This window comes from Actinoplanes sp. NPDC051405 (assembly GCF_055586185.1).
This window is the reverse complement of the sequence record NZ_JBVJIR010000017.1, coordinates 109091-224433: the sequence shown is the minus strand read 5'-3', so window position 1 is coordinate 224433 and position 115343 is coordinate 109091. Positions and strand designations below refer to the sequence as shown.

Genomic DNA, 115343 nt, shown 5'->3' with positions numbered 1-115343 from the left:
GTTCGACCATGAGGGCGTGTCACTCGACTATTCCTTCACGGCCACCACTCCGGCCTTCTGCTATCACGACAACAAGGACGGGTGCCCGTCGTTCCTGGCCGACAACCGCCTGGAGCAGTCGGGCACCGTGACCGGAACGTTGACCGTGGGCGACCGGGTGATCCCGTTCTCGACGACCGGTCACCGCGACCACTCGTGGGGAACCCGGGACTGGACGGCGATCCACCACTACCGCTGGATCAACATCCAGGGCGACGGGATCGCGATCAACTTCATGCATCTCGATGCGATCGATCAGCCGACCTTCCACGGGTACGTGGACCTGGACGGGCAGCAGTCCGCCATCGTCGGCGGGCGGTTCCGGATCGAGCGGGACGATGACCTGTTCGTCTACACCTCGGTCGACCTGGAGATCGACGACGAGCTCGGCCGGACCACGGTGGTGCGATCCGGGCCCCGTGAGGTCGCCGCGGTCTGGCGGGCCGGGAACATGAACTCGCACGACGCCGCCAGCTACTGCACGGTCGACGGCCGCCGTGCCCTGATGCACGTGGAGGAAGGCTGGCCACCGGTCTTCGTGCAGCATCGCCGGGCGATGGCCCACGCGGACGAGGACAGCGCCGAGACGAGGGCGGCGTTGGAGGTCAACCGGGCGATCGGAGTGAAGGAGTGACGACAACCGTCAGTTCCGGGACCGGATTCGAGCAGGTGGGCACCGGCCTCAACGTCTTCGAGCGCGCCGAGGCGGTCGAGGGAGTGGCGCGCTGGCTGGAGACCCCCGAGGACGTGATGGCCTTCGTGGCCGGTGACCCGGCGCAGGTCGCCGAGACCGTCGTCGTGGTCCGGGGTGGTACGACGACCTTCCTCACCATGGCTCTCAATGCCGGGGTGCGCGGCGTCGTCACCCTCCAGGGCGCGCCGGAGAGCCACCTCGGGATCTTGAGCCGGGAGTACGGGATTCCCTGCCTGATGTCGGTGAGTTTCGCCAAGGGGGTGCACACCAGCCGGGGCGAGACGATCCCGGCCGACGGGGTGCGGATCCGCCTCGACGTGACGACCCGGCCGAACGGGTCCGTGTGGGTCGAGGAGGACGCACCGGTCGACGAGAGCCCGGCCGCCGGCGCCGCACCGGCCATGTCACCCGAGCAGATGGCCCAGATCATGGCCCTGCTGGAGAAGTTCGGCGGCGAGGTCCCGCACGGCCCCGAGGGCGACGCGATCATGCGATCGCGGATGACCACCCGGGTGCTGTACGCCGACGGCGACTCGATCCACCGGGACCCGACCGTCACCGAGGTCAATGAGGCGATCAAGTACTACACCTGGAACGAGTGGGACGCGTTGGCCGCCCGGGCCACCGAGGGTGAGTCCGGCCTGATCCCACGCCAGGAGTACGAGGCGATGGGCATCCTCAACTGCTGGTTCAAACACCCGGGCTGGCTGCGGGCGATCCAGGACAAGGTCGGGATCGACGGCATGGTCGACATCGGTGCCCTCGGCCGCCGCGAGGTCGGCACCAAGATGAACATGCTGCACCTGTGGGCGATGGCGACCGCCTCGAGCTTCGGGCGCGGCATCGCCCTGGAACTGAACCTGCACGACGCCGGCTACCGCGCCGACGAGATCCGCACGACGTTCGGCATCGTCCGGCGGATGTATAAGGGGTTGTGGCAGGACGGAGGCTTCCTCAGCTCGATGCGCGAATACCAGGCGCCGCTTCTCGACCCGTCCTGGATCGACCGCTTCGCGGCCGACCGGATCGAGTTGGACGACGGCTCCCGGGCCACCTTCCAACGGTTCAACGGCGCCGCCGAGCTGATGGGCTTCCTGATCAGCTTCGACAACCGGCTCGGCCTCGGGGACACCGGGCCGTACCCGTTGCCGGACGGCGGATTCGTCATCGTCCGGGACCTGTTCGTCAACGAGCCGGCCTATCCGTGGTCCGATGCCGCCGAGGGGTTGCCGCACGCCTTCACCCTGGCGATGTTCTTCCCGCCGGGTACCGATCTGCAGATCAGGATCAACGACCTGTCCACCTTGTTCAGCGAACCGGCGAACTATCTGCCGTACGTCTCCGGTATTTCGGTCTATGCACGTGACACCTGGGACACTCCGCCTGCGGAGATCCGGCCGCTGACGTCGACGGATCTGGCGGCCTACCGGGATCTCTGCGTGGAACGCTCGGCCGCGCTGTACACCCGGATTGCGGCGATGAGCAAGCGGGAGAAGATTCTGGCCGGCGCGATGACGTACACCGCCGGGTTCGTGCTGCCGGCCGCCCGCGCGGCCGGTGTGTATGAGCAACTCGTGGACGAGCAGGATTTCCTCGGCGTCCACCCGGCCGTGGAGGCGTGTTACGACACGATCATCGGCGGCGTGGCCACCGAGATGATCCCGCGACTGTTCCTCACCGGGTCATGGGGCAACCCGGTCCCGGAGGGCACCTCGGACGAGCTTGCCGCCGGCACGGAATTCACGGTGCTGCACGCGTTGCGGGTGCGGGGCTTCGCCAGTGCGGTGCAGATCTCGGAGTCCACGGGCATGTCCGCTGAGGACGTCTCGGCCGAGCTGACCCGGGTCGCCGGGAACGGTCATGTGCGCGAGCGGACCGGGCGGATCAGCGGGTTCAGCCTCACCCCGGCCGGTCGGGCCCGGCACGAGATGCTGCGCCAGGACAATCTTCCGGCGGGCGACGTCGCGGTCGTCGAAGAGGCGTACGAGAAATTCCTGGCACCGAATGCCGCTCTCAAGCAGGCCGCAACCGATTGGCAGACCGACCGCGGCGGAGCCGGCGCGGACGTCACCGCGCGGGTCGGGCAGATCTACGCGGACGTCTCCGAGGCGCTCGGGCTGCTCATCAAGGTGCAGGGACGGTTCGGCGTGTACACCACCCGGCTGTCGGCCGCCCTCGATCGGCTGCGGTCAGGTGACGACGACGCGTTGGCCCGCCCCATGAGCAACTCGTTCCACGACGTCTGGATGGAGCTGCACGAGGACCTGCTGGCGGTCCTCGGGCGGCAACGAACGGACGCCGACGGCTGACTGTGTGGACCCGGGCCACCGCCCATGGGCGGTGGCCCGGATCAGGCCCGGGCCGGGCTGCTGCGCCGTAGGGCCGCGTTTCGGGTTGCCGCCAAAGCGAGTCCGTCCGCCCAGGACCCACCTCGGGCGATGAGCGCCCGGTACTTCATCACGTCCGCCCGCCGGTTGAGGGTCAGCACCCCGATCAACCTGTCGTCCTGGCGGTACAGGGCGGTGAACTGCTCGGCGTCCCAGTCCCCGGTCACCACCTGCGGTTCACCGACCGGCAGCCCGGCGAACTGGATCCGCTGGTCGTACCAGTCCGACCAGAAGTACGGCACATGGCGGTACGCGGTGGCGGCGGACGGGTTCAGCAGGTTGGTGATGGCGTGCGCGGCCTGGTCCCCGGCGTTGGTCCAGTGCTCGAGCCGCAACAGGGCGCCGTCGAAATCCGGACTCGCCCACCGGGCGACGTCGCCGGCCGCCCACACGTGGTCGGCTGCCTGCAGGTTCTGGTCGCACACGACGCCGTTGTCGATGGTCAGGCCGGACCCGGCGAGCCAACCGGTGCACGGCTGGGCACCTATGCCCACCACGACGAGGTCGGCCGCGATCTCGGACCCGTCGGCCAGGCGGACCGCCTCGACCCGTCCGTCTCCCACCAGTTCCCGGACGGCGACGTCGCACCGGAGCCGGGTCCCGTGCCGTTCGTGCAATCGCGCCAGCGCTCGCCCGGCCGGCACTCCGACCGCCCGGACCAGTGGGGTCGGCAGAGCCTCCAGGATGGTGGCCGGCAGTCCCCGGCGGCGGGCCGCCGACGCCACCTCGGATCCGATGAAGCCGGCCCCGATGACCACCGTGCGCGCTCCGGCGTCAAGCGCGGAACGGATGGCGGTGGCGTCGTCCAGGGACCGGAGTACGTGCACGCCGGTGAGGTGCTCGGTGCCCGGCAGCGTGCGGGGCGCGGCGCCGGTGGCGATCAGCAGGTCGTCGTAACGGATCTGCTCGCCGCCCACTGTCACGGTCCGTCCGGCGGGATCGAGTGCGGTCGCCGGTGCACCCAGGCGTACGTGCACACCCAGAATGTCCTCCAGGCGGTCGACCCCGTCGAAATGCGGCGGCAGCGCTCCCATCTCGGCCAGGTACTCCTTGGACAGCGGTGGCCGGTCGTACGGCAGGTGGCGTTCGTTGCCGATCAGTGTCAGGCGGCCGGTGAATCCGTCCCGGCGGGCCGCCTCCACCGCGCGCAGGCCGGCCAGCGACGCGCCCACGACGACCACGTGCCGCCGGTCGCCGGTCACGCGCTGACTCCCGTCGCGGCCCGGGCCCATTCCTCGAGCCTGGCCAGCTGCGGCAGGCGTACCGCGATCGCGTCCTCGGCATCGATGCCGGTCGAGGTCACCTCGCCACGCCACACCTGACCGGTGGATCCGTCGATCGTGATCACCTCGCCGGCCGCGATGCGGGAACCGTCCGGGAGCCGCAGACCCTCGTCGGTGATCTGCACCTCGTCCGCGCCGACCACGGCCGGAATTCCCCAGCCGCGTGCCACCACCGCCGCGTGGCTGACCAGGCCACCCCGGGTCGTGAGGATGCCGACCGACGCCGCCATCCCGGCCACATCCTCCGGGCTGGTCTCGCGCCGGACCAGGATCACGTCACCGTCCGCATCACACGCCGCGTCGCTGGACAGCACGACGGCGCCGGTCGCCCGACCGGGTGAGGCGCCGAGGCCGGACGTGACGTGCGCGGGCGGGCCGTCACCGTCCCTGCCCTGGGCCAGGATCTCGTCGCGGGCCTTGACCCGGACACTGCCGGGGGCACGTGCCAGGGCCTCGTCCGGGGTGAGCCGGATGTCCGGATCGTCGGCCAGATCGACCGCGATCCGGGCCGCCGCCAGGGCGCCGCGCTGGCCGATCCGCGTCTGCAGCAGCCAGAGACGTCCTTCCTCGAGGGTGAACTCCACATCGCACATGTCCCGGTAGTGCACCTCGAGCCGGCGCAGCACCCGTGCCAGCTCGGCATGGACCTCAGGCAGGTCGGATCGGAGGCGGGCGATCGGCCAGGTCTTGGCGATGCCCGCGACCACGTCCTCGCCCTGGGCCCGCGGCAGGTAGTCGCCGTACAGCTCGGGTTCGCCGGTCGACGGGTTGCGGGTGAAGACGACGCCGGTGCCGGACCGGGGGCCGCGATTGCCGAAGACCATCGCCTGGACGTTGACCGCCGTACCCATCGTCTCGTCGATCGACTCGCGGGAGCGATACACCCGGGCCCGTGCGCAGTCCCAGGACCGGAACACGGCCTCGGTCGCCTCACGCAGCTGGACGAAGGGATCTTCGGGAACCGGACGTCCGGCCAGGTCGGCGATCCGGGTCCGGATCGTGATGGCCCGCGCGCGGACGGCACCGGCTGTTCCCGCCGCGGTCTCGTCGGGCCCGAGGGCTTCGGCGGGCAGGCCCATCACCGTGGTGGCGAACATCAGCAGGAAGCGGCGGTAGCTGTCCCAGGCGAACCACTCGTCACCCGAGACGGCGGCCAAGCCGGCCACCGTCTCGGTGTTCAGGCCGAGGTTGAGCACCGTGTCGAGCATGCCCGGCATGGACACCGGCGCCCCGCTGCGGACGGCCAGCAACAGAGGATCGGCGGGATCGCCGAACCGGCGCCCCATGACCTCGTCCAGGCGTTCCACCTGCTCGGTGATGGCGGCATCCAGCCAGGCGGGCCAGCCGTGCTGCCGGTACTCACGACAGACCGGCAGCGAGATCGTGAATCCTGGTGGCACGTTCATGCCGAGGGTCGATGTCATCTCGGCCAGGCCGGCGCCCTTGCCGCCGAGCAGTTCGGTCAGCTCGCGCGGCGGCGCCGTGTGGGAGTGGTCGAACGGGTACAAGCCGTTGCTCATCGTTTCGCACCTCGGTGATTGGTACGACCTTATTAATGATTGACACCAAAGCTAACAGCGACCTAGCGTGTTGTGAAGTACGGAGGAGGAGCCACGTGACGCTTGCTGACGAAGGTCGCGTCGACCTGATGGATCTCCGGACCTTCGTGGAGGATCGGGACCTGGACGTGCTGGCGTCGCTGCAGGCGCATGACCCCGTCCACTGGAACGAGCCTTCGAGCAACGGACCCGGCTTCTGGGCGCTGACGCGCTACGCAGATGTCCAGGCCGCCGCGGCCGACAACGCTCGGCTCTCATCCGCGGCCGGCACCCAGATCGTGGACCGGAAGGTCGAGGGTCGGCTGGCCAGCATCCACAACATGGACGACCCGGAGCACGCCAAGCTGCGCAAGATCGCCACCGGTTACCTGAGGGCGGTCAGCGTCCAGCGATGGCAGACCGTGATCGAGGAAACCGCCGGCACCCTGCTGGACGACGCCCAGCGCCTGGGTACTTTCGACCTCGTCGAGACCGTCTCATCCCGCCTTCCCATGCTCGTCCTGTCCCGGGTACTCGGGCTCCCGGCCGAGGACGCGCACCGGACGGTGGACTGGGCGAACAGGATGACCAGCGCCGACCCCGACCACGTGGTCGACAGCGCCGCGCTGGGGCAGGCCCGCGACGACCTGATGGGCTACTTCGAGCGGCTGTCCGACGAGCGCCGGCGCGACCCCGCAGACGATCTGATCAGTGTTCTGGTCAACGGGCGCAAGGACGGCCGGCCACTGACCGAGGGTGAGCTGACCGCGTACTACATCGTGCTGGTGTCAGCCGGCAACGAGACCACGCGCCACCTCGTGTCCGGAGCGACCATCGCCCTGCACCACGACCGCGCCTGGTCCGGCCTGTACGCCGATCCCACCGTCCTGCCGACCGCGGTCGAGGAGATGTTCCGCTTCGTCTCACCGCTCGCGGCCATGCGCCGCACCGCTTTGATCGACCTGGAGATAGGCGGCCGGCACATCGCCGAAGGGGACAAGGTGGTGCTCTGGTTCTCGGCGGCGAACCGGGATCCGGAGGTGTTCGAGAACCCGGACGAGTTCCGCCTCGACCGCACACCGAACGAGCATCTGACCTTCGGCTGGGGCGTCCACTTCTGCCTGGGGGCGCACTTGGCCCGGGCCGAGGTGCGCACCTTCTTCGCCGAGATGCGGCGGCGCCGGATCGGGTTCGAGCTGACCGACGCCCCGCAACGGCTGCGCCACAACATCTTTCACGGCTGGACCGAGGTGCCGGTCCGCGTCGTCGATGTCCCCGCCGGTGACTGAGCCGCCCGGCGCCCTCGCGCTTCCCGGCACGCGCAACGTGCGGGACCTCGGCGGCCTCCCGGTGGCTGGCGGGGCGACGATCAAACCGGGCCTCGTCTACCGCGGCGAGGTGCTGGTGGGACAGGGCGGGTCACCCACGTACGCGTGCTGGGATCCGGTTCGGAACGAAGCTTTCGCGGCCCTGAGGCTGGCGACAGTCGTCGACCTGCGCTCCGAGGGGGAGGTCCGCAAAGCGGCATCGGTCTGGTGCAAGGCGACCGGCGCCCGCAGCCTCCGGCTGCCGATCGACGAGGGCGGTGAGGGCTCGGACACCAACTATGTGCAGATGATCGTGAGCGGCGTCATCTCCTCGTTCGACGCCGACGACATGGCCGCCTTCTACCGCGCGGTCCTGGACCGGCGGGGCGCCGTCTTCGCCGACGTCATCCGGCTGCTCACGAATGTGGATCGGCTCCCGGTGCTGATCCACTGCTCGGCCGGGAAGGATCGCACGGGGCTGGCCGTCGCGCTCTTGCTCGACCTGCTCGGCACGCCCCGGGGTGTGATCGTCGGCGACTATGTCCTCACCGGGCAGCTGCGGCCGAACCGTGTCGAGGCATACCGGCACCTGTTCGAACCGCTCGGCATCCCGCTCGACGACATCGCGGCGCTCTTCGACACCCCGGCATCGGCCATGGAGGCCGCTCTGGCCCACGTGGACGACGCCTACGGCGGGACCGCCGCCTACCTCGCCCGATACGGAATCGACGATGCCGCTCTCTCGCAGATACGGCAGGTGCTGACGACGCCTTGACGCCGCAGACCCGCCGGGCTGACGAGCCCCGAGCAGCCCGCGGTCATCCCTGCTGAGCGGCGCGAGTGACGTTTCTGCTCCGGTGCCCTCGCGGCCGGCGGCCGACCCGCCACTTGCTGGACGCGAGTTGCTCGGCGCGAGCTCGGGCAGACCGTTCGCGGTCATCGTCGATAGCGGTGGGCATCGCGTCGTGATCGCCAAGCCGGCCCTTCATCCAGGGGACGTTCAGGGTGAAGTTGATCCACTCCAGAAACTCACCGAACGTGGCGCGGATCTGGGCAAAACGGATTCTGCGCGCCGAGAAGCGCGTTCCCGGCGATCTGCCGGCCCAGCTCATGCACCGAGTCCAGGGCTCGAACGACACGCCGTTCAGCCGGATCTGCGTTGGCAGCACCGTGTCGACGTACTGCCAATCACTGGCCAGCTTGGCGTCCAGCGTCATCGGTGACTCGTCGTCCGCCGCTGGCACCTGGACCATGAGAAGGCCAGCTCCTTCGCGGCCGGCTGGATCTGATCGCGGAACCCACGGCGAGGTGCTCGCGGTGATGGTCGACCAGCGCGCCGCACCGCTCGGCAGGGCGGCGGACGCGACTTCCTGGATGAGGTTGTCATAGATGTTGACGGTGGCGGCCAGGTTCTTGCGCCGCAGCGTCTTGGAGACCATGGCGATGGGAACGCCGGCGCTGAGCATGACGGTGGCGGCGAGATGGCGCAGGGCTGGACTCGGATGCGAAACAGAGCTGCCTCAGCGGCCTCTGCCTCAACGAGCCCACCGGCTGGTCCCCATCCCCGACGAATTGACGGCGCGGACCACTTGCGCGTCCGTAAGGGCACGGCCCGCGGGCACGGTTCTAATCCTGGCCTCAGGTTGATCGGGGAGGATGATCGGCAAAAGCATCCACTGGAAGGAGGCGGACCGGCGTGCGGATCATGATCGCGGATGACGAGGCGGCCATCCGTGAGTCGCTGGAGCGGGTGCTCCAGGTTGAGGGTTACGACACCAGCACCGTCGCCAACGGGCTCGCCGTGCTCGACGGGGTCGGTGGGGCCGACGGTGACACGCTGGATCTGTTGATCCTCGACGTGATGATGCCCCGTCTCGGCGGGTTGGAGACCTGCCGGCGGTTGCGGGCGGCGGGCCGGGATCTGCCGGTGCTCATGCTGACCGCCCGGGATCAGGTCTCCGACCGGGTCGCGGGGCTGGACGCGGGCGCTGACGACTATCTGCCCAAGCCGTTCGCCACCGAGGAGTTGCTGGCCCGGGTACGGGCCCTGCTGCGCCGCCGCGCCCCGGGCGACGGCGAGTCGCAGATCCTGTCGTTCGCCGACGTCCGGCTCGATCCCGACAGGTTCGAGGCGTGGCGTGGCGGGCGGCCGCTGCGCCTGACCCGGACCGAGTTCTCCCTGCTGCAGGTCCTCGTGCGCAACGCGACCCGGGTGTTGACCCGGGACGCGCTGTTCGAGGCGATCTGGGGCTTCGACATGAGCGCCACCGCCAACAACCTTCAGGTGTACGTGAGCTACCTGCGCCGCAAGATGGAGGCCGAGGGGGAGCCGCGATTGATCTACACGCTGCGTGGCCTGGGATACACGTTGCGGGAGACTCCTCCGTGAGCAGGCCCGCCGGCCGGGAACCGCGCCGGCTGACCCGTTGGTGGCGCCGGTGGTCCCTGCGGACCAGGCTGACGGTGATCGCAGCGACGGCCATCGCGGTGAGCGTGTTCGTGGCCTTTCAAGTGGCCAGCGAGCTGATGGACCGGAAGCTGAGGGATACCGCCGAGGAACAGCTGCGCGCCGACTCCCGCGTGCTGGCGACGAACGCGGAGCGCGCCGGTCTGGCGCAGGTAGAGCTACCGCCGTATCCCGGATCCGGTCGGCTGGTGCGGGTCATCCTGCCCGACGGCTCGACCCGGACGCCGGCCGGCCAACCCGCGCTGCCCCCGGTCAGCGAACGCGCCGGGCGCGTGGCGCAGGGCGCGTCGACCGAGCTGCTGGAGTCGACCGACTGGAACGACGGCTACCGCGTCTACACGCTGCGGGCGGTCGACGGCGCGGTCCAGGTGGCCGACCTCGCCGATGACAGCCCGATCAACCAGTTCGGGTTCGGCATGCTGCTGATCGGGCTGTTCTGCGTGGTCGGCGGCGCCCTTGTCGGGCGGACCGTAGCGCGGACCGCGCTGGCCCCGATCGACCGGCTGACCGCCGCCGCGGTACGGGTCGCACGCACCCGGGATCTCGACGCCGACATCCCGGATGAGGGCGGCGGGGAGATCCGGCGGCTGATCCGGTCGATCAACGACATGCTGGCAGCGCTCCGGGACTCCCGGCGGGCCCAGCGGCTCCTCGCCGAGGACGCCGCCCACGAGCTCAAGACCCCGCTCACCAGCCTGCGCCTCAACGTCGAGCTGCTGATCCGGCTCGATCGGCGCGGCACGCTGGACAGCGCACTGCCGGCCGAGAGCCGGAGCCGGCTGCTCAACGACCTCGGCGCCCAGGTGGCCGAGTTGAGCACCCTTGCCGCCGAGCTGACCGACCTGGCGCGCGGTGACGTCAGCGACGAGAGCACCGAGCTGCTCGACCTCGCCGACGTGGTGCTGGCCGCCGCGACCCGGGCGCGTTCCCGGGTACCCGACATCGAGATCGCGCTCGACGTGACCTCCGTGTGGGTGAGCGGGCGTCCCGCTGCGCTGCAACGGGCGGTGCTCAACCTCATCGACAACGCCGGCAAATGGTCCCCCGCGGATCAGCCGGTCCAGGTGCGGCTCCGTGCCGAAGGGGCGTCGGCGGTGCTCGAGGTCGACGACGCCGGGCCGGGTATCGACGCTGCCGACGTACCGCGGGTGTTCGACCGGTTCTACCGTGCCGACAGCGCCCGGGCGTTGCCGGGATCCGGTCTGGGGCTGTCGATCGTGCAGCGGGTCGTCGACGCCCACGGCGGCCGGGCCGCCGTCGCCCGCTCCGCACGCGGTGGCGCGCTGCTTCGGGTCGACCTTCCGGCCGCGGCCCCGCCCGCCCCGATCGCGCGGCTCACCGCCGGGGAGGACACCGCGATGCGCTGACCCGCCCGGGCGGCGCGGCGCAGGGACAAGGAACGATGGCCCCGCGCGGCTCACCGTCGGGGCAGGACACCGCGGTGCCCCGGCCCCGGCCGCGCGGCGCAGGACAAGCGGCCCGCCACCGGGCTCGACACCGCGGTGTGCCCGACCCCGGCCCCGGCCTCTCGGCGCAGGACAAGCGGCCCACCACCGGGCTCGACACCGCGGTGTGCCCGACCCCGGCCCCGGCCTCCCGGCGCAGGACAAGCGGCCCGCCACCGGGCTCGACGCCGCGGTGCGCCGGCCCCGGCCGCGGCCGCGCGGCGTAGGACAAGCGGCCCACCACCAGGCTCGACACCGCGGTGCGCCGACCCCGGCCCCGGCGCGGGGCGCAGGACCAAAGGGCGGCGGCCGTCGGGCCGGCGAAAAGATCCGGGACGGGGTCTGGGTCTCCGTCCCGGATCTCGTACGTGCCGCCGCGCTCACCGTTGCAGCGCGGGCTCCTCATCGTTCACGAGCGGCCGTTGACCGTCCGGCGGCTCCACCGGCCGGGACAGCCGGCTCGGCCACCACATCCGCCGGCCGATCAGCAGGGTGAGGGCGGGCACCAGGACCGACCGCACCAGCAGGGCGTCGAGCAGCACGCCGAAGGCGACCAGGAACCCGACCTCGATCAGCATCACCAGCGGAAGCGTGGCGAGGACCGCGAACGTGGCCGCCAGGACCAAGCCGGCCGAGGTGATGACGCCACCGGTGGCGGAGAGGGCTTTGAGCATGCCGTCTCTGGTGCCGAGACGCACGGTCTCCTCCCGGGCCCGGGAGGCCAGGAAGATGTTGTAGTCGACGCCGAGAGCCACCAGGAACAGGAACGCCAGCAGCGGCACCGAGTAGTCGATGCCCTTGAACCCGAGGATCGTGTCGAAGACGAACACGCTCCCGCCGAAGGCCGCGGCGAATGAGACGATCACGGTGGCCATCAGGATCAGCGGGGCCACGATCGCTCGGAGCAGCAGCCCGAGGACGATCAGGACGACGGCGAGCACCAGCGGGATCACCAGCTTCTCGTCGCGGCGGGTGGTCACCTCGGTGTCGAGGTTCTCCGCGCTCGGCCCGCCGACCATCGCTTCCGCCCCGTTCACCGCGTGCACGGCGGTGCGCACCCGCTTGATCGTGTCGTACTCTGCGACGGTGTCCGGCGCGTCCGTCGGGAACACTGAGATGTCGGCCCAGCCACCGCTGGTCTGGCCCGGGACGGCCTGGGCCACGCCGGGAGTGCCCTTGACGACGTCGAGCACCCGCTGCTGGTAGGCCGGTCGCGTGAAGATCGTCATCGGCTGGCCGCCGAGCTCCGGGAAGTGCTGGCGGAGAACGGTGAAGCCGGTGACCGACTCCGGCGCGTTCAGGAACTGGTCCTGCTCCCGCAGGGCGCCGGTGTTGCCCGTCAGCCCGATGGCGAGCACGCCGAGGACTCCGAGCGAGCCGAGCGTAGCCACCCACCGGCGGCGGCTGATGGCGGTGCCGAGCCGTGCCCACAGCCCCGGCTTCTCCTCCATGGCCGTGCTGAAGCGTGGGATGGCCGGCCAGAAGATCCGCCTGCCGAGCACCACGAGCATCGCCGGGAACAGCGTCAACATGGCCACCAGCGCGCACAGGATGCCGGCCGCACCGATCGGGCCCAACCCGCTGGTGCTGTTCAGGTCCGCGACGAGCAGGCAGAGCAGGCCGGCGACCACGGTGGCCGCGGACGCGACGATGGCCGGCGCCGCGCCGCGTAGCGCATGGACCATCGCGACCCGGACGTTCTCGTGGTGGTGCAGTGCCTCCCGGTATCGAGCGATGAGCAACAGCGCGTAGTCCGTGCCGACGCCGAACACCAGGATCGTCAGCAGCGCCGAGTTCTGGTCGTTGACCACGATGCCGAAGCCCTTGACGAGCAGGTAGACGGTCGCCATCGCGGTCAGTGCGGCCGCGCCCACGGCCAGGAGCGGGATGAACCACAACACCGGGCTGCGGTAGGTGAGGATGAGCAGGAGCGTGACGACGATGACGGTGGTGAGGAAGACCTGCAGGTCGATGCCGTCGAAGACGGCGTCCATGTCGCCGTCGATCGCGGCCGGGCCGGTCACGTCGAGGTCCAGGCCGGCGGGGCGGTCCTGCGCGGCGTCACGCAACGGGCCGACGAGGGTCTCCGGTGCGCCGTAGGTCGTGCTCACGTCGAGGGTGAACATCATCGCCTTGCCGTCGGTGGAGGGTCTCGTCGCTGGGCCCTCGTCGTCCTCGTCGGCCGGGGCCGCCACCTTCGGTGGGTACCGCTTGGCCAGGGTGTTGTAGTGGCGCTCGACCGTCGCGCGGTCGGTGTCGGTCAGGCCGCCGGCGCGGTGATACACGAAGACGAACGTGTTGTCCTCCCCGCCGGGGAGTCTGTCCTCCAGCACCGCCACCTTGGTGGATTCGGCACTGGCCGGCAGGGTGTCCACGGCGCTGTCGGTGGTGACCGAACTCAACTTTCCGCTCAGTGGCACCATGACCGCCGCCAGCGCCACCCACAACCCGATCACCAACCACGGCACCCACCGGCCGGCCAGCCGACCGGGCGGAGCTTCCCCGGACGGCGCTACGTCGACTGCCATTCTGGCCTCCTGCATACGTGTTACATCGCTTGTCGGACGCCTACTTGGTACCGAGCGAATCTGAGACGATCATTAATCGGCTTAGGCCGATCGGCCGAACCAGGTGCCCAGCGCACGCACCAGCGTGGTGGCGTCGGGTAGGCAAGGCCGCGGCGTCGCAGGCCTCCGCGCGGTGGACGAGGTCGAGCAGGAGCTCACAACCCTGGCGCAGCAGATCCGCCGACCGGGTCACCGCAGTGACGACGTCCGGGTCGGGCCGCCTCAGGGGGATCCGCGTCGTACCGTCGTACCGCTTCCAGGCCGAAGATGACGACCGTGGTACGACGGAACGGGACGGAATCGGTCCTAGCGTTCTGGCTATGACGAGACCCAAGAGTCCACTGCGGAGGTTCGGGGCGGCCACCATGGCGCTGGCGACGGCGTTCGCTGTCGTCGCGTGCGGGTCGGACGCCGACAACAGTGCGGCGCCCGCCGCGGCCGGCTCGCACAGCGCGCACGCGGGCGGGTCGTCGGCTCCGCCGCTGCCGCTGCGCGCCGGCGAGCGGTTCCTCGACCTGAAGATGGCCGAGGCCTACACACCCGCGCCGCCGGCGGGCGGCGGCTCGGACGAGTACCGGTGCCAGGTGATCGATCCGGGTCTGACCAGGACGGCGTTCCTGACCGGGACCCAGGTCATGCCCGAGAACGTCGCCGTCGCCCACCACGCCATCGTCTACGCGGTGCGGCCGGGCAAAGCGGCCCTGGTGCGCGAGCAGGACGCGAAGACCCCCGGCCCCGGCTGGCAGTGTTTCGGCGGGACCGGCGTGAAGGGCGCCGACGTGGAGGACGACGAACCGGGCGCGGTATGGGTGGACACCTGGGCGCCGGGTGCCACGGAGACGCTGCTCACCCAGGACGCCGGCCACAAGCTGGAGCCGGGCACCCTGATCATCTTCCAGATGCACTACAACCTTTTGACGACCGACGGCAAGCCGGCCGGGTCGGACCGCTCGGCGGTGCGGCTGCGGCTGACCGACGGCACGCCGCAGACCCGGGAACTCGAGACGTGGTCGCTCGACGCGCCGACCGATCTGCCCTGCGCCGCCGACGAGTCGGGTCCGCTCTGTGACCGTGCGGCCTCGATCGCGGACGTGACGAAGCGGTTCGGGCCGGATGTCGGCGAAATGGCGGACGAGCAGGTGGAGGAATGCAATCAGGGCGGCGCGCCGAAGCCCGGTGACACCCAGACCTGCGACCACAAGGTGGAGGAGCCGGTGACGGTGTACGCCGGTTTCGGCCACATGCACATGCTCGGGCGGGCCATCAAGGTCGAACTCAACCCGGGTAAGCCGAACGCCAAGGTCCTGCTGGACGTGCCGCAGTTCGACTTCGACAACCAGCGGTTGATGAAGCTGCCGTCGCCGGTGGAGATCGGTCCGGGGGACACGCTGCGGACGACGTGTACGCACGACGCGGGGCTGCGCAAACAGCTGCCACAGCTGAGCAAGCTGCCGCCGCGCTACGTGGTGTGGGGCGACGGCACCAGCGACGAGATGTGCATCGGCATCATGACGGTCTCCCCCCGCAAGTCCTGACGAAGCGTCGAACGTGTGTGAGCTCACTGAGGTCAACAAGCCGAAGACTAGCTCTGAGCTCACTCACTTTCGAACTGAACTCACAACGCTAGATCGGCCGTGTGAGTCTGAGGTTGTAGGCGAGGATGACGGCCTGAATCCGGTCCCGTGCGCCGATCTTGGCGAGGACCCGCCCGACGTGGGTCTTCACCGTCGACTCCGACAGCGTGAACCGTTGCGCGATTTCGCCGTTGGTGAGGCCGTGCCCGATGGCGACGAGGATCTCGCGCTCGCGGCCGGTCAGGGATTCCAACCGGGGATCCTCCCGCACGGGCCCGCAGAGGTCGTCGCCGAGCCGGCCGGCGAACGCGTCGAGCAGCCGCCGAGTCAGCGCCGGCGCGATCACCGCGTCTCCGGCGGCGACGGCCCGGATGCCGGCGAGCAGCTCCTCCGGGCGGGTGTCCTTGAGCAGGAAGCCGCTCGCCCCGGCCCGCAGCGCGGCGAGCGCGTACCGGTCCACGTCGAACGTCGTCAGCACCAGGATCCGCGAACGCCCACCGGCGGCGACGATGCGCCGGGTGGCCTCGATCCCGTCGACGCCCGGCATGCGGATGTCCATCAGTACCACGTCGGGATGCAGCGCGGTGGTCCACCGAACGGCCTCGGCGCCGTTCTCGGCCTCGCCGACGATCTCGGTGTCGGAGGCGCTCTCCAGCAGCATGCGAAACCCGAAGCGTTGCAGCGGCTGGGCGTCCACCACGAGCACAGAGATCATGAATGGCTGCCTTTCAGGAACGCGTGGACGGTCCAGCCGCCGGAGGGCGCGGCGCGTCCGGCCATGCCGCGAGGCCGAGACCCGCGTCGCCCGGCGAGGCCTACTTCGTACCGAGCGAACCTGAGACGACTGTTAGAACGGCGCTCAGGCCGACCTACGCCGGCGCGGGTCGCACGCCGAGGTCCAGCCGGTCGGGGCTGCCGGATCGCAACCATTATTCACGTCACCGCCGGGACACAGACCAACTGCAGCGGCTTCGCCCGTGCCGTCGCGGATTTCGAGCCGCGGACCGATGCGGCAGGCTTCACCTTCATGGTCGCGCTCGAGGAGCGGCCCGGGCGATTCCGCGACGACGACCTCGAGGCGTGGTGCTGCGAGCACATCGAGCGCGGCGTCCGTGCCGAACTGGTCGAGCACTTCGGTGCAGTGCTGCCGGCCGTACGGGTGAGCCTGCGACGGGTTTTACTCCATCCCGTCGACTCCAACGAGCGGCGTAACTATGAAGCCGGTCGCAGGCTGGCGCAGCAGGCGCTACAAGCAATCTCCTTCAGTCCTGGCCCAGGGTGATTTTGAGAATCTTTTCGTTGCTGTTTCGGGGGATGCTGTCCTTGTCGCCGCCGGTGCTGGTGGTCAGCCACAGGTTGCCGTCGATGGTGGGCTCGACCGTGCGCAGCCGTCCATAGGTACCCACGTAGTACTGCTGGATCTCGGTCAGGCGATCACCGTCGATCACTGCTCGGTACAGGCGGGTGCCGCGCAGGCAGGCGATGTACATGACATCCCGGACGATGGCGATTCCGCTGCACGACGCCGCCGCCACGGGGTAGGTCTGGGCCGGGGCGATGAAGCTGGCGCAGGCATCGCCGATTGTGCCTTCGCAGGCCGGCCAGCCGTAGTTGCCGCCCTTGACGATGAGGTTGGTTTCGTCCATCACGTTGTTGCCGAATTCCTGTTCCCACAGCCGGCCCTGGGAGTCGAATGCCAAGCCCTGCGGATTGCGGTGGCCGTAGCTCCACACCGCGCTGCCCGGGAACGGGTTGTCGTCCGGGACTGAGCCGTCCGGGTTGATACGCAATACCTTTCCGCCGAGGCTGGCCAGATCCTGTGCTTGCTCAGGGTCCTGACCGTCGCCGGCGGCCGCATAGAGCTTGCCGTCCGGGCCGAATCGCAGGCGGCCGCCGTTGTGGTACTTGTTGCGGGGGATTCCCGTCACCAGGATTTCGCGGGATTCGGTGCGCAGCGTGCCGTCGTACTGGAAACGCACGATGCGGTTGTCCGTCGCCGTGGTGTGGTAGACGTACAGCCAGTGGTCGGTGGCGAAGCTCGGGGAAATCGTCAGGCCAAGGACGCCGCCTTCGCCGTCGGTGCCGGCGGCGTCCGGGACTTTGCCGATGCTGTGTTTTCCGGTGCCGTCCGCGGCCATTGCCTGGATGGTGAACAGGTCGCGCTGGCCGTAGAGGACCGTTCCGTCCGGTAGTTGCACCAGGCCCCACGGCAGGTCACGTTCCGTGGTCACCTGGGTGGCGGCGCACACGGCGGCGCAGGAGCTTCCGGTGCGGACCTCGGCCGGTTCGCTGGGGGCTGACGTGTTGCGCTGGGCGTCGCGCGCGATCACCGTATACGTGTACGTCGTGTCGGGTGCGAGGCCGATGTCAGTAAATGTGGTGGCGGGTGGGCTGGCCGCCGTACCGGTGAGCCCTCCGACTTTGGCACCGTCGCGCAGCACGTCGTAGCCGGTCACGGCGACGTTGTCGGTCGCGGGTGACCACCGCAGGGTCACCGCAGTGCCGACGGCACTGCCGGTGATTCCGGCCGGGACGCTCGGCGCGGTTGTGTCCGACGAGCAGAACGGCGGAGTGACCGACACCGTGTTGCTGGCCTGAGAGACGTTGCCGGCGGCGTCCCGGGCGTTGACGTAGAAGCCCCACCGGGCGCCAGGCACCACACCGAGCGTGATCGTGCGGACTTCCGCGGTGGTCGAGCCGATCGCCTGGCCGTCGTGGTAGAGGTCGTAGAACGCGACGCCGGTGTCGTCGGTGGACGCCGACCAGGTCAAGGTGACCGAGGAGCAGCTGAGGTCGCTGGCCGCGAGGCCGGTCGGGGCGGTGGGCGGCCGGGTGTCGGCCGCGGCCGCCCGGACCGGAGATCCGAGGGCCACCGGTACGGCGATCAGAACGGCAACCAGGCCGGAAAGTGCCTGTGGTGCAGTCATGAGGAGCCTTTCAAAAGCGTCTATTTCAGTACGGGTAGCCGGGCACGCCCAGGTGCACGCTGTACAGCCCGGAATCGCCCGTGCGTCCGGAAGTGATGAACAGGGTCTGCCGGTCTGCGCCGCCGAATGCCACGTTTGTCGTTCCCGCACCGGAGGTGATTGTGCCCAGTTGCGTGCCGGTGGGACTGAAGACGTGGACGAGGCCGTCGGTGCCGGACGCCCAGTACACATTGCCGGCGCAGTCGATCGTTCCGCCGTCGGGTCCGGCGATCGAGGCGAACAGCGTTCGGGTGCCCGTGCTGCCGTCTGCCCGTACGGGATAGCTGTAGATTCTGTTTTCGCCGTAGGCGCCGACGTAAAGGGTGCTGCCGTCGGGGGACAGGGCGATGCCGTTGGGTTGCCGCAGGGCGTCGTCGACCAGTGAGACCGTCCCGCCGGAGACGCGGAAGACGCTGGTCCGGCCATTCATCGCGTCGGCTCGGCGGCCGCGCTGGAAGTCGGGGTCGGTGAAATAGACGACGCCGTCGGAACGGATCGACACGTCGTTCGGCGAGTTGAATGCCGCGCCCTGGAAGTTGGCGGCCACCACTTGCCGGGAGAAATCGGCGAGTTGATAGCGGGAGACGCTGCGCTGATCGTGGGTGGCCGCGACCACCGATTGCCCGTCCGGAGAAATGGCCAGGCCGTTGCTGCCGGACTCGGCGATCACCGTCTCGACCGTTGCTGAACCGGGGGTGTATCGCAGGATGGTCGACGGTTGCACGCGCTGCGGGCCGGTCGCCGCGCGCATGTCGGACATCAGTAGGTAGCCGGGATCAGCGACCCAGGCCGGGCCTTCGAGAAATGTGCGGCCGCCGATGAGTCGCGAAGCGGTGGTCGTCGGCGAGGCGAGCGGCGGGCCGTGCTCGGTGCCGGTCGGGCAGACTCCGGCCGGGGCGCCGGGCGGAAGGTCAGCGGCCTGCGCGACCGTCGCCGCGGTCGTGCCGGCGACCAGCAGGAGACCGGCCGCGCCTGCGGTCACCAGGGCACTTCGCGTTTTCATGGACGTCCTCGCAATGGGTTCAGACATTGACGACCTTCGAACGATAACGCACCGGTCGGAGTCCGTCGACCGATACCGATTCGTAGATGATCGTTATGTCGAGGTGCGTGTCCGAGTCGGGTCGCCGGGCGGTTGGCGGATGACTTCGGCGATTTGGGCCTGCCGGGGGTTCAGCGCCGGTTGCCTCGATCGGGGTGCGGATTTCTTGTCGCCGGTTCGAGGAGGGACAGTTTCCGTTGCTGGGCGTCGAGGGCGACGCGGATGCCGACCGGCATCGGAAGGTTCGGGCCGGCGTGACCGACCTCGACGTTGCCCAGGACCGGGATGTCGCGGTCGCCCAGGACGTCGAGGACTATCTCGCGCAGACTCAGATCCTCCAGTCCATCGATTTCGCGGGGAATGCCCACGACCATGCCCGAGATGCGATCGAGGATGCCGCTGTGCCGCATCACCTGCAGATAGCTCCACACGTACGAGGCCAGCCCGCCCATTTCCTCCCAGAACAGCACCGCCCCGTCGAAGCTTTCGAGCGGCAGCGCGAACGGCGTCGCCTGGGCCAGCACAATGCGGTTGATGACTCCGCCGATCAGCCGGCCCTCGGTGCGCCCGGCGCGCCAGCATTCCCAGGTCTCGCTCGCGGGAAGCGCACCTATTGCCTCCGGGCTGGTAAGCAATCTGGTGTAGAGATCCTCGAGTTCCGCTCGGCGTGCAGCCGAAGCGGTCTGCCAATTTCCGCCGAAGCCGGGGGTGGCCATGTCGGCGTGGAATCCGACCAATCCGGTACGGGCATAGAGCACCAGATGCAGCAGTGAGATGTCGCTGTAACCGAGGATCGGCTTGGGGTCGGCCCTGATCGCCTCGACGTCGATGAGATCGAGGTAGCCGAGTGCCGTCTGGCCGCCGTCGTTCGCGATGATCGCGCGCACGTCGGGGTCACGCAGCAGGGCGTTCAATTCTGCGGCGATTTCCGCTGGCGTTGCCGCGCTCCACCAATGGTGGCGTCCTGCTTCGAGCAGCGGTGCCCGGCGTACGCGGAAGCCCATCCGTTCGAGCACGACCACCGTCTTATCGATGTTGGGCTCGTAGACGGCTTCGAGCGGTCCGGACAGCGCCGCGATGACGACCAGATCTCCGGGCTTGAGGGCGCGAGGTCGAAGCAGGGTCATTCGGCTGAGTATTCCGGCCCAGGGGGCTCCATCGCTTTGATTAACAGGCGGTGAAGGCGGCGCTGTTCGGCGTCGGTCAGGCGGGCGATCGGTGTGCGGGTCGTAGCTGTCTCGACCAGGCGGTGCCGGGCCGCGCGGCCGGCTTCGGTCAGGTGCAGCGCCTTGGTGCGCCGGTCGCCGGGGGCTGCCGCGCGTTCGGCGTAGCCCAGCTGCTCCAGGCGGTCGGCGAGAAACGTCACCGTTGACGGGTCGCAGCCCAGCTTGGCGGCCATCTGCCGCATCGAGGGCGCCGGGGCCGACGGCTCCAGCTGCCACAGGGCGTCGGCCAAGGCGTGGGTGAGTTTCAGCTCGGCGAGGACGTCCTCGATCCGCGCGTTGGTCGCGCCGTCCATGGCGTGCACCAGCCGTAGCAACTGGTATGTCAACGACTCGCCGTCCATGGCCTCATCGTACCCAGAAGCTTGGACTCTCCAATACTTGACTAGTCCAAGCTTTGCCGGGAGCATGGCCGATGCTTGGAGCGTCCAAGCATTTCGATCGGGGAGGCGGCATGGACGCGATCGCGGGGAGGCGGGAGTCGGTGCGGGACCGGGTTCGCCGGCGGGTGCTGACGACGTTGCTGGGCTTGATCGACAACGATGCGGCCATCCGGCGTGCGGCCACCCTCGACCCGGATCAGGCCACGGCGAACCAAGGGAACGGGCCGTACTACGTGGCGGGTTCGCCGCTTCGGCGTGATGTCCGGGAGGGGCGGGACGGAGTTCCGCTGCTGCTCCGCATCCGTACCGTGGATGTCGGCACGCTCGCGCCGGTCGCCGGCGCGATGGTCGAGATCTGGCACTGCGACGCCGACGGCATCTACTCCGGTTATCAGCGTTACGGCGCGGACAAGTTTCCTGCCCTGGTTTCGTTGACGCTGCGGCGGTTCCGGCCCACGGACTCGGCGATGTTCCTGCGCGGGCGGCAGGTCACCGACGATTCCGGGTACGTCGAATTCCAGACCATCGTGCCGGGCTGGTACACGCCGCGGACGTTGCACATTCACGTACGGGTCAGCCTTGGCGGCAAGGCGTTGCTGGGCACCGAGTTGTACTTCTCCGACGACTTCGCCGCGCACATCCAGTCGCTGCCGCCGTATGCGGGACGGGGTCGGGGTCCGTACCGCAACACCACCGACATCGAGATCCGCATGGCCAAGGGTTCGCCGGGCAGCTGGCCGGCCGTACGCCCGGCCGGGGACGGACATCGGGCTGACGTCATCCTCCAGATCCTCAGCTGAACAGGAGTGCTGCCATGACCACACGCACCGCCGTCATCACCGGCGCGGCCGGCGGCCTCGGGAGTGCCACCGCCCGGCACCTGCTGGCCGCCGGGTTCGACATCGTCGCGGTCACCCGGGACGCGGACAGTGCCCTCGCCGCGCGACACGCTCTTGCCCCGGATGCCCGCGGCCGTACGGTCCACGCGCTGCACGCAGACCTCATCGACCGCGACGACGTTCGCAGGCTCGCCGCACGAATCCGGGACTCCGTCGAACGCGTCGACGTGCTGATCAACAACGCCGGAGCAGCGTTTCCCGGGTACGCGGAGACCGCCGACGGCGTGGAGCGCACGCACGCCCTCAACCACTTGGCGCCGTTCCAGCTCACGCACCTGCTGGTCGCCGACGGCCTGTTCGCCGCCGACGCTCGCATCATCACCATCTCCAGCGACCTGGTGACCCGCGGGCGCCTCGACGCCGACGACCCGGACGTCACCGGCGTCTCCTGGCGCGACCGGTTCTCGCAGCTCGCTGTGTACGGCACCGCCAAGCTCGCCGGCGTGCTGGCGACCGTCGCGCTCGCGGATCGGCTTCCGGCCGGCATGAACGCCTACAGTGCCAACCCCGGCGTCATCAGGACCGGCTTCAGTGGCAAGTCAGGCGGTCTGCTCAAGGCCGTGTCCTCGGTCAGCGGCCTCTTCGCCCAGGCGCCGGCCAAAGCGGCCAGGACGCCGTTACTGCTCGCCACGGCCATGACGCCTCCGGCCCCGAACGGCGGCTTCTTCGCCAAGGGGGCGAGCGCGACTCCACCGGCGCAGGCCCGCGGCACCGAGCTGGCGGCGGCGGTTTACGAACGCACGGCGCGGGTGCTCGGCGTCGACGCCTTGCCGCGACGGTCGAATGTGGCCGGATAGAGCGCAGATGGACCAGGCACTCCACTGAGGACGGCCAGCCGCTCCTGCAATGTTGCCGAAAGGCTCTATCGGTCGTCCGGGCGGGCGACTTCCTTGATGTAGCCGTTCATCGTGGCCACGAAGTCGGTGATGAAGCGTTCGGCGTGGGCCAGTTCTTCAGGCGAGTACCGCGCCATCATCGCGTCGACGTGGCCGACGAGGGGGCCGAAGAAACTCGCCAGCATTTCCTCGACCCCTTCGGTTGCGCGCAGGGTCACGATGCGGCGATCCGCGCTGTCCCGTACCCGGGTCACGTGGCCGGCTTTCTCCAGGCGGTTGAGCAGCGAGGACGTCGCCCCGGGGGTCAGGCCGATGCGGTGGCTCAGGGCGGCCTGGGTCAGGGGTGCGCCGCGGTCCTCCGCCGAAAGGATCTCCACGATCGCGTTCGCGTCGGTGGTGTGCAGGCCCATCCGCGTACCGAAATGGCGGCCGAGCTCGGCGAAGGCCATGCCGTGGTCGCGGAGGCCTTCGAGCAGGCGGTCTCGCTGGGTACCGGTCACGCCGAGACTTTATCATCATCAAACAGTTTGACGGTAAAACAATCACACGGTAGAACTGTTTTATGACCATCACCGCGCCACGGGCGCTGATCTCGGGGGCCGGCATCGCGGGCCTCAGCACTGCGTTCTGGCTCGGTCGGGCCGGATGGGATGTCGAGGTCGTCGAGCGGTTCGGCGCGTTCCGCGACGGCGGGCAGAACATCGGGTGCGGGGTACGGCCCGGGAAGTCCTGGATCGGATGGGACTTGCCGAAGCGGTACGCCGGCAGAGCACCACCGAGGAAGGCACCAGCGTGCTCGACGGCAAGGGTTGCGTCATAGCGAGGTTCCCCGTCGAGGACCCGGACGGTCCCACCGCGGAACTGGAGATTCTGCGCGGCGATCTGGCCCGGGTCATCCTCGACCAATTGCCCGACCGGGTCTCCGTGCGGTACGGCGATCAGATCGAGACCGTCCGCGACGAGAGCTCGTATGTGGAGGTGGCGTTGCGATCGGGAACGGTAGCGCAGTACGACTTGCTGATCATCGCGGAAGGCGTCCGGTCCCGGACCCGGGATCTCGTCCTCGGTGCCGCGGTCTCCCGGCGGGAGCTCGGGCTGAACATGGCCTACGGGACGATTCTCCGGACCGCGGACGACGACCGTTGGTGGCGCTGGTACTCGGCGCAGGGTGGCCGCCAGATCACCCTGCGGCCCGACAACAAGGGCAGCACGCGCGCGACCCTGGCCTTCACCAGCCGCGGGCAGAACCTCGCCGACCTGCCGCTCGACCAGGCCCGCGCCGAGTTACGCCGCACGTTCCACAACGCCGGGTGGCAGGCCGGGCGGGTCGTCGCCGGCTTCGAATCCTCCGATGACGTGTACGTGGATCACCTCACCCAGATCAGGTTGACCTCATGGTCGAAGGGGCGGGTCTGCGTCACCGGCGACGCGGCCTGGTGCGTGACTCCGCTGGGCGGGGGCGGGACCTCGCTGGCGATGGTGGGGGCATACGTGCTGGCCGCGTATCTCAGCCGGGCGGAGCCTGCTGAGCTCGGTGCCGCGCTCACCCGTTACGAAGGATGGATGCGGCCATTGATCGAGGACGCGCAGCAGCTGCCGCCGGGCACGCCGGGGCTGTTCTACCCGAGGTCCGAGGTCGGCGTGCGGGTCCTGCGGCTGGCCGCACGCATCGGGAGCCTGGGTGCGCTTCGCAAGCTGACGTCCCGCATCGGGCATGTCGCCCGAACCGGCCAGGCCCTGCCGCCGATGAACCTCGAGCAGAACGTGCGGTGAACGTGATCCGGCTCAGGCTCAGGTGAGCCTGAAGGCAGGGGTCCTGCCGTCACCCCCTCCCGCAGGGGCTCCCTGACCGCCGCGATCGCGGGTTGCATACACCGTGTGGATGAGAGCACCAGGTATCCGCGGCGGGCGCTGATGGGAGGTGTCGTGCTCGGTGCGATGCTCGGCGCCTGCACCGATGCGCCGGATTCCCCGCGGCCTAATTCCGCGCGGCCGGTTTCGTGCGGCCGGATTTCGCCCGGCCCGGTTCCGTGCCGTCGGATTTCGCCCGGCCCGGTTCCGTGCGGTCGGATTCCGCTCGGCCCGGTTCCGTGCGGTCGGATTCCGCGCCGCCGGGTTCCGTGCGGCCGGATTCCGCGCCGCCGGGTTCCGTGCGGTCGGATTCCGCGCCGCCGGGTTCCGTGCGGTCGGATTCCGCGCCGCCGGGTTCCGTGCGGTCGGATTTCGCTCGGCCGGGTTCCGTGCGGTCGGATTCCGCGCCGCCGGGTTCCGTGCGGCCGGATTTCGCCCGGCCCGGTTCCGCGCCGCCGGATTTCGCCCGGCCGGGTTCCGTGCCGTCGGATGCCCGCCCCGCCGGGAACACGTCGCGCGGCGGCTTCTCTTCGCCTGGCGGCAGGGTGCTGCTGGCTTACTTCTCCCGCGCGGGGGAGAACTACTTCAACGGCGGGCGCCGGCGCCTCACCGTGGGGAACACCGAGGTCGTCGCCGGCATGAGCGGCCGGCTCATCGGCTGCGACGTGCACCGCATCGAGCCCGCCGAGCCGTATCCCGACGACTACTAGCCGACCGTCGCCCGCAACGTCCGGGAACAGCAAGCGGACGCGCGCCCGGGCATCGCGAACCCGCTGGACTCGAGCGCCCGCTACGACACGGTTCTGCTCGGAACCCCATCTGGAACGTCCGGACACCGATGATCATGACGACGTTCGTGGCGGGTCTCGACTTCGCCGGGAAGGCTGTGCATCCGCTGACCACGTACGCGATGAGCGGGCTGGGGACCACCGAGCGGGACTATGCCGCGGCCTGTCCCGGCGCGAAGCTCGGGGAGGGCCTGGCCGTGCGCGGCGAGGAAGCCGGCGCCGCCGAGCCCGACGTCGCGGCCTGGCTGCGCCGCATCGGCCTGCTCAGCCGCTGACGGCGCTTTGTTGCGTCGCGGCCCAGCTGGCGAGCAGTTCCAACCCATCCCCCGAGGGCGTGCCAGCCTCGGCGGAGTAGGTCAGCACCGTCAGGTTGTCGTCGCCGGACAGTTCGAGGACCTCGAACGCCAGCTCCAGCTCACCAACCACCGGATGGCGGAAACTCTTCCTGCCGTGGCGGTGCACGTAAACATCCTGAGCCGCCCACCAGCTGCGGAAGGGCTCGCTGCGCATCGAGAGTTCACCGATCAGGTTCATCAGCTGCTGATCGTCCGGGTGACGGGTCGCCGCGGTCCGCAGCGCAGCCACCGCGGACCGCGCCACCTGCGGCCACTCCGGGTAGAACGCCTGTGCGTGCGGGTCCAGGAACGTGAACCGCATGGAGTTCACCGGCAGCTCCGGGCTCGCGGCCACCATCGGCGCGTAGAGGGCCAGGCCCAGCGAGTTCCCGGCCAGGACATCGAAGCGGTGGTTGCGCAGGAACGCCGGTACGCCGGTCATCGAGTCCAGCACGCGGCGGATCGCCGGCCGGATCTCGGGCGCCTTCTGGCGGCGGGGGCGGGCCGGCGGCCGGCCCGCGGCGCGCGCCAGGTGGTGAAGGTGCGTGGTTTCGGTGTCGTCGAGCCGCAGCGCGCGGGCGATCGCGTCCAGGACGCTGTCCGAGGCGCCGGCGAGGTTGCCGCGTTCCAGGCGGGTGTAGTACTCGACGCTGACCCCCGCGAGCGCCGCGACCTCACCGCGGCGGAGCCCGGCGACCCGGCGGCTGCCGTACGCGGGGATGCCTGCCTGCTCCGGGCTCAGCTTCGCCCGGCGGGAGCTCAGGAACGCGCGGACCTCGCTGCGGTTGTCCATGCCCCCAGGCTAGGCACCTCGCCGGGCACGAGGGGGTCCCTGGCATTACCCCTCTGTCCAGGGTCTCCCAGCCGCATCCGTTTCAGCGCAGGCTCTGGGGATACGTCACTTCCTGTCCGGCAACCGAGAGGAACGTTTCATGACCACCGTCCCCAGCCTGACGCTGAACAACGGTGTCGAGCTGCCCGCCATCGGCCTCGGTGTCTTCCAGACCCCGCCGGACGAGACCCGCGCCGCCGTCGAGGCCGCCCTGGCGACCGGCTACCGGCACGTCGACACCGCCGCCGCCTACGGCAACGAACGGCAGGTGGGGGAGGCCGTCGCCAGGTCCGGCGCCGAGGTCTTCCTGGAGACCAAGATCTGGATCAGTGACTACGGGTACGACGAGACGCTGCACGGCTTCGACAAGAGTGCCGGCAAGCTCGGTGTCGACCGGATCGACCTGCTGATTCTGCACCAGGCGCTGCCCTCGGAGTTCGGGCGGACCCTCGATGCGTACCGCGCGCTGGAGCAACTGCTGGCCGACGGCAAGGTGCGCGCGATCGGTGTCAGCAACTTCATGGTCGAGCACCTGCAGGCCCTGCTGGACCGGGCCACGGTCGTGCCCGCGGTCAACCAGATTGAGGTTCACCCTTACTTCCAGCAGCGTGACGTGCAGGAGTTCGGCGCTCAGCACGGCATTCTGACCCAGGCGTGGGCTCCGATCGGGGGCATCACGTTCTACCGCGACAGCGGGCACACCAGCACGCTGCAAGATCCGGTGATCGGTGAGATCGCCAAGGCGTACGGGAAGACCCCCGCGCAGGTCATGCTGCGCTGGCACCTGCAGCAGGGCCGTCAGGTGATCCCGAAGTCGACCAGGCCGCAGCGGATCGCGGAGAACTTCGACGTGTTCGACTTCGACCTCACCGGTGAGCAGCTCGCCGCGATCGACGCCCTGGACACCGGCAAGCGTGGCGGCCCCGAGCCCGCCGACGTCACCCTCGAGACCTTCGGCCGCGTGATCTCCGAGGCCTGAACCAGCCCCGAGGCCTGAACCAGCCCCGAGGCCTGAACCAGCCCCGAGGCCTGAACCAGCCCCGAGGCCTGAACCACCGACCCGCCAACCACACGGAGGACGATCATGCGTACCGCGAAGCTCGGCGACCTGGAGGTCGCCCGGATCGGCCTCGGCGCGATGGGGATGTCGCACGGCTACACCGGCGCCGGCAGTGATGACGCCGAGTCGATCCGCACCATCCACCGGGCCGTCGACCTGGGCGTCACCCTGATCGACACCGCCGAGGTCTACGGCCCGTACGTCAACGAGGAACTGGTCGGCCGGGCCCTGCAGGGGCGCCGGGACCGGGTGGTGCTGGCCACCAAGTTCGGCCTGATCTCGCACACCGGCCGTGCCGCGGGCCGGCCCGACAGCAGCCCGGACAGCATCCGCGCCGCGGTCGACGGCTCCCTCAAGCGCCTCGGCACCGACCACATCGACCTGTACTACCAGCACCGCGTCGACCCGGACACCCCGATCGAGGACACCATGGGCGTCCTCGCGGACCTGGTCCGGCAGGGCAAGATCCGTTACGTCGGGCTGTCCGAGGCGTGGACCGGCACCATCCGCCGGGCGCACGCCGTCCACCCGGTCACCGCCGTGCAGTCGGAGTACTCGCTGTGGACGCGTGACCAGGAGCTGCTCCTGCCGGTGCTGCGGGAGCTGGGGATCGGGCTGGTGGCGTACTCGCCGCTGGGGCGTGGTTTCCTCACCGGGGCGCTGCGGTCGCCGGCGGATCTGGAGCAGCTGGACGACAGCGACTTCCGCAAGAACCACCCGCGCTTCACCGGCGAGAACTTCCAGCGCAACCTGCACATCGCCGACCGGGTGCAGGCGGTCGCCGACCAGGTGGGCTGCACTCCGGCCCAGGTGGCGCTGGCGTGGCTGCTCGCTCAGGGGGAGGACGTCGTGCCCATCCCCGGGACCAAGCGGGTGAGCCGGGTGGAGGAGAACACGGCCGCGGACGCGGTGGAGCTCAGCGCGGAGCTGATCGCGTCGCTCACCGCGCTGCCCCCGGCCGAGGGCGGTCACCACACCGACGACCAGATGCGGCTGATCGAGCGCTGATCGGCAGCGGCCGGCCACGATCGGCAGCGGCCGGCCACGATCGGCATCCGGCACCGCGAAAGATACGACGGATCGGGTCCGGCCCGTCAAGAGCGGACACCACGCCCCCGGACCGGGCGGGTGATCTGGCAAGATCGCGCGCATGATGCTGCGGCGCGCACGGGGGGCGGCGGCTCTGCTGCTGGCCGCGGCCGGGGTGGCGCTGACCGCGGCGACGCTGCTGGCCGCCCTCACCGTCTACAGCGCGGCCGTGACCGAGGCGAGCGTCCGCACCGCCGTGGCCGCCGCCGACCCGGCCGAGCGCTCGGTGCTCGTGCGCGGCTCGGCGGGCGACGACCCCGCCCGGCAACAGGAGCGGGACGCCACGCTGCGCCGCTCGTTCGGGGGCGGGCTGGGTGGCGTTCCCGTCACCGTCACCGGTGCCGAGTACGGCGTGGGCTGGGCACTCGCCGCGCCGACCGGGCAAGCCCGGCCTGACTCGTCCGGGGTCGCGTACGCGTCGGTTCTGCACGTCGATGACCTGCCCGGGCACGCGCGGCTGACCGGCGGCCGGTGGGCCGACCCGGGGGCGTCGCCGGCCCAGGCCATGCTGGCCGAGCCGGCCGCCCGGCTGATGGGCCGCACCGTCGGTGACCGGATCCCGCTGGCCGACCGGCGCACCGGGCGGGTCACCGAGGTGGTGGTGGCCGGGGTGTGGCGGCCGGTGGACGCCGGTGACCCGTACTGGCGGCTGATGCCGGAGGTCACCACCGGCGTGCGGCCGCAGTCGGCGACCTACGGGCCGCTCGTGGTGGACCGGGCCGACTTCGCGGCGCGTTTCGCCGCCTCCGCGTCCGCCGCGTGGCTGGTGACCCCGCGACTGGACGCGACCACGCTGGACGAGGTGCAGCGGGTCGCCGCCGCGGCGACAGCGGCCGGGACCGGACTGCCGCCGTCGCGCGGGCTGGACGAGTCGGCGACGGCCGAGACCGGCCTGCCCGAGCTCGCCGCCCGGTTGCCCCGCGCCGATCTGGTCGGCCGGTCCACGCTGGTCACGCCCGCCCTGCTGATCATCGTGCTGGCCGGGTACGCGCTGCTGCTCATGGCCGTGGTGCTCGCCGAGGACCGGCGCGGCGAGACGGCGCTGCTGCGGGCCCGCGGTGCGTCCCGCGGCTGGCTGGCCGGGCTCGCCGTGCGCGAGGCGGTGCTGGTGGTGCTGCCCGCGGCGGTGTTCGGGCCGGTGCTGGCGTTCGGCCTGGTCGAGCTGGCGAGCCGGGTTCCGGCGCTGGCCGCCGTGCTCGATCTGCGTCCCCGGCTGGCCGCCTCGACGTGGCTGGTGGCCGCGGTGGCCGCGGTGGGGTGTGCGCTGGCCGTCGCGGGTCCGGCGGCGCGGCGGGGGCGCGCGTACGCGGCCGAGCTGGCCGCCCGTTCACGACCGCGCACCCGTTCCGTCGTGCTGCGCGCCGGCCTGGACGTGGTGCTGCTGGCCCTGGCCGTGCTGAGCTGGTTGCAGCTGCGCCAGTACGCGTCCCCGCTCTCGGGCGCGGGCTCGGGCGGCGCCCTGGGCATCGACCCGCTGCTCGCCGCGGCCCCCACGCTCGGGGTGATCGCCGGTGCCGTGCTCACGCTGCGGTTGCTGCCCCCGGCGGCGCGTTTCGGGGCCCGGCTCGCGGAGCGGACGGCCGACAGTGCGGCGGTGTTCGGTGCCTGGCAGGCCGGTCGCCGGTCGCACGCCGGCCCGATGGTCCTGGTGGCGCTGGCGGTCGCCGCGGGCACGGTCTCGTGGTGCCTGGCCGGCACGTCCGAGCGTTCCGCCGCTGATCAGGCCGACCTGCGCGCCGGGGCCGACCTGCGGCTGGTCGAGAACGCCGGGATCCCGCCCGCGGACCGGTCCACCGATCTGAGCGGGCTGCCTGGGCTGGTGACGGCGTTGCCCGGCGTGCGTACCAGTGTCTCCCTCGGCAGTGGCGGCGGCACGGGCGACTTCGTCGCCGTGGACGCCACGGCCGGGCCGCGCGTGCTGCGCATCCGCGACGACCTCGCCGGCGGCGACCCGGAGGGCCTGTGGCGCACGTTGGCCGATGCCCGGCCCACTCCGGGCGACGCCGAGGTGCCCCGCTCCGGCACCGTCACGGCCGGTCCGGGAGTGCAGACGACGGCCCTGTTCGCCGATCCCAGCGGCCGGCAGGTACGCACGCCGGTCGAGCCGGACGCCGCCGGCCGGTTCACCCTGACACCGCCGGCGGGCGGCTCGTGGCGGCTGGCCGGGTTCCTCGTCGAGGCACCAGCGGCGGCGTCCGGGTCCACGGTGGACTGGCGGCTCGACGGCCTCGACGTCCCGCTGTCCGCGCCGGAATGGCAGCTGGCGGACCGGGAGTTCACGGCCCCCGCCGCCCACCCCCGGCCGGACGCCCTGACCGCGGCCTACCGGGTGCCCCGGTCGGGCCGGGTGGACTTCGCGGTCGTGCCGGCCGTCGCCGCCACGCCGGTGCCGATCGCGGTCACCCCGGCCGCGCTGGCCGAACTGCGCCTGCGGACCGGGCAGACCACCACGCTGAACGTCGCGGGTGTTCAGGTGGACGTGAAGATCGCGGACACGATCGAGGCGGTGCCCGGCACGGACGGCGGCCCGGCGATGCTGGCCGACCTCCCGACGCTCAATTCTCAGCTGCTCGGCCGGCGCGGTGTGGTGTCGGCGACCCAAGAGTGGTGGCTGGCCACGCGCGAGGATGCGCACGCCGCCGCGGCGAGTGCCGCGGCCCGGCTCGACGGCATCCAGGTCGTCGACCGGCGGGCGCTGGCCGCCGCGAGCAGCGACCCGTTCGGTGCCGGGGCCCGCGCGGCGCTGTTCGGAGCGGCCCTGGCGGCCGTCCTGCTCGCCGCGGTCGGGGTCGCGGTGGACGTGCAGGCCACCACCCGGCGCCGCGGCGGTGAGCTGGCGGTGCTGCACGCTCTCGGCGCGGGTCCCCGGCTGCTGACCCGGTCGTTGCTCGTCGAGCAGGCCTTCCTGGCCGGGATCGGGGCGCTCGCCGGGCTGGTCACCGGGGTGCTCGTCGCGATCGCGGTGGCCCCGCTGCTGGTCCTCACGCCCGCCGCCGCCCGGCCCGTGCCCGCGCCGTTGCCGGACATCGAGTGGCTGCGCGCCGCCGGTACGGGCGTGGTCCTGGTCGTGCTCGCCCTCGCCCTGACCGCGCTGGCCGCGGTCCGCATGCACCGCCGCCTCGCCGCGGCCCCGCCCACCTGGGGGCAGGACCAATGACCGCCCTGCTGCACCGTGCCCGCGCGTTCGCCGGTGGACTGGCCCTGCTCGCGGCCCTCGCCCTGGTCGCCGCCCTGCTGGTGAGCGGCGTGCCGAAACTGGCCAACGGCAACACGGACACGGGCCTGCGCGCGGACATCGCGCGGTTGCCGCACACCGCTCGCGACCTGACGTTCGGCAGCGTGCGGGCGCGTTTCCCGCTGGACCCCACCGCCGATGTCGTCCGCGACGGCCCGCAACGGCTCGATACGTACCGCGGGCAGCTCGGTGCGCCGCTGCCCGGGCTGATCAGCGATCAGTGGTACACCGCGCGGGTCGGGCCCGCCGGCGTGCGTACCAGTGGCGATGTCGCACCGTTCCTCGGCAAGTGCACGCCCAGCCTGTCGGTGCGCACGCTGACCGGCGCCGATCAGGCGATCCGGATGGTCGAGGGCCGGCCGCCGGCCTCCGGCGGCACCGTCGAGGCGACGGTGGCGCGCCCGGCCGCCGCGGCGATGAAGCTGCGGGTCGGCTCGACCTTCACCCTGACCGGCTCGTACGGCCAGATCCCGGTGCAGGTGGTCGGCATCTTCGAGCAGACCGACCCGGGGGCACCGATCTGGGCCGACATGCCGCTGACCCAGACGGCCTGCCCGAACCCGGACGACGGCGTCACCGTGCGGGCCGGCCTGCTCACCGACGACGCCGGCCTGCGGTTCGCCGCCGAGCGCACCGGCGACGTGGTGCACGAGTGGCGCTACCGGCTCGCCGAGGACCGGCTGTCGGCCCCCGACGTGCCGGCGCTGGCCGCAGCCGTGGCCGCGGCCCGGCGCAGCCCGCCGCCGCGGACCGTGCTGACCAGCGGCCTCGAGAACTCCCTGAGCCGCTTCACGAACGAGCAGAGCGCCGTCGCCGCGCTGCTGGCCGTTGTGCAGGCCGGTGTCCTGGCGACCCTGCTCGGCCTGATCGCGCTGGCCGCCGGGCTGGTCGTGGAGCGGCGCCGGGCCGAGTTCGCCCTGATCCGGGCGCGCGGTGGCGCCGCCGCGACCATCGGCGGCCGGCTGCTGGGCGAGACCCTGCTCGTCGTGCCCGCCGCGGTGCTCGCCGGGGCGCTCGCCGGTGCCCTGCTGCCCGGGCGGGCGCCCGCGTACGGCTGGCTGCCGCTGCTCGCGGTGGCGGCCGTGGCCACGTTGACCGCGCCGGTGCTGGCCACGGTGACGCAGCGGCATCCCACCTTCGCCGGCCGGCGCCAGGACCTCACCCGGTCGCGTCCGTCGGCGCGGCGACTCGTGGCCGAGGCCTTCGTCGTGCTGCTCGCCGCGCTCGGCGTCCTGCTGGTACGCCGGCGCGGGCTGGCCGCGTCCGACGGCGTGGACCCGTACCTGGTCGTGGTGCCGGTGCTGCTCGCGGTGGGGGTGGCCCTGATCGTCCTGCGGCTCCTGCCGTGGCCGCTGCGGCTGGCCGGCCGCCTGACCGCCCGGGCCCGCGGCGCCGTGCCGTTCCTCGGGCTGGCCGGGGCCGGTCGCGGCTCGCCGGTGCACACCGCGCCGCTGGCGGTGCTCGTCGTGGCGGTGGCCACCGGCGTCTTCACCGGCACGGTGGCCGGCTCGATCGCCGACGCCCGCGACCGCGCGACGGACCAGGAGGTGGCCGGGGACGCGTTGATCATCGGCGCCGGGTTCGGGGCGGACACCGGGCGCAGTCTCGCCGCGGTTCCCGGGGTGACGGCGGTGGCGCCGCTGTGGGTCGCCAACGGCGTAGCGCTGCGCAGCAGCGGCGGCGGCCGGGCGCAGGGTCAGGTGAGCGTGCTGGTCGTCGACGGCCCGGCCGCCGAACGGGTGCTGCGGGACAGCGGGAGCAGCCTGCGCCTGCCGCCGGCCCTGACCCGGGCCGGCCGCGGCGGTGACACCGTGCCCGCACTCGTGTCACCCGACCTCGCCGCGCCGGCCGGCACCGAAGGCGCGGTGGACGTCCAGGGCACGCCGTACCGGTTCCGGGTCGCCGCGGTCGCCGCCGAGGTGCCCGGACTGGGCGTGGGCGCGCAGCGCTTCGTCGTCCTGCCCGCCCAGGCGTTGCCCGCCGCGGCCCAGCCCCTGCGGTTCAACCGGCTCGTCGTCGCGGGCCCGGACGCCGATCCCGCTGCGCTGCGCCGCGCCGGGGACGCCGGGCAGCTCGCGTACCTGACGAGCGGGCTCGGCCGGGCGCCGGCCGACTGGGCGCTGCCACCGACGACGGTCACGACGTGGCAGGACCAGCGGGCGTCCCTTGAGGACAGCGGGGTCAACCGGGTGCTCAGCTTCACCTTCGCTGCCGGTGCGGCCAGTGCGGTCCTGCTGGCCCTGCTCGCCGTCGCCTTCGCCGTGCTCGCCGGTGCGCCGGTCCGCGGCGCCACGCTGTCGCGGCTGCGGACGCTGGGACTGTCCGCCGGCCAGGGACGCAGGCTGCTGCTGTACGAGCTCGTACCGTTGCTGACCGTCGCCCTGCTCGCCGGCGGCCTGGTCGGCGTCGCACTGCCCCGGCTGCTCGGTCCCGCCCTGGGACTGTCGGGCTTCACCGCGGGAGTGCCGGCCCGCGACCGCATCGACCCGGCGCTCGTCGCCGCCGTGCTCGCCGTGGTGATGCTCGCCGTCGCCGCGGCGCTGCTGGTGGAGAGCGCCGCGAACCGCCGGATGCGCCTGGGCGAGGCGCTGCGGCTCGGAGGGGAGTACGGATGACCGAGGATCTCGCCGCCCTGGAACGCCGCGCGGCACAACGGGCGGCCGACCGCGCGGGTGGCGCCGACCGGCTGGCCGGGCACATCGTGTGCGACGGCCTGGTGCGCATCTACAAGACCGACGGCGTCGAGGTTGTCGCCCTGCAGGGGCTGGACCTCGTCGTCGACCGCGGGGAACTGCTGGCCATCGTCGGCGCGTCCGGCTCCGGCAAGTCCACGGTGCTCAACATCTTGTCCGGGCTGGACGTGCCGACCGCCGGTGTCGCCCGGGTCGCCGGCTACGACCTGCTCAGCATGTCGGCGAAGAGCCGGCTCGCGTACCGGCGGCGGACGGTCGGCTTTGTGTGGCAGCAGACCGCGCGGAATCTGCTGCCGTACCTGGACGCGCGGGAGAACGTGGAGCTGCCGGTGCGGCTGGCCCGCGGCAGCCGCAAGGCCGCCCGGGCCCGCGCCGACGAACTGCTCGAGCTGGTCGGCCTGGCCGACCAGGCCGACCGCCGGCCCGCGCGCCTCAGCGGCGGCGAACAGCAGCGCTGCGCGGTCGCGGTGGCGCTGGCCAACGACCCGGAGGTGCTGTTCGCCGACGAGCCGACCGGCGAACTGGACGAGGCCACCGCGGTGGAGGTCTTCGGCGCGCTGCGCACGGTGAATGCCGAGCTGGGCGTGACCGTGGTGGTGGTGACCCACGACCGCAACGTCGCCGGCGAGGTGCGCCGGGCGGTCGCGATCCGCGACGGACGGACCGCCGCGGAGGTACGCCGCTCGGCGCGCCGCGGCACCGACGGGGTGGAGGAGCTGGTCAGCGAGGAGTACGCGGTCCTCGACCGCAACGGCCGCCTCCAGCTGCCGGCCGCCTTCGTCGAGGCGCTGACCCTGCGCGACCGGGTACGGCTGACCCTGGAACCCGACCACGTGGCCGTCCGGCCCGGCGAGGAGCCCTGATGTCCGACACGGTGGTCCGGGTCAGTGACCTGGGACGAGACTTCCCGGCCGGCGACGGCGTGGTGCATGCCGTCCGTGGGGTGTCGTTCACGGTGGCCCGCGGTGAGCTCGTCGCCGTCCGCGGCCGGTCCGGGGCCGGCAAGTCGACACTGCTGAACCTGATCGGCGGACTGGACCGGCCGACCACCGGCCGGATCGAGGTGGCCGGGCGTGACGTCGGCGGGGCCACCGAGCGGGAGCTGCTGGAGCTGCGCCGGACCACGATCGGTTTCATCTTCCAGTCCTTCGGGCTCATCCGGATCCTGTCCGCGGCCGAGAACGTCGGGGTGCCGCTGCGCCTGGCCCGGCGCCCGGCCGCCGAGCGCGATCAGCGGGTCGCCGTGCTGCTGGAGCTGGTCGGCCTGGGCGCGCACGCGGCGCAACGACCGTACGAGCTGTCCGGCGGCCAGCAGCAGCGGGTGGCCGTGGCCCGGGCGCTGGCCAACGAGCCGCTGCTGCTGGTCGCCGACGAACCCACCGGCCAGCTCGACTCCGACACCGGCCGCTCGATCATGGACCTGCTCCGCGCGGTGGTCGACGCGCACGGCATGACGGTGCTGGTCGCCACCCACGACACGAGCCTGATGGACCGCGCCGACCGCATTCTCACCCTGCGCGACGGCGCCCTGGTCAACGGCCTGGACGTGGCGGAGAAATAGGGACCGCGCTCACTCCGGCCCGCACGTTGGCCAGCGCCGCCCGCAGTTCCGGCAGGCCGTCCATGGTGCTCGCCGTCAGCAGCAGCCGGACCGGTAACCCGGGCTCGTGCACCAGCGCGTTGCTCAGCAGCCAGCACAGCTCCGCCACCGACCAGTCGTCGGCACCGTCCACGATGATCACCACGCCTGGCGCGCCGGGCGGCACGAGCTGCGCCGGGTGCTCGGCGGTGCCGTGCTCGATCCGCGCGCTCAACACCACCCAGCCGCTGCGGGCGAGCTCGGCGGCGGCGGCTTCGGCCGCGTCACCCGTACGGGGAAAGTCCGGCCCGTGCAGCCACAGTGCGGCGAGCCGGGTGCCGGGCCAGTCGGGCCGCACGGAGGTCTGCGCGGGCTGCGGCTGGATCCGGGTGAGCCGGTACGAGGCCTTGCCGCGACCGTGGATGTGCAGGTCAGCGTGCATGACCGCGTACGCGGTGCCGCCGCGGGCGACGACCCGTTGCTCGTCCATGGGTCCATCATGCCTCCGGTAGGCTGGGAGACCGGCCGGCGGCGGAGTGGAGTTCAGTGAGCACGGACGACAGTGCGCGGATCGTGGTGCTGACCGCTCTGTCGCTCGAATACACAGCGGTCCGCAGGCACCTCGACGGGCCGAGCCGGCGATCGGCCCGGTCCGGCACCCAGTACGAGGTCGGCACGCTGGGCGGGGCCCGGGTGGCGATCGCCGAGGTCGGGGCCGGCAACGTGGACGCGGCCCTGGTGGCCGGCGAGGCGATCGACCTGTTCCGGCCGGAGGCGCTGCTCTTCGTCGGGGTCGCCGGTGCCCTGAACGACAAGATCGCGCTCGGCTCGGTGGTCGTCGCGACCCGTGTGTTCGCTGTCCACGGTGCCAAGGAGGAGGACGACCAGTCCTACGCGCGGCCCCGCTCGTTCGACGCCGACCATGAGCTGTTGCAGCGGGCCCGGTTCGTCGCCCGCGAGTTCCAGCAGCGCCCGGGTGCCCCGGAGGTCCACTTCGCGCCGATCGCGGCCGGCGAGGTGGTGCTCAACTCCCGGACGACGCCGCTGGCCCAGCAGCTCAAGGACCGCTACAACGACGCCGTGGCGATCGAGATGGAGAGCGCGGGGACGGCCCGCGCGGCCCACGTCGGCCGCGTCCGGATGCTGACCGTCCGGGGCATCAGCGACCAGGCCGATGGGGGGAAGTCCGAGGCCGACGCCGGTGGTTCGCAACAGCGCGCGGCGCGCAACGCCGCCGCGTTTGCGGCCGTGGCGATCACCGACTTCCTCTCCCGGCCCGCCGAGGAACGCCCCGCGTCGGTGCAGCACGTCACCGCGAACGGCGGTATGGCGATCGGGGCCATGCATGGCAATGTGTACGTTCACAGCGCCGAGCCGCCGAGCTCGGTGGAGTGGCGAAAGATCAGCCGCCCGCCGCAGGTGACCTGGCGCTCCGACTTCGTCAACCGGCCCTCGTCCTTCGAGCGGGCCGCCCTGGAGCTGCATCTGGTGCCCGCGACCGAGTCGCCGTTGATCGAGGTGCGCAGGCTGCGCGAGCTGGCCCCACGGCTGGCCGGGGAGCTCCCGGCCGTGACCCAGCTGGTGACCGGTCACGATGACCGGGCGGCCTGGGCCTGGACGACCGACTACCGGAGTGGCCCCGCCGGCCGGGTGGTCAGCCGTTCCGGGCAGCGGTCGGCCTGGGCACCGCTGCCCGGCGACTCGCTCGGCGCGGTGCTGGACGAGGAATGGATCATCGCCTGTCTGCAGCGGATGATCACCTCCCTCACCCGGCTCGACCTGCCATCTCCGGTGCGCTGGGCGCTCGCGCTGGCCGTCGAACCGACGATCATGCTCAGCGTCGGCCGGGCGGACTCGCTGCCCCGCACCTCGGCGTCGATGGGCCGCGGGCAAGGTCCGCTGCAGGTGCCGGCTGAGGAATCCGTCCCGGCGAGCCACCTCGCCGCCCTGCCGGGCGACGTCGCCGCCGAGCTGGCCGCGCGCCTGCTGGCCGCTCACGGCCGTCGCTGACCATGGGGTACGCGTACGGGACGGTGGGCGCCGACCTGCACGTCGCCGCTGACGGATTCCCGCTCTATCTCCTCACCCGCTGGGAACGAGCCGCCCGCCCGTCCGGTGAGTGGCTGTCCGAGCTGCCCAGCCGTCTGCTGAACGCCCGGCACCGGGTGGTCACCTTCACCGGCCGCCAGGCCGAGCTGGCCGAATACCGGCAGTGGCTCGCCGGCCCGGCCCCGATCGCGGTCCGCTGGCTGTACGGGCCCGGCGGTCAGGGCAAGACCCGGCTCGCCGACGAGGTGGCCGGCCGGGCGCAGGACGACGGCTGGTTGGTCGTCGCGGCGAGCACCGGCGCCGGCCCGGTTCAGCCGCCGCCCGGCAGTCAGGACCTGCGGGCCGACCAGGCCACCGGGATTCTGCTGATCGCGGACTACGCCGACCGCTGGCCGCTGTCCTCCCTGGCGCTGCTGCTGGACAACAGGCTGCTGACCGAGGCCACTGTGCCCGTACGGGTGCTGTTCCTCGCTCGCACCGACGCGGCCTGGCGGGGGCTCGCGACGGCTCTGGACCCCGGGCGGCTGGCGCTCTCGGACGAGCGGCTGGCTCCGCTCGACGTCACCGGTGCTGCGCGCCGGCAGATGTTCGAGGCGGCCCATGACGGTTTCCTCGCCTACTACGGCGCTGCTGTGCCCGTACCGGTGGATCTGCTCGCCGGCCCGGAGTTCGGGCTGACCCTGGCCGTGCACATGGCTGCGCTGGTGGCGGTCGACGCGCGGCAGCGCGACCGGCCGTTGCCCACCGACCTCGCCGGGCTCACCCTCTATCTGCTGGACCGCGAACAGCTGCACTGGGCCGACCGGCACGCGGCCGGTGGGCGGTTGCGGCCCGACGCGATGAAACGGGTGGTCTTCATCGCGACCGTCTGCGGCACCCAGCCGGCCGACGCCGCGGTCACGTTGCTGCGCGACCTGCTGCCGGACGGCGTGGATCCCGCCGTCGCGGCCGACGACCACGCCGCCTGCTATCCGAGTGAGGCCACCGCTGCCCGGTGCGAACCGCTCTACCCCGACCGGCTGGCCGAGGACTTCGTCGCGCTGACCCTGGACGGTCACGGAGTCGCGATTCCGGCCGGCGAGTGGGCCGGGCCGCTGCTGACCCAGCTGCTCGGACGCGAAGACGACGGCTCGCCTCGTCCGTGGCTGCCGCGGGCTGTGTCCACGCTGGCCGCGGCCACTTTGCGCTGGCCGCACGTGGGCGCCGGTCACCTCTATCCGGTGCTGCGCGCGGACCCGCGGCTGGCGGTCGAGGCCGGCGGTGACAGCCTCGGCACCCTGACCGCCGCCGACGGCATCGACCTGGATCTGCTGGCCGAGATCGAGGAGCACCTGCCCAAGGGCCGCTACCTGGACCTGGACGTCGCCGCGCTGGCCGTCCAGCAGCGGCTCGCCGACCAGCGGCTGGCCGCCGCGAGCGGCCCGCGTGAACGCGGCGACGTACACGCGGACCTCGGCTACCGGCTCAACGTCACCGGCCACCGCGACCCCGCCCGCGCCGAGATGGCCGCGGCGGTGGAGTGCTACCGCGTCGCCGCCACGCCCGGCGAGCCGGACGCGGACCTCGCCCACGCGCTGATGAACCTGGCCCACACCGAGCTCGACGTCGGCCGCCGGCCGCAGGCCCTGGCCAGTGCCGAGGAGGCGAGGGATCTCGACCGCGCCCTGGCGGGACACGAGCCCGACCTGGCGTACGCGTGGTCCACGCTCGGCACCGTCCTCGCCGCCCTCGGCCGGCACGAGGAAGCGGTCGACGCCTGCACCGAGTCGGTGGGCCTCTACGAGGACCTGGCCGAGGCCGACCTGGACCAGTACGAGACGGAGCTGGCCGGCGCGCTCGGCAACCGCGGATCCTGGCGGCACAGCCTGGGACAGTACGAGGAGGCGCTGGCCGACGCCCGCCGGGCCACCGCGATCTACCGCCGCCGGGCCGCGCAGGATCCGAACGCGTACCTGCACGAGGCGGCCGCGGCCCTGGTCAACGAGGGGATGCAGCTCGACGGCCTGCGCCGCTACGCCGAGGCGGCCGAGGTGATGACCGAGTCGGTGGCGGCCTTCCGCAAGCTGGCCGACCTGCGACCCGACTCGTTCGAGCACTTCCTGGCGACCGCGCTGAGCAACCTCAGCGAGCCGCTGTTCCACGTCGGACGCACGGCCGAGGCGCTGGCCGCGTCGGCCGAGGCGGTGGAGATCCGGCGGCGGCTGGCCGCGGCGAGACCCGGCGTCTTCACCGCCGACCTGGCCGTCGGCCTGAACAACCACGCGGTCGACCAGCTGGCGGCCGGACAGGCCGAGGAGGCGCTCGGCACGGTGACCGAGGCGGTCGCCATCCGCCGCCGGCTCGCGGCCCACGACCCGGCCACCTACGAGGTGTACCTGGCGTCGTCGCTGAACAACCAGGGCAAGGTCCAGCTGACCCTGGGCCGCGACGCCGAAGCGGCCGAGTCCTACCGGGAGGCGACGGCGATCTACCGTCGCCTGGAGGCGAAACGGCCTGCCGCGCACCGGGTGCACCTGGTCGCGACGCTCACCGGTCACGCCCGGGCGCTGCTCGCCCTGGACCGCACCGACGACGCCGTGGCGGCGGCCGGGGAAGCGGCCGCCCTCAGCCGGGAGCTGGACGCGGTCGACCTGGCAACCGGACTGACCGTGCTGGCAGTGGCTCGGCAGGCGGCCGGAGCGGTCGACGAGGCACAGGCGGCGGTCGAGGAGGCGGCGGGCGTCTACGCGGCGCTGCCGGCGGAGGTGCTGGCCCGGCCGGAGGTCGCGGAGCTGCGTGCGGAGGCCGAGCGCCTGCGCCGGTAGAAATGCGGTAGAGAAACGGTAGAAATCCTTGGCAGCATTCCTCGGTTGCCCGCCGCTTTCCGCGTTGAATCAGCGCTGGTGATCTTATCCAATCGTGCGGTAGCGTTCGCTCCATCGTCGGCCGCCGATCATCGGATCGCGGGTGCAGGAAACCGTTTCGGCCCTTTCCGGGCTTGGAAAGAAGGCGATGGCGCGTGCGGCTGTGGCAATTCGCTCCCGGGATGATTCCCTAGTGTCGCTCGACCGGTTGCGCGTCGACATGGCGATCCCTCGTGAGCTGGGGATTCACAGCGCCATTCCGATGGTGGGCAGCGACGACGACCTGCCGACCTACGTCGAACGCGAATTCGATTTCCAATTGCGGACCGCGCTGGCCACCAATCTGCCCGACCGCGGCAGCTTCGTCGTCATGGTCGGCGGTTCCTCGACCGGCAAGACCCGTTCTTTGTACGAGGCGATCTATCAGCTCGTGCCGGAATGGGGATTGGTGCAGCCGGCCGACGCGTCCGCGCTGCTGGACGTCAAGAACGCACCTCCGCGCGAGACCGTGTTCTGGCTCGACGAATTGCAGCAGTATCTCGGCGGTCACCCGCCGCTGACCGCGGAATGCGTCCGCGCGCTGGTGCGCCACGGCAACCTGGTCGTCGGGACACTCTGGCCGGACCAGTACGCCAAGTGGACCGCCGGCCGCGACGACGTGCACCTGCTGGTGAAGAGCGCCTTCGTGATCCCGGTGCCTGATGCTCTCAACGCCGAGGAGCTGTCCAAGGCCGAGGTCATCGCCGAGCAGGACACCCGGATCCGGGACGCCCTGGAGGCGCGCGAGGTCGGCCTCACCCAGGTCCTGGCCGGCGGCCCCCGCCTGGTGATGTGCTGGGAGCAACCCGCGAACGCCTACGCGAAGGCGTTGATCACGGCGGCCGCCGACGCGCACCGGCTCGGCGTGCAGGCACCGCTGAGCGTGGAGTTGTTGACCGGCGCCATGTTCGGCTATCTGCGGACGTACCAGCGGGTCCGGCCGACGGCCCACTGGATGTCCGAGGCGCTGCCGCACGCCACCGAGCCGCTCTACGGCGACGTGTCACCGCTGTTCCCCGTGGACGACGGCCGGGCGGGCACCCTGGCGGGGTACACGATCGCGGACTACCTGGCGCAGCACGTGCGACGCAAGCGCCGTACCGAGGCCGTACCGCACCACGCCTGGCACTCCCTGGTGACTCATCTGCGCCAGCCGCAGGACCTGCGGCGGCTCGCGACAAGTGCCCTGGCCCGGCTGCGCTACTGCTATGCCGAGCCCGCGCTGACCCGGCTCGTCGACGAGTTCGACGACGGCCGCGCCGCCGCCGAGCTCGTCGACCTGCTCGTCCGGCAGGACCGCCTGGCGGAGGCCGTCGACGTCCTGCACCGCCAGCTGCGGGCCCACCCCCACGACCGGCCGGCGGTCCGGAAGCTGGCCCACGTGCAGGAGCTCTGGCAGCGCGTGGACGAGGTCCGGCCGCCGGCCGGCCGCCGCCCCCGCGACATCCCCGCCGCGGTCGCCGACATCCTGGCCGACGGCGGAGTCTGCGACGAGCTGCGCCGGGAGGCGGAGGCCGGCGACACGATCGCGGCCGAGCGACTCGTCGAGCGCCTGGTGGAACGCGGCTGCCTGCGCGAGATCCGCGACCGTGCCGAGCGCGGTGAGCTCCGGGCGGCGGAGGCGCTGGCCGACCTCTACCTGGCCTGGGGCGAGGTGGAGCTGCTGCGCGACCGCGCCGACGCCGGGGACCGCGCGGCGGGCCTGCGCCTGGCGAAGATCCATCGCCTCTCGGCCCGGCGCGCGGCCGCGATGTACGAGATCGCCGAGCTGCGGGCAGCGGTCGACGAGGGCCGGCCCGAGGCGGCGCTGCAGCTCTGCACCCTGCTGTTCGAGCTGCGCGACGAGAAGAACCTCAAGGCCGAGCTGAACGCCGGCACGACCGGGGCGGCGGAGCGGCTGATCGCCCTGTACACCGCGCAGGAGCATCGGTCACTGATCCGGCTGCGGGCCTTCGGCCTGGACGCGGACGGACAGCTGGTCACCCCGGAACAGACCCCTTGAACGTACGCCCCGAAAGGACCCTTGATGGCCGAGCTGACGTCCGCCGACTACGCGTTTCTGATCATCCTGAAGGCCGAAGGCCGGGAACTGTCGAACACGGAGATGGACAAGCTCTACCGGGTCAGGCTGATCAGCCCGGCCTACGAGCGGCTGAACGGAGAAGGCTACGTCTCCTCCCAGACCAAGAGCCGCCCCTACCGGCACGTCATCACCGAGGAGGGCAAGAAGGTTCTCGCCGACCCCCTCGACATCGACGAGGACCGGGCCGAGGAAGGCGAGAAGCGCTCGCCCCGGGAGAAGCAGCTCTGGGCCGCCGTGGTGGCACAGCAGAACCAGATCGTGCGCTCGCTGGCCAAGGGGAACGGCGCTGCGGCGACAGTGGTCGTGCGACCCGTCGATCTGGACGGCCGCATCCGGGCGGCTTACACGAAGCTCGCCGGTGCGCCGGGCGAGTGGGTGGGCCTCGCCGCTCTGCGGCCGCTGTTCGCTGACGTGTCCAAGACGGAGCTCGACAAGGCACTGGAGCGGATGCTCGACGCGCGGGATGTGCGGCTCGAGCCCGACGCGCTGGTGCACCGCCTCGGCGCGGAGGAGCGGGACGCCGCGGTCCGCATCGGCGGCGAGGACCGGCACAAGCTGGCGATCGGCCGGCGATGACCGAGCAGGAGCGCGCGGCGCTCGCCGCCCTGCGGTTCAGTTGGGCCATGGCGCCCGACGACGTGTGGCGACGGTCGCCGTTCCATGTCGACGGGCTGCACGAGTCCGTGGTCCGGGATGTGCGCGATGGCATCGCCGAAGCCGAAGCAAGCCCCGATGCGAGTCCGATCGGCCTGGTGCTCGAGGGACGGCACGGCACCGGGAAGACGCATCTGCTCGGCTGGGTCCGCGAACAGGTGCAGCAGCAGGGCGGGTACTTCTTCCTGATCGGCCTCCTCGACGGCCGCGACTTCTGGAACGGCCTGCTGGTGTTCCTGCTCGACGGCATGGCCCGCGAGGTGCAGAACGGTGAGACGCAGCTGCGGTTGCTGCTGCGGCGCCTGGCGTCCCGGATCGGCGCGCCCCGGGCCGACCGGCGGGCGGTGATCGGGGAAACCGAGCTCACCCGGGCCGCGCTGGACGCCTTCATCGGGGGACTGCGCGAATTCGACCGTCATGTCGCCCATCAGTGCCGGGACACCCTCCGAGCACTCGCGTTGCGGGCCTCGGACAACGAGGAGCACCAGGACGTCGCTGACAACTTCTTCGCCGGCAGCGAGGAAGGGGTCGCGGGAGAGCGCCAGGCCTGGGGGATCCGCAACACATCCCGGACAGCACAGGAGATCGTCCGCGAGATCTCCTGGTTGCTCGCGACGACCGGTCCGTCGGTGATCGCGTTCGACCAGATCGACACCGCCGTCGCGCAGGCAGCCTTGCAGGAGGATCTGGCGAAGACCTCGGCCGCTGAGTCGGATCTCCGGCTGGCGGTGATGGCCTCAAGCCTGGCCAACGGTCTGACCGACCTGCGCGACACGACCCGCCGCGCGCTGACCGTCGTGGCCACACTCTCGACGACCTGGGATCTGATCGAGGGCCGAGCACCGTCATCGTTCCCCGACAGGTTCCGCCGCTGCATGGCGTTGCAGGGAATCCGCACGCCGCGGATCGCGCGTCAGCTGATCGAGAAACGCTTCGCGGCCCGCTTCGCGGCCGTGCAGTTCACCCCGCCCTATCCCACCTGGCCGGTCCGGGAGCAGGTCTTCGCGGAGGCGATGGACTACTCACCTCGCCGGCTGCTCGTCGCCGTCGACCGCCACATCCGGGCCTGCCTGATCGACGACGAGGTGCGCGAGCTGAGCCACCTCCGCGACGCCCCCACCGAGGACCAGGTCATCAAGGCACCGGTCCGGGCGGCCCCCGGCATCTCCGACGACGAGCTCGGCCGGATCGAGGCGCGCTTCGAGAAGCTCAAGCGCAACGCCGACATCACCTCACCACTCGAACACGACACCGAGGATCGGACGTTCCCGGCGCTGCTCGCGGCCGGCCTGCAGGCCTGGATTGTCGAGCGCGGCGACGGTGGCGAGAAGTTCAGCATCGATCCGCCGCCCAGTTCAAAGCCGGACCTTCATGCTCGCCTCCGCCGGAACCTCGACGAGCGGTCCGAGGAGGAGCGCGAGCGTTCCTCCGACCAGTCCCGCACCGAGGATCAGATGCACTGGTCGTTCCGGGCGATCAGCGACACCCATCACGGCGTGGCCGCCCTGCACCGCATCCGCCGGGCCCGCACCGCCGCCGGCCTCAACCCGGACGTCGCCAAGCGCAAGCTCTTCCTCCTGCGTAACGGCCCCTGGAGCCAGTCCGCCAAGACCCAGGAGGTCGTCCGCCAGCTCGAACGCGACGGCGGTGTCACGCTCAGCGTCGACGACTCCGATCTGCGGGTTCTCGCCGCCCTGCACGGCTTGCGGGACGAGAATCCGGCGCAGCTGCACGCCTGGCTCGTGCGCTACCGGCCCACCGAGCAGATCACCCTCTTCAAGGATGCCCTGGCGGACGCCGATGCCTGGACCGGCGACACCACACCGGCGGAACGCGTGCCTGAGCCAGATGAGGCGGAGGTGAGGACGAGCGGCTTCACCATCGGCTACGGCGTCGACGACGATGCGCCCGCCCCGCTGTCCCTCGAAGCGTTGCGTAAGCATGCGGCCATCTTCGCCGCGTCGGGTTCCGGGAAGACCGTGCTGTTGCGCCGGCTTGTGGAGGAGTGCGCGCTGCTCGGTGTCTCGGCCATCGTGCTGGATCCGAACAACGACCTGGCGCGGCTGGGGGATCCTTGGCCGGAGCCGCCGGCCGGCTGGCGTCCCGGGGATGCCGAGCGGGCCGCCCGCTACCTGGCCGAGACCGAGGTGCTGACCTGGACGCCGCGGCGGGAGTCGGGGCGGCCGTTGAGTTTCCAACCGCTGCCCGACTTTCCCAGCGTGCGCGACGATCCGGACGAGTTCGGCGCGGCGGTCGAGGCCGCGGTGACCGCCCTGGCTCCGCGGGCCAACCTGGTCGGTCGGACCTCCCGGGTGCATCTGGGCACGGCCGTGCTGCGGCGGGCGGTCGAGCATTTCGGCCGGCAGGGTGGCCATGACATCCGGGCGCTCATCGCGTTGCTGTCCGATCTGCCCGACGGGGTCAGCGGGCTCGACGACGCCACCAAGATCGCTGCCGGGCTTGCCCAGACGCTCACCGCCTCGATGGACAACGATCCGATGTTCGGTGGCGGCGGCACCCCGGCGGACCCCGGCATCCTGCTGACGCCGTCGCCCGGCAAGCGGGCCCGGATCTCGGTCATCAGCCTCGTCGGCCTGCCCGCGGACGACGCCCGGCAGGGGTTCGTCAATCAGCTGCAGATGGGGCTGTTCGCCTGGATCAAGAAACACCCGGCCAAGGACCGCCCGCTGCTGGGCCTGCTGGTGATGGACGAGGCGCAGACGTTCGCGCCGTCCGGGGCGATGACCGCGTGCACCCAGAGCACGCTCGCCCTGGCCTCACAGGCCCGCAAGTACGGCCTCGGGCTGATCTTCGCCACCCAGGCGCCGAAGAACCTGCACAACCGCATCCCGGGCAACGCGGCGACGCACTTCTTCGGGCGGCTCAGCGTGCCCATCCAGATCGACGCCGCCCGGGAGATGGCCAAGGTCAAGGGCGGCGACGTGCCGGACATCGGCAACCTCACCGCGGGCGAGTTCTACATCGCGCTGGAGGGCGAGGCGCCGCACAAGACCCGTACGCCGATGTGCCTCAGCCATCACCCGAGCAGCCCGCTGACCGACGAGGAGGTCATGGCCCGCGCGCGGGCCTGAGGCCTTCACTCGTACGGGCGCAGCAGCGCGGCCAGCTCGGCGCGGCCGATCTCCTCCAGGGCGCCGGGCAGGTCGGACAGCCGTCCCCGGTTCTCCAGCCAGCCCCACAGCTCACGTGGCTCGTCGCCGGCCCGGAACCGGCGTACCTCGTACGAGGGCACCCCGACGACGTCGGCCAGGTCCTGCCAGTCGTAGGTGAGCCGCCGCACGACCTCGAGTTTCACCCGGCCGGGCAGTTCCGCGGCCGGCGGCACCGGCCGTGCCGGGGCGGCCGCGACCGGCAGAAGCTCTCCCAGCAGGGCGAAGAGCACCTCCGCGGAAGCCTTGGCGGCGAAGGCCTTGAACCGGTCGTCCTTGTCGAAGTTCGCGTGGTCCATCACGCCCTTGGCGACCAGCCAGTGCGGGACCTGCCGCTCGTGCGCGACCGTGGCGATGGTCGCCGCCTCCATCTCCAAGGCCAGGATCTTGCGCTGGGTGACCTCGAGCCGGTCCCAGATCCCCGGGTCGGCCATGACGGCGCTGCCGCTGGCCATGGGTCCCGGGACGACCACGAACGGCAGCCGCTCCGGCCCGTCGACGTCGTCGTACAGGCGGCGCCCGATGTAGGTGCGGCCGGCCTCGGTCAGTGCCCAGCCGGCGCCCTGCCGCGTGATGAGCCCGGCCGACTGCAACCGCTCCAGCCCCGGCACCCACGTGCCGCGCGGGAAGTAGCGCTCACGGGCCGGATGCTTCCGCGGATCCTGATCTTTGTGGAGCTGCTCCAGATACCAGAGCGCCGCTTCCTCCTCGGTCGCGGTGCCGTGGCTCGGCAGATCCGACGGATCGAAGTCCTGGACCGCCCGGGCCCAGCGGGCGTCCTGCGGGAACTGCTGATGATCGGCCTTGAAGACGTCGCCGTAGTCCTTGCCCTCGTCCCACTCGTACGCCGGCGCCGCGATGATCACATCACCCGCCGCGGTGTCGCCGGGATTGCCCGCGCACACCCCGCACATCGCCAGGCAGGTTGGCTGGAGCTTCTCGGTCAGCGCGGTGGCGATGGGGCTGGTGCCCCGGCCACCCATCCGGATCGGGCGGGCGAGCGCCACCGAGAGCCGCACCCCGGTCCCGGGGGCGTACGTGGCGGTGACGTACGGCTCCGGGCCACCGGCCCCGTGCTCCTGCCACGACGACATCCCGGCCACCGCCTTCGCCGCGTCGTACTCCTCTTTCAACGCGGTGATGACGAGGACATCCACGCGTGCGCTCTGCTGGGTCATCGGACCGTCCGGGTTCGCGGAGGGACAAGGGACGCTGGCTGCTCGACCGCCCGGAGCTTAGACCGGACCGGACCCGATCGGGCGACGGTCACCGGCCGACGGTGGAAATACGGTAGAACCGCGCTCCAGCATGTGTGGGGTGCCCGGCGCCGGCGCGGTGGTGGCGGCCGCTGGTCGGTGCCGGGCACCCGACGGGGGCGGGCGGCGCTCCGCCGGCCGGTCCGGTCCGACTGCGGAGAGGCGCGTGCAGACGCTGCGCGAGCGCCGGTGATACGTCCGGTAGGCCTCCGGTAGATCGAGATATGACGATGTAACCGTTCGCCCTGGGGGTCGGAAGGCGCAGGCGTCGGGAAAGCGCAACGGCCGATCTGTCACCGGGGTTCTTGTTACTCTGACAGCAAGGTGGCCGCCATGACCGGACCTCGAAGCCCACGTCCGCCGATCGTGATCCTCACCGCCCTGGAGGTCGAGTACGCCGCCGTCCGGGCCACGCTCGCCGATCTCCGTCAGCCGCCGCCGGTCTCCGGCACTCGCTTCGAGATCGGCTCGCTCGGCGGCGGCGCCGGTGAGGTCGTGCTGGCCCTCACCGGTGCGGGTAACCACGGGTCGGCCGTCATCGCCGAGCGGGCCATCCGGGAGTTCACCCCGGCCGCCGTCCTGTTCGTCGGCGTGGCCGGGCGGCTGCACCCCGGCCTGAAGCTCGGGGACGTCGTCGTGGCCACCCACGTGTACGCGTACCACGGTGCTGCCGCCCGTACCGATGGGCTCAAGTCCCGGCCCCGGGTCTGGGAGATCGACCACGGCATCGATCAGGCCGCCCGCCAGCTCGCCCGGCGCGTCGATCGGGCCGGCAATCTCCGCGTGGGCGCGGAGGGCCCGCGGGTGCATTTCGGACCGGTGGCGTCGGGAGAGGTGCTGCACGACGCGAAGGTCTCCCAACCGCTGCGGTGGCTGCGGGAGCACTACGACGACGCGCTGGCCATCGAGATGGAGGCCGCCGGGGTCGCCAAGGCCGGCCACCTCAGCGCGGCTCCGGTGGCCGTCGTGCGGGCGATCAGCGACTTCGCCGACGGCACGAAGTCCGGCACCGACGGCGAGCACTGGCAGGCGAAGGCGGTGCGCAACGCGGCGACCTTCGCGACCGCTCTGGCCGCCGACCTGATCGCGCACCATCCGGCCCGAGCCGAGGGGGACCGGTACAGACCGGAGGTTCACGTCAGCACGAAGGGCGGCAGCCACGGCGCGGTGGCCGGGATCATCAACGGCGGCGTCCACAACGACCAGCGGCCCGGCCCGGCCTGGCGTGAGGAAAGAGGCTGGTCGTGAACGGCGACGGCGGTGGCCCGACGGTCACGGCGACCGGCGGCAGTCACGGCGCGGTGGCCGGCACCACCCACGGCGGCGTCCACAACAACTACTACCAGGTCCCGCCGGGTGCCTCGCCGTGGGAGAAGTTCGACATCGCGCTGCACTACCTCGCCTCGGGACAGGCCACGACCGCGCGCAAGCTGCTGGCCGAGGTCACCGTCGAGATCCGCAGCTCGACCAAGGTCTGGTTCCACTGGCTGCTGGCGTTCTTCAGCGAACGGACGCTGTGGGAGCTGTCGGTCGAGGACCGGGCGGCGCTCAAGGCTGCTCTCGACCAGATCGACGAGCTTCCGCGGGAGTATTGGACGCCGGGCATCGACGCGATCCGGCAGCTCGTCGCGGCCAGTCGGTCCCACGACGCCGACCACGCCGCGATCTCGCAGGTCCGGCGGGAGATCGAGGACCTCGATGCCCCGCTGCGCAAAGCGGTGCTGCGGCATTTGGAGCGGGTCCTGCAGGGCTCGCTCAAGGACGAGCTGTGGCACGAGGACGTCCGGCAGGCCCGGGCCGGCCGGCTCGCCGAGCGCCGCCGGGAAAGGGTGTGGAAGTTCTTCGAGCCCGACCCGGCGCAGCCCCGGACCCGGCCGGTGCGGCCGGTCGACGTCTCCGGCGGGGACCTGGCCGCCGCCTCGGTCCTGGCCACCGCCGTCTCGGGCGCCGTCGCGATGATCGGCTGGCTGGCGCTGCAGCGCGACGACACCTCGGCGATCATCGCGCTCACCGTGGCGCTGATCGCCGCCGGCGTCGCGGTCACCAACGGTGCGGAGTGGCGGTTCCGCGTCGACCGGCTGCAAGCGGAGAAACGGCAGCTGCGGGCGCAGCGTCTGCCCAGCGACGCGGCCCGCCCGGGTGGTTTCACCTATCAGGTGGACCGGCTCTACATGCGGTACGCCGACAGGTACGCCCCCAAGGGCCCGGACCGGGCCGCCTGGCTCGTCGACGCGTACGGGCCGATGAGCCGGCTCCGCGACGAGCTGGTGGAGGTCTACCGCGAGAAGCGGGTCAAGGCCGAGGCCGTCAAGTGGCTCATCCGGTTCCAGGTGCGCGAGCTGCGGCGCGAGTGGGACGCCGGGGCGCTCGTCGAGCAGCATCGCCGCTGGACCGTCCCCCCGGCGGTGAAGGCCTTCACCGTCACCGCGGCCCTGGCGGCGGTGACCGGCCTGATGTGGGGGATCCAGTCCGCCGCCCGGCAGAACCTGCTGCAGACGGCCGGAGCCCTGGTCGCGATCATCGCCGCGGGCTGGACGGTGACGATCGTCGCGCTGCGGATCCTGGCCGAGAACAAGCGGGTGATGGTCGACGAGTCCGAACGCGAGCAGCGCGAGACGACGTACTGGTTCGAGTACCAGCGGTGGGAGCGGCGGCTCTCCGACCGGCCCCAGGACATGGAGATGGCCCAGTGGCTCGACTGCGATCGCCGGATCCTGTTGCAGCACGCCCTGGCGGCGTACCAGCTGAAGTGGAGCGACATCAGCGCGTACGCGTCGATGGAGGCCCGCGGCGACGGCAGCAAGCGGGCCCGCGCGAAGAACGGCCCGTGGCGGTACTCGCGCTACAAGCTGCTGGTGTTCCTGCTGACCGCCGACGGGGTCCGGCAGATCTCCGTCGACCTGGACTTCGCGCAGGCCACCTTCCACCACTGGGAGCGCACCAACTACCGCTACGACGCCGTGGCGGCGGTCCGGGTGACGACGCTCGACAACGGCGCCCGCGAGTTCCAGCTGTTCCTGGTCAACGGCGCGGACATCGAGGTCGCGGTGACCGAGCCCGGGCAGGCCGGCGCGGACGAGGACTCGCGCATCCTGGCCGACGGCGCGCAGGACGCCACCGGCCTGCGCAACACCCTGTTCGTGCTCGAGGGCGTCGCCGCCGAGGGGCGCAGCTGGTGGGCCGGGCCGGCGTACCGGCGGGCGAGCTGAGCCCCGGCCCGCCGGCGGGGGTCACCGGGTGGGCGGGCGGCGCTGGACCCGGTCCTGCTCGGGGACCTCCCCGGCGTCGTACAGCTGCTCCACCCTGGCCCAGACGGCGTCCGCGGCCCGGTCCGGCTCCTGGCCGGTCAGGGCCTCGGCCAGCCGGGCCTGCGCCTGGATCTCCAGGTAGGCGGCGTCGACGGTGGCGAAACACCGCGCCGCCCGCCGGAGCTCCGCGACCTGCTCCGGGCCCCGGCCCCGGGCCCGCCACAGCTCGGCCAGGGACAGCCGGACCCGGCCCTCCAGCAGGGCGTCGGCGTGCTCGTGGGCCAGCGTCACGGCCAGAGCGAGCTGGTCCTGCGCCCGGGCCAGGTCCTGCCGGTGCCGGGCCAGCTCACCGAGCCCGTGCAACGCGTACGCGTAGCCCAGGCCACTGTCGCCGACCACCTCCAGCACGGCGGCGAACGACTGCTGTGCCCGTACCGGATCACCGGCGGCGAGGTACGCACACCCCGACCAGTACCGGGTCTGCGCGATCAAGCGCGGCTTGCCCAGCTCGGCGGCGATCTCGTCGGCGCGGGCCAGGGCGGCGGTCGCCTGATCGTGGTCGCCCCGGTCGAGGTGGACCTGGCCGATGAACCGCAACGTCTGCCACCGGCCCACCGCGTCGCCGGCGCCCTCGTAGCCGGTCAGCGCCGCGTCGAACAGCGCGAGCGCCTCGGTGGACCGGCCGCGGCGGCGTACGGCGTTGGCCAGCGTCCGCCGCGCGATCGCCAGACCGTGCTCGTCCTTCTCGGCGCCCAGCAGCTCCACCGCCCGGACGAGGTCACCGATGCCGGAGAGCCCGGGCCGGCGCCCACCGGCGACCAGGGCCGGCTGGCCGAGGCAGGTCAGTACGATGCCTTCGCCGCGGCGGTCACCGGCTTGCCGGCACGCCCGCAGCGCCGTCATGTGCGTGTCGTACCAGTCGTCGTGCAGGCTGAGGATCGTGTAGAACTCGTGGGCCGAGACGGCCAGGTCCCAGCACAGCGCGGTGAGCCCGAGCCGGGCGGCGAGCTCGACCGCCACCCGTACGGAGAGCCGTTCCGCCTGGAACCACGCCACCGGATCCGCGTCGACCTCGGCGTAGGCGTCCTCCGGGAGGTCGGTGCCCGGCACGTCGCTGTGCACGACCTCGAAGTCGCCGCCGTACAGGCGGGCGTGGGCGTGCCGGGTCAGGTCCAGCAGCGCCGCGCACACCCGGCGCAGCAGCTCGTCGCGGTCACGCTCGTCCGGGTGCTCGGCGATGGCGCGGCGGTGGGCGTACTCCCGGGTCAGGTCGTGGAACCGGAAACGGCGCGGCACCGGCGCCGTCGTGGTCTCCACCATCGAGGCCGCGGCCAGTTCGGCCAGCGCGGTCCGGCCCTGCTCGGGGTCGTCGCTGAGCGCGGCGGCCGTCCAGGTGCCGAAGGTCGGCAGCGGCAGCAGGCCCAGGTCGACGAACAAGCGCCGGTGCGCCGCGGCGAGCGGGGCCAGGCCGGTGTCGAGCGTGCGCGCCAAGCTGTCCGCGCCGTACGTGTACGCCGCGGGCCCGTGGGTGCGCAGCCGCCGCACCAGCTCGGCGGTGGTCCGGGGATCGTCGTGCACGCGCAGCGCGGCGGCGATCCGCAGCGCCAGTGGCAACCCGCCGCACAGCCGCACCACCTCGCGGACGGCCTCGTGCTCTCGGCTCAGGTCGATCCGGGACGCCGTCACGACCGACTCGAAAAGCACGGCCGCGTCCGGCTCGGCCAGCGGCTCCAGCGTGCCCACGTGGTGGGCGCCGGGCACGTCGGGCAGGTGGCGCCGGGCCGTGACCAGCACCTTGCATCCGGCCCCGGCCGGGACCAGCGGATTGATCTGCGCGCCGTCGGCCGCGTCGTCGAGCACGACCAGCATCCGCCGGTCGGCCAGCAGGCTCCGGTAGAGCGCGGCCCGCTCGGCCAGCGACTCCGGCACGACCGGTGCGTCCAGCGACCGCAGGAACTGCGCCAGGATCTCCGCCGGGGTGGCCGGGTCGGCCGAGGCGCCCCGCAGCTCGGCCCAGAGCTGGCCGTCCGGATAATCCACGCGGCGCTGGTGCGCCGCCCGCAGCGCCAGCGCGGTCTTGCCGATGCCGCCGGGCCCGGGCACCACCATGACCCGGTACGGCGAGTCGGGCCCGAGCAGCCAGTACAGCTCGGCCACCAGCGGGTCCCGGCCGACCAGGCCCGGCGGGGCGGCCGGCAGCTGCTTGGGCACCGTCGGCGCGCTGCGGACCGGCCGTTCCTCCAGCGGGAACGCCCGGGCCACGGCCTCGTCGTTGCCCCCGCCGATCGCGTAGGCCAGATCCCGCAACTCCGCGTCGATGTCGCCGACGGCCGCGCCGAACTCCCGCTTGTACCGCTCGTAGGCGTCAACGGCCTCCGCCCGGTGCCCGCTGTGATAGAGCGCGACCATCAGCAGCTTCTGCAGCTGGTGGTCGGTCGGGAACTCGGCCGCGATGCGCTGCAGGTCGTCCAGGACGCCGCTGAAGTCACGCCGCCGGGTCAGCAGCGTGAACAGGCGTACCGCGAGCCGTTTGCGCCGCTGCTGCAGCGACCGCACCAGCGGAGCCAGTATCGGCGCGGACACATTGGACAGCGGCTGCGGCCCGCGCCACAGCCGCAGGGCTTGCCGGAGCAGCTCGGCCTCGTCCCCGGGACCGTCCTGCTCGTCGGCGGCGGCGGTCAGCTTCTCGAAGGCGAGCAGGTCGAGGTCGTCGTCGCCGGCTCTGAGCTCGTACCCGAAGCGGGGATGGGTGATGAGGTCCTGGGCCCGCCCGATCGGCCGCAGCAGGGCCCGCAGCGCCGACACCGCCTTGTGCAGCTGGGCCTCCGCGACGTCGGCCGTGCCCCAGCCCATCCGCAGCAGGTCGGCGTGCGACAGCCGCTTGTTCGGCTGGACCAGCAGCGCGGCGAGCACGTTGAGCTGCCGTCCGGGCGGCAACCTCAGCGGTTGCCCGCTGCGTGGGTCTCGTATCTCCAGCTCACCCAGGACCCCGTAGATCACGTAGTGGACCTCCGCCCCTCACACCGCGTTGATCCCCCGCTCTCCGACCGTAGAAGGCGCGGGCAGTTGCCGCCAGCGCCGAACGGACTACCGCGTGGTCCGGGTAGTCATTCGGAAGCACTTCGGTAGCCGGTCGTGACTGAATTGCGCCACGTCATCGTCGGATGACGGACAGTGTTGAGGTGACCACAGATGATCGACCACCGTCACGGCAGCCTGGCCCGGATCGTGGACACGGAACGGCGCCCGTTGCGGCCGATCGGGACGTCGGCGTACGAGGTCGCGCGGCGGACCGGTGAGCTGCTGACCGGTCTGCTGCGGCTGCCCGGCGTCCGGCTCTACCAGGGCGTACGGCTCAACGGCAACCCGCCGCTGCCGTACGCGCTCAGCGCCGGCTCCCGCGTCGTGCTCGTGGACGCGGTCGCCTGGCCACCCGGCTCGTACGCGACCAGCGCCGCGGGCGCGGTGTACTGCGGGGACGTCTACATCGGGCAGTCGTCCCGGCCGCTGCTCGCCGCGGTCCGCCGGCTGCGCCGCCTGCAACCCCGGGGTCACCGGGTGAGCGCCGTCGTCGTGGTCCACCCGAGCCTCGACGGCCGCCTGGACCTGCCCGCGGCCACCGGCACCGAGGTGACCTGGATCGAGGCCGGCGATGCCGTGGCTGCCATCCGCGGCCGACTGCGGCCGGGTCAGCTCCGCCGGGGACCGTCGCGCGCGGTGGAGGCGCTCGCTGCGGCCAGCGGCGGGCCCCCTATCGGCTGAGCTGGTCATCGGCCACGTCGTACGGGCGGCCCACGGCCCACACGCGGTCGAACTCGGCGACGAAGTGCCGGAACCAGCGGGCGTCACGATCGGCGTACAGCGGCAGGGTCGGCTCCTGCGTGCCGCAACGGTGCGAGTAGATGTCGACGCGTACCTGACCGTGCGGGGTCTCCGCGTCCACCGCCACCAGCCCGAACGCCGGGACGAAGTCGAGCAGCCGTACCTGGAGCCGGCCCGGTCCGGCCGCCGCCCGCTGGGCCAGGCCCTCCAGCAGGTCCAGGGTGGGCCGCAACCGGTGCTCGAAGATCGCCGGGCTGTCGGCGATGGTGCTGCGCCGTGCGGCCTCGGCGACCGTCGCCGCCTCCGGCGCGATCAGGGCGATCCGTACGGTGGCGCCCGCGTCGAGCCGCTGCTGGAGGGCCGCGTAGTGGTTGCGGATCGTCCGGGCCAGGGTGACACCCACGGCGCGGATGTCGTCGGCCGTGCCCAGATCCAGGTCCACACCGGAGGTGGACGGCGCCAGCAGCCGGTCGGCGCTGGTGCGGTCGCTCATGGTCCGGCCCAGCTCCGTGACCGAACGCGCCAGCGCCCCCAGGGCCGAGCGGCCGTGCAGGGAGCTCAGCGCGAGCAGGCCGAGGGTGGTGAGGGTGGCTCCACCGGTGACCGCGGGCCCGACCACATCCAGGGCGCCGAGCACACCGACGGCTACGGCCACCGCGATCGTCAGGACCAGATCGAGCGCACGAAACATCATGCCATCACCTCAGAGTGTCGGGGGGTACACCCACCGTAACAGACTTAGTGTCCTGTTGACACGAACCCTGGGCCTAGTTATTGTGAGTTTGACAGTAAGGCGGATGGGCCGACGGCCGAGGCGGACGACCGGCCCGGGCCCACCCCGCCGTACTGGGCAGGCCGGCGTTCCCGCCGGCCCGCCGGGGACCGGCCGCGCGGGGCGCCGCGTGGAGGCCGGCCAGCCTCCGGATCCCGCGTCGTCCGAACGCGGGAGAACGCGAGCGCCGGGTCCCCTCGCCGTCATCACGACTCCATGAAGCTCCGGGAAGGAATCACCATGCCCGTTACCCTGCGCCGCGCTGTGACCCTCGTCGTCACCGCAGCCGCCCTCGCCCTGGGCGCGGCCACCGTCGCGTCCGCCCCCGCCTCCGCCGAGCCGGTCTGCCAGGCCGGCACCAACTGGGACGGGGTCCTGAAGATCTGCCGCTGATCACGGCCCAGCACAGGGTGCCGGCGTCCCTCGGGACGCCGGCACCGCCGTGCGCCGGTCTCAGCGCGAACCGGTGCGCATGATCGGCGGATTCAGCGTGGTGGCGGGCCCGGCCCGGTAGAGCGCCGCCGGCCGGCCCGTGGCGGGAACCCGCTTGTTGTCGGTGGGCTCGACGAACCCCTCGGTATTGATCACCTTCCGGCTGAAGTTCCGCGGATCCAGCGGCTCGCCCCAGACCACCTCGTAGACCGAGCGCAGATCCCCGATGGTGAACTCGGCCGGACAGAACTTGGTCGCCAGCGTGGTCAGCTCCAGCCGCCGGCGCGCACTCTCCACGGCGTCGTCCAGGATGCGGTCATGGTCGAAGGCCAGACTGCCCCGGACCTTGTCGACCGGGATCCAGGCGGCGCTGCTGGCATCCGACCCGGCGGTCGGGATGGGCAGATCCGGCATGATCGCCAGGTACGCGACGCTGACGACCCGGCCCCGGGGGTCACGCTCGGGGTCGCCGTACACGGCGAACTGCTCAAGATGCAGCTGACTGCCGTCGAGGCCGGTCTCCTCACCGAGCTCCCGCACAGCGGCGGCGCCGATGTCCTCACCGGTGCGCACGAAACCGCCCGGGAGGGCGGGCTGGCCGGCGAACGGCTTGTTGCCCCGGGTGATGACTAGCACCTGCAGACTGCCCTCACGAACGGTGAGAATGGCAAGGTCCACAGCGATGCGCAGCTGCGCATGGTCCCGATTGGTCACGTGCTGAGCATAGCTTGATGTTGTTCTGACATGAACCCGCTGGGAACGCGAGAAGCCCGGCCGATCGCAGCGGATCGGCCGGGCTTCTCGGGTCGTAGGAGGATCAGGCGAGGTCGAAGCGGTCCAGCTCCATGACCTTCGTCCAGGCCGCGACGAAGTCCGTCACGAACTTCTCGCGGGCGTCCTGGCTGGCGTAGACCTCGGCGAGCGCCCGCAGCTGCGAGTTCGAGCCGAAGACCAGGTCGACCGCGGTCGCGGTCCACTTGACCTCATCGGTGGTCACGTCACGGATCTCGTACACGTTCTCGTCCGACTGCGACGTCTTCCACCGGGTGCCGGGGGAGAGCAGGTTGGCGAAGAAGTCGTTGGTCAGCACGCCGGGCCGGTCGGTGAGGACGCCGTGCTGCGACCCGCCGACGTTCGCGCCCAGGGAGCGCAGGCCGCCGATCAGCACCGTCATCTGCGGCGCCGTCAGGTCGAGCATGTAGGCGCGGTCGATGAGCAGAACCTCGGGCTGGGTCTTCTCGCCGGGGCGCAGGTAGTTGCGGAAGCCGTCGGCGCGGGGCTCGAGGACCCGGAAGGAGTCGACGTCCGTCTGGTCCTGGCTCGCGTCGGTGCGGCCCGGGTGGAACGGCACGGTGACCTCGACGCCGGCGTCGCGCGCCGCCTTCTCGACCGCGGCCGAGCCGGCCAGCACGATCAGGTCGGCGAGCGAGATCTTCGCGCCGCCCGCGTTGTTGAACTCCTGCTGGATGCCCTCGAGGGTGCCCAGCACCGTCGCGAGCTGCTCCGGCTGGTTGACCTCCCAGTTGCGCTGCGGCTCGAGGCGGATCCGGGCCCCGTTGGCGCCACCGCGCTTGTCGGTGGAGCGGAAGGTCGCGGCCGACGCCCAGGCCGTGGAGACCAGCTGAGCGGTGGTCAGGCCGGACTCCAGCACCTTCGCCTTGAGGGCGGCGATGTCGGCGTCACCGACGAGCTCGTGGTCGACGGCCGGCACCGGGTCCTGCCACAGCTGCGGCTCGGCGACCCACGGGCCCAGGAAGCGGCTGACCGGGCCCATGTCGCGGTGCAGCAGCTTGTACCAGGCCTTGGCGAAGGCCAGCGCGAACTCGTCCGGGTTCTCCAGGAAACGGCGCGAGATCTTCTCGTACGCCGGGTCGAAGCGCAGCGACAAGTCGGTGGTGAGCATCGTCGGCTTGTGCTTCCGGGCCGGGTCGTACGCGTCCGGGATGATCTCCTCGGCGTCCTTGGCCACCCACTGCTTGGCGCCGCCGGGGCTGGTGGTGAGCTCCCACTCGTAGCCGAAGAGGATCTCGAAGAAGCGGTTGCTCCACTGCGTGGGGCGGTCGGTCCAGGTCACCTCGAGGCCGCTGGTGATCGTGTCGGCGCCCTTGCCGCTGCCGTACGTGCTCAGCCAGCCCAGGCCCTGCGTCTCCAGGTCGGCGCCCTCCGGCTCCGGGCCGACGTGGTTGTCGGCCGGGCCGGCGCCGTGGGTCTTGCCGAAGGTGTGGCCGCCGGCGATCAGCGCGACGGTCTCCTCGTCGTTCATCGCCATCCGGCCGAAGGTCTCCCGGATGAAGTGCGCCGCCGCCCGGAAGTCCGCGCTGCCGCGGGGGCCCTCGGGGTTGACGTAGATGAGTCCCATCTCGGTCGCGCCGACGTTCTCGGCCATCTCGTTGTCGGAGACGTAGCGCTCGTCACCGAGCCAGGTGTCCTCCGGGCCCCAGAAGATCTCCTCGGGCTCCCAGACGTCCTGGCGGCCGAAGCCGAAACCGAAGGTCTTGAAGCCCATCGACTCCAGGGCCACGTTGCCGGCCAGCACGAGCAGGTCGGCCCAGGAGATCTGCTGGCCGTACTTGGCCTTGACCGGCCACAGCAGGCGCCGGGCCTTGTCGAGGTTGGCGTTGTCGGGCCAGCTGTTGAGCGGGGCGAACCGCTGGCCGCCGTCGCCGGCGCCGCCGCGGCCGTCGTGGATCCGGTACGTGCCCGCGGCGTGCCAGCTCATCCGGATCATCAGGCCGCCGTAGTGACCGAAGTCGGCCGGCCACCAGTCCTGCGAGGTGGTGAGCACCTCGGTGATGTCGCGCTTGAGGGCGTCGACGTCGAGCTTGGCGAACTCCCGGGCGTAGCTGAAGTTCTCCCCGAGCGGGTTGCCCTTGGACGAGTGGGCGTGCAGCACGGACAGGTCGAGCTGGTTGGGCCACCAGTCGCGGATCGTGTGCGGCCGGCCGCCGGTCTTCGGCGTCGGCGAGTCGATCGCCGGGTTCTCGCTCTCACTGCCGGTCGCGGTCACCGAGTCGTGCGCGACCGGGCAGCCTTCCGCCGCCATCTTGTCCACGCCCTGCGCGCTCGCCGGGGCGTTGTCCTGGGTGTCGCTCATCTGTTTCCTTCCGAACTGGCGGATCCTTGGGCAAGGCGTTCGGTCGCGCAGTCGGGGCAGGTGCCCCAATAGACGACCTCCGCCTCGTCGACCACGAAGCCGTGGTCGTCGGAGGCGGTGAGACAAGGGGCATGACCGACCGCGCACTCGACGTCGGCGATGGCGCCGCAGGAGCGGCACACGACGTGGTGGTGGTTGTCTCCCACCCGGGACTCGTAGCGAGCCGTCGCGCCGGCCGGCTGGATGCGCCGGATCAGGCCGGTCTCGGTGAACGCGCGCAGCACGTCGTACACCGTCTGGTGGGAGATCGCGGGATGCTCGGCCCGGACCAGCGCGATCACCGTGTCGGTGTCGACGTGCGGATGGCCCCGCAGTGCGGTCAGCACAGCCAGCCGTGGCCTGGTCACCCGCAACGAGACCGCCCGCAGCTGGGTCTCGAAGTCGGGCGTCACCGGATCAACGTAGAGGCTTTTCTGGAATAGTTCAAGTTTGCGCGGTCAGCCGAGCGTGGCGGCGGCGTTCACCGCCATCTGCTGGTTGAGCTGGTCGGCGCGGGTCACGCCGATGGCGTCGGTGTCCTGCTCCCAGCCGCGCGGCAGCTCGACGGAGATGCCACCGTTCCCGGCGACCCAGGACGCGGTGGCCTCGGCGGTGCCACCGGCCGCCTGGATCTTGGCAAGGGTGGCGGTCTGGAACTGGATCGGGTGTCCCGCCCCGGCGCCGGCGATCATGTGGTCGTACATGCCCTGGTAATCGGGGCGGGTCTGCTCCAGCACGCCACCGGTCCGGCGCGCGATCAACGAGTTGTTCTCCCAGACCCCGAACGCGCCCATCGTGGCGCGCTGGTAGTCCATGAGCTGCACGGTGACGGCCGGGTCGGTCGCCATCCGGCCGCCGGCGGCGATGAACTGCCAAGGGTTGTACGCCACGGACGACGTGATGCCCTTGGGCGAGAAGGCGTCGTGGTGGGCGGCGATCACCGTCTCCAGCGCCGCCCGGTCGGCCGTGGCGGTGTACCCCCTGTCGAGCGCCTGCTTCCGGTTGGCCGCCACCCCGAGCTGCTTGACGCACGGCTCGGCGAAGACCGTGCACGTCCCCGAGACGGTCACCTCACCCCAGAGCGGCTCGTCCTCCAGCGCGGCGGCCAGCTTGGGCAGGAAGGCGTTGTACGCGGCGAGGAAATCGTCCGCCCACCACACCGGCACGTCGTACAGGTCAGGTTCGACGGCGTCGGGGTCCTCCCATTCCCGCATCGGACCACCGCCGAGCGCGAGCGCCCAGCCGGGCGACTGCCAGCCGGCGAGCAGCCGCAGCTTGAGCCGGGAGTAGCCGTGTTGCCGCGCAAGGTCGGCCGCGGCCTGGAGCTTCGTCAGTGCCTGGCTGCTCAGGTCGCCGCCGGGCTCGGGCTGGGCCTCGGCCCAGGTGAGCGGCTGGACGAAGCCGCGCAGCCGGGCCGCGCTCGCGTCGCGGACCAGCATCGGGTCGCGGACCAGCAGGCCGGTGACGCGCCCCCGTAGCGGCGCGGCGCCCGAGGTCGCCCCCGCGGCAGTGCCGAGGGCGGGCGAGGCCGCTCCCGCGGGGGCGGCCGCCGGCGTGGCTGCAGCGGATGCGGGTGAGGCTGTGACGCCGGCGACGGCAAGCGGCACGCCGGCCGCGACGGTCAGAAATCCACGCCGATTCATGTCCGGCGACGCTATCAGTCCGCAGACATCTGCGAGGGGCACCCGGACGGGTGCCCCTGCACGGAACCGCCATCGGTGCGTCGGCCGCGTCCTAAGGTGAACGTATGGATTATCAGGTCAGCGTGAACGTGGAGAAGATCGCGCAATGGCAGGTACGCCTGAGCGGCCTCGCCGACGCGCACAAGGGACAGCCGATCGAGGCGCACCTGCGGGCGCTCGCTGCTGAGCTGTACGCCGAGGTGCCGGAGGAGTGGTGGGCCAGCCAGCCCGCGCCGCTGGACAACCGGGTCCGCAACACCTGAGCCTCGCTGGTCACCCGGTGGTGGAGGTGCGCCGGGGCGGGCACTCCCGGAGCAGTCGATCGGTCTGCTGGGCGCGGTCCGTTCGCGCAGTCAGCTGTCCCCGACGCTGCTGCAGGGGTTCCCTCGTCGCGTCGTCCAGGGCTTCGCGGTGTCCTGGTAAGACCTTCGCCAGCGCCATCAGCGCCCAGTACTCGTTGAAGGGCTTGTCCTCGGAGACGGCCGTCTCGGCGAGGGCGCGGGCCCATGCCGGGTCGGGGTCGGTTTACAGGTAGGCGAACGCGGCGAGCCGCAGGCCGCGGTCGGCGCTGCCCAGGTGACTCTCGACGTCGAAGCTCCGGGCGTTCTTCAGCAGGGCGATCATCTCGTGCACCAGAGAGGTCATCCGCGCCGTGCGGTCAGCGCCGCTGGGCATGGTCCACCGGATCTCGTTGTATCGCGCCGCGAGCTCCTTGATCGGGTCGGGCGCGGCGGCCGCGCCGGACGGCTGGGCTTGGTGCAACGCTTCCCGCACGCCCTCGCCAGATCACCGGCAGTTCCGCACGGCGAAGAACACCACGACGATCGTGGCGACGCCGACGGCCAAGATCGCACCGGCCGTCCACTCCAACGGTCTGGGCTTGCGCCGAGAGACCTGCGAGGTTTTCTTGGTGTCCATCCGTCGGCCCTCTCCGTCGCGGCGCGCTCAGGCCCGACGGTCGGCGGCCTGCCAGTCAATGTGCGACCCGCCGGCGTCGCCCAGGGACGAGATGCCAAGATCTGTCGGGCGCAACGATGCGGGGCCTCGGGACCCGATCGGTCATCGGCGGAAATGGGCTGCTAGCTGCGGCGACGCGCACCTTCGCTGATTTCGGCGGTATTTCGGCGGGGTGACGCCTGCCCGCGCAGGATTCGGACTTTTTGGTTTGTAATCTTTACTTTCGTCGATGGCAAACATAGATTGCTGTCATCCGACGAAAGTCGTGGCGGTCGATGCGGAAAGCGCGGCCCCACCGTGGACACCCCTCGATCTTCTGCACCCCTTGACCGGTTGCGAACAGGTGGGCGAGACGCATGGAAGACAACGTTGTCAGCTGGCCTCGGAAGAACGTCTCGCGGCGTTCGCTGGTCGTCGGTGGCGCCCTGGGGTTGACCTCAGCTGCCGGTGGTGCGGCTGCGCTGCGCGCTGAGCCGGCGCGGGCTGCTGCCGGTGCCACGCGCAAGGTGACCATCTACGCCGAGGCGTTGCCGGGAGGGCTTTTCGGCTACGGGCTCGCCCCGGGCAAAGCCACCGTGCCGGGCCCGGTGCTGGAGATGTGGGAGGGCGACACCCTCGAGATCACCCTGGTCAACACGACCAACCAGCGCCTGTCCATCCATCCGCACGGCGTCGACTACAGCACCGATTCCGACGGCAGCCCGCTCAACGATTCCTTCAACAAGCCGGGGGAGACCCGCACCTACGTGTGGCGGTCGCGGGAGATGTTCGCCGCTGAGGGGCGCCGGTTCATGCCCGGTAGTGCCGGCTACTGGCACTACCACGACCATGCGATGGGCACGGATCACGGCACCGGCGGGGTCGCCAAGGGACTGTACGGCGCGCTGATCGTCCGGCGCCGCGGCGACATCCTGCCGGAGAAGCAGTTCACCGTGGTCTTCAACGACATGATGATCAACAACCGGATGGCGCCGGACACGCCGATGTTCGAGGCGAATCTCGGGCAGCGTGTCGAGTGGCTCGCCATCGGGCACGGCGGCACGTTCCACACGTTCCATCTGCACGCACATCGCTGGGCCGACAACCGCACCGGCATGCTCGAAGGTCCGGCTGATCCGAGTCAGGTCATCGACAACAAGGACCTCAACCCGGGCAGTTCCTTCGGCTTCCAGGTGCTCGCGGGCGAGGGCGTCGGGCCCGGCGCCTGGATGTACCACTGCCACGTGCAGTTCCACTCCGACGGCGGGATGGCCGGGATCTTCCTGGTCCGTAACGCCGACGGGAGCATGCCGCCCGGTGCCGAGGAGGCCATCCATCGCTTTCAGGGTCACGTCCACACAGCGCAGCACGGCTGACGAGCAAGGGGGCTTGGGATGAGACGAGGACTACTCCTGCGACGGGCATTGGCTGTCGCCGTGCTCATGGTGGGCCTGGTGCCCGCGACCGGGACCGCGGCTGCCGCCGCACCGGAGCCGGCCGCGGCCCTGGAGGTGCTGGTCTTCCACGGGCCCGTCGCCGAGCAGCAGGACCCGGTGGCCCGCGCGGCCCAGGCGATCAAGGAGCTTGGGCAGGCGGACGGCATCGCCGTCACCGCGACCACCGACCCGGCGACGTTCACGCCCGCCACGCTGGCCCGCTACCGCGCGGTGGTGTTCCTGTCCGCCGCGGGAGCCACGCTGAGCCGGCCGCAGGAAGCGGCGCTGCAGAGCTATGTGAAGGCAGGCAACGGTTTCGTCGGCATCGGCGACGCGGCGAGCGCGCAGCTGGACTCGGCCTGGTTCACCGGGCTGATCGGCACCCGGCCGGCGGGTAGCGTCCCGGTCCCCGAGCCGGTCGCCAAGGTGACCGCGAGCGGGGAGAACGCGCCCAACGAAAGCAAGGAGAAGCTGAATGATGGTGACGCGAACACGAAGTGGCTGGTGCGAACACCAACCGCCTGGGTCGCCTACGAGCTGAACAAGCCCACCGCGGTCACCGGATACTCGCTCACCTCCGCCAACGACTTCGTCGGCCGGGACCCGAAGGACTGGACCCTCCAGGGCTCCGCCGACGGCACAACCTGGTCTGATGTGGACAAGCGCGCTGGGCAGACGTTCCCGGACCGCTTTGTCATGCGCAGGTTCGACGTCACCGGCGCAGTCGAATACAAACACTACCGCCTGAACATCACGGCCAACGGCGGCGAACCGCTGATTCAGCTCGCCGAGCTGCGGTTGTTCACCGGCGCGACGACGGCACCGCAGCCGCCGGGTGTCAACGAGGCGGTCGTGGACATCCTGGACCGGCAGCACCCGGCGACGAAGAGCCTGCCGACGACGGTCAAGCGCACCGATCGTTGGTACAACTGGGATCCGAACCCGGTCGGCACCGTGCATACGGTCGCGCAGGTCGAGGAACGCTTCTACGACCCCGGTCCGAGCGCGAACGGGCCGTTCCACCCCGTCTCGTGGTGCCGCGACTACGACGGCGGCCGGTCCTTCTACACCGGCATGGGCCACACCGAGGGCAGCTACGGCGAAGCCGCTTTCCGCACGCACCTCGCCGGCGCGCTGCGCTGGACCACCGGCGTCGAACGCGGTGACTGCCAGGCCACCATCGCCGCCAACTACAAGGTCGAACGGCTCACCGCGGCCAACAAAACCGGCGAGCTCGACCAGATCGGCGAGCCGCACGGGCTGACCATCGCCGACGACGGCACCGTCTTCTACGTCGGCAAGGCCGCCTGCCCGAGCGGGCCGATCGTCGACTGGGCCAACCCCAAGGTCGGCCTCGGGTGCGGCACCATCCACTCCTACGACCCGAAGACCAAGCAGGTCAAGCTGTTGACCACGTTGCCGGTCATGGGCAACCGGGGCAGCGGCTCCGAGCTGGTCAAGAACGAGGAGGGTCTGCTCGGCATCGTGCCCGACCCGGCGTTCGCGACCAACGGCTGGCTCTACGTCTACTGGATGCCGCACGACTCCATCGACCGGGAGAAGCGGATCGGCCAGCGCACCGTCTCGCGGCTGACCTACGACAAGGCGACCCAGACCATCGATCAGGCGAGCCGCAAGGACCTGCTGCAATTCCCGGTGCAGATCCACAGCTGCTGCCATGCCGGCGGCGGCATGGCTTTCGACAAGCAGGGCAACCTGTACGTCGGTTCGGGCGACAACAACTCGTCGGAGGGCTCGAGCGGCTACTCCGGCAACAACTGGACCGCCGAGTACCAGGGCGTCTCGTTCCAGGACGCCCGCCGGACCTCGGGCAACACCAACGACCTGGCCGGCAAGATCATCCGGATTCACCCGGAGGCCGACGGCACGTACACGATCCCGGCCGGAAACCTCTTCCCGCCCGGCACCGACAAGGCCCGCCCGGAGATCTACGTGATGGGCGTGCGTAACATCGCCCGGCTCGCGATCGACCCGGAACGCCAGTGGCTGACCGCCGGCTGGGTCGGCCCCGACGCCGCCTCACCGAGCCCGACGCTGGGCCCGGCCAAGTACGAGACGGCCACGATCATCACCTCGGCGGGCAACCAGGGCTGGCCGTACTGCATGGGCAACAAGCAGCCGTACCGGGACCGCAGCAGCACCGACGCCACCGTCCTGACCGGCTGGTACGACTGCGACAACCTCAAGAACGAGTCGCCGCGCAACACCGGGCTGGTCGACATCCCGCCTGCCCGCGACAACATGATCTGGTACGCGCCCGACGGCGGCGGACCCGTCTTCCCGCCCCGGGCCGACGGCAGCGGCATCCCCACCTACGTCAAGGCCGACGCCACCTACACCCAGCCTTACCTGCGCGGCGGCGGTCAGGCGATCATGTCCGGTCCGACGTACCACCGCGACCTGGTGGACACCGCCAGCGGCGTGGCCTGGCCGCAGTACTGGGACGACAAGTGGTTCATCGGCGACCAGTCGAACGCCGCGAACCGCGTCGCGGTCACCGTCGACCCGGCCGGGGTCCCGCGACAGGCACCGCCGGTCTTCGGTGAGTCGCTGCGGGCCATCATCCCGAGCGGCAACGGCGACGCCCGGCTGCAGAGCTGGATGGACGCCAAGTTCGGCCCGGACGGCGCGCTGTATCTGCTGGACTACGGCGGCGGCTTCTTCAGCCTTCATGCCAACCAGAAGCTGATCAGGATCACCTATCAGGGCGGTGCGCCGACCCCGGCACCCACCGCGTCCTCGGTCGCCGTCCAGAACAAGCCGCTGACCGTCGCGTTCTCCGGGTCCCGGTCCGGCGGACTGTCGTACCGCTGGGAGTTCGGTGACGGCGGCACCTCGACCGAGGCCAACCCGCGCCACACCTACGCCAAGGTCGGTAAGTACACCGCCAAGCTGACGGTGACCTATGCGGGCGGCGAGACAGCGACGACGCAGGTCGCCGTGACGGTCGGCTGTGCGACGCCGGACACCCGCACCACGGTGTGGGTGGACCAGACCGACACCGGAGTTCCGAACAGGACGGTCGGTGAGGGCTGCACCATCAACGATCTCATCGATGACGAGAGCGGCTGGGCCGACCACGACAGCTTCGTGCGGCATGTCACCGCGGTCACCCGTACGCTCGATCTCACCAGCCGTGAGGCCGGCGCCCTGACCCGTGCGGCCGCCGGATCGGCGGTCGGCCGGCCCGGGCACAAGGGCTACGAACCGCTGTACGACGGCACCGCCCAGTCGTTGCTCGGCTGGGAACAGGCGCCCGCCGGGCAGTTCACGATCCAGCCGGACGGCTCCCTGCGGGCCAGCGGCGGGCTCGGGATGCTCTGGTACACCAAGCCGTTCGGCGACTTCTCCCTCAAGCTGCAGTTCCGGGACGTGGCACCGGGTACGGCCCGCGCCAACAGCGGCGTCTTCACCCGGTTCCCGGACCCACGCGTCCCGCTGGATGAACGTCCGCCGGGCAGCTGCGGCACCACGGGCTCGGCCCGGACGTCGCAGGCGTGGGTGGCCATCTACTGCGGGCACGAGATCCAGCTCTACGACGGTGAGACCGGTGAACCACAGAAGACCGGCTCGATCTACAACTTCGACCCGGTGACACTCGCCGACGCCCGGGTCACCGCGAAGAACGTCTGGAACACCTACGAGGTGCGCGTCGTGGGCCAGCACTACACGATCCTGCGCAACGGCGTGGTCATCAACGAGTTCGACAACACGCCGGGCAAGCAGTCCTCGCGCGCCGGTGACCCGCCGACCGATCTGCGGCAGTTCACCAGTGGCTTCATCGGGCTGCAGAACCACAGCGACACCGACCTGATGGACTTCCAGAACATCCGGGTGAGGCCTCTATGATCCGCTTCTTCAAGGTGGCGCTGCTCGGCCTCCTGCTCGTGCTGTCCCCGGTGGCGGTCTCTCCGGCCGCCGCCGAGGGAACCCTGACCTGGACGGCCGACGACGACATCACCCGCTACAAGTCGGCGCCCGCGTCGGCCACGCCCGGGGCGACGACGATCGTCTTCGAGAACAGCGCGGCCACCGGCAACACCACCGGCATGCCGCACACGCTCACCTTCGACACCACCACCGAGGGTTACAACCATGATGTGAACCTGAACATCCTGGCCAGCCCGTTCGACACGAACAACGGCCGGCATCAGGCGACCGTCACCCTGACCCCGGGCAAGTACCGCTACTTCTGCTCGATCCCGGGGCACAGCTCGATGGTCGGCGAGCTGACCGTCACCGACGGCGGCGGAGGCGGGGACACCGCAGCGCCAACTGTCTCCGCGCAGGTCTCGGGGGAGCGGAACGCCGCCGGTGACTACCTGGGCAGCGCGACGGTGACGGTCTCGGCCTCCGACGCGGGGTCGGGCGTCGACACGGTCGAGTACCAGGTCGACGACACGAGCTGGACGCCGTACACGGCTCCGGTGACGGTGACCGCCATCGGTGACCACTCGGTGCAGTTCCGGGCCACGGACAAGGCGGGCAACGCCTCGGCGGCCGGCTCGGTCTCCTTCACTGTGGTGGAGCCCGGGCCGGGGGAGGACACGACCCCACCGGTGGTCACCTCTCAGGTCACCGGCGACCGGAACACCGCCGGGCAGTACGTCGGCAAGGCCACGGTCGCCATCACGGCCACCGACGCGGAGTCGGGGGTGAAGACCATTGAGTACAACGTGGACGGTGGCACTTTTGCGGCGTACACGGCGCCGGTCGTGGTCGACACGGTCGGGTCGCACATGGTGCACTTCCGGGCCACGGACGTCGCCGGCAACGCCTCGGCCGAGCAGATGGTGAGCTTCACCGTGGTCGCCGCACCGGTTCCCGACACCACGCCGCCGGTGACTTCGGCCGCGGTGCGTACCGAGGCGGACGGCAGCGCGATCGTGACGGTCACGGCCTCGGATGCCGGATCGGGGGTCGCCTCGATCGAGTACGCGCTCGACTCGGGCGCCTGGACGGCGTACACGTCAGCGGTGACCGTCCGGGCGCCGGGCGCGCACACCCTGCGCTACCGGGCCACCGACGTGGCCGGGAACGCCGCGGCGGAGAAGTCGGTGACCTTCACGGTCGTGCCGCCCGCGACCGGCGACTGCCCGGTCCCGGACACCCGCCCCACGGTGATCATCGGGGATCAGGACACCGGCATCGCCAACGCCGACACCGGCAACGGCTGCACGATCAACGACCTGATCGCCGAACACGCCGGCTACCCGACCCACGCCGCCTTCGTCCGGCACGTCGAGGCGGTCACGGCACCGCTGGTCGCCGCGGGCCGGCTCACCGCCCGCCAGCAGGGAACCATCGTGCGGGCAGCGGCCCGCTCCGACGTCGTCAAGGGAGTACAGCGATGAGACGTACCGCCGCGAAGCTGGCCATCGTCAGTGCCGTCGTCACCGCCGCGGCGCTGACGATCGCCCCCACCAGCGCCAGCGCCGACCTGGTCACCCACTGCGTCGGCACCGGCGGCGCGGTGACCGTGCCGAACGACCTGCTGGTGCCGGCCGGTAAGTCGTGCGCGCTGACCGGCACGACCATCACCGGCAACGTCAGCGTGGCCGCGGGCGCCAACCTCGTCGTGACCGCCGGCCGCATCAGCGGCGAGATCCAGGTCGCCGCGGACGGCTACCTGGACGCCGGTACGACCGCCATCGGCGGCGGCATCGAGCTGGCGTCCGGCGGCTACGGCGTGTTCCTCAAGGACACCGGAACAGGCTCGATCACGGTACGGCCCAAGGGATCCGCGACGAACGACAGCTTCCTGTTCGCGGAGAACGCGGCCATCGACGGCACGGTGACCGCGAGCGCGGGCGAGATCCGCCTCGACCGCAACACCGACGTGACCGGCAACGTGAGCACGACGGGCAGCTACTACACCGACGTGCACGACTCGTTCGTCGACGGGACGCTGTCGGTGCTCAACAGCTCAACCGGAAGCGTGATCTGCGGCAGCGCGGTCCGCGGCCGGGCCACCTTCGCCGGCAACCTCGGCGGCGTCCAGCTGGGCCCGAACGGCACTTTGGACGGATGCGCCTCAGGTGGCTATTGGGGGCGTGACGTGAGCATCACCAACACCACGGGCGGGGTGAATGTTGAGGACAACATCATCGACGGCAAGCTGACGACAACCTCCAACACGCCGGCGGCCAAGGTGGCGGCGAACAACCGCATCCGCGGCGGCGTCGCGGGGGAGCAGGGGTCGGCGGCGGCTCGGGTGTCGGCCAAGCGGAGCTTGCCGGAGCGCGAGGCGAAGGGCGAGGAGCGTGCTGCGGCGCGGACGTCGTCGGCGGTCCAGGAAGCGGACGCGGCGGGAGACGCCGGACTCTGATCGGCAGGCGGCCCGGGGATCACACGATCCCCGGGCCGGCCTCCGTTCACTCGGGAGCGCATTGGCCCGGTCGCTCACCGAGCGGCCAGTAACCGTACGGGTCCAGATGCTCGTCGCTGACCGTCAGGACGCCGCCGACAAAGGCGCACTCGGGTGCGGCGATGAAAACGTTGCCCTCGATCGTCTCCCCGTCGGTCAGGGAGTACGAGGATGCGAGCTGCCCGGCCACGTCCATCCCGATCGCTGGATAGGCGGTGCCGTCCTCGGCCACCACTCGGAAGTCCTCCGGACCGGGCGTGACCGGGCAATGCCCCACCACGCGGGCTTCGACGTCGACCACCAGCCAGGTCTTGTCGCCCGCGTAGAGAACCGGCTCCTTGAGGCCGGTGCGCCGCATCGAGCGGATCGTGTAGACCACAGCACCGTCATAACCGCTCTTCTGAACGGTCATCGGTTCGCGTGCCGACCCGGCCACCAGTTCTGACCGAGCTTCGGCGTCGTCCAGGTCCTCGGTCGAACAGCCCTCCGCCGCCGTCAAGACGGAGACCTCGGGTCCATGGGCGCTCGCGGACAGGAGCGGTGCAGGCGAGGCGGGCGGGCTCTCCGGGCGGGCGATGATGAAGCCGGCCACGAGCAGCACACCGGTCCCACCGCCCACCAGCCACGGGGTCAGACGGGATCTCACCGGCGTCCTATCGGCATCCCACCCTCGCCGATGAGGATTCTGGTCGCCCGGTCGACGGCGTTACTGTCCCGAGGCCGGCGGGGTCGGGCCGAGCCGGCGGAATTCCACCTCGAACGTGTAGGCCCGGTCGGCCGCCAACTGATACTGCGGCAGTACACCCGGCCCGCATGAGGCGGACCCGAGCCCGTTCTGGCCGAGGTCAACATTGAGGTGCACCCGATCGGACGGCTTCAGCTCGTACGGGTGCCGGGCCGCGGCCAGGTCCGCGCTCGTCCAGCGTCGCACCGCCAGTTCGAACGTCGGGCGGCCGCTCATCTCCAGACCGTTGCCGTCCGGTGCGGTGATGCGGGCCCAGCGCACGCCGGTGCGGTTGCCGTTCTCCTGGGGATGGACGTACGGCGTCTGCATCTCGTCCACCCGCAGGCGGTACCGGCCGAAGCGCACCGCCTGCCCGCTGTCGGCGTACGCCTCGCCCGGACCGTCGCCGAGCCACTCCACCACGTCCAGGTCCGCCGGGCCGGCCAGGTGCAGACCCAGCCGGGGCAGTACGCCGCTCCAGGCTCCGACCGGCTCGGTGCTGACCGACAGCGTCACGCCGTCGTCCGCGGCCGTCCAACGGTAGGTGGCGAGGACGCCCAGGTCCGTGGCGGCCGGGGCGACCCGGGTGCGGACCACGAAGGCGTCGCCATCCACACCGAGGTCGATGACGCGGTGCTGCAGGCGGTCCAGGCCGATCCGGCGCCATTCGCTCGCCACCGCGTCGCGGACGTCGCGGGGTGGGGCGTCGTTGTCCGTCGGCGCGCGCCACAGGTCCAGCCGGGGGCCGGTCACCGGTAGGTCGTCCAGGCTCAGCAGCAGGCCGGTGCGCGGGTCGAACCGGGCGGCGCCGACACTTACCAGGCCGCGTACCGGATGCCTGGTCTTTCTCCGGGTGGGCTGCGCGCGGGCCGGGAGTCGCACCTGGGTCCAGGCGATCTCGTGGCCCGCCGGAGCCCACGGCTGGTCGTGGGCCAGCCGGGCCCGGACCGTCAGCCAGGTGTCCGCTCCCGCGGCGGGCAGCTCCGGCAGGCGTCCGGTGACCTGAGTGCCGGCCGGGGCGGCCGGCACGGTGAGGCTGCCCTCGGCCAGGGTGGCGCCCTGCTCCTGCACAGTCCAGTCAAAGGCCAGGTGTGAGGTGTCCCTGAAGTCGTACTTGTTGTTGACCTGAACCTCAGCCAGGCCCGGATCGACGGTCAGTCTGACCGGTTCACTGACCTTCTTGAGCTCCAGCAGGCCCGGCGACGGGGTGCGGTCCGGGAACACCAGGCCGTCCGCCACGAAGTTGCCGTCGTGCAGCGGTTCGCCGAAGTCACCGCCGTACGCGAAGTAGTCGCCCTCGCCGCCCGGCACCGGTTGCCGGATGCCGTGGTCGATCCACTCCCAGACGAAGCCACCCTGGCATCGGGGGTAGGTGTCGAAGAGCCGCTGATACTCCGCCAGCCCGCCCGGACCGTTGCCCATGGCGTGCGCGTACTCGCAGAGGATGAACGGCAGCGACCGGCGGTGCGCGTCGGCGGCCGGATCGCGGGTCGGTGGCTCCTCGCCGCGGCCGATCGTGGCGACCTCGTCCGGGGAGGCGTACATGCGGCTGTAGCAGTCGGTGTAGCCGCTGTCCCGGTCACCCTCGTAGTGGATCGTGCGGGAGGGGTCGCGGTCGCGGATCCAGTGGGCCATGGCGGCCAGGTTGCGGCCCGTGCCCGCCTCGTTGCCCAGGGACCAGGCGATGACGCTGGGATGGTTCTTGTCGCGTTCGACCATCCGCTGTGCGCGGTCCACATAGGCCGGTGCCCAGCGGGGGTCGTCGCTGGGATTGCCGCGCCAGCCGGTCACGGTGAACCCGTGGGTCTCCAGGTCGCACTCGTCGACGACCCACAGACCCAGTTCGTCGCAGAGATCCAGGAACTCCGGCGCCGGCGGATAGTGGCTGGTGCGTACGGCGTTGAGGTTGTGCTGCTTCATCATCAGGAGGTCCTGGCGCATCATCGCCACCGGTACGGCCCGCCCGGCGTCGGGGTCCCACTCGTGCCGGTTGACGCCGCGCAGCGACACGGGAGTCCCGTTGACCGTCCACCGGCCGTCGGCCAGCGCCACCGTACGGAAACCGATCCGGACGTCGGCACCTTCCGTGCCGGTCCGCAGCCGCGCGGTGTAGAGCCGGGGTGTCTCGGCCGACCACGGTTCCACCCGGTCGATGACGTGCGGGCCGGCCGCGTCCACGTCCACCAGGCCGAGCTCGGCGATCGTCAGCCGGGCCGGGACGTCGGTGTCGACCGAGACTGTGCCCCGCCCGGTGACGTGGTCGTAAGTGGCGTGCACGAACACGTCGCCCAGTCCGCCCTCGGGCCGGGCCAGCAGCCGGACCGTGCGGAAGATGCCGGACAGCCACCACATGTCCTGGTCCTCGAGGTAGCTGCCGGAGGACCACTGGTGCACCCGTACCGCCAGCACGTTGCGGCTTGGCCGCAGCAGGCCGCCGGCGGCGAACTCCGCGGGCAGCCGGCTGCCCTTCGCGTGGCCCAGCTCCGCGCCGTTCAACCACACCTTGTAGCAGGAGTCGACGCCCTCGAAACGGATCACCGCAGGACCGGCCGGCCAGCCGGCTGGCAGGTCGAAGACCCGGCGATACTCGCCGGTGGGGTTCTCGTCGGGCACGTGCGGCGGATCGACCGGGAACGGATAACGGACATTGGTGTACGCCGGTGCGCCGTACCCGTGCAGTTGCCAATGCGCCGGAACGGCGAGGGTGTCCCAGCTCTGGTCGTCGAAACCGGGATCGGCGAAGCCGCCGGTGACAGCGTCGACCGTGGGGGCGAGGCGGAACCGCCAAGCGCCGTCCAGAGACAGCGCCGCGGCGTCCGAGCCGACGTCGGCCCGGGGCGGGCACAGCCCTTCCCCGGGTCGCAGGTCCTCGTGATACCGATCGGTCATCGGCCGCTCAGCCGGCGGGCGTGGCAGCGGCAACGGCCTCGGCGGCCGTGGTGTGCACCGGCAGGAGACGATCGAGGTTCGTGGCCAGCAGCACCGCGGTGACCGGCGGCTGCACGCCGGCCAGACGCAGCTGCCCGCCGCGCGCAAGCGACTTCCTGTGCAGGTCGACGAACAGACTCAAGCCACCGGAATCGCAGAAGGCCACCGCGTTCAGGTCGAGGACGAGCCACCGGCAGCCGTCCTGGAATGCCGCCTCGGCCGCGTCCTCGAGGGCCTGCCGGCTGTCATGGTCGATCTCGCCGGCCGCGGACAACACCGTGACCGGGCCCTCGCTGGTCGCGGTGACCGTGAGAATCTGCTCTGTCATGAGCGGGCGTCGTCCTCTCGTGTCGCTTGGCCGGCTTTCGGCACGGTGTTCAGGGCCGCCGGGGTGGACCACTGCACCAGCATCAGGGTGGCGTCGTCGGCCGGGGGACCGCATTGATGGTCGACCACGGCGTGCGCCAGCCGGCGCAGGGTCTCGGGCGCCGGCAGGCCGGCGCGCTCGTGCTGCTCGGCCAGATCGACCAGGCGGCCGACACCGAAGCGGTCGCCGGCCGCGGTCCGGGCCTCGGTGACGCCGTCGGTGTAGAGCAGCAGCCGGTCGTCCGGTTCGAGGATCTGCTCGGCCACCTCGGTCACCTCGGCCGACGGGTCGGCGATGCCGAGCGGCATGCGTCCCGGTGCCTTCAGCTCGCGGACGAGCTTGCCCGCGCGTAGCAGCAGCGGTGGCGGGTGCCCGGCGTTGACGAAGCGCAACCTTCCGGTGTGCAGGTCCAGCTCGGCCAGCACCGCCGTGGCGAAGCGGGTGTCCGGGAACTGCTCCTCCAGCGCGGCGTCGGCGGCCCGCGCCTGCTCGTCCAGCCGGCCACCGGCGTTGCGCGTGGTCCGGATCGCGGCGAGCGCGACCGCGCAGGCCAGGCCGGCCCGCAGGCCACGGCCGACCGCGTCCAGGATCACCAGCTGTGCCGTGGTGTCAGCGAGGGCGTAGTCGAACCCGTCGCCACCGACCTCGTAACACGGCTGCAGGATGGCGGTCACCACCACCCGATCGGTGCTGGAGGTCAGCGGCGGCAGGAGGCGCCCGAGCAGCTCCGACGCCGTCGACATCGGCCGGGTCCGGCGGACGCGGTCGACATGGTCACCGCGTGTCGTGACGGAAGCGATCAGATGCCCGACGAGACCCGCGAGCAACTCGCAGTGCCGGACCAGCTCCCGGTCCCCGGTGTCCCCGTTTTCCGTCACCACGAACTCGATCACGCCGAGCCGGTCGGTGCCGTCGACCATCGGCACCCACCACCGGCGGACACCGTCCCGGCCACCGAGGGCCGGCGTCGACTCGACGTGCGCGAAAGCCCGGCCCGGCAGCGAACCGTCGACGGACACCGGATCGGGCGCTTCCGCACCCGGCCCGACCAGCGCCCGCAGGGCGGCCTGCTCGTGATCGACCAACCAGACCCGGGCCCGCAGGCCGAGCGGCGCGACCACGGCATCAACCGACGACGGTACGTCCTCAGGGGTCCACAGGTGAGAACGGTCCAGCACCTGCCGCAGCGCCTCGAACCACTGCGACTGCTCCGGCTCACCCATGCGCACCAGCCTAAGTCCGCACCCAGGACCTTGCCGGTCGGGCTGGGTCAGCGGGCCGCGTCCGGATGACCGGGCATGCTCGAGCCGCCACCACTCGCGCCGGAGGAGCCACCCGCCAGGCCGGCGCCGTCGCGACCGGCGTACCCGGGCCGGCCGAGGTCATGCGTCTGCCGGCGGCGACGGTGAGGTAGGCGTGGTGGCGAAGCGCGGTGACGGGAAACGCCGACTACCCGGACATTACCGCTCACACCACCCTTTCCGGCACGACATCCCGGCCCGTCGCCGGCGTTGAAGCGGGGCCCAGGTGGGTATGCGGCGGGCCGAGCTCAACGCGAGGAGATGACCATGTACGACGTCAGTGCGGCCGAGCGTGCCGTCCGCCCGGCCCCGAGGCGCCGCCGGACCTGGTTGCGGGTGTTCCTCACCGGCCTGGTGCTGTGGATCCTCACGGTCGTGGTCACCTTCGTGACGGGCAACCCCAATCTCATCCCGACCCTGGTCCTGCTCGGCAGCTTCCTCGTACCGGTGTCCTTCGTGGTCTGGGCCTTCGGCCGCCGGCACAGCGGTGAGGTCACCGCCGAGCTGCTGTTCACCACGTTCGTCACCGGCGGGGTGCTCGGGGTGCTGGCGGCCTCCCTGCTGGAGTCCTATCTGCTGCACCCCTCACCGGGCCTGTTCCTCGGCGTGGGCCTGATCGAGGAGGCCGCGAAGCTCACCGTCCTGGCCGTCCTCACCCGCAGACTGCAACACAAGTACGCCGCCGACGGGCTCATCCTGGGCGCTTCCGTCGGGTTCGGCTTCGCCGCCTTCGAATCGGCCGGCTACGCCTTCACCGCCCTGTTCACCGAGCAGGGCCTGTCGCTGATGCAGCTGGTCCAGACCGAGCTGCTGCGCGGGCTGCTCGCTCCCGTCGGCCACGGCCTGTGGACGGCCATCCTCGGCGGCGTGTTGTTCTCCGCGAGCGGCCGGGAACATTTCGCGCTGACCTGGCGGCTGCTGCTGGCGTACCTCGGGGTTTCTGCCCTGCACGCGCTCTGGGACAGCATGCACAGCATCGCGCTGCTGCTGACGCTGGTGCTGACCGGTACGCCGTACCAGTCCTCCCTGCTGGAGCGCGGCTATCAGCCGCAGCCGACCGCCGGCCAGACCCATCTCTTCACCGCGCTGTCCTGGGGTGGTCTGTTCGTCGTGTCGCTCGTCGGTATCGGCTGGCTGCTCGCCGTCCGGCGGCACGCCGACCGGGAAGCACGGGCCGTGCTGTGGAGGATCCCGGCCTATCGGTGACCGGGCCTGCCATGTTGGTGCGCGCTGATCAACAAGGTGCGCTACCAGGAGCTGCGCGATCCGGCCCGGCAGGTCGGGGCCGTCCTGGAGCAGGGCATCAGCCGTCCCGGGCAGAGCGGCCGGGCCCACCTGATGACGCAGGCCCTGCTCACCGGGGCCGACCGGGCCCGGATCGACCCGCTGCTGGCCCGGTCAGCCTCGACGACGCCGCGGAGCAACGCTGCGGCGACTGTTCACTCGGCATGCGCCAGCGGCTCGCGGTCGCCCGATCATGGCGGTGCCCGGCGCCGCCGCGGCGGCCATCGTCCGCCTCGCGACCATGCTGTTCGTCGGCTTCGGGGCGTGGATCATCTCGTCGAGGCCATGGAGGGCAAGCTCCAGGAACCACTGCCGTTCTCCGCCTACCTGGACGCGGCCTCGGGCGACGTCCAGAAGCTGCTGGGCTGGACCCTGGCCACGATCATCGGCGCGGCGGTCGCGATCCGGCGCGACCGCACCGGCGACTGACCACCAGCGCGGAAAATCCCGTGAATACGTCATGCCCGCGTGACTCTCCCGGAACTGGGAGGTCACGCGGGCCGGCGTCGGTCAGCCGGCCAGCCGGTCGAGCAGTTCGTCCGCCCACTCCGGCCGGTAGTTGTCGAGCACCGGGAAGCCGTGCGACTGCACCGGGAAGTCCAGCGGCGGCCGGTCGGTCCAGCGGTGCGACGCGCCCGGGTTGTGCTCGGCGTAGCCGTCCGCCGTGAACAGGTGGGGGCTGCCCTGGATCCGCGGCCCTTCGGCGACGTGCCACTGCTGGTAGACCTCGGCCCGGCCACGACCCGCTGCGAGCGCCTCGCCCAGCGCTGCCGCGTCCACCTGCGGGCAGTCCTCGGCGATCTCCAGGATGATCGGGTGCACGCTGATGCACCGGCTTTCCACGAAGTACGCCCTGCGCAGCGCCACGTCGAGCTCCGCGCTGGCGGCCAGCCCGCCCACGGCCGGGTCCTTGGCCGCCTGGACCGCTTCCAGGGCGGGCAACAGGGTGGCGGGGTAGGCGTACTCCGCGCCGCTCCACAGGCGCCAGCCGAGCTCGGGCAGCTTTCCGGCGATCGCCACGATCTCGGCGTCGACCAGCACCTTGGGCGTCGGTATCCGGTTGAACAGCTCGAGCGGGAAAGCGCGGTGGTCGATCCGCAGCCCGATGCCGCGCTCCCGGGCGCGCTCGCCCAGGGTGTGCAACGCCAGAGTCGCCCAGGGGCAGCCGATGTCGGACCAGAACGTGAGTGTGCCGGGCTCCGGGTTGACCACGGCGTCCTCGGCGAGGTCCGCCTGTGGCACGGACTCGGGGGCCTGGATGTCGTCTGTCATGCAGGGACCTTCCCACGATCGGCGACCACACCGCGACGCCGAAACGCGTGACCGTTCATACAGGACCGGCGCTGCCCATCACCGGTGAACGGCCGGACCTGACGTGGCCGGCCCGGCGGCCCGGGCCGAGGAGCGCCGCAACCAAAGTCCGGGGGTGGGCCAGTGATGTTGTCGGCCGCGCCAGCGCCATGACGTCCACCAGCGAGCGGGCCACGGCCGGGTCGGCGACGGCCGCGCGCATCACCCGGTCGGAGTACGCGTTCTGCAGCCGGGCCGCCACCGATGGACGGGGCCCGACCACGGCCGGGTGGCGCAGATCGTCGCCGACGGCGAGCTGCCAGGCGGTCCCGGTGGCCTGAGCGACCGAGCGCTGCACGCGCTTCGCGAGGCCGGGGGCGGTGCCGCGGCGTCGCAACAGCTCCCGCAGCGCCGTGACACCGAACGCGGCCACCGTCATGCCGTGCGCGTGCGAGGGGTTGAGGGTGCAGGCGGCGTCTCCCAGCGCCACGAACCGCTCCGGGTGCCGGGGGAGCCGGTCGAACCGCAGCCGCCGGTTGGCCAAGCCGAGGAAACCTCGGCTCGGCCCGAGGGGGACCGCGCCGGCCACCAGGTCGGCCAGGGCCGGGTGACCCAGGCGCGCGGCGAAGTCCAGGAACTCCGCCTCGCCCGTGGAGGGCTCCGATCCGCGCATGCCGATCACCGTCACCGACCAGCAGCCGTCCTCCAGGGGAAGCAGCACACCGCCGGTCGCCTCGCCGGTGACGTTGGCGATCATGACGATGGCGGGGGTGTTCCGGTGCGTCTCGGGAGCCGGGCGGTACAGCCGGGTGACGTACGCGGTGCCCGCGTCGACCGTCTCCTGCGGCACCGGCGGCAGCCCGAGGTCCTCCAGCCATGCCCCCACGTGCGAGGAACGGCCGGTGGCAGCCACCACGAAGTCGCCCTCCAGGTCGGTCAGCCGGCCGGTGCCGCGGGTGCGTACCCGGGCGCCGGTCACCTGCTCGGTGTCGCCGAGCAGGCCGACCACCTCAGTGCCCGGCAGCACACGGATGCGTCCGTTGCGCAGGACCCGGTGCCGTACCACCCAGTCGAGCAGGTCGCGTCCGCAGGACACCACGAACTCCCGGTGCCCGGCGCGGGGCAGCCAGCCGAACTTGGTCAGGAAAGCCACGTCACCGGGCGCGCCGAGCACGTGCGCGCCCGCCTCGGACCAGGCCGTCATCGTGCCGGGCAGCAGCGCCTCGACCGCCCGGGCGCCGGCTCCCATCAGCAGGTGGGAGTGGCGAGCCTGGGGCACGCCCTTGCGCGGCCCCGGGCCTTCCGGCGGGGTGTCGCGCTCGACCACAGTGACAGTGTCCAGGTGTTCAGCCAGGACATGTGCCGTCAGCATGCCGGCGAATCCTCCGCCCAGGACGATTCCGTGCTGACCGGCGGTGGCTGACCGTCGGCCGGATGGTGCGGGCATCCCGGTCTCCTTTCCGTGTCCGGGGGCGGGTCAGGTCTCTACCGAGGACAGGGCGACTCCCGGCCAGGAGGCGTAACGGCGCAGCCCGTACAGCAGCGGGCGCCGGTCCAGGACCGGCGTGACCGCGTCGACGCCGCCCAGCACGACCGTGTGGTCACCGACCGTCTGGGCGTTGATCACCAAGCAGTCCGCGACGGTGTGCGACGAGTGCGTCAGATGCGGTCCGGCCGCGCCATCCCCGGCCTGCCAGACGACGCGCTCGAAGCGGTCCGGAGCCCCGGACGCGAAGAGCTCGGCCGTCGATCGGGCCTGCGCGTGCAGCAGGTTGACGGCGAACCGGCCGCTTTCGACCACGGCCTCCAGCGTGGGACTGTCACGTCTGAGGCACACCAGCAGCACCGGCGGGTCGAGCGAGACGCTGCACAGTGACGTGCAGGTCATCCCCCGGAGGGCGCCGTCCCGGCCGGTCGCCGTGACGACGGACACCCCGGTGGGGAACGCCGCCATGAGGGTACGCAGATCCGCGGGCCGGCCCGCGGCACGTGCCCGGCCGGCCGGTTGGGTCGTCATGTCAGGTCCTCTCCTGTGCGCCTGCGGGGTGCGACGAGACGGCGGCCCGTTCCCGCACGTGGGCGCGGATCTCGTCGACGAGCATCGGTGTGAACCGTTTGAACCCGTTGTCGAACAGGCCGAAGTGGCCGCCGCGCAGCGCCCGTACCCGGAACGGTCCGGTGGTCTGCCGGGCCCACGCCGCGAGCGCCGCGGGTGGCGTGAGCGGATCGGCCATCCCGCCGAAGGCGGTCAGGGGCGCGGCGAGCGGCCGCCGGCGTAGGTCGGGGCGGTAGCGGTCCAGCGCCCTCAGGTCGGCGCGGGTGAGGTCGAGGAATCGCCGGCGGATGCCGGGATACTCGTCCAGCCGCGCCGGAAGGCCGCCCAACCGGCGCAGGGCGGGGGCCAGGTCCTCGTCGGGGGTACGGGGGTCGAGCCAGGGCACCACTGCCTGTTCGTCCGGCGCGACGCGTCCTGACACACCCAGCCAGGCGACCGGGACGCCCCGTTCGCGAAGGGCATGGGCGGTCTCGAAGGCCAGCACCGCGCCCAGGCTGTGGCCGAACAGCGCGAGCGGTGCGGCAGCGGACCCCGGCAGCAGGTCCTGTGCCAGTCTGTCGACGACGGCGGTGAGGTCCCACGGCGGCGGCGCGGCCTGCCGCCGCGCTCGTCCCGGCAGGTCGATCAGCACGGCGTCCCAATCCGCCGGGAGGGCCCGGGCGAGCGGGACGTAGGCGGTCGCCGAGCCGCCGGCGTGGTGGAACACGGCCAGCCGCAGGGCCGCGTCGGCCAGGTGCCGGGGCCGCACGAGCGCCGTCATGCGCGGACCACCCGCGCCGAGTCGCCCGCCGCTCCGGCGATGCCGTCGGCGAGCCGGCCGAACAGCTCCGCGAGCGGCAGGTCGAGCGGCAGGTCGGTCGGCGGCAGGCTCACCGGGAAGTGCTCCTCGACCTGGGTGATGAACACGGTGGCGGTGAAGGAGTCCCCGCCGGAGTCCAGGAAGGACCGCCGGGTGTCCAGGGGATCCGGGGCCTGCAGGACATCGGTGAGCACGGTCAGCAGGTGCTGCCGTACGGCCTCCCGGTCGTGCGGTTGTGGCAATCCGGTCCGGGATGCCGCGGAGCCGTCGGTGGATTCCTCGTTTCGCGCTCCGGTCACCGGCTCGTCCACCCAGTACCGCCGGCGCTGGAAGGGGTAGGTGGGCAGGTCGCCGAGCAACCGCGCCGAGGGGCCGCGCAGGCGGTCGAAGCGCAGGTCGGCGCCGGCGGTGAAGAGTACGGCCAGCGCCTCGAGGAACCGGGTGGGAGCGTCAGCCGGATCGACGCCCAGCAGCGGCTCAGCCGTTCCGCCGACCCCCTCCCAGTGCACCGAGGCCAGGGCATCGGGCAGGGGCTCGCCGGTCTCGGGCGAGGCTCGCAGTCCCAGCCGGCCGAGCAGCCGGCACAGCAGCAACCCGGGGTCTTCCTGGGTGTCCGGCTCGCCGTCGACCAGCCGGGGGAAGGCTGCGGTGAGCGCCGGAACCAGGCGTCGGGCCTCGCCGACCGCCCGTACCCGAACCGACCGGACGGCCTCGGACGGCACCGCCGTTCCGTGGCCGGCGCGCTCCAGTGCCCCGGCGAGGGACGCCCCGCTCGTGCCGACCACCGCCAGGCGCCGGGCGTGGGCGGCGCGCCCGGCGCGCAGCGTGTGGCACAGCGAGGGCAGATCAGCCTCGGCGGTCGCCCGCAGACGGTCCTGTATCTGTGCGGTCAGCACCGCCAGGGCCTGCTCGTCGCCGGCCGACACAGTCAGCAGCTCCACCCCGGCGCCAGGCGGGACCACGGTGGTGATGCCGTCGGCTTCCGAGCGGTCGTACGCTTCGAGCACCACGTGTGCGTTCGTGCCGCTCATGCCGAACGAATTGACGCCGGCCACCCGGCGGGACAGGCCCGTGGGCCACGGGCCGCCGTGCAGCGGCACCTCGAACGGCAGGTCCCGCCACGGGATGTGGAGGTTCAGCTCGCCGTCATCCTGGTGGCGTGCGGCGGGGATCTCCCCGTGCTCCAGCATGAGGACGGTCTTGATGACCGCGGCGATGCCGGAGGCGGCCTCCAGGTGGCCCAGGCGCGATTTGACGCTGCCCAGGGCGAGGGGGATGCCCCGGTCCCGTACGGCCTCGCCCAGGACATCGGCCAGTGCTCCGATCTCGATCGGATCGCCCAGCAGGGTTCCGGTGCCGTGCGCCTCGACCCAGCCCACCTCCTCCGGGCCGATCCGGGCGTCGGCCAGCGCGGCCCGGATGACCTCGCGTTGCGCGGCGCCGTTGGGCGCGGTCAGACCGGACGCGGCCCCGTCGTGGTTGATGGCCGTGCCGCGGATCACCGCGTGCACCGGCCGGCCCTCGCGCAGCGCGTCGTCCAGCCGCATCAGGGCCAGCGCGCCGACTCCCTCGCCGCGTCCGTAGCCGTCGGCGGCGGCGAGGAACGACTTCGAGCGGCCGTCGGGAGACAGCGCTCCCGTCTGGCACAGCGACACCATCAGGTTGGCGGACAGCAGCAGGTTGGACCCGCACGCCAGGGCGTACCGACACTCGCCGGCCCGCAGCCCGCGGATCGCCAGATGCAGGGCCGACAGCGACGACGAACAAGCCGTGTCCACACTGACGACCGGTCCCGAGAAGCCCATCACGAACGCGATCCGGCCGGCCCCGAAACACAGGCCACCACCGGTGGTGTAGTACGGATCGATGCGCGTGGTGTCCCCCCGGTCGGCCAGCCGCTCGGCGTACTCGGAGGCCATGATCCCGAGGTAGACGCCCACGTTCAGACGGTCGGAGCGCCGCACGGCGATGCCGGCCCGTTCCAGTGCCTCCCACGAGGTCTCCAGCAGCAGCCGCTGCTGCGGGTCCAGGAACCGGGCCTCGCGGGCGGAGATGCCGAAGAACTCGGCGTCGAAGTGGGCGATGTCGGCGAGGAAACCCGCCCGGCCGACGTACGAGCGGCCCGGCTTGCCGGGTGTCGGGTCGTACACTGCCCGCAGCCCCGGACGTTCCTCGGGCAGCCCGGACAGCGCGGTACCCCCGGCGCGCAGGAAGTCCCAGTAGGCCTCGGGCGAATCGAGGTCACCGCCGTCGTCACCGGGCAGCCGCAGGCCCATGCCCACCACGGCGACGCTCGCGTGCCGTTCCTCCTCCAGTTCGCTGATCCGGGCGCGCAGCCGGCGGGAGAGCTTGAGCTGGTCCTCCATCAGCGTGCGGATCTGTGCGGTGTCCATGTCCGGCCTCATCTCTCTCCTGCCGTGTCTGCCGACACGTCCGCCTGGACGGTGCTCAGGAGCTCGTCGAACGACAGGTCGCGAAGTGCGTCGTCGGCCTCGGACGGTTCGGGCCGCGGGCGCGCCGCACGGTCACCGTCCGGCGCCGGGTACAGCAGGCTCAGGGCGTACTCGGTGAGCCCGGAAACGCTGGGGTGGTCGAAAGCCGCGGTGACGGGCAGGTCGCGGCCCAGCGCCCGGGCCAGCCGGTCCCGCAGGTCGATGGTCATGATCGAGTCGACGCCCAGGTCGCCGAAGCCCAGTTCGGGGTCCACCGGCCCGTCCTCGCCGAGCACCTCGCCGGTCATCGACCGCAGGGTGCGCAGCAGCAGGGCCCGGCGGTCCTCCGGCGCCAGCGGGTCGAGCGCGCTCCGCAGCCATCCTCGCTCCGGTGCGGTCCCGCCGGCCGCCCGCCGTCCGGTCGCAGGGGCGAGCATCGCCGCGACGGGATGGCCGGCGGCCTCCGGGTCGAGTGCGGCCGCGACGATCCGGGACCGCCGCCCGCCCAGCACCAGGCCGAACACTTCCTCGGCCTCCGGGTCGGTCAGCGGCCGGATCCCCCGACGATCGAAGGCCCGCCGGGTGGCGCCGTCGGCGGCCAGACCGCCCTGCGAGCGTGGAACCCACGGCCCCCAGTCGACGCTGACCGCCGCCATCCCGCGGGACCGCAGCCACTCGGCCAGGCCGGCGAGGAAACCGTTGGCCGCCGCATAATTCGTCTGCCCCGGTGAACCCAGCACGGCCGACGCCGACGAGTAGAGCACAAAGGCGTCCAGCCGGTGGTCACGCAGCGCCCGGTACAGCTCCACCGCACCCCGGGCCTTCGGTGCGAACACCGCCTCGAAGGACGCGCGGGTCTGCCGTTCGAAGGCGTGGTCGTCGATGGCCCCGGCCAGGTGCAGCACGATTCGCAAGGGGGCGTGGCGGGCCGCGGTGGCCACTGCCGTACGGCAGGCGCCGGGATCGGTCACATCACCCCGGACCACCTCGACGAGTACTCCGTCCGCGGCCAGATCGGCGATGACGGCACGCGCGGTGGCGTCCGGGGCCGACCGGGCCATGAGGGTGATGGCGCGTACTCCGCGGCGGGCCAGGAAGGCGGCGCTGCTCAGGCCCAGTGCGCCGAGACCACCGGTGATCAGCGCCGCGCCCGGTGCCCCGGCGTCGGGCTCGGCGAGCTCGTCGTCGGCGCGGTGCGGCACCAGCCGAGCGGTGTGGACTGTGCCGGCACCGATGCGGACCACGGCAGCTGCCTGATCGGAAACCGCCGCGCGGGTGAGTACGCCGGCGAGCGCGGTGCCGTCCCAACCGTCGGCGAGGGCGATCCGCAGCAACCGGCGGCCGGGCTGCTCGGCCGCCAGGGAGGCGATCAGTCCGAACAGCGTGTCCCTCACCGGTGCGGCATCCGCGGCGTCGGCCTCCTGCGCCGTCGTCGCGAGCACGGCGTACGGGACATCGGCCGGTGTCGCCCGCAGCGACTCGGTCAGCTGCCAGGCCGCGGTCAGAGCCCCATCCGCGAGCGATTCCGGGCCGTCCGGCTCCGCCGCGGCCGGCGGGGCGCAGAAGCGGGCGTCGAGGACCAGATCGGTTTCCGGCCGGGCCGGTTCCCGCTCCGTCGCCGCGATCACGTGGTGTCCGAGCCGGGTGAGCGCGGTGCGCAACGCGCGTCCGGTGTGCTCCGTGGCGCCGAGCAGCGCCACCCGGAGCCCGCCCGGCCCGCCGGCATCGCCCGCGGCGGACCGGTCCGGCATCCACGCGAGGTCGTAGGCGTGCGGCACACCTCGGCGCAGTGAGCGCTGCAGCAGGGCGCGGGGAGCGGAGCGGAACCGGAAGCCGTCCACGGTGAGCACGGTCGTGCCGGCCGCGTCGAACAGGTGCAGATCCGCCGACTCGACCTGCCCGAAGCCGTCGCTGCTGCGTTGCCGCACCGCCCGCACGTGTCCCCAGAGCCCGCGTTCGCCGGCGGGCCGTCGGGGGAAGGCCAACCGCGCGGCCGCGAACGGGACGGCCAGCTCCTCGGCCTCCGCATCGCCGTCCCGTTCGTCGACCGCGAAGACCACCGCGCTCTGCAGACAGGAGTCCAGCAGCCCGGGATGGATCTCGTACTCGGCGGGATCCTCGGTCATCCCTGCCGGCTCCGCGAACCGGATGAGGGCGTCGTCACCGTGGATCCAGGCCTCCGCGATCCACCGGAAGGACGGGCCCAGGTGGTAGCCGAGGGAGTGGAGGTGCCGGTAGAAGTCCGAGCCGCTCAGGCGCCGGGCCGCGGTCGCCGCGAACGTCTCGCGGTCGGGTGGCCGCCGATCCTCGCCGGGGTGGTCCACGGTGACCCTGGCCGCCAGGTGCTCCTGCCAGCGGTTGTGATCGGGGTCGACCAGGCTCCGCACACTCACCGTGCGGGAACCGTCGTCCTCCCGCGTGTCGATGAGCTGGAGTTCGTAGCGTTCGCCCTCGTGCAGGACGAGCGCGCGCGGGAAGTGCAGGTCCTCCAACGTGACCGGGACACCCCCGGCACCCAGCGCGGACAACACGGTGGCGGTCTGGGAGGCACCGGGCACCGAGACCGTGCCGAAGAGCCGGTGATCGGTCAGGTGCGGCGGGTACGCCGTGCTCCGCTCGGTGGTGAACACCCGCCCCCGCAGGGCGGGGGAGCGCAGCTCGGTGCCCCAGACGGGCGCCGCGGGCACAGGGCCGGGTGCCGGCGTGGGCGCCGGGTCCGCGGTCGCGGCGAGCGGCGTCCAGTGCCGGGTCCTGGCGAAGGGGTACCGCGGCGCCTCGCCACGAGGCCGGCTGTGCGGGGGGTACACCCGGTCCCAGACCAGGTCGTGACCGCGCTCGTACAGGGATCTGGCGGCGGTCAGCAGGGACAGGCGGTCGGACGCACCCCGCCGCAGCGAGGCCGTGAGCCCATCCGCGGGGACCAGGCCGCCGGACTGCACCAGGTTGACGAGGGTCCGGTCCGGTCCGATCTCCAGGCAGACGTCGATGTCGATCCCGGCCAGTTGCCGCATGCCGTCGTGGAACCGCACCGGACCGCGTGCGTGCCGGCCCCAGTACTCAGCGTCGTACGTGCCGGCGCCGGCGAGCTGCCCCGTCATGTTCGACACCAACGGCAGCTCCGGCGTACGGAATTCCATCCGCCGCAGGCGTTCGGTGAACTCCGGCAGCATCGGGTCGAGCAGCCGGGAGTGGAAGGCGTGGGACACCCTCAGCAGGCTCACGCGGATCCCTCGGTCCTTGAGCGCGCTCATGAGCCCGGAGATGGCATCGGGCGCACCCGACACCACGGTGGCCTCGGGGCCGTTGACCGCCGCGACATCCAGATCGCGGCCCGCGATCCACTCCAGCACCTGCTCCTCGGGCGCGGCCACGGCGAGCATGCCGCCACGCCGGGTCCGCTGCATGAGCCCGGCGCGGTGGGCCACCAGGTCGAGACCGGTCGCCCGGTCGAGCACACCGGCGCACACCGCGGCGGTGATCTCACCCACGCTGTGTCCCATGACCGCCACCGGCGTCACACCCCAGGACTCCCACAGGGCGGCGAGGGCGAGTTGCAGGGTCACCAGGGCCGGCTGGGTCACCCTCGTCTCATCGAGCCGCGCTCGGTCCGCGCCGTACAGCGTCAGGTCGGCCAGCGAGTCGCCGAGCACCGGGGCGAGCACCCGGTCGCAGGCGTCGAAGACTTCGCGGTAGACCGGCTCGGTCTCGTACAGCTCACGGGCCATGCCGTAGTACTGGCCGCCCTGGCCGGAGAAGAGGAAGGCGATCCGGGGCGCGCGCACCGGCCGCGCCGGGGCCGGCGCGGTACGCAGCGCCTTCAGCAGCTGCGTCCGATTGCGGCCGAGCAACGCCCGCCGGTACGCCAAGTGCGCGCGTCCGGCGCCGGCAGTGGCCGCGGCGGGGGCGACAGCGCCCTCCGGAGCGTCCGTCAACCAGCGCTCCCAGGCGTCTGCGAGGCGTTCCAGACCCGCCCCGTCCGGCGCGGACAGCGGCACCAGCAACGGCTCGTCCCCGTCGGGCGGGACGGGCCGGTCGCCGCCGGGGACCTCAGCGAGGACGACGTGCGCGTTGGTGCCGGTGAAGCCGAACCCGGAGACCCCGGCGACCCGCGGCTCGTCACCGGTGGGCCAGGCGACGGGGGCGTCCACGACCCGGACGTTCATGTCGGCCCAGGGCACCAGCGGATTCGGCGTGTCGAAGTGCAGATTGGCGGGGATCACGCCGTTCCGCAGCGCCAGCACGGTCTTGATGACGCCGACGACTCCCGCCGCCGACTCGCAGTGACCGACGTTGGATTTGACCGAGCCCACCCGCAGCGGTTTCCCGGGGTCGCGTCCCGGGCCCAGGACCCGCCAGGCGGCGCGCAACTCGACGGGGTCACCCAGTGCGGTGCCGGTGCCGTGGGCCTCCAGATAGGAGACCTGTGAGCCGTCGACGCCCGCGTCGGCCAGGGCGGTCGTGAGCATCTCTTCCTGGGCCCGGCCGTTGGGAGCGGTCAGACCCGCCGAGGCGCCGTCCTGGCCGACGGCGCTGCCGAGGACCAGCGCCAGGACGTGGTCGCCGTCCCGGCGGGCGTCGTCCCATCGCTTCAGGACCAGGACTCCGCAGGCTTCCGAGCGGACGAACCCGTTGGCACCGGCGGAGAAGGCCCGGCACCGGCCGTCCGGGGAGAGCATGTGGGCGCGGCTGACCGCTACCGATGACAGCGGGTCGAGCAGCACGTTGACCCCGCCGGCGAGCACGAGGTCGGTCTCGCCGGAGCGCAGCGAGCGGACCGCCAGGTGCAGCGCGGCCAGTGAGGAGGAGCAGGCTGTGTCGACCGCCATCGCCGGGCCGCGCAGCCCCAGCGTGAAGGCGATGCGCCCGACGGCCGCGTTCAGCGCGGTGCCGGTGCTGTAGTAGGCGTCGATCTTGTCGGGTCCGCCGCGCGCCAGCAGCCGGGCGTAGTCGGCGTAACTGATGCCGGCGAACACACCCGTACGGGAGCCGTGGAGCGTCCGAGCATCGATCCGGGCGTCCTCCAGCGCGTGCCACGACGACTCCAGCAGCAGCCGCTGCTGGGGATCGAGGTGCTCCGCCTCACGGGCCGGGATGTCGAAGAAGGCCGCGTCGAACAGGTCGATCCCGTCCAGGAAACCGCCCTGGTCAGCGCCGGTGGGGAAGACCGTCCGGTCCCAGCGGTCCGCGGGCACCGTCGTCACGCCGTCGCGGCCCTCGCGCAGCAGCTCCCACAGTTCCGCCACGGAGCCGGCACCCGGGAAGCGGCCCGCCATGCCCACGATGGCGATTGGCGGGCCACCTCCGGGCGGGGAAACTGGCGCCAGGGCGGGGGGCGCCGCCGCCGCAGGGGCGGGACGCGCGTGCGCGCGTGCGGGTATCGGCTCGGCGCGGGGCACCGCACGGGTCCGGTCGTCGTCCGGGTTCGAACCGGTCCGTTCCGGCCGCAGGCGGCGCAGCAGATGCCCGGTCAGATCGTCCACGGTCGGCAGATCGAAGACGTCCGCTGCCGGCACGGGGGTGTCGAAGGCGCCGGAGAGCCGGGCGGCCAGGTCCACGGCCATGATCGAATCGAGGCCCAGGTCGAGGAGCCCGACGTCGGTACGGAGCGCCGCGGCATCGGCGTGTCCCAGCTGCGCCGCGACCAGCCTGCGCACCTGGGAACGGACGGCGTCCGGGAGAGCCTTCGGCGGCAGCGCCGCCAGCTCGGCCCGGACGGACGGCTCGCGCACGGCGGCCGGGTGAGCGGTGCCGCCGTTCGCCGTGGGGGCGGGCCCCCGGGATCCGGCCGCATCGGTGAGCAGACCGCGGGGCCGCAGCCCCGACATCACGTCGGCCAGCCGGGGCAGATCGAGCGGGCAGGCCACGATGTGCCCGGCCGGCGAGTCAACCGTGGCGGTCAGCGCGGCCCGGCCGGCCGCGGGGGTGAGCGCTCCGACACCCAGGCGCTCGAACCGCTCCCGGGAGGCGTCGTCGGCCATCCCCGCTCCGGCCAGCGCCCAGGGGCCGTACGCCAGGCTCACCGCCGGCAAGCCGAGGCCGGCGCGGTGGGCCGCGAGCGCGTCGAGGGCCCCGTTGGCCGCGGAGTAGGCCGCACAGTCCTCGGTGCCCCACACCGCGGACACCGAGGAGACCAGGACGAAGAAGTCCAGGGGCCGGTCGGCGAAGGCGAGGTGGAGCCACCAGGCCGCCCCGGCCTTCGCGCCCAGCGCGGCGGCGAAGTCCTCGGCCGTGACCTCCGGGGCCGGGCTCCGCCGGAGACTTCCGGCGGCGTGCACGACGCCCGCCACCGGCGGCATCCCGGTGAGGGCCGTCTCGATCGCCGCGATCGCCGCCGGCGTGTGCGCGCCGCCGCTTCGGTAGCCGACCGCCACACCGGCAGCGCGCAGTTCGGCCAGCAGCGCGGCCCCCTCCGCCGTGAGCTCCGCCTCCGCGCGCCTGCCGACCAGCAGGAGGTGCCGCGCTCCGCGGCCGGCCAGCTCGGCCGTCAGCTCCCGTCCCACGGCGCCGAGTCCGCCCGTGACGACATAGGTGGCGTCGCCACGCACCGGGAGCCGCGGGTGATGGCCAGACACGGTACGGAGCCTGGGGACGCGCACCACGCCCGCGCGTACCGCCGCGGTGTCCTCGATGACCGCCCCGGTGCGCGCGGCCGAGCGGGTCTGCGCCGCGGTGAAGTCCAGCGCCGTCCGGGCGTCCTGCGGGGTGGGAGCAGCCGGAAGGTCGACGACGCCGCCCCAGACCGAGCCGAGTTCCAGCCCGAGCACCGGCGCGAGGCCGTGCAGCGGCCCGTGGCCGGTCAGCGCCGTCCGTTCCGTCGCGTCGACGCGCAGCACACCGGCGGTCAGAACGTAGGCGCGGTGTGCCCCGCCCGCTTCCGCCAGCGCGCTGACCGCACCGGTCACGCCCGCGCAGAGCCGCGCGGTGGCGGCGAGGGCCCCGGGGATGCCGGCGGCGTCGGTGAGCGTTCCCGGTACGGCCGGAGCGGCCGGCACCAGCAGTACGGAGGTCGGCCCGGCGCCCGCGGCCGTAGCCCCGAACTCCGCCCACTCCTCGGCGCCGGCGGGCAGTGGGCCGTAGACCCAGCCCTCCGGAACCGCCACCGGGGCCGGTGCGAGGACGGTGCCGCGCTGCCCGCGCGCTGCCGCCTCAGCCACCAGCAGACCACGCAGCTCGTCGTCGTCGCCCGCCACGACGAACCGGGCGTCGAGGTCCGTGCCGCCCGGATCGGCCGTCTCCCACCTCACCTCGTGCGTCAAGGGCAGGCCGTTGTCGGCCGGGCCGGCGGACGCCGGGGACGGCCATGAAGGTGCGTACCGCTGCCGTTGCCACGGATACGACGGCAGGTCCACCACCTGACGAGGCGGGGCGGCCGTCCTCTCCTCGACATCGTCCGGCGTACCGGCGTGCCCTGTCCGGCCGAGCCCGACGGCCGGGTGCGGTTCGTCGGCGGCCAGAGCGCGGAGGGCGGCTTGCGCGGTGGTCGCGTCCGGTGCCGTGATCCGGGCGCTCACCGGGAGCCGGGACCGTCCGTGGGTGGCCGTACGGGCGAACGCCGCGTACCCGCCCGGCCCGGCCCGTTCGTCGTCGGCGGCGAGGTGGTCGGCGTACCGCGCGGCCAGCTCGCGCAGCGCGGTGTCCGTGCGCGCCGAGATGCCGAAGCCGGTGACCGGGATGACCGGTCCCGTCGTCGGCTCCGGTGCCGGGCCCAGCACCACGTGGGCGTTGGTGCCGCTCATCCCGAACGAGCTCACCCCGGCGTACCGGCCGGCCCCGGCCGGCCAGTCCAGCAGCCGCTCGGGCACCGTGATCCCGGTCCCGGACAGGTCGATGCGCGGATTGAGGGTGCGGAAGTTGACCTGTGGCGGCACCTGCCGGCGGCCGACGCACAGCACGGCCTTGACCAGGCCCGCCACCCCGGCCGCGCCCTCCAGGTGCCCGAAGTTCGTCTTCACCGCGCCGACGGGCAACGGGGCCCCGCCGTTCCGGCGGCCGAGCGCGGTGGCCAGCGCCTCCAGTTCGATCGGGTCGCCCAGCGCGGTACCCGTGCCGTGGGCCTCCACGTAGCCGATGTCCTTCGGCTCCAGACCGGCCCGGTTCAGCGCCGTCTCGATCAGCGAGACCTGGGACAGCACGTTGGGTGCGGTGAATCCGCCGGAGCGGCCGTCCTGGTTGACCGCCGTGCCGTGCAGGACGGCGTGCACCCGATCACCGTCCCGCAGGGCGTGGTCGAGGCGCTTGAGGACGACGGCGCCGCATCCCTCCCCGCGGACGAAGCCGTTGGCGCGGGCGTCGAAGGTCTTGCACAGACCGTCGGGGGCGAGGGAACGCGTCTGCTGCACCAGCCGCATCGACCGCGGGGACAGGATGAGGTTCACACCCGCGGCGAACGCGATGTCGCACTCGCCGCGGTTCAGCGCCTGCACCGCCAGGTGCACCGCGACGAGGGAAGAGGAGCAGGCGGTGTCCACCGCGACGGCGGGACCGCGCAGGCCGAGCGCATAGGCGATGCGGCCGGCCGCGAAGCTGTGGCCGTTGCCCGTGGTCGCGTACGTGTCCGGCTCCGCCTCCAGCCAGTCGCGGTAGTCCTGCCACATGACACCGAGGTACATCCCGGCCGAGCTCCCGCCGAGCGCGGTCGCGGGGATGCCGGCGTTCTCCAGGGCTTCCCAGGTCACCTCGAGCAGCAGCCGGTGCTGGGGGTCGAGATGGCGGGCCTCACGGGGACTGATCCCGAAGAACTCGGCGTCGAAGTCCAGCACGTCGCCGTCGAGGAAGCCACCGCGCCGGGGCAGGCCCGCCCAGTCGGCGGCGAACGGGCCCTGGCGTTCCGCCGGCAAGGAGCCGACGAGGTCGCGGCCCGCCGCCAGCGCCTCCCAGTATCCTCCGAGCGTGCTGATGCCGCCGGGCAGGCGCAGCCCGACGCCGACCACGGCGATCGGCTGCCGGCTCTGCTGGGCCTCGAGCTGCTCGCGCAGTGTCCGGATGGTACGCAGGGCGCGGGTGAGCGGGGTCTGCTCGCCGGGTGCGCCGGTGGTGTTCTGAGCCATGAACCGGTTCCCTCGTGATCGGGTACGACGGATGGGGGTCAGGGGCCGAGCGGCCGGGTTCAGGTGTCCGCTGTGGTGGTCAGTTGCTCGGCCAGGGCCCCGGCCAGGGCCTCGGGGGTGCCGTAGGACCACAGGAGGGTCGGTGAGAGCCGCAGCCCGAACGCCTCCTCCAGGCGGTTGCGCAGTTCGAGGCTCATCAGCGAGTCGAGACCGACGGCCTTGAAGGGCGTCTCCGGGCCGATGCCGTCAGGTTCCATGCGCAGCACCCGCCCCGCCAGCTCCCGGATCCGGCCCTCGACCAGCCGGGACCGCTCCCCGGCCACGGTGCGCGCCAGCAGGTCGCGGAACTCCGCGGCGTGCGCACCGGGGGTCCGGTCCGGGCCGGCCGCTTCCCGCAACCACTGCCAGCTGCCGCAGGCAGCTGTCTCGGGATAGGCGTCGAACCACTGCCTGAGGTCCAGCGGTACATAGCCCGTCACGACGTCGCCCCGCAGCAGCATCCGCAGCAGCGCGGGCCAGGCCTGTCCGGTGGGGACGCCGCCCATGCCGCGCTCGGCGAGGCGTGCTCCACGCCGCGCGTCCTCGGCGGCCAGGCCGACGTCCGTGACCGGGCCCAACTGCACGCTCAGTGCGGGCAGGCCGCGCCGCCGACGGGACTCCGCGAAAGCGTCGAGGCCGGCGTTGGCCGCCGCGTACGCCGCCTGCCCGGCGTTGCCGAACAACGCCGCGGCCGAGGAGATCAGCACGAAGCAGTCCAGCGGATCGTCGGCCGTGGCGGTCTGGAGATGGCGGGCACCGGCCACTTTGGGCCCGAGGACGTCCGCGATCTGCTCCGGCGTGACGGTGGCGATCGTGGCGTCGTTCAGCACCCCGGCCGCGTGGAAGACGCCGCGGATCGGGGGCAGCGAGGTGCGGACGGGACCGAGGGCGGCCCGGAGCGTTGTCAGGTCGGTCACGTCGCAACGCACCGTCTCGACCACCGTGCCCGCCGCCCGCAGGGCCGCTATCCGGGTGGTTGCCCGGGCGGCCGGCGCCGACCGGCCGAGCAGGACGAGCGCGCCGGCTCCGTGCGCGGCCAGGAACTCCGCCAGCGACAGGCCCAGCGCGCCGAGGCCGCCGCTGATCACGTAGGTGCCGTCGGCGCGGAACCGGCCGCCGGGCAGCACCAGCGCCGCCACCTGCTCGACGCTTCCCGGGTCCGTCAGAACGCACGCTTGGGGGGCGCCGCCCGCGGCCGATTCCCGCAACGCCTCTCCGACCCGGCCGAAGGAGGCGTTGCGGACCGGGAGGGGGCTGATCCTCCCCGCGGCCAGCAGCTCCCAGCCGGACCGCAGGGCCTGCGCCATCCGCGCGGGCGCACGGTGCAGCAGCCGTACCGCGTCCACACCGGACACGCTGATCCCGCGAAGGAGCTGGGCCGCGTCGAGCCGGCCGCCGTCCGCCGTGTCCGGGCCGCCGTCGGCCGGCTGACCGAGCACGATCAGGCGGCCGTCCTCGGCCAGTACGGCAAGCCCGCGCTCGAGATCGGGCCCGGTCGCCTCACCCAGGACCACGTCCACGCCACGGCCGCCCGTGGCCGCGCGTACGGCGTCGATCCAGGACGGGTCCCGCGCCTCGTACGCCTGCGTGACGCCCAGCTCGCGCAGAACTTTCCGCTGCGCCGCGTCCTGGGCGGTGGCGAAGACCTCGGCGCCCAGCTCCCGGGCCACCTGCACCGCCACCGCACCGGCCGTTCCGCCCCCGCAGTGGATCAGCACCGTCTCGGACGCATCGAGGTGGGCCAGGCGGGACAGCGCGTACCAGGCGGTGGTCAGGGCCAGCGGGAGGGACGCGGCGTCCGGGTCCGTCCAGTCGGCGGACACCGGCTGGGTGTGGTCGGCGCGGACGGTCACATGGGTCGCCACCGCCCCCGTCGCCAGGGCGGCCACCCGGTCGCCCGGTGCGGGGCTCGTGACGTCCGGGCCGACGGCAACGACCCGGCCCGTGCACGCATGGCCCGGCGTCGGTGTCTCGCCCGCGCGCCCGGTCGTCGCCGCCCCGGGCTCGACCAGCACCGCGGACACCTCGATCTCCACCTCGCCGGATCGCGGATCGCGCCGGGTCAGTGGCACATACCGACTGCCGCCGTCGGGCACGATGCCGGCCCAGCGGAACGGCTGCGGCCGGGTCCGGGGCACAGGAAGGACGGCAAGCTGCTCCTCCGGCACGGAACCGCGGGCGAGGCGCGCGCCGAACCGACGCCCCGGACGCAGTGCCACCTGGTCCTCGCCGTCGTCGGTGAGTAGTTCCGTGGCGCAGGGCCCGGCCCAGTCGGTGGCATCGGCGGGCACGTCGACCACGCGCGGCCTCAGTTCCGCGTGCTCCCGCCGGAGCACCCGGGAGAAGCCCCAGTACGCGGCCGCGCCGGGATCGGGCAGGTCCGACGGGGTCACCGCCTGCGCGCCCGTGGTCACGACGGCCAGCCGGGGCGGTTCACCGAGCGCGGCGCAGGCCCGCACCACGTCGGCGAGCCGGCTCAGACCGTCCTGCTGCGCCCGTGGCCCGGCCGAGGCGCGCGGGGCCAGGAAGACGACGCCGGCGGCGGCCCGGGCACCGGCGAGCGGATCGCCGTCGGTGCCGGTGGCCACGCCGGCCTCGACCCCGGCCGCCGACAACGCCGCGGCCAGCGCCTCCTCGTCCGTGCCGGTGCCGCACACGACCCACCGCGCCGCCGGGGCGGCGCCGGTGTTCCCCCGGGAGTCGTCCGTGGCGGACCCGGTCAGGTCCAGCCAGGCGAGGTGGTGCAGCCGGCCGGGGGAGTCGTCCGCGTCGCCGGCACCGGGCAGCGGTTCGAGCCGTAGCCCGTCGAGCGCCATCAGCGGGGCCCGGCCGGCATCGAAGAGGCGGATGTCGAAGCTTCCGTCGCGCCGACGGACGGCGTGTGACCACACGGTCGTCACCGACTCGTCGGGCGCGCCCAGCACCCGCAACTCGCGCACCGCGGTGGGCACCAGGGCCGCCTGCCCGTCCTCGTCCCCGCACAGGGCCAGGGCCACCTGCAGCGCCGAGTCCCACAGGGCCGGGTGCAGTCCGGCCGGCCGGTTGGTCTCGCGCAGCGCGTCGGGCAGCACGACCTCACCCAGGGCCTGTCCGTCCGGGCCGGGATACAACCGTTGGAGGCCCCTGAAGGCCGGGCCATAGTCCAGACCGCGATCACTCCACCGGCGGTAGAACTCCCCGGGCTGCTGCGGTTCGGTCTCCACGGCCCACTCGGGGAAGGCGGGAACCTCCGCCTCGTCGGCCCCTCCGTACGCCCGTGCCTCGGCGGCGACCTGCCACGTTGCCCCCTCCTCGGGCTGCGTCAGCAGCCGGAAGCGCCCGCTGTCGGCGTGGTCCGCGCGCCACTCGACGGTGAGCCCGGCGGGCTGCGCGGACAGCGCGACCTCCCCGCGGAATGCGACGTCCGTCAGCCGCGGGACCGCTGAACGGGTCCGCGCGCGTGCCGCGCCGACGGCGAGAGCAAGGATCGCCGCGGCCGGCAGCACGGCCGCGTCGTACACCCGGTGGTCGCCCAGCCACGGCTGATCCGTCACCGACAGCTCCAACGGCCCGTGCCAGGTCCCGGTCACCCCCGGCACCGGGGACAGCTGCGGGTCGAGGCCGCGGGCGGCGCCCGAACGGCGGGAGCGGCGCGGAATCCAGTAGCTCTCGGGCCGTAGCGGGTAGCCCGGCAAACGGACGCGCGCGTGCCGGGACAGGCCACCGAACGGCTCCAGCCCGGCGACGTAGCCACGGGCGAGGGCCAGCGTGAGGGCCGCCTGATCGCCCTGGTCGCGGCGGATAGTGGTGAGCACCGCGGGCGGCTCGGGACGCAGCGCGGCCAGCTGCTCCAGGGCCGGGGTCAGCACCGGGTGCGGGCTGATCTCCACGACGTGGGTGACCTCGTCGTCGAACAGGGCGCTCATGGCATCGGCGAACATCACCGGCCGGCGCAGATTCTCCGCCCAGTACGTGGCGTCCATCTCCGGCCCGTCGAGCATGCGGCCGTACACGGTCGACATCAGTCCGACGGTCCCGCTCCTGGGCCGGCTGGGCGCCAAGGCCCGCAGCAGGTCGGGGCGCAGCTCGTCCATCTGCGGGCTGTGTGAGGCGTAGTCGACGTTGACCAGCTTGCAGTACGTGCCCTCCGCCTCCAGCAGTTCCTTGAGGACGAGCACCGAGTCCTCGCGGCCGGACAGCACGCACGCCCGGGGGCCGTTGTGGACGGCGAGGGCCACACTGTCCGTGAAGCCCTCCAGGGCCGCCAGTGCGGCGTCCCGGTCCAGGTCGACCGCGAGCATCCGGCCCCGGCCGGACGTGCGCCGGGCGATCGCGCTGCGACGGGCTGTCACCAGCGCGGCGTCCTCGTACGACAGGATCCCGGCGAAGGTGGCCGCGGTGATCTCGCCCTGGCTGTGGCCGAGCACGACATCGGGTTCCACGCCGGCGGCCCGCCACAGCTCGGCGAGCCCCAGGGACATGGCCCACAGCGTGGGCTGCAGGATGTCGATACGGGTCGTCCAGAAGTCGTCGGTGCCGTCCGCGAAGACGGCGGTGAGGTCCCAGTCGACGTGCGGTTCGAGGGCCTCGGCGCAGCGGCGGATCACCTCCGCGAACGGCGCGACGTCCCGGAAGAGTTCGCGGCCCATGCCCAGCCACTGCGAACCTTGCCCGGGGAAGACGAACGCAGTGCGCCGGTGCGGGCGCGCGCGTCCCGCCACCACGTCGGGCAGTCCGGCTGCCACCTCGGTGAACCGGGCGCCGTGGTCGGCCGCGGCGGCGACCGCGGACAAGGCCGTGCGCACCCGGCCGGGCTCAGCGACGGTCAACGCGGCGCGGAGCGGGAAGTGGTCGCGGCGCCACGCGAGAGTGCCGGCCAGTTCACCGACACCGGCGCCGGTCTGCGGAACGCAGTCGGTCAGTTGCCGGGCCTGCTCGGCCAGCGCCGCCGGGTCCCGAGCCGACAGCGGGACGAAAGCGGGAAGTCCGGCGCGGCTCGAACGGGCCGTGTCCGCCGGGGACATGCCCGGCCCCTGCTCGGGTGGGCCGGTCACCACCACGTGAGCGTTGGTACCGCCCCAGCCGAAGGAGTTGACGCCGAGGTACAGGGGACCGGACGCGGGTAGGTCCACCGGTTCGCGCACCACCCGGACACCCAGTTCCTCGAACGGGATGTCCGGGTTCAGCTCCTCCGCGTGCAGGCTCGGCGGCAGCGTCCGGTGGCGGAGCGCCAGGAGCAGCTTGATCAGGCCGGCCATGCCCGCGCCGGCCTCGAGGTGGCCGATGTTGGTCTTGATGGACCCCACCAGCAGCGGCTCGTCGCCCCGGTCCCGGCCCAGGACCCGGCCGAGCGCGGTCACCTCGATCGGGTCGCCGCGGCCGGTGCCGGTCCCGTGCGCCTCGACGTATGCCGGCGCTCCCGGTGGCAGCGGTCCGCCGTAGGCCTGACGCAGCAGGTCCTCCTGCCCCGCCGGGCTCGGGGTCACGAGGCTCTCCCCGCCACCGTCGTTGTTGACGACCGTCCGGAGCACGACGCCGTGGATGCGGTCCCCGTCGGCCAGAGCCCGGCGCAGCGTCTTCACGTACAGCGCGGCGACCGTCTCGCCGCGCACGAAGCCGTTCGCCGACGCGGAGAAGGTCTTGCAGCGGCCGTCCGGGGACAGGGCGCCGAAGTGCGTCAGTCCCACGGTCACGTGCGGGTCGAGCATGAGATTGGTCGCCCCGATCACGGCGGCGTCGATCTCGCCCTGCCGCAGCGCCTGGGCGGCCAGGTGCAGGGCGACGAGCGAGGACGAACAGCCGGTCTCCACCGTCATGCTGGGACCGCGCAGCCCGAAGACGTACGAGAAGCGGGCGGCGATGACGTCCAGGGCGTTGCCCACCAGACTGTGCGGGGTAGGGCGGGCGCCGCGGTCGACGCGGAGCAGCTCGTAGTCGTGCCAGGAGGCACCGACGTACACGCCCGTACGGGAGCCGGCCAGGTCCGAGACCCGCTGCCCGGCGTCCTCGAAGGCGCGCCAGCCGACCTCGAGCAGCAGCCGCTGCTGCGGGTCGATGGCGGCCGCCTCGCGCGGTGAGATACCGAAGAACGCGGCGTCGAAGCGGTCCACTCCCTCCAGGAAGCCGCCGACCCCCTGGATCCGCAGCTCGGGATCGGGCCGTTCGCCGGCGTCCCAGCGGTCCGCCGGGACCGGGCCGATCGCATCACCGCCGGACATCAGCATCTGCCACAGGCTCTCCGTGTCCGGCGCGCCGGGGAAACGCCCGGCCATTCCGACGACGGCGATGAGGTCAGAGGGATCACGATCGACATTCGTAGTCATTGTCCGAATCACTTCCTGCCGTCGGCGGAACTGTCGGTCGCACGGCGCTATCCGCCCAGCAGACGCATCCGGACCAGGCCCTTGCTCGCGTTGATCATCCGGGAGCCGATCTCCGGGGGAGCGTCCCGGCGGGACCACACGGCGTTCTTCGCCATCTTGGCGGGTGACATGCTGAAACAGCGGGAATCGCGGTGCCCCAGACGGAACGAGGGAGCGATGAAATCCGCTTCCCGAATGACCGACAGAATGCGCCCGGCCGCTTCCCGCGGGGCGAGCGAGCCCTCGTCGACCTGAACGCACAGGTCCCGGGTGAGAGCGCTCATCGCGGTGAAACCCGGGCTCACCGGCAGTGGGGACCCGGGGTGCGCGGAGTCCTCCAGCTCCCGGAGGATCTCGGCGTTCCCGCTGCGGGTGAAGCGGTAGTAGGCGTCCTCCAGCATGACGTTGCCCAGCATCGTGCCCAGCATCCAGGTGCGGTTCACGGCGTTCCACAGCTCGTAGTCCCGGAAGCCCACGAAGGAGCTGAAGACCAGGTCGTCGTGGAAGCCGAAGAGGCCCTGCTGGAGCGTCTCCAGGTAGGCGAAGCGCTCGGTCGACCAGTCGCCGTCGCGCGCGGCGGCGATCAACCGCCAGCCCAGGGCGTTGACCACCTCCAAGGTGTTGGTCAGACCGCGCGAGTACAGCGCGTCGATGAAACCGGCCGCGTGCGAGGTGAGGCAGAAGCGGTCGCCGACCACCTGCTTGGCCGAGTACTGCAGCCGGCCGGTGGACACCCAGGGGCGCACCGCCCGGGCGTCGTGGAACTGCCAGGCGATCTGCGGGAAGCGGCGCAGGAACGCGTCGAACTCGGCCTGTGCGGGCGTGTCGTCCTTGGGAAAGACCCGTGGATCCAGCGTCAGCCCCACGCTGCACAGCGGGTTGAGGGAGTCGGCGTGATTGTCGAACGGAATCACCCAGAGCCAGCCGCCGTCGAAGACGTGGTGCAACGTGCCGTGGTGCCAGGGGTTGGGCTGGTCGTGTCGCTGTGCCGCCGGTGCCTGGTCGAAGGGGCGCACTCCGATCATGTGGGTGAACAGAGTCCGGGAATGCGTACGGGCCGAGGTGGGCGTCTCCCGCAGCGCGAACTTCTCGGCCAGCGGCGACCGGAATCCGCTGCCGTCCACGATGTAGCTGGCCCGGAACTCCCGGCCCTGCTCCGTGCGGAGCACCGCCCCGGAGTCCGGGTCGATGTCCACATCCGTGACCCGCGTGTTCAGCAACGGCTCGGCACCGTACTTGACCGCCAGGTGGAACAGGTACGAATCGATGTCCTGGCGGAACAGATGCGTCTCGGTGCGGATGGCCGAGGGGACCACCAGCTGATTGATCTCCTGCGGGTCCTGCCGTTCGCCCGCACGGTGGTACACGAAGCCGAAGTTCTGCTTCTGACCGCAGTAGCGCGACACGTGCCGGCTGATGCCCTTGTGGCTGGAGAGCGGCTTGAGCTCGGGCACCCCGTACCGGTCGGCGATGAGCCGGGTCATGCCCGAGGTGTACGGGATGGTGGACTCACCCACGGCGAACCGGGGATGGGTGCCGGCGTCGATCAGCAGCACCCGTACCCCGTTGCGGGCGAGCACCGCGCCCAGCATGCCGCCGGCCATGCCGCTGCCGAGAATCGCCACGTCGTAGGTGTTGGTGCGGCTGTGGACGCCATGACTGTTCTGCATGGTCTCGCCTTTCTGGGGTGGTCAGGGCAGGGCCGGCGCGGGATCCGGCTCCCGCTTGCCGGCGGGCCGGCTCAGCTCCACGGGTTTGGCGTACACGCGGGACAGCAGGGGCCCCGTCATGGCGGTGGTGACCACGGCCATCACGACCATGAGGGAGTACAGGCCGCTGTCGAGCAGCTTCAGCTGGAGCCCGATGTCGAGGATGACCAGCTCGGTCAGGCCCCGGGTGTTCATCAGCGCACCGAGTGCCGCCGCGGGCCGGGCCGGCACGCCCTGGGACCGGGCGGCGAGGTAGGCGCCGCCGAACTTCCCCGCCACGGCCACCAGCAGGATCGCCCCGAGTTGCAGCAGATCGCCGCCGTGCAGCCGGCTGAGGTCGACCTGTGACCCGGCCACCACGAAGTAGACCGGCAGCAGCAGGGAGGTGATCCGCCCGGTGCGCTCGAGAAGTTCGGTGCGCAGGCGGGCGGTGTTCTGCCGGGGGATCATCAGCCCGAAGAGGAAGGCACCGAAGATGTAGTGCATCCCCATCGCCTCGGTCGCCGCCGCCGAGAGCAGCGCCCCGATCAGCGCGACAGCGGTGCCCGGGGCGGCCAGCCGTCCGGCTGTGCCGCCCCGGAGCAGTACGCGGCGCAGCAGGGGCCGCACCGCCAGCAGCATCAGCACCACGTACGGCAGCATCAACAGCACCGGCCAGCGGGGTCCGCCGCCATTGCCGACCGTCGCCTGCACGCCGGCCAGCGCGGCCCAGGCCACCACGTCCACAACGGCGGCCGTGGCCAGCGCGATCCCGCCCACTGCGGTGGCGGACAGTCCGCGGTCGCTCAGGATGCGGGCGAGGACCGGGAAGGCGGTCACCGACACCGCGAGACCGATGAAGACGACGAAGGCCGCCCGCTCCTGGGGCTGGTGCTCGTGGGCCAGCCACAGGGCCAGCCCGACTCCCAGCAGGAACGGCAGCGCCGTGGACCCGAAGGCCGAGACAGCCGTGATCCGGCCCCGCCCCCGCAGTGACGCGGTGTCGATCTCCAGCCCCACGGTGAACATGAAGAGGGCGACACCCACGGCGGCCATGCCGGTCAGCGGTATGCGGACGTCGGTGGGGAACAGGGTGCCGCTGATCGCCGCGGGCAGCAGCGTGGGGCCGAGCAGGACGCCCGCGAGGATCTCACCGACGACCGGCGGCTGCCCCATCCGGCCGAGGAGCCACCCGAGACCACGGGCCAGCAGCAGGATCAGGGCCAGGTCGATGAACAGCAGTTGCAGCTGATGACTGGTCATGTCGAGGCCATCTCGCTCTCAGTTCCCCGGCGGGGATCAGACCTTCGATGTCCCGGCGGCCGGTGCCATCGTGTCTGCGATCAGATCGCCGAGGTCGATGTGGAACAGCGGGTGCCGGCCGCTGAGCCCGGATATCAGCGTCACGAAGTCCGCGGAGGGCTCGTTCTTGCGTTCCGGATCGACCAGCTCCTGGGCGAGGCTGTAGTAGAACTCCTTGTACTTGGTCTGGTCGTAGAAGCGCTCCACGAAGGCACGGATCTCGTCGAAGAACCCGGAGTACGCGGTGGCGTACCGATCCAGCGCCTTCTCCTCGATCGCCGGATGCTCGATGACCCGGTCGAGGATCTTGGCCAGGGTGCTGCCCGCGAGCGTGGCCAGCGCGACCCCGGTGGAGAACAGCGGGTCGACGAAGGCGGCGGAGTCCCCGACCAGGACCCAGCCGTCGCCGTGGAACCGGTTGCTGTGGTACGACCAGTCGCGCGCCGTACGGAATCCGGCGGACTGACGGGCCCCGGCGAGCATCTTCGCGAGCTTGGTCGTGCGTTGCCGCCTGGAGTGGAACAGATCTTCCAGCGACTGACCGTCCTCGCCGGCGGTGGCCGAGCGCGTCACATAGCCGACGCTGACCGTGCCCTTGTCGATGGGAATGGCCCAGAACCAGCCGTCGTCCAGCCCTTCGATGAGGATGTTGGTGTACTCGTCACCGGGCAGCCGCTCGCAGTTGTCGAAGTACGTCCACACCGCGACGTTGCGCAATTCGTCGTGCCACTTCACGTCGGTGAGCCGGCGGCCGAGCACCCGGGCCTGCCCCGACGCGTCGACGACCAGCTGAGCCCGCACCTCGTGCAGCCCGTCCAGGCCGCGCAGCGCGAAGCGCACCCCACGCACCCGGCCGTCCTCCACGACGGGCTCCTTGACGGTGGCGTCCTCGATCACGGAGGCACCGAGCTCCTTGGCCCGGTCCAGGATGAGCGCATCCAGGTCGGCTCGCCGGGTGTGGAAGGCGTACGGATACGCACCACCCTCGACGAACGAGAAGTTCCACGGCACCTGGTTGTTTCCCCAGACCAGGGTGCCGCCGTACTTGCGCTCGAACCCCCGCGCGTCCATGCGCTCGGTTATCCCCATCTCCTGCATGGGGCGCATGAAGGCCGGGATGAGTGATTCCCCGACGTGATACCGGGGGAAGCGCTCGCGATCGAGGACCAGGACGCGACGACCGCGCTGAGCCAGCAGCCCGGCGGTCGTCGCTCCGGCCGGCCCGCCGCCGATCACGATCACGTCGTACTCGTCAGGAACCTGGAAAAGGGCAGACGGCATTCTGGGACCTCCCGTGATGGGCTGGATGGTCGCGTTCGGACGTTCGACCCTCGTCCGCGGGACCCTCGGTAAGGGGCCCGGAACGTGGTGGTCCAGGACGCGCTCGCCGGCACGCCGGTCCGGCGGATGTCAGGCGCAAGCCTCAGTCTCTACCGCATCGGACATATCAAGTGTCCGTGAGCGATCGCGCCATCACATCACGTGTTCGCGGGTTCTTCGGGTGGTCCCTGACGGGTGGACGAGGGCCGGGTGCCGCCATCCCGGCCGCCGGTCAGGCTTCGCCCGCGAGCACCGCCATGGCCGCCGGATCCTGGTACTCGCGCCACAGCACGACGCGCCCGTCGCGGACCCGTACCACCAGGACGAGGGGCGCCGTGGCCCTCACCCCGTCGGCCTCCCGCACGCCCTCCACCGTGTACTCCACGATGGCGACCTCCGGGTCCGCGGTCTCGTGCACCACCACATCACGCACATCCGTGAAGCGGACGCGCCCGGACAGTGCTCTGGCCCAGCCGCCGAACTCCGCCCGGCCCTCGAAGCGGCGCGGCTCGCCCGGCCGCGCGAAGGGCACCTCGCCGATCACGTCCTCGGCGAGCATCGCCCGGTAGTCGACGCCGGTCCTCTCCTCCGCGAGCAGTCGCGCCCGGTGCAGCTCGAACGCATCGCGTGGCCCCGCCAGCGGCCCCGTTGCCGTACCTGTCATCACAACCTCCGATTCGATCGCTCAACCCGGTCCTGCGGTCAGGCCAGCCCTTCCCTGAACCCCTGGCGCCACGAGGGGTAGTGCGGCTGCCAGCCGAGCTCCCGCTTGGCCTTGGCGTTGGAGAAGCCGCGCCCCTCGGTCATCAGGATCACCGCGAACTCCCCGGCCAGCAGCCGGGCCTGCGACTCGGGGATGGCCGGGGGCGGCTCCGCGCCCGCGCACTCGGCCAGGTGCGGCAGCCAGTCGCTGGCCGGAGCGGGCTCGTCGTCGACGATGTTGAACACGCCCTTGGGCTGCTGCTCCACGGCCAGGACGGTAGCGCTCGCCGCGTCGTCGATGTGCACCCACGACATGTAGCCACTACCCTTGCCGACGAGCGGGTACTTTCGTTCCCGCACCATCATGACCTGGTCGTCGGTGGCGCCCGGCCCGTAGAACCCGCCGTAGCGCAGCACCGTGCCGCCGGCCTTGACGACCACGTCCTCGAGGTGGAGAAGCGCCTCTCCAGCCTTGCGGAATTTCGGCCCCGCCTGCGCTGTCAGCGGGTCCTCCTCGGTCTTCACCCAGCCGCCCGTGCGATCGCCGTTCCAGCTGGCGTGGCCCTGGGCGACCACGTGGGACACGCCGGTCGCCTCGGCGGCGGCCAGCAGGTTGTCCGTACCCTCGGTCCGCAGCAGGTTGGTGGTGGCGAAGTAGCGGTCCGGGTCCTGGGTCACGGGCTGGCTGTTGTCGATCGCGGTCATCTGCTGGACGATCACATCCGGGCGGGCTTTCGCCACCGCCTGCTGGACCGCTTTCGCGTCGAGGCCGTCCAGCACGATCGCGTCGGCGCCCAGCCGCGCCAGCATGTCCAGTTTGGCGGCCTTGGTCGTCGTTGCCGTAACCTGATGGCCTCGCGTCACGAGCTGCGGCACCAGCCGCCGCCCGATCACTCCGCTGCCGCCTGCCACGAACACTCGCATGATCATTCACCTTCCTCGGTGAGCGATGCCGGCTCTCGCTGTCTGCTGGAAGATCGAAGAACTCCGAGAACCGGAGAATGGGGTACGAAACCGGTGGCACCTACCGGCGGAGGTGGTCCACGTCGGGGACCGGTCCGGCCCGGCCCATCCTGCGCGTCCTCGCGGAAACGGGAAACCTTCGGGCGGTGGCGACCTCGACACCACCCTAGACGCGTCCACAAAGGACCACAACGACTCACTGTTACATCGATTGATGTCACAGTATTAAGTGCTGCCTATCGTGACGAGCAACACAATTTTGCTGGGTGAACGGCGTTCACGCCAGAGGTCACGGTGCGTGCACATGCAGGCTGGCGGGTGGCTCTTCGGTGAGCATGATGTCGATATTGAGAGGAATTCTGTTCACACAAAGTGAGTCTTATAAAACGTTCCGTGATCCCTGCTCCTGCCATACCGTATGAGCCTGCGAGGACGGCTATGTCGGGGGGCGTGACGTTGCAGGCGGTAGGACGTGACCGGGAGTGGAAGATCCTGACGGACGCGATCACCGCGCTCGAACGGGGTACAGGGTCCTGCGTCGTCCTCACCGGCGTCGCCGGAATCGGGAAGACCCTATTGCTGGACAGCGCCGCTTCGCTCGCTGTGGAACGTCATCTGCTGGTCGCCCGCGGCCGCGCCACCGAGCTGGACCGGGTGGCTCCGCTGTCCACCGTCGTCAGCACCCTCCGTTCGGTCCTCGGCCCGGACCGGCTGCCCCCGACCGGCGCCAACCAGTACTCGCGGATAGACCTCGTCACCGAGCGGCTGGAGGAAGTGACCCGCGAGCGGCCGCTGGTGATCGTCATCGACGACGCGCAGTGGACGGACGAGCTCAGCGCCTTCGCCCTGCGCGTCCTGGTGCCGAGGCTGTCGTTGCTGCCGATCCTCTGGCTGTTCGCCCGGTCGCCCGTGCCGGCCGAGCTGCCCGCGCAGAACGCGCTCCGCTGGCTGATCGGCGACGGGGTCCGCGAGGTGCACCTGCGCCCGCTGACCGACGACGCGATCGCCGAGCTGTGCCACCGGGTGCTCGGCGCGCGCGCGGATGCCACCGTGTCCGCCATCGCCGCCCGCAGCGGCGGGAACCCTTTCCTGCTGCAGGAGGTGCTCACCAATCTCTGCGCGACCGAGCGCATCAGCACCTGCGACGGGCTGGCCAGTGTCGTCGGCAGCGAACTGCCCTCCGGCTTCCTGTCCGCGGTCGAACAGCGGCTGTGCAGTCTGTCGCCGGAGGTTCGCCAGCTGCTGCAGATCGGCGCGGTCCTCGGCGGAACTTTCTCCCTGCACACCGCGGCCCTGCTGCTGCACCGCCCGACCAGCGAGGTGATGACCATCGCCGACGAGGCCGTCGCCAGCGGCACGCTCGTCGACTGTGACTCCCGGCTCGCTTTCCAGCACGACCTGGTCCGTGAGGCGGTCTACGACAACATGAACGGCGCGGTGCGCTCGATGCTGCATCGGGAGGCCACCCTGGTGTTGCGGGCCGAGGGCCGGCCGGTCGTCGAGCTCGCGGATCATCTGGTCCGCGCCGAGTACCGCGGCGACGTGCAGACCGTCGAGCTGCTGCGGGCGGCAGCCGGGCAGATGGCCGCCTGCGCGCCCAGCACCTCGGCGAACCTGCTGCTGCGGGCGGTCGAGATGCTCGAGGACGCTGACCGCAGCCGGCCCATGCTGATCTCCGACGCGGTGCGCATGCTGGCCTCCGCCGGCCGGCTCGCCGAGGCCCGCAAGTGGGGTGAGCGCGCTCTTCGCGGCCCGGTCAATGCGGAGGTCGAGGGGCAGCTGGTGCTCGGCCTGGCCGAGTCGTACAAGCACGCCGGGCACAACGGCGCGGTGGTGGAGCTGACCGATCGCGGCTTGGCCCTGCCCTCCGCCGACCAGCCGATCCGGGCCCAGCTGTACGCGGTCCGGGCGCACGCGCTGCTGGCCACCGACCTCCGGGCGGCCGACCAGGCCGCCGACCAGGCCGTGGACCTGGGGATGCGGGCGGGTGTCTCCGCGGCCGTGGCGTTCGGCAGCGCCGCGCGCAGCGTGGTCGCCCGGGCGCGCGGTGACCTCGACGACGCGGTGCGGTTCGCCAAGGACGCGGTGGCCGAGATCGGGCGGGCCGGTGGCGTGGCCGAGCACCACCACCCCGACATCTGGATGGGGGCGGCCCTGGTCGCCCAGGACCGCTTCGAGGAAGCGGAGGAGATCTACGCCACCGGACAGCGTGAGGCGGAGAAGCTGGGTACCGCGTGGTCGTTGCCGTTGTGGCACTTCTACCGCGCGTCGCTGTACTTCGCGCAGGGCCGGCTGTCCGACGTGGAAGCCGAAGGGGAAGCCGGACTGCGGGTGGCCGAGCACGTCGGCGCGTTGCAGCTGAGCGTGCCGCTGGCTGCGCTGCTGGGCCGGGTGTCGGCGTTGCGCGACCAGATGCCGCTCGCGCGTGACTATCTGCACCGTACGCAACGGATGCTGGCCACCGGGATCACTGTGCCACCCGAGGACGCCGCCTGGGCCGCCGCGGTCATCCACGAGGCCAGTGGGCAGGTGAAGGAGGCGTACCAGGCGCTCACCGAGCTGAACTTCCAGCTGCCCGAGCGGATGCTCATGTTCGTGCAGGACCCGGGGGCGCTCGCCGCCATGGTACGGATCAACAAGCAGGCCGGCCGGCCCGCCGAGGAGGCCCGGATCGCCGCCCTCGCCGCCGGGCTGGCCCGCCGCAACCCCGGCAACCCCACTCTCGCCGGCGCGGCGGCCCACGCCGACGGCCTGGCCCGGATGGATGTCACGCGCCTCAACGAGAGCGTGGCGCTGCTGGAAAGTTCGCGGCGGCCGCTGGTCCGGGCGAGTGCGTTGGAGGACACCGCCGTCGCCGAGCTCGCGGCCGGACGTAAGACGCGGGGCATCAAGCTGCTCAAGGCCGCGCTCGCCGGCTACGAGGAATGCGGGGCCCGGCAGGGCCTGCTGCGGGTGGAACGGCGGATGCAGGCCGTCGGCGTCCGTCAGCAGGCCGGGTCGGCGCCCGTGGAGTCGCCACTGGTCGGGCTCACCCAGGCCGAGTTACGGGTCGTCGAGCTGGTCGTCAAGGGTGCGACCAACCGCGAGGTGGCACGCCAGCTGTTCTTGTCACCGCACACGGTGGACAGCCATCTTCGTAAGGTGTTCGCAAAGCTGGGGATCAGCAGCCGGGTGGAGCTGACCCGGATCGTCATGGCAAACCCGGATATCACGTAAGAACGCCTTTCCGTCCCACCGCCTCCAGCCGCGGCATCGACGGATCCGGTCCCGGCACCGAGGACCCCACGAACACGTGATGTTGTCGCTGTGTCCGATCGATGGATGCTGCCTTGTGTCGAGGATGCGGACACGAGGGGAAAATGGCGATGACCGCGGACGGGTTCTTTCTGAAGCCAGGCACCGGCCGGCCGATCGGCCATCAGGTGACTCTGAAGGTGGGTGAGGTACACACCCCTAACATGCTGGCGGTCGAGTGCCGGTTCGCGCCCGGCTTCGACGTGGGGGCGCATCTGCACACCACGCACGAGGAGATCTTCTACGTGCTCGAGGGCGAGGTGGAGCTGTTCGCCTTCGAACCGACGGTACGGACATCCGAGCCGGGCTCGTGGACGAGCTGGGAGTCGTCCAGCGGCGACAAGGTGGCCCGGGCGACGCCCGGCAGCGTGCTGTACGTGCCGCGCGGAACCCCGCACGGCTTCCGCAACCCCGGCCTGGTCCCGATGCGGTTCCTGCTGGTCGCCACGCCGGCCGGGCACGAGAACTACCAGCAGGACATCGCCGACCTGCTGGCCGCCCCGCCCGGCGACGAGAAAGCGTTGCAGGAGGCGGTGGCGGAGATCCGCCGGCGGCACCACACGGAGCAGCTGACGCCGGCCGTGCCGGTTCCCGAGGACTACTGATGACCGGCGTTCCGGTCGTGGTCGTCGGCGCCGGTCCGGTCGGCATGGTCGCGGCGCTGGAACTGGCCCACCACGGGGTGGCCTGCCTGCTGGCCGAGCAGAACGCCGGTCCGACCGTGCACCCGAAGATGGAGTTCACCAACCCCCGCACCATGGAGCACCACGCCCGGCTGGGGATCGCCGAGGACATCCGCCGCGCGGGAGTGCCGGCGAAGTATCCGTTCGACGTCATCTGGTCGACCGGCCTGGGCGGCGACGCGCTGGCCGTCTGGCGGCAACCGTCCGTCGAGGAGAAGTGGCAGCAGATCCGGGAGCTCAACGACGGGTCCCAGCCCAGCCAGCCGTACCAGCGGATCTCGCAGGCCGAGCTCGAGCCGGTCCTGCTGGAGCGGTGCCGGCGCCACCCGCTGATCGACGTCCGCAACCAGTGGCGGTTCACGTCGCTGGAGCAGGACGCCGACGGGGTCACCAGCACCTTCGAGGACGTGGCGTCCGGGGCGACCCGGCGGGTCCGCTCCCGCTACCTGGCCGCCTGCGACGGCGCGTCCAGCACCGTACGGCGCGCCGTCGGCATCCCGCTCACCGGTGGTGGCATCGCGGACGCGGCGGACGGCGGGGTCCGGGAGCTGCCGGCGGCGTACTCGGTGACGTTCCGCAGCACCGACAGCGCGAACCTGTTCCGGCAGGGATACTTCTGGCACTACTTCACCGACCGGTACGTGCTCATCTCGCTCGACGAGGCGGGGACGTGGTCGTTCCACGCCGTCCGCCAGAGTGATTTCGATCCTCCGCCGTCCGATCCGGCCGGGTGGATCCGGTCGCTGCTGGGTGTCGACCTGGCCATCGACCAGGTGCACGTCAGCTCGCGCTGGACGCCGCAATATCTGATCGCCGACAGCTACCGCAGCGGCCGCGTGCTGCTCGCCGGTGACGCCGCGCACCAGATGTTCCCGGCCGGCAGCCATGGCATGAACACCGGCGCCGGCGACGCGGTCGACCTCGGCTGGAAGCTGGCCGCGCTCATCAACGGGTACGGCGGCCCGGCGCTGCTGGACAGCTACGAGGTGGAGCGCCGGCCGGTCGGGCTGCGCAACATGGCCATGTCCCGCAGTCACCTGGACGTGCACTTCCGGCACATGCGGCTGCGCCAGGAGAACGCCCCGGCGGCCCAACTGGCCGAGTTCCTGGCCGCGCAGCCGGGCGAGAACACGTACGAGGGCATCTATCTGGACTACCGCTACCGCGATTCCCCGCTCGTCTGGGCCGACGGCACCGCCGAGCCGCCGGCCGAGCCGCTGCGGTACCGGCCGAGCACCTGGCCGGGTGCGCGGCCGCCGAGCCTGCTGCTGGCCGACGGCAGCCAGCTGTTCGACCGGTTCGGCCCCGAGTTCACCCTCGTCGACACCGCCGGCGACGGACGGGCCGAGCCCCTGCTGGCCGCCGCCGGTGAGCGGGGCCTGCCGGTGCGTCACGTCGTGATTCAGGAGCCGCGCGTCCGCGAGCTGTGGGAGCGCGACCTGGTGCTGATCCGCCCGGACCAGCACGTCGCCTGGCGCGGCGACACCGCCGGTGACCGTCCGGCCGCGGTCATCGACCGGGCGCGGGGAGCGACCGGCGATCGCACCGCATCCGCGCTCCGCTGAGCGCACCTGTCAGCAGAGTTTCCTACCGTCTAAGGAGCTGCACGAATGTCCACGGCGACCAACGATCCGCGTACGAACCAGATCGATCCGCTGCGTGAGCTGTTCTACGCCCACTACCGCTTCCAGTTCCTGAGCGCGGCCTGCGAGTTCCACCTCTTCGAGCTGCTCGGCCGGGAACCGGGCCTGACCCGCGACGAGATCGCCGGCCGGCTGGGCATCGAGAACCAGCCCGCGCGCATCCTGCTGCTCGGCGTCACGTCGGCCGGCCTGCTGCGCAAAGAGGGCGACCGGTACTACAACACGGCGGTCGCCGAACCGCTGGCCGGCAAGCTGGACGACGTGCCGGCCGCGTTCGTGCCCTGGGAGCAGCACGTCAACTACCGGCCGATGGCGTGGTTCTACGAGTCCCTGAAGGAGTACACGAACGTCGGCCTGCGCGAAGCCATTCCGGGTGAGTCGCCCACGCTGTACGGCCGGCTCGCGCAGACCCCCAAGCTGGAGAAGACCTTCCACAACATGATGGGGTCGGTCAGCCGGCTGGTGGCCGAGGAACTGGTGCAGCACCTGGACCTGTCGAAGTACACCCACCTGCTGGACATCGGCGGCGGGACCGCGATCAACGCGACGCACCTGGCCCGGCGCTGGCCGCACCTGCAGGTGACGATCGTGGATCTGCCGACCGTCGCGGAGCGGGCGAACGAGAAGATCGCCACCCTGGACCTCAGCGACCGGGTCCGCGCGGTGGGCCTGGACGCGTTCCAGGACGAGTTCCCGAAGGGCTGCGACGCGGTCCTGTTCGGCCACTTCCTGGAGATCTGGTCGATCGAGCGGAACAAGGAGCTGCTGGCCAAGGCCGGTCGCGCGGTGGAGAAGGGCGCCGGGATCTTCGTGGTCACCCCCGGCGCCGACGACGACGGCACCGGCCCGGACCTGGCGGCGGCGCTGTCGGCGTACTTCCTGACCGTGGCCAGCGGTGAGGGCATGGTGTACACCTGTGCCGAGTACGAGGACTGGTTCGGTGATGCCGGCTTCGAGCCGACCGGCCGGATGTACGTCGGCGGGCTCGGCGACGTGGTGATCTCCGGCGTCAAGCGCTGAGAAGCCCGAAGGGGCCGGCCGGATGGACATCCGGCCGGCCCCTGGTCCTTGCCCCTGGGAAGGACGACCTTGCGTCAGCGGCGCCGGGCACCGACCGTACGGGGCGCTGCCAGCGCGGACAGCACGACGGCGGTGACCGGTACGGCGGCACAGCGCTCGGCTGCCCAGGTCAGCGCGAGCCGGTGGTACTCCAGCGAGAAGTCGGCCACCGCGTCGGCGACCAGGAACGGCTGGATGTCGTTGGTGAACGCGTCGGCCGCGGTCATCAGGCAGCCGATGTGGGCGAACACCCCGCACACGATCAGCTGATCGCGCCCGGTGCGGCGCATGAAGTCGAGCAGCTCGGTACGGTGCAGCGCGCTGTAGCGCCACTTGGTCAGCACCAGATCACCGGCGGCCGGGCGGATCTCCGCGATCACCTCGCGGTCGTCCGGCTCGCTGGTCATGCCGGAGCCCCAGAAGTCCTTCAGCAGCCCTCGTTGCTCGTCGCTCATGTCACCGGGCTGGGCGGTGTACGCGACCGGGACGCCCAGCCGCGCACAGTGCTCGCGCAGGGCCCGGACATTGTCGATCAGCCCGGTGACCGGCGCCTCATCCGGCGGGAAGAACCGCACGAAGTACCGCTGCATGTCGTGGATGAGCAGGACCGCACGCTCGGGATCGAGCACCCAGCCGGCTCTGCTCTCGGGTACCTCGTCGGGTGCGGGCATGGGATACGACGTGATGCGCGGGATGCTCACTGTTTCTCTCCTCACCTGGTGGGCGGCGAACCGTTCCAGTTCGCGACGACGGCCAGCGCCTGCTCGGGGTTGAGGCGCGGGTCGCAGAGCGTGGTGTACGTCTCGTCGGGCCGGAACCGGTCGAGCTCACCGGCATCGGCGACGCACTCGGTCACCGCATGGGGAGTGGTCTCCAGATGCAGGCCGCCGGCCACTCCGCCGGCAGCGGTCACCGCTTCCTGGAAGGCGCACACCTCACGCACGATCGTGTCGACACGCCGCGTCTTGCGGCCGTCCGGTGCGGTGACCGTGTTGCCGTGCATCGGGTCGCACAGCCAGATCACCGGGTGACCAGCCGCCCGCACCGCGGCGACCAGGTCCGGCAGACGCTGGGCGGCCAGGTCGGCGCCGAGGCGGGCGATCAGGGTCAGCCGGCCGGGCTCGCGGTCCGGGTCCAGCGCGGCGCACAGCTCCTTCAGGCCGTCCGGGCTCATCCCCGGGCCCACCTTGCAGGCGACCGGATTGCTGATGGCGGAGAACAGGCGTACGTGCGCGCCGTCGAGCTGCCGCGTGCGGTCGCCGATCCACGGCCAGTGGGTCGAGCCGAGCATCAGCCGCCCGCCGGACAGGTGCCGGACCTGCGGCAGCTCGTAGTCGAGCACCAGGGCCTCGTGGCTGGTCCACACCGGGCCGTGCGGCCGCGGGCGCCACGACGACGCGCGCCACAGATGGTCCATCGCCGCGGCGGCGGCCCGGTAGCAGGTCAGCATGCGCAGCGGATCCGGGCGTCGGGACAGCGGACCGGGTTCGGCCCCGCTGATCATCAGGCCGCGAAAGGCCGGCAGGTCGACGCCGTCGACCGTTTCGGTGTGCCGGGTGCGCGGCTTGGCGAACTGCCCGGCCAGCCGGCCGGCGCGGACGACCGGGCGGCCGGTGCGGAACTGCAGCACCCCGGCGAGCGCATCGAGCAGGCCGGCCTTGCGCGACAGTGCCGTGGGTTCGCACTCGGCCGGGTCCTCGGCGCAGTCGCCGGCCTGCACCACCAGCATCCGGCCGGCGGCCACCTCGGCCAGCAGCCGGCGCAGTGCGTCGACGTCGGCCCAGGCCACCAGCGATGGTGCCGCGGCCAGCTCGGAACGGACCCGGTCGACGAGCCACTCGTCCGCCCAGGCCGGTTGCTGGGCGGCCGGCAGCGTGCGCCAGTAGTCGAGGGTGCGCTCGGCCGGGGCGGTGTGCAGCGGGGTGGGACGGGTCAGCGTGGCGTTGCCGATCACCAGATCTCCTTTGCTCGTACGGCGGTCAGGGTGGGAGATGTACTCCCGAGCAACTCGCCGGCGGTCTCGCCGACGAGAGAGACGCCGCGCCGGGTCAGCACCGACTCGGCGTGGAACTGGAACGAACGAAACGTCCGGCCGCGCATCGCGTGCACGGCACCGGTCGCCGGGTCACGGTCCAGGTCGGCCAGGTCGATCCGGTCGGCGGCAGCGTAGGCACTGAAGGAGTTGTAGAACCCGCAGTGCTCGAGCCGGCCACGCAGCCGGATCGCGTGCTGGGCACCCTGGTTCGGCGCCGGCAGCGGGCGGACCGGCAGGCCCAGCAGGGTGGCGAGGACTTGGTGGCCCAGGCAGACCGCGAGCAACGGCCGCTGCTCGTCGAGCGCCCGGGACAGGATGCGGCGCATCGTGGCGATCTTCGGATCGGCGGTCGCGCGTGGATCACCCGGTCCCGGCCCCATCACCACCAGATCGTGACCCTCCAGCGACGGCTCGGTGTCGAACCGGCGGACCGTCACCCGCAGCCCCATGGTGCTGAGCTGGTGCCCGAGCATCTCGGTGAAGTCGTCCTCGCATTCCACGACGAGCACGCTGCGGCCCAGCAGTGCGGGCAAGGGCCGGATCCGCTCCTGCGGTGCCTGCAGCCAGAACGGCGCCAGGCGCGCGTTGCGGTCGGCGAGGGCGCGGCCGACCGCCGGGTGGTTCCACGGTACGGCCGGCGGTGCGGCGTCCTCCCGTAGAGCTGCGTCCGGGCTGAACGCGGCCAGCAGCGCCTGCGCCTTGCCTCTGGTCTCGGCGGCCTCGGCATGCGGGTCGGAGTGGCGGACCAGGGTGGCGCCGACGTCGATGCGTACCGATCCGGTGGCGTCGATGTCGGCCGAGCGGATCACGATGGCCGAGTCCAGGGCCTGGCCGCCGCGGGCGTCCCGGCCGATCAGGGCCAGGACGCCGGCGTAGTACGCACGGCCCGCCGGCTCATAGCGGGCGATCACCCGGCAGGCGCTCTCCAGCGGACTGCCGGTGACCGTCGGCGCGAACAGGGTCTCCCGCAGGATCCGGCGTACGTCGAAGTCGGTGCGTCCTTCGATGAAGTACTCGGTGTGGGCCAGACGGGCCATCGGGCGCAGCCGGGGGCCGATCACCTGGCCGCCGTCCGGGCACACCCGGCCCATCATCTTGAGTTCCTCGTCGAGCACCATGTAGAGCTCGTCGGTCTCCTTGCTGTCGGCCAGGAACCGCAGCGTGGAGGCCAGGTCCGGGCCGGCGGCCGGATATCGGAAGGTGCCGCTGATCGGGTTCATGGTCGCCGTACCGGCGTCGAGGGTGATGTGCCGTTCCGGGCTGGCACCGACCAGCGTGCGTTCGGGGGTGTGCACCAGGAACGTCCAATGCGTACCGGTCTCGTCCCGGAGCAGCCGGCCGAACACCTCGAGTGCGTGGTGACGCGGCTGGGCGGCGTATTCCTCGATGTCGGCCAGCAGCGAGCGGCGGATGACGAAGTTGGCGCCCTCACCGGTACCTATCTCGTCCGCGGTGATCCGGCGGACCAGCTCGGCGTACGCGTCGTCGTCGATGTCGAAGTGCGCGCCGCGCAACGTCGTCGCGACGTCCGGCACCGCTTCGAGGACCTCGGCCACGGTCAGCGTGCGCTGATCGGTGACCCGCAGGGCCAGCAGCGGCGTCCCATCGTCGACGACGTCGTAGCCGCGCTCGGCGATCTGGCGGAAGGGCACCAGCGCGAGCAGGTCGTGGGCCGGCCCGGCGGGTGCCGGACCGGTCGACAGCGGCAGGTCGGCGAGCCGGGGCACCGTCACCACCTCGCCGATCAGCAGATCGACGGTGTCACGGTCGGATTCGGGCCGGTGCAACAGCGCGAACGGCGGGCCGTCCGGTCGCAGGATGTGGTCGGGCCAGGTCATCTCGCTCGCTTTCAACGCGGTCCGGGGATGAGACACCCCGCCGGTGGCACACATGGCCGCGGGGGGGGGGGGGGGGGGGGGGGGGGGGGGGGAGGGGGGGGGGGGGGGGGGGGGGAGGGGGTGGGGGTTTGGTGGGGTAAAAACAAACACCCC

At 71.9% G+C, this 115343-nt stretch carries 78 protein-coding genes and 2 pseudogenes (1 of these 80 cut by a window edge); 38 read left to right on the top strand and 42 right to left on the bottom strand.

Annotated elements, in window-relative coordinates; translation table 11 throughout:
• Together ACZ6S4_RS32685 and ACZ6S4_RS32680 are read left to right on the top strand one after the other, a co-directional pair.
• On the top strand, window positions 1-673 hold the 3' portion of the coding sequence (locus ACZ6S4_RS32685; protein WP_465478607.1) for a DUF7064 domain-containing protein. The gene continues 329 nt to the left of window position 1, outside the view; the window shows 673 of its 1002 coding nt (coding positions 330-1002); its start codon lies beyond the left edge, outside the window; the stop codon is at window positions 671-673.
• Complete coding sequence (locus ACZ6S4_RS32680; protein ID WP_465478606.1) at window positions 670-3042, top strand: PEP-utilizing enzyme; 2373 nt, start codon at window positions 670-672, stop codon at window positions 3040-3042. Before ACZ6S4_RS32685 ends, ACZ6S4_RS32680 begins: the two co-directional genes overlap by 4 nt.
• Window positions 3043-3083: 41 nt before the next feature.
• Here ACZ6S4_RS32680 and ACZ6S4_RS32675 read toward each other — a convergent pair whose 3' ends face one another.
• Window positions 3084-4322, bottom strand: a complete 1239-nt coding sequence (locus ACZ6S4_RS32675; RefSeq protein WP_465478605.1) for an NAD(P)/FAD-dependent oxidoreductase — start codon at window positions 4320-4322, stop codon at window positions 3084-3086.
• Window positions 4319-5923, bottom strand: coding sequence for a PEP/pyruvate-binding domain-containing protein (locus tag ACZ6S4_RS32670; RefSeq protein WP_465478604.1), 1605 nt, complete (start codon window positions 5921-5923; stop codon window positions 4319-4321). Before ACZ6S4_RS32670 ends, ACZ6S4_RS32675 begins: the two co-directional genes overlap by 4 nt.
• A 95-nt stretch (window positions 5924-6018) precedes the next feature.
• Here ACZ6S4_RS32670 and ACZ6S4_RS32665 point away from each other — a divergent pair, with 95 nt between their 5' ends.
• Both ACZ6S4_RS32665 and ACZ6S4_RS32660 read left to right on the top strand, forming a co-directional pair.
• Window positions 6019-7230 carry a cytochrome P450 gene (locus ACZ6S4_RS32665; protein WP_465478603.1) on the top strand — a complete coding sequence of 404 codons (1212 nt, stop codon included), beginning with the start codon at window positions 6019-6021 and terminating at the stop codon, window positions 7228-7230.
• Complete coding sequence (locus ACZ6S4_RS32660) at window positions 7223-8023, top strand: tyrosine-protein phosphatase (RefSeq protein ID WP_465478602.1); 801 nt, start codon at window positions 7223-7225, stop codon at window positions 8021-8023. The genes ACZ6S4_RS32665 and ACZ6S4_RS32660 overlap by 8 nt, the downstream gene beginning before the upstream one ends.
• Window positions 8024-8066: 43 nt before the next feature.
• Here ACZ6S4_RS32660 and ACZ6S4_RS32655 read toward each other — a convergent pair whose 3' ends face one another.
• Window positions 8067-8687, bottom strand: a complete 621-nt coding sequence (locus ACZ6S4_RS32655) for a hypothetical protein (protein WP_465478601.1) — start codon at window positions 8685-8687, stop codon at window positions 8067-8069.
• A 266-nt stretch (window positions 8688-8953) separates the two neighbouring features.
• Here ACZ6S4_RS32655 and ACZ6S4_RS32650 point away from each other — a divergent pair, with 266 nt between their 5' ends.
• Both ACZ6S4_RS32650 and ACZ6S4_RS32645 read left to right on the top strand, forming a co-directional pair.
• Window positions 8954-9637, top strand: a complete 684-nt coding sequence (locus tag ACZ6S4_RS32650) for a response regulator transcription factor (RefSeq protein ID WP_465478644.1) — start codon at window positions 8954-8956, stop codon at window positions 9635-9637.
• The gene (locus tag ACZ6S4_RS32645; RefSeq protein WP_465478600.1) at window positions 9634-11082 is read left to right on the top strand and encodes a sensor histidine kinase; all 1449 of its coding nucleotides are present in this window, start codon (window positions 9634-9636) and stop codon (window positions 11080-11082) included. Before ACZ6S4_RS32650 ends, ACZ6S4_RS32645 begins: the two co-directional genes overlap by 4 nt.
• Before the next feature lie 458 nt (window positions 11083-11540).
• Here the strand turns inward: ACZ6S4_RS32645 and ACZ6S4_RS32640 are convergent, their stop codons facing one another.
• Window positions 11541-13688 carry an MMPL family transporter gene (locus tag ACZ6S4_RS32640; RefSeq protein ID WP_465478599.1) on the bottom strand — a complete coding sequence of 716 codons (2148 nt, stop codon included), beginning with the start codon at window positions 13686-13688 and terminating at the stop codon, window positions 11541-11543.
• Window positions 13689-14047: 359 nt separating this feature from the next.
• Between ACZ6S4_RS32640 and ACZ6S4_RS32635 the strand changes: the two genes are divergently transcribed.
• Window positions 14048-15262, top strand: a complete 1215-nt coding sequence (locus ACZ6S4_RS32635) for a monooxygenase (protein WP_465478598.1) — start codon at window positions 14048-14050, stop codon at window positions 15260-15262.
• An 88-nt stretch (window positions 15263-15350) separates the two neighbouring features.
• Here ACZ6S4_RS32635 and ACZ6S4_RS32630 read toward each other — a convergent pair whose 3' ends face one another.
• From ACZ6S4_RS32630 to ACZ6S4_RS32605, 6 genes are all read right to left on the bottom strand, one after another.
• Window positions 15351-16016 carry a response regulator gene (locus ACZ6S4_RS32630; protein WP_465478597.1) on the bottom strand — a complete coding sequence of 222 codons (666 nt, stop codon included), beginning with the start codon at window positions 16014-16016 and terminating at the stop codon, window positions 15351-15353.
• A gap of 144 nt (window positions 16017-16160) precedes the next feature.
• Complete coding sequence (locus tag ACZ6S4_RS32625; RefSeq protein WP_465478596.1) at window positions 16161-16433, bottom strand: hypothetical protein; 273 nt, start codon at window positions 16431-16433, stop codon at window positions 16161-16163.
• Between the two features lie 130 nt (window positions 16434-16563).
• Window positions 16564-18072, bottom strand: coding sequence for a PQQ-dependent sugar dehydrogenase (locus tag ACZ6S4_RS32620; RefSeq protein WP_465478595.1), 1509 nt, complete (start codon window positions 18070-18072; stop codon window positions 16564-16566).
• A gap of 181 nt (window positions 18073-18253) precedes the next feature.
• Entirely contained in the window at window positions 18254-19270 is a 1017-nt protein-coding gene (locus ACZ6S4_RS32615; RefSeq protein ID WP_465478594.1) for an SMP-30/gluconolactonase/LRE family protein, read from the bottom strand.
• A gap of 170 nt (window positions 19271-19440) precedes the next feature.
• The gene (locus ACZ6S4_RS32610; protein WP_465478593.1) at window positions 19441-20436 is read right to left on the bottom strand and encodes a S66 peptidase family protein; all 996 of its coding nucleotides are present in this window, start codon (window positions 20434-20436) and stop codon (window positions 19441-19443) included.
• Window positions 20433-20876 (bottom strand): MarR family winged helix-turn-helix transcriptional regulator, encoded by a 444-nt coding sequence (locus ACZ6S4_RS32605; protein WP_465478592.1) that lies wholly within the window; start codon window positions 20874-20876, stop codon window positions 20433-20435. The genes ACZ6S4_RS32610 and ACZ6S4_RS32605 overlap by 4 nt, the downstream gene beginning before the upstream one ends.
• Before the next feature lie 110 nt (window positions 20877-20986).
• Between ACZ6S4_RS32605 and ACZ6S4_RS32600 the strand changes: the two genes are divergently transcribed.
• Both ACZ6S4_RS32600 and ACZ6S4_RS32595 read left to right on the top strand, forming a co-directional pair.
• Window positions 20987-21715, top strand: a complete 729-nt coding sequence (locus ACZ6S4_RS32600) for a dioxygenase family protein (protein ID WP_465478591.1) — start codon at window positions 20987-20989, stop codon at window positions 21713-21715.
• A gap of 14 nt (window positions 21716-21729) precedes the next feature.
• Window positions 21730-22611, top strand: coding sequence for an SDR family NAD(P)-dependent oxidoreductase (locus ACZ6S4_RS32595; RefSeq protein ID WP_465478590.1), 882 nt, complete (start codon window positions 21730-21732; stop codon window positions 22609-22611).
• A gap of 65 nt (window positions 22612-22676) precedes the next feature.
• Here the strand turns inward: ACZ6S4_RS32595 and ACZ6S4_RS32590 are convergent, their stop codons facing one another.
• Window positions 22677-23150, bottom strand: coding sequence for a MarR family winged helix-turn-helix transcriptional regulator (locus ACZ6S4_RS32590; RefSeq protein ID WP_465478589.1), 474 nt, complete (start codon window positions 23148-23150; stop codon window positions 22677-22679).
• 238 nt (window positions 23151-23388) lie between these two features.
• Between ACZ6S4_RS32590 and ACZ6S4_RS32585 the strand changes: the two genes are divergently transcribed.
• Window positions 23389-24423 carry an FAD-dependent monooxygenase gene (locus ACZ6S4_RS32585; protein WP_465478588.1) on the top strand — a complete coding sequence of 345 codons (1035 nt, stop codon included), beginning with the start codon at window positions 23389-23391 and terminating at the stop codon, window positions 24421-24423.
• Window positions 24424-24441: 18 nt separating this feature from the next.
• Here the strand turns inward: ACZ6S4_RS32585 and ACZ6S4_RS32580 are convergent.
• A pseudogene (locus tag ACZ6S4_RS32580) lies at window positions 24442-25026 on the bottom strand (histone H1-like repetitive region-containing protein); the annotation flags it as partial.
• Between the two features lie 20 nt (window positions 25027-25046).
• Here ACZ6S4_RS32580 and ACZ6S4_RS32575 point away from each other — a divergent pair.
• Together ACZ6S4_RS32575 and ACZ6S4_RS32570 are read left to right on the top strand one after the other, a co-directional pair.
• On the top strand, window positions 25047-25211 hold the full coding sequence (locus tag ACZ6S4_RS32575; RefSeq protein WP_465478645.1) for a hypothetical protein: 165 nt from the start codon (window positions 25047-25049) through the stop codon (window positions 25209-25211).
• Entirely contained in the window at window positions 25160-25564 is a 405-nt protein-coding gene (locus ACZ6S4_RS32570) for a flavodoxin (protein ID WP_465478643.1), read from the top strand. Before ACZ6S4_RS32575 ends, ACZ6S4_RS32570 begins: the two co-directional genes overlap by 52 nt.
• On the opposite strand, the gene ACZ6S4_RS32565 is transcribed toward ACZ6S4_RS32570, so the two are convergent.
• The gene (locus ACZ6S4_RS32565; RefSeq protein WP_465478587.1) at window positions 25554-26417 is read right to left on the bottom strand and encodes a helix-turn-helix transcriptional regulator; all 864 of its coding nucleotides are present in this window, start codon (window positions 26415-26417) and stop codon (window positions 25554-25556) included. The genes ACZ6S4_RS32570 and ACZ6S4_RS32565 overlap by 11 nt on opposite strands.
• Window positions 26418-26556: 139 nt before the next feature.
• Here ACZ6S4_RS32565 and ACZ6S4_RS32560 point away from each other — a divergent pair, with 139 nt between their 5' ends.
• From ACZ6S4_RS32560 to ACZ6S4_RS32535, 6 genes are all read left to right on the top strand, one after another.
• Window positions 26557-27435: an aldo/keto reductase gene (locus ACZ6S4_RS32560; RefSeq protein WP_465478586.1), complete on the top strand. Its 879-nt coding sequence runs from the start codon at window positions 26557-26559 to the stop codon at window positions 27433-27435.
• Window positions 27436-27540: 105 nt separating this feature from the next.
• The gene (locus ACZ6S4_RS32555; protein WP_465478585.1) at window positions 27541-28524 is read left to right on the top strand and encodes an aldo/keto reductase; all 984 of its coding nucleotides are present in this window, start codon (window positions 27541-27543) and stop codon (window positions 28522-28524) included.
• Between the two features lie 142 nt (window positions 28525-28666).
• Window positions 28667-31762 (top strand): FtsX-like permease family protein, encoded by a 3096-nt coding sequence (locus ACZ6S4_RS32550; RefSeq protein ID WP_465478584.1) that lies wholly within the window; start codon window positions 28667-28669, stop codon window positions 31760-31762.
• Window positions 31759-34455, top strand: coding sequence for an FtsX-like permease family protein (locus ACZ6S4_RS32545; protein ID WP_465478583.1), 2697 nt, complete (start codon window positions 31759-31761; stop codon window positions 34453-34455). Before ACZ6S4_RS32550 ends, ACZ6S4_RS32545 begins: the two co-directional genes overlap by 4 nt.
• Window positions 34452-35396, top strand: coding sequence for an ABC transporter ATP-binding protein (locus tag ACZ6S4_RS32540; protein ID WP_465478582.1), 945 nt, complete (start codon window positions 34452-34454; stop codon window positions 35394-35396). The genes ACZ6S4_RS32545 and ACZ6S4_RS32540 overlap by 4 nt, the downstream gene beginning before the upstream one ends.
• Window positions 35396-36094, top strand: coding sequence for an ABC transporter ATP-binding protein (locus tag ACZ6S4_RS32535; RefSeq protein WP_465478581.1), 699 nt, complete (start codon window positions 35396-35398; stop codon window positions 36092-36094). The genes ACZ6S4_RS32540 and ACZ6S4_RS32535 overlap by 1 nt, the downstream gene beginning before the upstream one ends.
• Here ACZ6S4_RS32535 and ACZ6S4_RS32530 read toward each other — a convergent pair.
• Window positions 36066-36602: a hypothetical protein gene (locus ACZ6S4_RS32530; RefSeq protein WP_465478580.1), complete on the bottom strand. Its 537-nt coding sequence runs from the start codon at window positions 36600-36602 to the stop codon at window positions 36066-36068. The two genes, ACZ6S4_RS32535 and ACZ6S4_RS32530, sit on opposite strands and share 29 nt — an antisense overlap.
• Window positions 36603-36658: 56 nt before the next feature.
• On the opposite strand from ACZ6S4_RS32530, the gene ACZ6S4_RS32525 reads away from it, so the two are divergent.
• From ACZ6S4_RS32525 to ACZ6S4_RS32505, 5 genes are all read left to right on the top strand, one after another.
• Window positions 36659-38122: a 5'-methylthioadenosine/S-adenosylhomocysteine nucleosidase family protein gene (locus ACZ6S4_RS32525; RefSeq protein ID WP_465478579.1), complete on the top strand. Its 1464-nt coding sequence runs from the start codon at window positions 36659-36661 to the stop codon at window positions 38120-38122.
• A gap of 2 nt (window positions 38123-38124) precedes the next feature.
• Complete coding sequence (locus ACZ6S4_RS32520; RefSeq protein WP_465478578.1) at window positions 38125-40965, top strand: tetratricopeptide repeat protein; 2841 nt, start codon at window positions 38125-38127, stop codon at window positions 40963-40965.
• 232 nt (window positions 40966-41197) lie between these two features.
• Window positions 41198-43045 (top strand): hypothetical protein, encoded by a 1848-nt coding sequence (locus ACZ6S4_RS32515; RefSeq protein WP_465478577.1) that lies wholly within the window; start codon window positions 41198-41200, stop codon window positions 43043-43045.
• Window positions 43046-43069: 24 nt separating this feature from the next.
• Window positions 43070-43702: a hypothetical protein gene (locus ACZ6S4_RS32510; protein WP_465478576.1), complete on the top strand. Its 633-nt coding sequence runs from the start codon at window positions 43070-43072 to the stop codon at window positions 43700-43702.
• Window positions 43699-46872: an ATP-binding protein gene (locus ACZ6S4_RS32505; RefSeq protein ID WP_465478575.1), complete on the top strand. Its 3174-nt coding sequence runs from the start codon at window positions 43699-43701 to the stop codon at window positions 46870-46872. Before ACZ6S4_RS32510 ends, ACZ6S4_RS32505 begins: the two co-directional genes overlap by 4 nt.
• Window positions 46873-46877: 5 nt before the next feature.
• On the opposite strand, the gene ACZ6S4_RS32500 is transcribed toward ACZ6S4_RS32505, so the two are convergent.
• Window positions 46878-48128, bottom strand: a complete 1251-nt coding sequence (locus tag ACZ6S4_RS32500; protein ID WP_465478574.1) for a phosphorylase family protein — start codon at window positions 48126-48128, stop codon at window positions 46878-46880.
• A 411-nt stretch (window positions 48129-48539) separates the two neighbouring features.
• Between ACZ6S4_RS32500 and ACZ6S4_RS32495 the strand changes: the two genes are divergently transcribed.
• Together ACZ6S4_RS32495 and ACZ6S4_RS32490 are read left to right on the top strand one after the other, a co-directional pair.
• A complete protein-coding gene (locus tag ACZ6S4_RS32495) occupies window positions 48540-49454 on the top strand; it encodes a 5'-methylthioadenosine/S-adenosylhomocysteine nucleosidase family protein (RefSeq protein WP_465478573.1) in 915 nt (304 codons plus the stop codon).
• Entirely contained in the window at window positions 49451-51415 is a 1965-nt protein-coding gene (locus tag ACZ6S4_RS32490; protein WP_465478572.1) for a hypothetical protein, read from the top strand. Before ACZ6S4_RS32495 ends, ACZ6S4_RS32490 begins: the two co-directional genes overlap by 4 nt.
• 21 nt (window positions 51416-51436) lie before the next feature.
• Here ACZ6S4_RS32490 and ACZ6S4_RS32485 read toward each other — a convergent pair whose 3' ends face one another.
• Window positions 51437-54454, bottom strand: a complete 3018-nt coding sequence (locus ACZ6S4_RS32485; RefSeq protein WP_465478571.1) for a BTAD domain-containing putative transcriptional regulator — start codon at window positions 54452-54454, stop codon at window positions 51437-51439.
• Window positions 54455-54646: 192 nt separating this feature from the next.
• On the opposite strand from ACZ6S4_RS32485, the gene ACZ6S4_RS32480 reads away from it, so the two are divergent.
• Window positions 54647-55216: a hypothetical protein gene (locus ACZ6S4_RS32480; protein ID WP_465478570.1), complete on the top strand. Its 570-nt coding sequence runs from the start codon at window positions 54647-54649 to the stop codon at window positions 55214-55216.
• On the opposite strand, the gene ACZ6S4_RS32475 is transcribed toward ACZ6S4_RS32480, so the two are convergent.
• Entirely contained in the window at window positions 55206-55970 is a 765-nt protein-coding gene (locus ACZ6S4_RS32475; RefSeq protein ID WP_465478569.1) for a hypothetical protein, read from the bottom strand. The genes ACZ6S4_RS32480 and ACZ6S4_RS32475 overlap by 11 nt on opposite strands.
• Before the next feature lie 318 nt (window positions 55971-56288).
• On the opposite strand from ACZ6S4_RS32475, the gene ACZ6S4_RS32470 reads away from it, so the two are divergent.
• Window positions 56289-56441, top strand: coding sequence for a hypothetical protein (locus tag ACZ6S4_RS32470; protein ID WP_433719418.1), 153 nt, complete (start codon window positions 56289-56291; stop codon window positions 56439-56441).
• A 60-nt stretch (window positions 56442-56501) separates the two neighbouring features.
• Here the strand turns inward: ACZ6S4_RS32470 and ACZ6S4_RS32465 are convergent, their stop codons facing one another.
• The 4 genes from ACZ6S4_RS32465 to ACZ6S4_RS32450 form a co-directional block, all read right to left on the bottom strand.
• Entirely contained in the window at window positions 56502-57194 is a 693-nt protein-coding gene (locus tag ACZ6S4_RS32465) for an NUDIX domain-containing protein (RefSeq protein ID WP_465478568.1), read from the bottom strand.
• A 103-nt stretch (window positions 57195-57297) separates the two neighbouring features.
• Window positions 57298-59574 carry a catalase/peroxidase HPI gene (gene katG / locus ACZ6S4_RS32460; protein ID WP_465478567.1) on the bottom strand — a complete coding sequence of 759 codons (2277 nt, stop codon included), beginning with the start codon at window positions 59572-59574 and terminating at the stop codon, window positions 57298-57300.
• Window positions 59571-60026 (bottom strand): Fur family transcriptional regulator, encoded by a 456-nt coding sequence (locus ACZ6S4_RS32455; RefSeq protein WP_465478566.1) that lies wholly within the window; start codon window positions 60024-60026, stop codon window positions 59571-59573. Before ACZ6S4_RS32455 ends, katG begins: the two co-directional genes overlap by 4 nt.
• 45 nt (window positions 60027-60071) lie before the next feature.
• Entirely contained in the window at window positions 60072-61256 is a 1185-nt protein-coding gene (locus tag ACZ6S4_RS32450) for a hypothetical protein (RefSeq protein WP_465478565.1), read from the bottom strand.
• A 104-nt stretch (window positions 61257-61360) separates the two neighbouring features.
• Between ACZ6S4_RS32450 and ACZ6S4_RS32445 the strand changes: the two genes are divergently transcribed.
• Window positions 61361-61558: a hypothetical protein gene (locus tag ACZ6S4_RS32445; protein WP_465478564.1), complete on the top strand. Its 198-nt coding sequence runs from the start codon at window positions 61361-61363 to the stop codon at window positions 61556-61558.
• A 262-nt stretch (window positions 61559-61820) separates the two neighbouring features.
• On the opposite strand, the gene ACZ6S4_RS32440 is transcribed toward ACZ6S4_RS32445, so the two are convergent.
• Window positions 61821-62069 (bottom strand): hypothetical protein, encoded by a 249-nt coding sequence (locus tag ACZ6S4_RS32440; RefSeq protein ID WP_465478563.1) that lies wholly within the window; start codon window positions 62067-62069, stop codon window positions 61821-61823.
• Window positions 62070-62081: 12 nt separating this feature from the next.
• On the bottom strand, window positions 62082-62213 hold the full coding sequence (locus tag ACZ6S4_RS32435) for a hypothetical protein (RefSeq protein WP_465478562.1): 132 nt from the start codon (window positions 62211-62213) through the stop codon (window positions 62082-62084).
• Between the two features lie 395 nt (window positions 62214-62608).
• Between ACZ6S4_RS32435 and ACZ6S4_RS32430 the strand changes: the two genes are divergently transcribed.
• The 4 genes and pseudogenes from ACZ6S4_RS32430 (at window position 62609) to ACZ6S4_RS32415 (ending at window position 70016) form a co-directional block, all read left to right on the top strand.
• The gene (locus ACZ6S4_RS32430; protein ID WP_465478561.1) at window positions 62609-63607 is read left to right on the top strand and encodes a multicopper oxidase domain-containing protein; all 999 of its coding nucleotides are present in this window, start codon (window positions 62609-62611) and stop codon (window positions 63605-63607) included.
• 18 nt (window positions 63608-63625) lie between these two features.
• Window positions 63626-67537 (top strand): ThuA domain-containing protein, encoded by a 3912-nt coding sequence (locus ACZ6S4_RS32425; protein ID WP_465478560.1) that lies wholly within the window; start codon window positions 63626-63628, stop codon window positions 67535-67537.
• Window positions 67538-67698: 161 nt separating this feature from the next.
• A pseudogene (locus tag ACZ6S4_RS32420) lies at window positions 67699-68814 on the top strand (OmpL47-type beta-barrel domain-containing protein); the annotation flags it as partial.
• Between the two features lie 224 nt (window positions 68815-69038).
• Window positions 69039-70016, top strand: a complete 978-nt coding sequence (locus ACZ6S4_RS32415; protein WP_465478559.1) for a hypothetical protein — start codon at window positions 69039-69041, stop codon at window positions 70014-70016.
• 46 nt (window positions 70017-70062) lie between these two features.
• Here ACZ6S4_RS32415 and ACZ6S4_RS32410 read toward each other — a convergent pair whose 3' ends face one another.
• The 4 genes from ACZ6S4_RS32410 to ACZ6S4_RS32395 all read right to left on the bottom strand — a co-directional run bounded on the left by ACZ6S4_RS32410 (window position 70063) and on the right by ACZ6S4_RS32395 (window position 75297).
• Window positions 70063-70656: a hypothetical protein gene (locus ACZ6S4_RS32410; protein WP_465478558.1), complete on the bottom strand. Its 594-nt coding sequence runs from the start codon at window positions 70654-70656 to the stop codon at window positions 70063-70065.
• A 105-nt stretch (window positions 70657-70761) separates the two neighbouring features.
• Window positions 70762-73668: a glycoside hydrolase family 2 TIM barrel-domain containing protein gene (locus tag ACZ6S4_RS32405; RefSeq protein ID WP_465478557.1), complete on the bottom strand. Its 2907-nt coding sequence runs from the start codon at window positions 73666-73668 to the stop codon at window positions 70762-70764.
• Window positions 73669-73675: 7 nt separating this feature from the next.
• On the bottom strand, window positions 73676-74035 hold the full coding sequence (locus tag ACZ6S4_RS32400; RefSeq protein WP_465478556.1) for an STAS domain-containing protein: 360 nt from the start codon (window positions 74033-74035) through the stop codon (window positions 73676-73678).
• A complete protein-coding gene (locus tag ACZ6S4_RS32395) occupies window positions 74032-75297 on the bottom strand; it encodes a PP2C family protein-serine/threonine phosphatase (protein ID WP_465478555.1) in 1266 nt (421 codons plus the stop codon). Before ACZ6S4_RS32395 ends, ACZ6S4_RS32400 begins: the two co-directional genes overlap by 4 nt.
• A gap of 345 nt (window positions 75298-75642) precedes the next feature.
• On the opposite strand from ACZ6S4_RS32395, the gene ACZ6S4_RS32390 reads away from it, so the two are divergent.
• Together ACZ6S4_RS32390 and ACZ6S4_RS32385 are read left to right on the top strand one after the other, a co-directional pair.
• Window positions 75643-76581 carry a PrsW family intramembrane metalloprotease gene (locus ACZ6S4_RS32390; RefSeq protein WP_465478554.1) on the top strand — a complete coding sequence of 313 codons (939 nt, stop codon included), beginning with the start codon at window positions 75643-75645 and terminating at the stop codon, window positions 76579-76581.
• A gap of 36 nt (window positions 76582-76617) precedes the next feature.
• A complete protein-coding gene (locus ACZ6S4_RS32385; protein ID WP_465478553.1) occupies window positions 76618-77088 on the top strand; it encodes a hypothetical protein in 471 nt (156 codons plus the stop codon).
• Window positions 77089-77169: 81 nt separating this feature from the next.
• Here the strand turns inward: ACZ6S4_RS32385 and ACZ6S4_RS32380 are convergent, their stop codons facing one another.
• The 12 genes from ACZ6S4_RS32380 to ACZ6S4_RS32325 all read right to left on the bottom strand — a co-directional run bounded on the left by ACZ6S4_RS32380 (window position 77170) and on the right by ACZ6S4_RS32325 (window position 104599).
• The gene (locus tag ACZ6S4_RS32380) at window positions 77170-77931 is read right to left on the bottom strand and encodes a DsbA family oxidoreductase (protein ID WP_465478552.1); all 762 of its coding nucleotides are present in this window, start codon (window positions 77929-77931) and stop codon (window positions 77170-77172) included.
• A 55-nt stretch (window positions 77932-77986) separates the two neighbouring features.
• The gene (locus tag ACZ6S4_RS32375; RefSeq protein ID WP_465478551.1) at window positions 77987-79396 is read right to left on the bottom strand and encodes an NAD(P)/FAD-dependent oxidoreductase; all 1410 of its coding nucleotides are present in this window, start codon (window positions 79394-79396) and stop codon (window positions 77987-77989) included.
• 30 nt (window positions 79397-79426) lie between these two features.
• Window positions 79427-79966 (bottom strand): flavin reductase family protein, encoded by a 540-nt coding sequence (locus ACZ6S4_RS32370; protein ID WP_465478550.1) that lies wholly within the window; start codon window positions 79964-79966, stop codon window positions 79427-79429.
• Between the two features lies 1 nt (window position 79967).
• Window positions 79968-80765, bottom strand: a complete 798-nt coding sequence (locus ACZ6S4_RS32365) for a thioesterase II family protein (protein WP_465478549.1) — start codon at window positions 80763-80765, stop codon at window positions 79968-79970.
• Window positions 80762-83197, bottom strand: coding sequence for a beta-ketoacyl synthase N-terminal-like domain-containing protein (locus ACZ6S4_RS32360; protein WP_465478548.1), 2436 nt, complete (start codon window positions 83195-83197; stop codon window positions 80762-80764). Before ACZ6S4_RS32360 ends, ACZ6S4_RS32365 begins: the two co-directional genes overlap by 4 nt.
• A gap of 8 nt (window positions 83198-83205) precedes the next feature.
• Window positions 83206-92283, bottom strand: a complete 9078-nt coding sequence (locus ACZ6S4_RS32355) for an SDR family NAD(P)-dependent oxidoreductase (RefSeq protein ID WP_465478547.1) — start codon at window positions 92281-92283, stop codon at window positions 83206-83208.
• Between the two features lie 59 nt (window positions 92284-92342).
• A complete protein-coding gene (locus tag ACZ6S4_RS32350) occupies window positions 92343-98624 on the bottom strand; it encodes a type I polyketide synthase (RefSeq protein ID WP_465478546.1) in 6282 nt (2093 codons plus the stop codon).
• A gap of 47 nt (window positions 98625-98671) precedes the next feature.
• Window positions 98672-100333, bottom strand: coding sequence for an NAD(P)/FAD-dependent oxidoreductase (locus ACZ6S4_RS32345; RefSeq protein ID WP_465478545.1), 1662 nt, complete (start codon window positions 100331-100333; stop codon window positions 98672-98674).
• A 21-nt stretch (window positions 100334-100354) separates the two neighbouring features.
• The gene (locus tag ACZ6S4_RS32340) at window positions 100355-101614 is read right to left on the bottom strand and encodes a cation:proton antiporter domain-containing protein (RefSeq protein ID WP_465478544.1); all 1260 of its coding nucleotides are present in this window, start codon (window positions 101612-101614) and stop codon (window positions 100355-100357) included.
• A 36-nt stretch (window positions 101615-101650) separates the two neighbouring features.
• Window positions 101651-102934, bottom strand: a complete 1284-nt coding sequence (locus tag ACZ6S4_RS32335; protein WP_465478543.1) for an NAD(P)/FAD-dependent oxidoreductase — start codon at window positions 102932-102934, stop codon at window positions 101651-101653.
• A gap of 271 nt (window positions 102935-103205) precedes the next feature.
• Complete coding sequence (locus ACZ6S4_RS32330) at window positions 103206-103637, bottom strand: nuclear transport factor 2 family protein (RefSeq protein ID WP_465478542.1); 432 nt, start codon at window positions 103635-103637, stop codon at window positions 103206-103208.
• Between the two features lie 38 nt (window positions 103638-103675).
• Window positions 103676-104599 (bottom strand): NAD-dependent epimerase/dehydratase family protein, encoded by a 924-nt coding sequence (locus tag ACZ6S4_RS32325; protein WP_465478541.1) that lies wholly within the window; start codon window positions 104597-104599, stop codon window positions 103676-103678.
• A 489-nt stretch (window positions 104600-105088) separates the two neighbouring features.
• Between ACZ6S4_RS32325 and ACZ6S4_RS32320 the strand changes: the two genes are divergently transcribed.
• The 4 genes from ACZ6S4_RS32320 to ACZ6S4_RS32305 all read left to right on the top strand — a co-directional run bounded on the left by ACZ6S4_RS32320 (window position 105089) and on the right by ACZ6S4_RS32305 (window position 111278).
• On the top strand, window positions 105089-107854 hold the full coding sequence (locus ACZ6S4_RS32320; RefSeq protein ID WP_465478540.1) for a helix-turn-helix transcriptional regulator: 2766 nt from the start codon (window positions 105089-105091) through the stop codon (window positions 107852-107854).
• 242 nt (window positions 107855-108096) lie between these two features.
• Entirely contained in the window at window positions 108097-108537 is a 441-nt protein-coding gene (locus ACZ6S4_RS32315; RefSeq protein WP_465478539.1) for a cupin domain-containing protein, read from the top strand.
• Entirely contained in the window at window positions 108537-110180 is a 1644-nt protein-coding gene (locus ACZ6S4_RS32310; RefSeq protein WP_465478538.1) for an FAD-dependent monooxygenase, read from the top strand. The genes ACZ6S4_RS32315 and ACZ6S4_RS32310 overlap by 1 nt, the downstream gene beginning before the upstream one ends.
• A gap of 45 nt (window positions 110181-110225) precedes the next feature.
• Window positions 110226-111278: a methyltransferase gene (locus tag ACZ6S4_RS32305; RefSeq protein ID WP_465478537.1), complete on the top strand. Its 1053-nt coding sequence runs from the start codon at window positions 110226-110228 to the stop codon at window positions 111276-111278.
• 74 nt (window positions 111279-111352) lie between these two features.
• Here ACZ6S4_RS32305 and ACZ6S4_RS32300 read toward each other — a convergent pair whose 3' ends face one another.
• From ACZ6S4_RS32300 to ACZ6S4_RS32290, 3 genes are read right to left on the bottom strand one after another with little or no spacing between them, the layout of a single operon-like run.
• A complete protein-coding gene (locus ACZ6S4_RS32300; protein ID WP_465478536.1) occupies window positions 111353-112018 on the bottom strand; it encodes an isochorismatase family protein in 666 nt (221 codons plus the stop codon).
• A gap of 11 nt (window positions 112019-112029) precedes the next feature.
• A complete protein-coding gene (locus ACZ6S4_RS32295; RefSeq protein ID WP_465478535.1) occupies window positions 112030-113271 on the bottom strand; it encodes a 3-deoxy-7-phosphoheptulonate synthase in 1242 nt (413 codons plus the stop codon).
• Window positions 113268-115190: an anthranilate synthase family protein gene (locus tag ACZ6S4_RS32290; protein ID WP_465478534.1), complete on the bottom strand. Its 1923-nt coding sequence runs from the start codon at window positions 115188-115190 to the stop codon at window positions 113268-113270. The genes ACZ6S4_RS32295 and ACZ6S4_RS32290 overlap by 4 nt, the downstream gene beginning before the upstream one ends.
• Between the last annotated feature and the right edge of the window lie 153 nt (window positions 115191-115343).

What these genes read in the sequence shown, in the direction of transcription:
- ACZ6S4_RS32670 (WP_465478604.1), bottom strand. Translation starts at nt 5,923, where the DNA reads ATGAGCAACGGCTTGTACCCGTTCGACCACTCCCACACGGCGCCGCCG.
- ACZ6S4_RS32655 (WP_465478601.1), bottom strand. Translation starts at nt 8,687, where the DNA reads ATGGTCTCCAAGACGCTGCGGCGCAAGAACCTGGCCGCCACCGTCAAC.
- ACZ6S4_RS32650 (WP_465478644.1), top strand. Translation starts at nt 8,954, where the DNA reads ATGATCGCGGATGACGAGGCGGCCATCCGTGAGTCGCTGGAGCGGGTG.
- ACZ6S4_RS32640 (WP_465478599.1), bottom strand. Translation starts at nt 13,688, where the DNA reads ATGGCAGTCGACGTAGCGCCGTCCGGGGAAGCTCCGCCCGGTCGGCTG.
- ACZ6S4_RS32635 (WP_465478598.1), top strand. Translation starts at nt 14,048, where the DNA reads ATGACGAGACCCAAGAGTCCACTGCGGAGGTTCGGGGCGGCCACCATG.
- ACZ6S4_RS32630 (WP_465478597.1), bottom strand. Translation starts at nt 16,016, where the DNA reads ATGATCTCTGTGCTCGTGGTGGACGCCCAGCCGCTGCAACGCTTCGGG.
- ACZ6S4_RS32615 (WP_465478594.1), bottom strand. Translation starts at nt 19,270, where the DNA reads ATGAAAACGCGAAGTGCCCTGGTGACCGCAGGCGCGGCCGGTCTCCTG.
- ACZ6S4_RS32610 (WP_465478593.1), bottom strand. Translation starts at nt 20,436, where the DNA reads ATGACCCTGCTTCGACCTCGCGCCCTCAAGCCCGGAGATCTGGTCGTC.
- ACZ6S4_RS32605 (WP_465478592.1), bottom strand. Translation starts at nt 20,876, where the DNA reads ATGGACGGCGAGTCGTTGACATACCAGTTGCTACGGCTGGTGCACGCC.
- ACZ6S4_RS32600 (WP_465478591.1), top strand. Translation starts at nt 20,987, where the DNA reads ATGGACGCGATCGCGGGGAGGCGGGAGTCGGTGCGGGACCGGGTTCGC.
- ACZ6S4_RS32595 (WP_465478590.1), top strand. Translation starts at nt 21,730, where the DNA reads ATGACCACACGCACCGCCGTCATCACCGGCGCGGCCGGCGGCCTCGGG.
- ACZ6S4_RS32585 (WP_465478588.1), top strand. Translation starts at nt 23,389, where the DNA reads ATGGGACTTGCCGAAGCGGTACGCCGGCAGAGCACCACCGAGGAAGGC.
- ACZ6S4_RS32565 (WP_465478587.1), bottom strand. Translation starts at nt 26,417, where the DNA reads ATGGACAACCGCAGCGAGGTCCGCGCGTTCCTGAGCTCCCGCCGGGCG.
- ACZ6S4_RS32560 (WP_465478586.1), top strand. Translation starts at nt 26,557, where the DNA reads ATGACCACCGTCCCCAGCCTGACGCTGAACAACGGTGTCGAGCTGCCC.
- ACZ6S4_RS32555 (WP_465478585.1), top strand. Translation starts at nt 27,541, where the DNA reads ATGCGTACCGCGAAGCTCGGCGACCTGGAGGTCGCCCGGATCGGCCTC.
- ACZ6S4_RS32550 (WP_465478584.1), top strand. Translation starts at nt 28,667, where the DNA reads ATGATGCTGCGGCGCGCACGGGGGGCGGCGGCTCTGCTGCTGGCCGCG.
- ACZ6S4_RS32545 (WP_465478583.1), top strand. Translation starts at nt 31,759, where the DNA reads ATGACCGCCCTGCTGCACCGTGCCCGCGCGTTCGCCGGTGGACTGGCC.
- ACZ6S4_RS32540 (WP_465478582.1), top strand. Translation starts at nt 34,452, where the DNA reads ATGACCGAGGATCTCGCCGCCCTGGAACGCCGCGCGGCACAACGGGCG.
- ACZ6S4_RS32535 (WP_465478581.1), top strand. Translation starts at nt 35,396, where the DNA reads ATGTCCGACACGGTGGTCCGGGTCAGTGACCTGGGACGAGACTTCCCG.
- ACZ6S4_RS32530 (WP_465478580.1), bottom strand. Translation starts at nt 36,602, where the DNA reads ATGGACGAGCAACGGGTCGTCGCCCGCGGCGGCACCGCGTACGCGGTC.
- ACZ6S4_RS32520 (WP_465478578.1), top strand. Translation starts at nt 38,125, where the DNA reads ATGGGGTACGCGTACGGGACGGTGGGCGCCGACCTGCACGTCGCCGCT.
- ACZ6S4_RS32510 (WP_465478576.1), top strand. Translation starts at nt 43,070, where the DNA reads ATGGCCGAGCTGACGTCCGCCGACTACGCGTTTCTGATCATCCTGAAG.
- ACZ6S4_RS32505 (WP_465478575.1), top strand. Translation starts at nt 43,699, where the DNA reads ATGACCGAGCAGGAGCGCGCGGCGCTCGCCGCCCTGCGGTTCAGTTGG.
- ACZ6S4_RS32500 (WP_465478574.1), bottom strand. Translation starts at nt 48,128, where the DNA reads ATGACCCAGCAGAGCGCACGCGTGGATGTCCTCGTCATCACCGCGTTG.
- ACZ6S4_RS32495 (WP_465478573.1), top strand. Translation starts at nt 48,540, where the DNA reads ATGACCGGACCTCGAAGCCCACGTCCGCCGATCGTGATCCTCACCGCC.
- ACZ6S4_RS32480 (WP_465478570.1), top strand. Translation starts at nt 54,647, where the DNA reads ATGATCGACCACCGTCACGGCAGCCTGGCCCGGATCGTGGACACGGAA.
- ACZ6S4_RS32475 (WP_465478569.1), bottom strand. Translation starts at nt 55,970, where the DNA reads ATGATGTTTCGTGCGCTCGATCTGGTCCTGACGATCGCGGTGGCCGTA.
- ACZ6S4_RS32470 (WP_433719418.1), top strand. Translation starts at nt 56,289, where the DNA reads ATGCCCGTTACCCTGCGCCGCGCTGTGACCCTCGTCGTCACCGCAGCC.
- katG (WP_465478567.1), bottom strand. Translation starts at nt 59,574, where the DNA reads ATGAGCGACACCCAGGACAACGCCCCGGCGAGCGCGCAGGGCGTGGAC.
- ACZ6S4_RS32450 (WP_465478565.1), bottom strand. Translation starts at nt 61,256, where the DNA reads ATGAATCGGCGTGGATTTCTGACCGTCGCGGCCGGCGTGCCGCTTGCC.
- ACZ6S4_RS32445 (WP_465478564.1), top strand. Translation starts at nt 61,361, where the DNA reads ATGGATTATCAGGTCAGCGTGAACGTGGAGAAGATCGCGCAATGGCAG.
- ACZ6S4_RS32435 (WP_465478562.1), bottom strand. Translation starts at nt 62,213, where the DNA reads ATGGACACCAAGAAAACCTCGCAGGTCTCTCGGCGCAAGCCCAGACCG.
- ACZ6S4_RS32430 (WP_465478561.1), top strand. Translation starts at nt 62,609, where the DNA reads ATGGAAGACAACGTTGTCAGCTGGCCTCGGAAGAACGTCTCGCGGCGT.
- ACZ6S4_RS32425 (WP_465478560.1), top strand. Translation starts at nt 63,626, where the DNA reads ATGAGACGAGGACTACTCCTGCGACGGGCATTGGCTGTCGCCGTGCTC.
- ACZ6S4_RS32415 (WP_465478559.1), top strand. Translation starts at nt 69,039, where the DNA reads ATGAGACGTACCGCCGCGAAGCTGGCCATCGTCAGTGCCGTCGTCACC.
- ACZ6S4_RS32405 (WP_465478557.1), bottom strand. Translation starts at nt 73,668, where the DNA reads ATGACCGATCGGTATCACGAGGACCTGCGACCCGGGGAAGGGCTGTGC.
- ACZ6S4_RS32400 (WP_465478556.1), bottom strand. Translation starts at nt 74,035, where the DNA reads ATGACAGAGCAGATTCTCACGGTCACCGCGACCAGCGAGGGCCCGGTC.
- ACZ6S4_RS32395 (WP_465478555.1), bottom strand. Translation starts at nt 75,297, where the DNA reads ATGGGTGAGCCGGAGCAGTCGCAGTGGTTCGAGGCGCTGCGGCAGGTG.
- ACZ6S4_RS32390 (WP_465478554.1), top strand. Translation starts at nt 75,643, where the DNA reads ATGTACGACGTCAGTGCGGCCGAGCGTGCCGTCCGCCCGGCCCCGAGG.
- ACZ6S4_RS32380 (WP_465478552.1), bottom strand. Translation starts at nt 77,931, where the DNA reads ATGACAGACGACATCCAGGCCCCCGAGTCCGTGCCACAGGCGGACCTC.
- ACZ6S4_RS32375 (WP_465478551.1), bottom strand. Translation starts at nt 79,396, where the DNA reads ATGCCCGCACCATCCGGCCGACGGTCAGCCACCGCCGGTCAGCACGGA.
- ACZ6S4_RS32370 (WP_465478550.1), bottom strand. Translation starts at nt 79,966, where the DNA reads ATGACGACCCAACCGGCCGGCCGGGCACGTGCCGCGGGCCGGCCCGCG.
- ACZ6S4_RS32365 (WP_465478549.1), bottom strand. Translation starts at nt 80,765, where the DNA reads ATGACGGCGCTCGTGCGGCCCCGGCACCTGGCCGACGCGGCCCTGCGG.
- ACZ6S4_RS32360 (WP_465478548.1), bottom strand. Translation starts at nt 83,197, where the DNA reads ATGGACACCGCACAGATCCGCACGCTGATGGAGGACCAGCTCAAGCTC.
- ACZ6S4_RS32355 (WP_465478547.1), bottom strand. Translation starts at nt 92,283, where the DNA reads ATGGCTCAGAACACCACCGGCGCACCCGGCGAGCAGACCCCGCTCACC.
- ACZ6S4_RS32350 (WP_465478546.1), bottom strand. Translation starts at nt 98,624, where the DNA reads ATGACTACGAATGTCGATCGTGATCCCTCTGACCTCATCGCCGTCGTC.
- ACZ6S4_RS32345 (WP_465478545.1), bottom strand. Translation starts at nt 100,333, where the DNA reads ATGCAGAACAGTCATGGCGTCCACAGCCGCACCAACACCTACGACGTG.
- ACZ6S4_RS32340 (WP_465478544.1), bottom strand. Translation starts at nt 101,614, where the DNA reads ATGACCAGTCATCAGCTGCAACTGCTGTTCATCGACCTGGCCCTGATC.
- ACZ6S4_RS32335 (WP_465478543.1), bottom strand. Translation starts at nt 102,934, where the DNA reads ATGCCGTCTGCCCTTTTCCAGGTTCCTGACGAGTACGACGTGATCGTG.
- ACZ6S4_RS32330 (WP_465478542.1), bottom strand. Translation starts at nt 103,637, where the DNA reads ATGACAGGTACGGCAACGGGGCCGCTGGCGGGGCCACGCGATGCGTTC.
- ACZ6S4_RS32325 (WP_465478541.1), bottom strand. Translation starts at nt 104,599, where the DNA reads ATGCGAGTGTTCGTGGCAGGCGGCAGCGGAGTGATCGGGCGGCGGCTG.
- ACZ6S4_RS32315 (WP_465478539.1), top strand. Translation starts at nt 108,097, where the DNA reads ATGCTGGCGGTCGAGTGCCGGTTCGCGCCCGGCTTCGACGTGGGGGCG.
- ACZ6S4_RS32310 (WP_465478538.1), top strand. Translation starts at nt 108,537, where the DNA reads ATGACCGGCGTTCCGGTCGTGGTCGTCGGCGCCGGTCCGGTCGGCATG.
- ACZ6S4_RS32305 (WP_465478537.1), top strand. Translation starts at nt 110,226, where the DNA reads ATGTCCACGGCGACCAACGATCCGCGTACGAACCAGATCGATCCGCTG.
- ACZ6S4_RS32290 (WP_465478534.1), bottom strand. Translation starts at nt 115,190, where the DNA reads ATGACCTGGCCCGACCACATCCTGCGACCGGACGGCCCGCCGTTCGCG.